Origin of the sequence: Parabacteroides gordonii MS-1 = DSM 23371, from assembly GCF_000969825.1 — a bacterium.
Taxonomy (GTDB): Bacteria; Bacteroidota; Bacteroidia; order Bacteroidales; family Tannerellaceae; genus Parabacteroides; species Parabacteroides gordonii.
The window spans coordinates 2,208,101-2,323,443 of record NZ_KQ033919.1 but is presented as its reverse complement, the minus strand read 5'-3'; the positions used below and the strand labels follow the sequence as shown (position 1 = coordinate 2,323,443).

Below are 115,343 nucleotides of genomic sequence, written 5' to 3'. Positions count from 1 at the left end.
TTCGAGTGGATCAGGTCTTGTGAATAAGTACCTTTTCCGTATTCGACTTCTAATACGTTATCTTTCAGTTCGACACGCTGGTCGTTGTCCCACAGATGATCGGGATAATAGCTGTGTGCCAGTAGCTGGCAGTTATATCCGAAGAATGTTTCGCATCCCTGGTTTTTAGGGTCACCGGAAGTACCGATATAGCCCAGTCCCCACTTACCGAAAGCCGAAGTCTTATATACGGCATCCTGCATGACGTGGAAAATGGTACGTGCCCCTTCGGGCAACGGGAATTGTCCTTCCGGGTCAAGTTCTTTGTTTCCGCGAATGGGAGTATGTCCACTATGTGTACCTGTCAGCAGGCAGGAGCGGGAAGGGGCACTGACGGTAGTACCTGAGTAGCATTGCGTAAAACGCATACCGTTTTGAGCCAGTTGGTCGATATTCGGTGTATTAAACTTCTCTTGTCCGTAGCAGCTTAAGTCGCCGTATCCAAGGTCGTCGGCCAGGATAAATACAACATTTGGTTTTTTGTCTTTGCTCTTTTGCGCCTGCACAAAAGGAACGGCCAGGATAAGGCCGGAAGCGAGTAAAATAGTTTTTTTCATGATTTTTTAGTTATTTCTTGTCAGATTGTCGACAAAGTTATATTATTTATCCGGAATAATAATTATTCATTTGGGTTCTTTGTTACAGATAGTTATTATATTTACTGTCGTTTTAATCTAATATTCTTTTGGCTATGACAAAGCATGTAAACAGTTACTTATTGTTCTTTTTCCTTGTTTTTCTTTGTGTCGGCTGTGCGCCGGATACCTCCTGCTACTATCTGGATGCTGTGAACGGAAATGATAATAATAACGGACATTCCGAACAGGCTGCCTGGAAGAGCCTCTCCAAACTTCAATCTCTCCAACTGAAACCGGGTGACCGTATCCTGTTGAAGAGGGGAGATACTTACTCCGGCGAACTGGAAATCTCAGGACAGGGAACTTCAGATAATAGGATATATGTAGAAGCTTATGGTGAAGGAAGTAAGCCATGTATTGTTGGAAACGACAGTTCCCTGTATGCCGTTCGTATCCACAACTCCGATTACGTCACATTCCGTGATATTGAAATAGTGAATACAGGCAAAGAACGTAAACCTTTCCGTACCGGCTTGAAGATAGAAGCTTCCGACTATGGCGTGTCACATAATATTATAGTAGATGGGATTGATATACGGGATGTCAACGGTTCGTTGGTGAAAGCGGAAGGCGGCGGCAGCGGTATCCTGATCGTCAACGGGGGAAAAGAGGTGATCTCCATGTTCGACAGCCTGACCATCCAGAACTGCTGCATACGCCGTTGTTCCCGTAATGCGATGATATGGTCGGCTTACAGCGACCGCCGCAACTGGCACCCGAGCAAACATACGGTTGTTCGTAATAACCTGATTGAAGAAGTACCCGGCGACGGTATCGTTCCGATCGGTTGCGACAGCACGCTGATTGAATATAATGTGATGCGTAATTGTCCGGCCATACTTCCTGATACGGAAGCCGCAGCCGGTATCTGGCCGTGGAGCTGTGACAATACGATCATTCGTTTCAACGAAGTTAGCGATCATAAGGCTCCCTGGGATGCCCAGGGATTCGATTCGGACTGGAACTGTACGAACACGGTGATCGAGTATAATTACAGTCACGATAACGAAGGCGGCATGGTCTTGATCTGCAATTCCGGTGAAGTTTCCGAGCCGTCCAATATCGGTAACCGGGGAACAATCGTCCGCTACAATATCAGTATCAATGACGGTATCCGTACGCGCCTTACCCGGGTAGGAACCTTCTCGCCTAATATTCATCTGGCAGGCCCTGTAAAGAACACGACCATCTGTAACAACATCCTCCATGTGAATAAAAAGCCGGAAGGAAAAGTAGACCGCAGCATGATGACATTCGACTCCTGGGGCGGTTTCTCCGACAGTACGCTGGTAAAAGATAATATTTTCTATACGGCTGAAAGCACAACGTTCAACTTCACAGAGTCGACAAATAATACGTTCGACGGTAATTATTATCTGGGTAAGTTCATGGTGAAGCCGGAAGATGCCAATGCCCGTTATTCATCAGAAGCTTATCAGAAGATAGTAGATAAAGCAAATGATGGCTTTGGCGGCTTGTCGCAATTAATGGATACGATTACCATTGCGGGCATAGAAGGTGTTTTCGTGAATGAACAGGCGATCCGTAACTTTTGGCAACAATAAGGTAAAGCGATATTCTCCTCCTTTATACTCTCGTAAAAAATTGTACCTTTGTACGGTTTAAATAAAATGATAAAAGATATATCCCGTGGCAAAGATCGTTGAAACCCCATTGATGAAGCAGTATTTCGATATTAAAGCGAAACACCCTGATGCTGTCCTTCTGTTCCGTGTAGGAGACTTTTACGAAATGTATGGTGAGGATGCCGTGATTGGTGCTGAAATTCTCGGGATCGTTCAGACGAAGAAAGCCAACGGGCCGGGACAGTTTATCGAAATGGCCGGTTTCCCGCATCATGCCCTCGATACGTATCTGCCTAAACTGGTGCGAGCCGGTAAACGTGTTGCCATCTGTGACCAGTTGGAAGATCCGAAGTTGACCAAGAAACTGGTGAAGCGTGGGGTGACGGAATTGGTTACGCCGGGTGTTTCCATCAACGATAATATTCTTAATCATAAAGAAAATAACTTCCTCGCAGCCGTTCATTTCGGAAAGGATGTTTGTGGTATCGCATTGCTGGATATTTCCACCGGTGAGTTCCTGACAGCTGAGGGAACGGTCGATTATATCGACAAACTACTGAATAACTTCTCCCCGAAAGAGGTGCTGATAGAGCGCAACAATAAGAAGCGTTTTGAAGAATCGTTCGGCCCCCGTTTTTTTACTTTTGAGATGGACGACTGGGTTTTCTCCGACGAAGCTGCTAACGACCGCCTGCTGAAGCATTTCGAAACGAAGAACCTGAAAGGTTTCGGCGTGCAGCATCTGAAATTGGGTATCGTCGCTTCGGGAGCTATCCTCTATTACCTGGATCAGACGGAACATAAACATATTTCGCATATCACCGGCCTGTCGCGTATTGAGGAAGACCGTTATGTACGTCTGGATAAGTTCACCGTGCGCAGCCTCGAGTTGGTCGGTACGATGAATGATGAAGGAACCAGTCTGCTCGATGTGATCGATAAGACAGTTTCGCCGATGGGTTCGCGTATGCTGAGACGTTGGGTTCTTTTCCCGTTGAAGGAAGTGAAACCGATACAGGAACGGCAGGATGTGGTGGATTATTTCTTCCGTCACCCGGAGGTAAAAGAGCTTCTGGACGAACATATCGATCAGATAGGCGACCTGGAGCGTATTATATCGAAGGTGGCCGTAGGACGTGTTTCGCCCCGTGAAGTGGTTCAGTTGAAAGTTGCTCTTCGCGCTATCGAGCCGATCAAAGAGGCCTGTATGAATAGCGACGAGCCCAGTCTCTGCCGTATCGGAGAACAGTTGAATGCCTGCCTGGAGATCCGTGAGCGGATAGAAAAGGAAGTAAACAACGATCCGCCCGCCTTGTTGAATAAGGGAGGCGTTATTGCCCAAGGAGTAAATGCCGAATTGGATGATCTGCGTGCGATTGCTTACTCCGGTAAAGATTATTTGTTGAAGGTGCAACAGCGCGAAAGTGAAAAGACCGGTATCCCCAGTCTGAAGATTGCTTTCAATAACGTATTCGGCTATTATATCGAAGTGCGTAATGCCCATAAAGATAAGGTTCCGGTAGAATGGATACGTAAGCAGACCCTTGTGAATGCCGAACGTTATATCACTGAGGAACTGAAAGAATACGAAGAAAAGATATTAGGTGCGGAGGAGAAGATCCTGGCATTGGAAGGACGTCTGTTTAATGACCTGGTACTTTGCCTGGCTGAGGTTATTCCTCCTATCCAGTTGGATGCGAACCTGATCGGACGGCTGGATTGCCTGTTGTCTTTTGCCAAGGTAGCCGAAAACAATCGTTATATCCGTCCGCTGGTGGATGATTCGGAGGTGATCGATATCAAGTCGGGTCGTCATCCGGTGATTGAAAAGCAATTGCCGCTGGGAGAACCTTATATCGCCAATGATGTGTATCTGGATAGCGAAAAGCAACAGATCATTATTATAACAGGGCCGAATATGGCGGGTAAGTCTGCCTTACTTCGTCAGACGGCATTGATCACGCTGATGGCACAGATCGGTTGCTTCGTGCCCGCTGAGTCTGCCCGCATCGGTATTGTTGATAAGATATTTACCCGTGTAGGTGCTTCCGATAATATTTCTGTCGGTGAGTCTACTTTTATGGTGGAGATGAACGAAGCTTCGAATATCCTGAATAATATGTCGTCGCGCAGCCTGGTGCTGTTCGATGAGTTGGGGCGTGGTACGAGTACTTACGACGGTATCTCGATTGCCTGGGCGATTGTCGAGTATATCCATGAGCATCCGAATGCCCGTGCCAAGACGCTTTTTGCCACGCACTATCATGAGTTGAATGAGATGGAGCGCTCGTTCAAACGTATCAAGAACTATAATGTATCGGTGAAAGAGGTCTCCAACAAGGTGATCTTCCTGCGTAAGCTGGTTCCCGGCGGTAGCGAACATAGCTTCGGTATCCATGTGGCCAAGATGGCAGGAATGCCGAAGAGCATCGTGAAACGTTCCGACGAGATCCTGAAGCAACTGGAAACGGATAACCGTCAGGAGGGGATCGACTGCAAAGACAAAGCGAAAGGAAAAGGCAAGGTGAAAGCAAAGCCTGTCAAAGAGATTGCATCCGCCGCCGAAGGCTATCAGCTTAGCTTCTTCCAGCTCGACGACCCCGTATTAAGCCAGGTACGCGACGAGATAAAGAACCTCGATGTAAACAACCTTACTCCAATCGAAGCACTGAACAAACTAAGCGAGATCCGTAAGATCATTTCAGGGAAGTAGTAACTGTTTCATTAGGAAGAAACATTAGTTTCATAGGCATGAAACAAAAGTTTCACCCTAGAGAAACAAAAGTTCCATAAGCATGAAACTTTTCTTCTTACCTATGAAACGTCGGATACTTGTTATGGAACCGGTATCCGATACCCAGCATCAGATAGTTAGGAGTATGGAAGTTCTGCAGGTTATATCCTATATGGATGAATGAGCTTCGGGTTACTTCAATCTTGAGTGCCAGTACCTGGTACAAACCTTTCAAATCACCTCCCCGGTGGATAACGTTTCCACCCAGACCGATGCCGACAGTGAAGTAAGGCATCACATACTCTGCCCGTGCGGAAAGTCCCAATGCCAGCTGATAACTGAGCGGCGGACGATAAAAAGGCTGTTCGGTTCCAACGATATAATCTTCAGTGTAGATATTGGCACTCTCATCGTAAACACCATCCAGCGATACTCCTGCCCGGAAATTGTATCCGAAGTTATACATCGGGTTGATGTTGAATCCTGCTACCGCAAAAGCTCCTGGTGCGGCAACTTGTCCTTCTCCGAAATACACCCCTTTCCGTCGCCAGGAACCGAACAAGACTACATCATAACTGATATGGCGGGGGAAATTCGGTACGGGTGACCGGAAGAAAGGTTTGGAGAAGCAATCGCCATTCCTGTTGAAGTTATATACCAGTCCCACTTTCAGTCCGATCGTATTCAGTCCCGCATTCGGAAACCGAGTATTTCCATTTGAGAAATGTGTTAAATCCACTCCGGCTGTGAGATCCAACTCTTTTGAAAGAATATAGTTCAGGTAGAAATTAGCATTGATATAAGCGTTGATTTTCGAACCGATCACTTTGTTGTACGGATTATCATATTCTTCATAAGGCTTCCAGCCGAAAGAGGCTCCGAAGTTCCATTCATAGTTGAACGACAGGCGGGGATTGAACTGGGCAATACGTGCACCCTGAAAGAGGTAAAGGGCAAAAGGGTTTCCTATTTCCTCTTTATTATCAAACGAATACATGGCCAGTCCGAGTCCCTGGTAAGAACCTCTGTAGATCCGGTCCGTGTAACTGTTCGGATAATATTGAAAGGAATATTTCAAATGGGCAGAGATCGATTTTCGGATCGGTTTCATATCCATATTGTCTCCCCGCAGAAAAGAGTTGGTAGGGAAAATATAAGCCGGCCGGCCGTCGATCCCCAACCGGTGAATCAATCGCCGTGAATAAGCGACGGAGTCTACCCCGCCACCCGGTAAAATATCTTTGTTTCTTTCTTCTGCAAGTGCTATATCAGACAAGAAAAGCATGGTAATCAAAACGACCATTACTTTCAACCTCTCTATTTCCATACGCCGCTCCACTCGTTTGTTATTTGATTCATGTAAAGGGATAGGTACCCTATATTTCGCAAATATAATATTTTGAAGCGGTTAGATAGCCTATTATGAGTTCTTTTTTTATTTATTCATCTCTTTGGTGATCTCCTGTATGTCCTGGAGGGTGAAGTTTCCTATCAGTTGGATAACGCTGAAACTTTTATCCGTATCGGCCAGCATGATCAGTTCGCTGATCAAGTCTCCTTTTTGTTTTACATAGAAAGTAGCACGGGTGTTGCCGTCTTTTACACGCATTAATTCCTCATGGTCTTTACTGATCAGCCCTTTAAAGTCTTTGCGCATGTTTTCTTTTTTGGTGTTATCTTCGGTCGAGAGCACTTGCAGGCCTTCTATCTTACCTTTCATGTTCATCAGGTTGAGCCCGTTGGTGTCGAAAGAGGGCATCATCTGGAACATTTTCTTTGAGATATAGACGGAAGTGACGTTATCCATTTCGGAGTATTTGTCGAAAAGTTTGTTCTGTGCAAAGCAGATGCTTGTGCAGCATAGAAAGAAAATAAGCAATATATTTTTAGTTTTCATCTTGTTTGTCTTTTAAATGTATATTCAGGATCTCGTTTACTTTATTCATTTCCTGTTGAGCTTCATTTACTTGTTCGATGCCCTTATTCAGGTTTACAGACAGGAAAGCGAGTGCTTCCTGGGCGGCAATGGCGGCTTCCTGCGGATTGGTATACGTGTCTGCCAACTGATGTTCCTTTTCGGGGGCAACAAACTGGAAGATACCTATACATAACAGTGCGACGGCAGCCGCTCCGCTGAGCCAGTAAAGGGAACGTTGGCGGAAAGATGAACGGATCGTCTCTTTCTTTTCGGCGGCAGCCCAGGCATCTATCTGCTGTTCCAACCGCTCGGAAAGTCCTTCCGGCAATGTCTGATCCTCCCGGAGAACCTTGTTGATTAATTCATCTATCTGTTTATCGTTCATATTCGTATAATTTTTCAAATTGTTCCCTGATTACTTTTCGTGCCCGGGAAAGCAGCACGCGTATGTTTACGGCACTCAGGCCGGTAATTCGTTCTATCTCATCCATCGAGCAATCTTCGATGCCTCTCAGTCTGATCACTTGCCGCTGGTTCTCGGGTAATCGGTTGATCAACTGCCGGATCTGTTGTTCCTTGTCTTTCGTTTCCAGTTCCTTTTCCGGTGAAGAACCGGTGTCCAGCGTAAATACGCTTTCTATATCTTCTTCCCGGCGATTGGCACGGGGCGACCGGAGGAAATCGAGACAGAGGTTTTTGACCAGTGTGACACAGAAGGCTTCCGGATTCTCTATGTCAGGCAGCTCATCCCGCTTATTCCATAGTTTATAGTAAGCATCCTGGAGGATATCTTCTGCATCCGATTTGTTATCGACAAGTGCATAGGCGATTCGAAAAAGCTTGGGGTGGAAAGAGAGGAACTTTCGTTTAAAGTTCTCACTATCCTTTTCCATGTTCTTTCATTACTTTATCTATATCGGACGGTTTGATTTTCCCTTTGATACGTACCAGAGCATTACTGCTGCCGGAGGTAAGGACTACCAGTTCGCGGATCATATCATTCTCAATGCGTATCAGAACCTTTGTGCGACGGCCTTTTTCGTTAGAGGTGACCATAGTCTCGAAGTTAGGGTCTTTCAGTTCTTTGATCGCTTGTTCGAAACGTTCTTTTATCTCTCTCTTGCAATCGCCGAATTCAAGAACTTCAATGCCGTTCACTCCCATTGTTTCAGTGAACATGCCGGCAAGTTTCATGGTGATATTACCTAGTTTAACATGGTTGATCTGTTCTATTTTGGAGAACTCGTTGAACAGTTGGCTCATTGTCTGGCTGTTTCCTGCCTGGCAGATCACTATCAGCGCCAGGATAACAAAGTATCGTTTCATCTTTCTATTGTATTAAATGATTACTAATTCTGTTTGTTCCGGCCTTTCCTCGTGCGCACTTCGGAGCGGCTTCATAAGGTAGACGGGAACAGAGAATAAGTTGTTACAAAGAAAGGGAAAAAAATAATGCGGCAATGTGTTAACAGCCCAATGTGCTGATTATTTTGAGGCGGTTGCTTTATCCTTACTTTCCGCTATTTCAACGAAGTAGACACTCGAACAGATCAGTGCGATGGCGATCATCTGATACCAGCTGAAACGATCCTGGCCGATGGAAAGGGAGACGATGGTAGCAACGATCAATATAATATAACCGTATAAAGCGACCAGCGTAGTACTTAGGTATTTGAGCCCTATCGGAATTAAAAGGTAACTGATCGTGGTAGGGAAGATCAGGACGAACATCAGGATCAGGAAAGGTTGCCATTCGAAATGACTGAACAAGTGGCCGTCGAAGCCGGTAAAGGCCATCACGATCAAAGAGGAAACGGCCGCCCCCAGAAAGCTATACCGCAACATATTGAGCGAACTGACCTTGCCCAGTACCACATTGCTCGCAATCAGGTAGGCCGCATAAGCGATCGAACTGAGCAGGCAGAGCATATTACCCGTGAAAGCATCCGAAGCCAGATCATCGCTTTTCTGTGTCATGATACAGAGCAATGCACCGCCCAACCCGATCACGATACCGATGACCTTCATCGCCGTGATCCGTTCCCTGAGGAAGATGACCGACAGGATAAATACCCAGATCGGTTGCAGGCTGCTGAACAGTGAACTGGATACCGGTGTCGTCTTGCTGACCCCGAGCAGATAGAAGAACATAAAGCCATATAAACCGATCGCCCCCAGCAGGAACAGGGTTATCTTCTCCCGCCGGGTCGTTTTATCCTGTTTCCAGAACAGGCTGATGATCCAGAACACGACAGCAGCGAATACGCAACGGAACATAACCCCTGTCAGCGGAGCGATCCATAAGGGTAGGAGATATTTGAGTGCATTCGCATTCAGACCGCTGAAAGTCTTCGATACGATCATACTAAGGTTGGCTTCTGTCTTTTTATTCTTCATACTGTTTGACGTTTTTAAGTAATTTACATACTATCATTGAACAGGAACGAGTCTTGTTTGATATAAGCCCATGCGGCAGCCACCAGGGCTATGATCAGGTTGAATATGAACGCGAACTGTTGTGTTTCTATATGTAATAAATCTTTGAATACATTTATAATGAACGGACAAAGCAGGATAGCCAGGTAATTCATCGCCATGACGAAAGCCAGTGCCAATGTCACCTTTTCCGGGATAGCCGTGCGGGTCGTTTTGTCGTAGGCGACAGGCTGAATAATGCCGTAACCTAATCCGGTAAAGATACAACCTAGCCCGATCAGCCACTCTGTCCGGGAGATAAGGATCAAACCCATGCCGAGGGCGATGGAAAGAAGGCTGTAGAACTTGGTTTTCTTCCCGCAATAATCGACGATCTGGTTCAGAACGAATCCCGGAGCCATGATAGCCAAAAAGAAGAGCGAGATCATAATGCCCGAGTTACCGCTGGTGAAATGATATTCCTTCATCAGGAAAGGCAGGTTGAAGCTGACGATGATCACCAGATAAGTGGCCAGCCCGTAGAACCCCATGATCTGCATCAAATGCCTGATCTGTATGCCCCGTTTCCCGAATGAAGGATCGGTCGGGGTCGTTTTGCTTTTCGAAGAAGTCGTTGCGTGGACGGGTAGGGGATCTATATTCTTTTTCAGATAGAACGACAGGACGATCGAAACAAGCGGGAACAGATAAACGAGGAACGGCAGATGCCAGTTGATCTCCGCCAGGTAACCGGTCAATATGGTTGCCAGCACCAGCGTCACATTGGTGATGGCCGAACTCAATCCGAATTGTTTTGTCCGGTAAGCTCCGATAAAGAACCTCGATATAAGCCCGGTCGACAGCGGAACGATCAGCCCCGAACCGATTCCCAGCAATGCACTGACGGCAATCAGTTGCCACATCTTCGTCGAAAGCAGATACAGGAGACCGCTGACGGCGAAAATCCCCAGACCGATCTGTAACAACCATATATTATTGATCTTCTCCGTCAGTTTGCCGGACAATATAATAAAAGGTATGATCAGTAAGGAAGGCAAGGAAGATAACATCTGTATATCCAGCTCCGTCGAATGCGGAAAGATGGCCGAAAGCTTCCCCAGGATAGGAGAGACTGCCAGCCCCGGCAATGCATTCAGCGCCGAGATCGACCATATGCCTATTAGTGTGATAAGGGGGATCGTCCCCTGTCCGGTTTTTATTCTCATATTAAATGGCTGTTTTATAAGACAGAAAACAATTATTAGGGCTGAATGTTCATTTTGCATATTCAGGCCAGCGAGTGCGGTCGCCACACCCTCCCGTGCGCACGCACCGCACTAACTAATGCGCATGCACCGCACCCTCTCGAGTGCGGTGAGCGCACTAACTTCTTTTATATAACATTGTGATAATAAACTCCAAATCTTACAGGATTAACTAAAATCGAAGAACAATTCTTTTTAGAGGCTGTTTTTGCACTACAAATCGACGCACGAATGTCGGTTGCGCCAATTCTTAATAATTTAAAAACAAAAAGACATGAAAGATTCAAGTTTTAGAGAAGGTGATGCCAAAACCGCAATTTTTGGCTCGAACGCGATGTTGCACCCGGCTCCAGTAGACGTGATCCCTGACGGACCAACTACTCCGGAGATCGCTTACCAGATGGTAAAAGATGAAACTTATGCACAGACTCAACCCCGTTTGAACCTGGCTACATTTGTTACCACCTGGATGGACGATTACGCAACCAAGTTGATGAACGAAGCAATCAACATCAACTATATCGACGAAACTGAGTACCCGCGTATCGCTGTGATGAATGCTAAATGTATCAACATCATGGCTAACCTGTGGAACAGCCCCGAACAGGCACAGTGGAAAGCCGGAGCTTTAGCTATCGGTTCTTCCGAAGCATGTATGTTGGGTGGTGTTGCAGCCTGGTTGCGCTGGCGTGAAAAAAGATTGGCTCAGGGCAAACCGGTCGACAAACCTAACTTTGTGATCTCTGCTGGATTCCAGGTTGTATGGGAAAAGTTTGCCCAGTTGTGGCAGATCGAAATGCGCCAGGTACCGTTGACACAGGAACATATCACACTCGACCCGCAGGATGCCCTGAATATGTGTGACGAAAATACTATCTGTATCGTTCCTATCCAGGGTGTTACATGGACAGGTCTGAACGACGATGTGGAAGCATTGGACGCTGCCCTCGACGCATATAATGCAAAGACAGGCTACGATATTCCTATCCACGTAGATGCCGCTTCCGGTGGTTTCATCCTGCCGTTCCTGAAACCGGAAGTAAAATGGGACTTCCGTCTGAAATGGGTACTTTCCATCAGTACTTCCGGCCACAAATACGGTCTGGTTTATCCGGGTCTGGGTTGGGTTGTCTGGAAAGATAAAAAATACCTGCCGGGCTCCATGTCTTTCAGTGTGAATTATTTAGGCGCAAACATCACTCAGGTTGGTTTGAACTTCTCTCGTCCTGCTGCTCAGATCCTGGGACAATACTATCAGTTTATCCGTCTTGGATTCCAGGGTTACAAGGAAGTACAGCAGAACAGTCTGGCTATTGCCGATTATCTGCATGCTGAAATCGCTAAGTTCGCTCCGTTCCAGAATTACAGTAAAGAAGTAGTGAATCCATTGTTCATCTGGTACCTGAAACCGGAATATGCCAAGACAGCCAAATGGACACTCTACGACCTGCAGGATAAACTGAAACAAAGCGGATGGATGGTTCCTGCTTATACATTGCCTGACAACCTCGAAAACTGGGTAGTTATGCGTATCGTTGTCCGTCAGGGCTTCAGCCGCGACATGGCTGACCAGTTACTGGGTGACATCAGCAATGCGATTGCCGACCTGGAAAAACTGGAATATCCTACTCCAACCCGTATCGCACAAGACAAACAACAACCCGTAAAAGGCTCTGTCTTCACTCATACCGGTTCTCCTAAATCAACTAAATAATTTGTTTAGTATGGATAAGAAGATTTCCGTTTCACAAATCAAGGAAGCAGCCCGGGAAGCTTACGAGATGTTCAAGACGAACACAGACGGTAAGAATGCCGATTACATCCCTTATCTGGCCAATATAGATAAGAACCTGTTCGGTATCAGTATCTGTCTGATGGACGGGACACTCATCCAGTTGGGCGATTCCGAATACCGCTTCGGTATAGAGTCTGTATCGAAAGTGCATACCGCCATACTGGCCTTGCGCCAATACGGTGCAGAGAAGTTACTGCAAATGATCGGTGCCGATGCTACCGGACTGCCTTTCAACTCAATCATGGCGATCCTGCTGGAAAAAGACCATCCGTCTACTCCATTGGTCAATGCCGGTGCGATTACCGCCGACAGTATGGTTCAACCGATAGGCGACTCCGCCAAGAAATGGGATGCCATTGTTGCGAATATCACCGACCTTTGCGGCAGTGCCCCCCAGCTGATCGACGAGTTATACAAATCGGAGTCTGCCACCAATTTCAACAACCGCTCCATTGCCTGGTTGCTGAAGAACTATAACCGTATCTACGACGATCCGGATATGTCGCTCGACCTCTATACCCGTCAGTGTTCGCTGGGAATTACAGCAACTCAATTATCTGTCTGCGGAGCTACTATTGCCAACGATGGTCTGAACCCGGTATCGAAAAAGCAGATATTCGACGGATCATTGTCGCCGAAGATCACTTCGCTGATCGCTACCGTAGGTTTCTATGAACATACCGGCGACTGGTTGTACACTTCCGGTATCCCTGCAAAAACAGGTGTAGGTGGTGGTGTGATGGGTGTGATGCCCGGTCTGTTCGGTATCTCAGCCTTTGCCCCTCCAATTGACAGTGCAGGTAATTCTGTAAAAGCTCAATTGGCTATCAAATATATAATGAATAAACTGGGTCTGTCCATTTTCAATGGCGACCGGGTAACAATTACTGAATAAACAGTTTGTTCTTTTAATTGGCAAGCCTCCTTATCCCTCGTTCAGAGGGTGGGAGGCTTGTTTGGTTATTGTTTGGGTTTAACAAATCCTACCGGATTGCGAGGCTTGTCGGATAGTCCCTTTTGTACCTGTAGCTCTGCCAATGTTTTATTGATCAGTTCCAGTTGTATACGGGTGTCTTCGTTGATGTCGTTGTAGTCGGTAAATACATCTTCTATATATTCCTTTAGTTCTTTCAATTCATGTTGAAGTTCCTGTACTTTGTTTGCAGGAGTATCAATTATTAAATGCCGGATAGCAACAAAAGCACGTGTTATCAGAATACTTGTTTGTACAGCTATATTACTGCGAAGTACACTTGACAGCATTACTACACCATGTTCGGTAAAAACAAGTGGAATAGCTGATTTGGGACGTTTGGTACGTGATGTCATCACAATTTGTGATGACATATTTTCCCATTCCTGGCTTGTCAATTGGAACATGAAATCTTCGGGAAACCGATCTATATTACGCTTTACTGCTTGATTTAACACGCGTGTTTCGACTTGGTATAATTCAGCTAGATCGCTATCGATCATAACCTTCCGGCCTCTTATTTCATAGATCTTGTTTTGAATTAATTGGATTTCATCTTTGTCTTTCATAATTAATATGTTTTGATTGTTAATATGAAGGCAAAGATATTATTTTCAATTGATATGCAAGACAAATTGTTTCACTTTTTCTCATTATCGGCATATTGCCACATTAATATATTATTTATGACAACAACAACCTTTTTCACCTACACCGACACGCTGGTGAAACGCAAACGCAAGGCGGGCAAACATGCTACCGCCGACCTTTACCGGGCTTCCTCCAACTGGTTCCTGCGGTTCTGCGGCAACGCCGAACTGTCTTTTGCCGACATCACCCCCGGTATGATCGATCGCTTCCTCTACTGGCTGCAAGCCGGTGGACATCTGAAAACCAACTCGATAAACAGCTACCTAAGCAATCTCCGCGCCATCTGCAACACAGCCGTGCGCGAAGGCGTTGCCCCGGTCGGCCGTCTGTCGCCTTTCGCCCACCTCATCCTCCGGGCGGAAGAGACCGCCAAACGTGCGCTGCGTATCGAAACGCTCGAAGAAATTGCCCGGCTCGACGTCTCCGGTGATCCCGGTCTGCAACAGGCGAAAGACTTCGGTCTTTTCTCCTTCCTGGCCTGCGGTATGCCGTTTGTCGACCTGGCACACCTCACCCGCGAGAATATTGTGGACGGTGAACTGGTGTACAACCGCTGCAAAACCGGTACCCTGATACACATCCATATCACCCCCGGTATGCAGCGACTGCTCGATAAATACGCTTCACCCGCCAGCCGTTACCTCTTTCCGGTATTGCCCGAAACCGGTGACAGCGAACAGCTTTACGAAGCCTATAAACGTGCCTTGCACCGGTATAACGGTTATCTGACGGAGATCGGCGAGCAGTTATCCATCCCGATCCACCTTACCTCGTATGTCTTCCGTCATACCTGGGCAACAGAAGCGCTGCGTAACGGTACACCGGTAGCCCTCATCGGTCAGATGCTCGGCCATACGTCGGAGCGCACGACACGGCACTATCTGGCAAAACTAGATCAGTCGATGCTCGATGCTGCCAATAAGATAATCACAAAAGGACTGGATGGCCTGGTAGGGATGAGGGCTTAAGGAACCTTATTTGTGAAATAAGGTATGTTGCCCCCTTTGAAGCCAATCTTGAAAATCACGGCTTGTACTAGTGTGGGAACGGGGCAAAGATATGTATTTTCTTTTAAACAAAACAAACTTGTCTGCTTATATTTAGGTGGGTGGGGGACGATTTCGCTAAAAAGACTGAATCCAGGCGGTTTTTCGTGGGGTATGGGCATAGTGGGGCGGAGGGTAACTTTTCCCCTCTGGAGAGGGGGCAGGGGGTGTGTTAAAGCTTCAAATAAAGACTATCCAGATAGAAAATCACAGATAAAATCCGCTCAATCTATATAGTTCGTGCTTTAGTTCGGCAAATTACACACCCCCTACCCCCTCTCCAGAGGGGAGTAAGTTACTATCTGTCAATATTAAACCCTAAGATAAACCGACCCTTATTTCACAAATAAGGTTTAAGTATCAAAGGTAACTCCCTGCCCAACCAGCGGGTATAATTCAAAGTATTATGGCTGAAAAAATCATTTTAACTGCCGATCTTTACGACAATGCCGTTACCGAGCGTAAAGGCGATTACACAGCGAAGCCCCGTATAACCGGAACAGTACGTAACAAGCAAATCGCCGAACGCATCCTGGCTCGTGGTTCCGAACTGCGACTGGATACGATCGAATACATCCTGGGGATGGGCGATCAGGAAAAGGTAACCGCTATTGCGGAAGGTAAAAGTGTCGTTGACGGTGTAGGCCAGTATATGGCAACCATCACAGGCCCTTTCGAAGGCGAAAAAGCCGCTTTCGATCCTGCTAAAAACAAACTCACAGCCAGCTATGTACCCGCTAAACTGCTGCGTGATACGTTGAAGAACGTAGAGATAGATACCCGTCCCGCCGTCACCGGCCCGGTCATCAACTCGATTATCGACTCTACGACCGGCGAGATGAACACACAACTCACTTCTGCTGCTCCTGTCGTTATTTCCGGATCGAACATCAAAGTAGCCGGCGACGATGCCGGTATAGGTGTTTTCTTCACCAAGGCGGGCGGCACGGCACAGAAAAGCCCGTTGCTAGTTCATAACAATCCTTCTGAACTGACTGTAATGTTGCCTGCTCTTGAAGACGGCGAATACACGCTAAGCATTGTTACCCAGTCTGCTGCCGGCAACAAGCTGGTAAAAGAACCACGTACCTATACGTTCCCGGTACTGCTTTATGTAGGCGAAAAACCGGGTGGCGGTGGTGAGGATGACCGTCCTGTTATTGAATAGTCTTCCTCAGTGCCGTTGGATAGACTGTCTAACCAACGGCACTTACACACACTCACTAAAGGCACTTAGCCTGCCTAACCTACGTTGGTTAGACGGTGCGCCTAAAGAATGTTAAAACAAGAAAGAGAATATATTTCATTTAATAATCAAGTAAATTTATCATGAAACATTATTACATCGCACTAGTAGCTATTGGATTAGCTTTTAATTCAACTGTAAATGCACAAGTCAGTAATCCTCTTGTAAAAAGTAATGCTACACAAAATGTCGATAGCATTATCCAACGCAATGCTGCGGAGAATGTATCCAAAACGGTTTATACGTATACTGACGATAAAAAGGTGTCGGAAGAATTGGTGTATACCTGGAATGCTTTGTCAAAGGATTGGACTAATTTTTCTAAAACATCTAATACCTATGATGCAGCTGGTAATAAAACAGCGGTCATTACTCAGAAATAGGATGGTAAAGTCTGGAATGATTCAATAAAGATAACTTCTACATATAATGATCAGGGGCATATTTTGAGTTATGATTTGAGAGATCTGTTGGTTAATCGTCATCGTGTGGAAGAGTATACATATAATGGATTGAATGGTGTTGAAATATATGTTGATACAACCCGGACAAGTGAAACAGCTTTTACTGTTATTCGGGGAAAAATAGAAACGGAATATATGGAAAACGGACAAATAAAGAGTTATATAAACTATAACAAAAATAGTAATGAAGCAGATAAAGACGAATGGGTGTTTAATAATAAGCTGACATATACTTATGATGATCAGGGACGGTTGTCTGAAACAAGCTTGGATAATGCCACATATCAATTAGGGAAATGGATATATAGTTATACGGATAACAGTGAATTAATGCAACTTTATCAACGATTTTCTGCAGACGCAGATTTGGCTCTTTTATCAGAGACATTGACTGAGACGGAAGGGGAAAATCCGGTAACTACTACTGTCAAAGTAAAAAACTATTGGGATAATGAAACTCCGGAATGGGTAGTTACAAGTCAGACTTATACCTATTACCCGGAAAACTCATCTACTCAGGTGGAAACTCCTGTATTGGAGAATGTACGTGTTTATAGTCAAGATGGTATTCTCTATGTAGAAACTCCGGAAAATATGTCAGTTCAAGTATATTCGATCCTTGGTGGATGTTATTATAATGCGTTCGTTAATGGATCAGCACAAATATCAAACCTGCAGTCAGGTATCTACCTGATCCGTATCAACCAAAAGATAGTTAAAGTAAGAATCTGATTATATAGTTTTTTGCAGCCTGTCTAACCAACATTGGTTAGACGGTGCACTTAGAATATGTTAACTACTAAAACAGACCACACTCAACAGTTGGCCTAACTCTATTTTATCAACAAATATATTAATGCGTATGAAAAAGATTTTAACGCTTGTTACCCTTGTATTGGGTATCTATTGTGCCCAGGCACAGACAAATGCAGGTGCATTTGCGTCAATGAAACTTGGTGAACCCGTCATGTTTGACAGCGCCATTCCACAAATCACAACCAAGGCAGATGCTTCCTCTTTCGCCGGAGGTTCCGGTACGGAAGCGGATCCCTATCTGATTGCTACCAAGGAACATTTAAGTAGTCTTGAGACATTGGCTAAGGATGCTTCCGGTAATTGGCCTAAAATATTGGAAGGGGTTTATTTTAAGCAAATTGCTGATATCGTTTATGAGGATGGAGAAGATATGCCTAGGATCGGTAATGGTGCATGGTTTGCAGGGACGTATGATGGCGACGGGTACGCCATAAAGAATTGTAATTTAAAATTTAGTAGGATTTATGAAGATGAGGCTAATCATAGTGTCTCTACAGCTTTATTCAATAACTCGAAAGGGGCTATCCTTAAAAACATCCGCATGGTTGATACAAAAATCGATATCGAAGGGAAAGCTGTCAGCATCAGTTGGTCGGTAGCAGGGTTAGCTGGTAATTTTTGGGATGGTCAAATAATCAATTGCACGACAGAAGGTACTTATTCCGTACGGATAACCGGTAAGAATGCTTGGTGTGATGTTGTTGGTTTGGTTGCTAAAGCATATAATAGTACGATTGACAATTGTCGTAGTTATGGCAGTTTTCGTAGTGAAGTTATTTCGACAGGCGGTTCCAGCACCGCAGAGGCTTCTGGTATTGTCGGAATTGTGGACAATGGTACGAAAGTTATTAATTGCATTAGCTATGGTAAGATAGAAAGTTATGGTTCCGGAGATGCCGACCAGTTAGTTGCTTATGCTGGCGGAATCGCATCTTATGCCAATAACAGTAGTAAAATCCTGAACTGTGGTAGTCGAGGTGAGTCGCTTAGCGCGAAAGTGGAAAACAAACAGGAGGGTGGTACATCTTATGCATATACAGCAGGGATAGTTCCTGGTTTACTTGCTAAGAGTATACTTTCAAATAGTTGGAGTGTTGTTCCAGCATTAAAGAGTCAAGCTATTACTGGATCTTACGTTGACCCTACTTGCTGTTTATCAACAGGAGAATCAACGATTAGCAATTGTTATTATTCTAAAGACGAAGCGAGCGAAGCATCGATGAAGAGCCAGGAGTTTGTTGGTGAACTCAATAAAAACCTGCCGGAAGGAGCTCTTACATGGCAATTGAGAAAAGATGATTACCCGGCTCTTCAAGCCTTGCGCAATGTAACGCTTCCTCTCCTGACAGGTGCAACAACCACGCCGAGTGAAGGTATATCTAAAATAGAAGATGGCGAACGTTTCCGCTTCTCATTGACATTGGATGAAGAATACAACGAGTCGAAACCGGTTGTTACCGTTGGTGACAAGACGCTGGAACCGGATGCCGATATGAATTACGTAACAGATAGGGTAACTGCGGATATGGTTATCAAAATCACTGGCATTGTTAAGAATACGGCAACTGCCAACGAAAAGATAATAACGGGCTCAAAGGTCTATGTGACAGGTGGAGTTTTGTATATCCAACCGGAAGCCCCTGTTAAGGTAAGTGTATTTAATATGCAAGGCCGGCTGATAAAATCAGCCATGATCTCCGGTGATACCCAAATGCAATTGCCGCAGGGCATTTACGTTGTCCGTTTGAATGACCAGAGCTATAAAGTTAGCATAAGCGAATAACTATCTGCTCTTACATAAATAAGGCTGTGCCATCCTTCCATACGGAATCAGGGCACAGCCTTTATTATTATAAATTGTTTTGACTTTTATCATCCATTTTGAGACTTTTGTTTTGTGTCTGTTTCCGGTGCATCCTCCCCGTTATATAACTCATTCTTTCTTTTATTCGCATTCTGTACGAGGCTGGTTACATAAACGGTGAAGATGGGGAACATCATCATTCCCAGGGCTGCCAGCAGGACAGACAGTATTCGGCCTGTGGGCGTAACGGCGTAAATATTCGAACCGACTGTCGTTACATCCATGAACGCCCACCAGAGGGCATCGTCATAGGCTACTACCTGTGGGTTTACTTTATGTTCGATCACGAAGAATATCAGGCTGGAGAAATAGACGGTAGCCAGCAACATGGTCAGGTAGGATACGAACAGCCCTGAAGCCTTATTGGAAGATAGCCATCCCACCACGATAGCCAGTGCGTAACCGCTACGTGCCAACGGAATAAAGCGAAGGAAATAAGTGATCTCCGGTGAGAATTCGATCCCGTAATAATTGATAATATTAAGATAAGGAATAGATACAATTAAGAAAATGAGGTGAGTCTGCAAGTAATATATTTTACGTTTTGATAAGAAAAACTCCAAAACGAAATCGGCGATAAAGAACATACAGATCCAGAACTGTATTTTCAGGTAAGACCCCTGTGTCAGGAAAGGGATATTGTTGAACGTATCGATTGAAATTGTTACAATAAGAAATAATGAAAGTAGCAATATGATAACATGCAGTATTCCATAGATCCCTTTCTTCTCATAAATAAAATCATTCAGTGCAGACTTCATTGCGTTTCATATTTAGGCGTTTAGACAGAAATATTTTAGGTTATCTAACAGCGAATCCCCTGATTTTGTTTTTAACACTATTCTGTTAATTAACCTAGTTTGACATCCTATTGACAAACTAACACAATACCGATTTGTTTTACTGTCATATTTAAAGCGAAACTAAACAATACAAAATTCACATTTAAACAGTAAATTCATGGCAAATGTAGGAAAAGCAGTAAAACTTGGAGTTTTTACTCTTGCGATTATGAATGTTACGGCGGTAGTGTCTCTCCGCGGACTACCAGCCGAGGCTGTATACGGATTGAGTTCAGCCTTTTATTATCTCTTTGCGGCAATTGTCTTTTTGATCCCGACGTCGTTGGTGGCAGCTGAGTTGGCGGCCATGTTCCAGGATAAACAAGGTGGGGTTTTCCGATGGGTCGGGGAGGCCTACGGTAAGAAATGGGGTTTCCTCGCTATTTGGGTGCAGTGGATTGAAAGTACGATCTGGTATCCGACTGTGTTGACCTTCGGTGCTGTATCCATCGCCTTTATCGGGATGAACGATGCACACGACATGACACTGGCTTCAAACAAAATGTACACATTAGCTGTGGTGTTGATCATCTACTGGCTGGCTACCTTTATTTCATTGAAAGGTTTGAGTTGGGTTGGTAAAGTGGCTAAAGTAGGTGGTATCGTCGGTACGATCCTTCCCGCTGCCTTGTTGATCATTCTCGGAATTGTTTACCTGTCTATGGGCGGTCATTCCAACATGGACTTCCACGGTAATTTCTTCCCCGATTTCTCTAAGTTCGATAATCTGGTGCTTGCTTCCAGTATCTTCCTGTTTTATGCAGGTATGGAGATGGGCGGTATCCACGTAAAGGATGTTGATAATCCTTCCAAGAACTATCCGAAAGCTGTATTTATCGGTGCGTTGATCACTGTTGTTATCTTTGTGCTGGGTACTTTTGCGCTGGGTGTTATTATCCCAGAAAAGGATATTAACCTGACACAGAGTTTGTTGGTCGGCTTCGACAATTACTTTAAATTTATCCATGCTTCCTGGTTGTCTCCGATCATTGCCGTTGCTTTGGCATTCGGTGTGTTGGCCGGTGTATTGACATGGGTTGCCGGTCCGTCAAAAGGTATCTTTACAGTGGGTAAGGCCGGTTATCTGCCTCCTTTCTTCCAGAAAACAAATAAGATCGGGGTACAGAAAAATATTTTGTTGGTACAGGGATGTGCCGTTACTCTGTTGAGCTTACTGTTCGTGGTAATGCCTTCCGTACAGAGTTTCTACCAGATCCTGTCACAGTTGACCGTGATCCTTTACCTGGTGATGTATCTGCTGATGTTCTCCGGCGCTATTGCTTTGCGTTACCGGATGAAAAAGGCTAACCGTCCGTTCCGTATCGGTAAAAGTGGTAACGGATTGATGTGGTTTATCGGTGGTCTTGGTTTCTGCGGATCTTTACTGGCGTTTATATTGAGCTTTATTCCACCGAGTCAGATCTCTGTCGGTAGTAATACTGTCTGGTTTGCCGTATTGATTATCGGTGCTATTGTTGTTGTGGCTGCTCCGTTCATTATCTTTGCTTCTAAGAAAGCATCGTGGGTCGATCCGAACGCACAGTTCGAACCGTTCCATTGGGAAGAAGCAAAAGTACAGGCTCCTGTTGCCGGTACAACTGCTGCTACTCCGACTGCCAACACAAATAGTACAAACGCAACAACAAATACGACTACGACGAATAATACACAAGCATAATAAATACTTATGTAATTTCTATTCTACCTATTAAAAAGAGGGGCGGAACCTGAACGGTTCTGTCCCTTATTTGTCTTTATTTACTGTCCGTGATTTCTACCGAGACGGTACCCAAAAGTCCGGCTGCCGTGTCTCCGCGGTATTGGGTCGGGACGGAGAGATAGTAGTTGGCTGCCGTGTTATGTACCAGCACTTCTATCTCATTGTCTCCGACTTTTACATGGTCTGTTATATCGAATTGCCAGGGGGCTATCAGCTTCAATCCGGCCTTTTTGCCGTTTACCCGAACTTCGGCTGTCGAAACGACTTTGCCGAGGTTTAAAAATGCCTTCTGGCCGTCTTTTAGTTCCGTCAGTCGGATACTCTTACGGTACCGGGCACCACCGGAATAGGTGGATATACCTTCTATCCGTGACCAGTCGCCTATGGAGATCAACCCCTCTCCGCATATTTGTTTGATCGGGCCGTCTATGGCGGCTCCTCCTGTGTTACCCCACTCTTCTTCTATGCGGATAGCTACTGTGGATATCCGTTTGTTGGGGGTCGCGATTGTCGCTTCGTACGTGATGCAACCATCGGGGCGTTTTCCTGTCGTGGTCAGCGGGCAGGCTTTTCCATCTACCCAGACTTCGGGCTTTCCAAAGGCGGAGAATACGAACTTTTCGAGTCCCGGAGCCGATGTGAAGCGGTATTGTCCGTAGGTCGTCCTTCTGGTTGCCCGGGTGTCGAACGGTAGTATCGACAAATCTCCTCTGAAGTTCGTTGCCAACGGTTTTTCGGTTGTTAGTTCTTTAATTACACGCGGGTTGTCGCCTTGTTTGCGTATGACACACCAGGTAATGCCGAACGTATCATAATGCAGTACGACTTCGTTCGGCCCTTCGTTCAGGGCGATGCCTGCCGACAGGTCTTTTATCCGTTTGCCGTTGATATAGACGGCAGCCGGCTTCAGTTCTCCGAGTGAGAGTTGGTACATCCCTGTTTCCGGAGCCAATACATTGGAATAGAGATAATAGTTTTTGTTGCCGCTCGGATCTTCTACCCGTTTGGTTTCCCTGAATTCCTGTTTGAGTTCTCCCAGGCGGATAAATTCATCATGTACGGTTGCTTTCAGACCGTGCCATCCCTGATGGCCGTAATCGTTCTCTACTCCCCAGCGCCAGGAGTATTCATAGGGTTTCCACCGGTATTCTTTGTTATCGGCAACGACACCGGTGGACGTTCCCGGCAGATTGCTGAAAATAAGTTCTTCCGACAGATCAGGAGTCGCTTCCAGCAACATGAAACGGGAGCCGAATGTAAAAGTTTGGGCAGTCCAGTCGCTGTCGTCGAAAGAGGGGGATTGCCAGCCATCTGTCGGTGTGAAACTCTGGTTGTAACGGGCTTTATAGATATAGGCACCCAGCATTTCCGGGGTGGCAGGCCAATGGAAATCACCGAATTCATTGTTCAGGCTGGGCTTGAGTTCGAATGACCATTCACCGTCGAGAACGACTGTTTCAACAACTTTGCGTTCTGCCGGTGTGGAGATCGTTGCTTTTTTTGTCGGGTCGAATACAAAAAGGTGCATATCCTGTTTGTTGAGCGGCATACGGATACAGGTACCTTCGCCGTTAACGGATGAGGCGGATATTTCATGGGAGGTTCCAGTCCACGGATCCCATAGTTCTATGCTACCTGTCGCACGGAAAAAGCATTCTGTATCTTTCGGTACGTTATAGACGGCGTAGAGGTCTTTGCCTGCTATTTTCCGGTGCATGATATAAGGTACTTCCTGGTTATCCTGTTGGGAAGTAATGCGGAAGTCGCGGGTGAGATGCGAGTCGAGCATATGAAGCACCTCCTGGTTATCGGCTGCGATAAAGGCATTGTTACCAGTTGTTTTGAATAGTTTGTCGAGTACTGTTTTTACGCGGGCGTCATTCAGCCCTTTCTTTTCCGTTGCTTCGGGCAGATCACCCAGATTGATGACGATACCTCCGTTTTGTTTGAACTTCAGCGCCTTTTCCAAGGAAGAATGGCGGATGGCTTTCATAGAGGGGATAATAAGGACTTTGAACTCTTCCCTGGAGATATGGAGTTTCCCGTTCTTGACAGTTGCCTTATCCAGCGATTGGTAATCCATAAAGTCGAAGTCGATACCTTTCTTATAGAGATAGTCGCCCAGGCTGAATGCCTTTTGCACGGACTCGTTACCGTATCCGGCCACTACCGGTTCTACCGGGTATAGGAGCGCAATATCAGCCCGGTGATGTCCCTGGGAAGCACATAACTCAGACGTTCGGAACATTCCAGTAACGGCCCCATTTGCTCCCAATAGGGCATGTGGGTGTGATTGCAGGGCGGAGCCCATTCCCACCAGCCACCTACCGTGCTGTAATAGAAACCATGCAGGCTGAGCAGGTTCTGTCCCATCGCGAAATTTGAAAAGATCGCGTCGATGACACTGGCCGTATTGCTATCCCATTTACTGCTGTGGAAACCTTCGAGCCATACCCTGGGACGCTCGTAAAGATGGGCGATGGAAGAGGCTACTTTATTCTTGATAATGTCTTTCGAGAAGTCGGGCTGGTCGCAACCCGGTGCCTGGTTCCATCGCTGGGTACGGAAGTAATCGCCAAACTCGCTCACATCCCTTCCGCGTCCGCCGTGGTCGCAACCGTAGATCAGGCCGCGGTCTTCGTGCCATTGGTATACGGGGATAAAAAAGTTTTCTTCGCTGAGGGAGACCATTACATCGTTATAATCCAACCGTATTTTCGGGGTGATCGAACCGATATCGGTAAAGAGGGCGGCGAGGTAGGGGACGACATCATATCCTTTCCGTTTCCGGAACTCGTCCCGGAAGACTGAATTCCATATACAGCCCTGCAGGTTGAAGTTCAGTTCGTCGGAGAAGAAGAAGTTCAGTCCGCCTTTGGATTGTTCGGGGAAACGGTCTTCAAACCGCTGGAAGAAATGTTTGACATAGCTTTTACCGGAGAGAGGATGCATCGGATCGAGCGAAGGTTTCTTCTCGGCACTGTACACCTGGGTTACGATCCATTTACCTTCCGGCGAATGCCATTGTATTCTGTTGTTTGTGAGTTCCTTGATCAGGTCGATACCGGAGTTTTCTATGATGTTACTGTCTGTTCCCAATCGATAGGCATATAGGGAAAGCAGGTTATTCCGGCATGTTTTATCGTAGTTTCCCTGAATGGTATCACTCTCGAATTTCAGTTCGGCTCCTCTCAGTTCCGGATTTTCGTTCAGTGCGTCATCCACATAAGAACCTTGTCCGACTCCCAGTGTGTAATCGCTGAGGCTGACGGTCATGCCCCGCTTTTTGGCTTCTCCCATAAACCAGCCGAACAGATCCCACCATTCTTCTGTAAAAAGAGCCGGACGGGACGGGAAAGTCAGGCCGTAACTGACTCCTCCTTTGTCTGAATGCGCATAATTAACTTGTAGGCTGGTTACCTTCTTGGCTGCCATTTGATCCAGGTGGTAGGTAAGATGCTCCCGGGTCAATGTATCTCCCATCCACCAGTAGAAGGGTACTTCACCGTATCCTTTAGGCGGCGTTGTAAAACCGCTTTTCAAATCTATTTTGGCAGAACGATCCGGATGTCCCGGAAGTAATTGTTTTACCTGGGCGGAAAGAAGTTGGGATAAAGCACATAAGGTTAAAATAAAGAGTTTTTTCATGGCTGATCAGTTTATAATCTGTAATGGAACAAAAGTACTTACTAATCAGGAGAGTAATGTTTCAATTCTGATATTATTGTTATGCATTTTGGCTTTATGCTGATCATAAAAGAAAAAGCCACCTTCTTTTATTTGAAGGTGGCTTAAAGTGTTGTTATCTTACCGGAAATTCGGTAATACGGAGCGTTGTACAACCGTAAGGTATCAGTTCGATCGTTTCTTCATCGCTGAAATCCAAACCTTGTTGTGTGAAATAGGCGATAGGCCCGGCAGATCCCCGTACCAGTGTCCAGCCGTTTAACCGTTTTGCCTTTGTTTTAATGCGGACAGGGGCATTTTCTACATTCCACGGATAGGCAGGAACGGTAGATGACTTTTCTACGCTGAAAGCGTCTTTAATCCGGTCTGCTGAAAGTGAACGGCCTGATAGTGCATAGTTCCAGGGAGTATCCGAAGTTACTTCGTAGTACCATTTGCCATATATACCGGCTGCTTTTTCTTCAAAAGATTTCTTTTCCCATTTCTCATTCATCTTTAGTGCATACAGCAGTGGGCCGCGTTCAACGACGGCACTGTTGTCATACCACCGGCTTACAGCTACTTCCATAGGAAGTTCCACACTTAAGACATCACCGTTTTTCCATTCCCTGTTCACTCTTGCAACAGCACCCGGATAGGTGTCGGCGGAAATGACTTCACCATTCAGCTTGATAACAGGTTCTTTACACCAGCCTGGTATGCGGATATGGAAAGGGAAGAAGGCTTGCTTTACCTTTTTGTCTGCAAAAGAGACATGGAAACGGATCGTTTCTTCAAAAGGATAAGCCGTTTCTTCCTTTATATTTACCTGGATGCCATTGGCTACTTTAGCGGATACCTGAGAGGGCGCATATACCAAGGCTGCAATTCCGTTGTCGGCTGTCGCATACCATAAGTTCTGGACAAACTTAGGCCAGCCCTGGTGAAGATTAGAGGTGCAGCAGGGGTAACCGGTTAGTTCACCGAACAATATATCGGTATCTTCGTGAGGGGTGGAAAATTCTCTCCAGTCGCGGGTTACAGCTACCTGGTTGGTTTGCTGATAATACTGGCGGGCGGAATAATCGTCGGTTACCTGTGTGGGTAATGCGTTATAAGTAACCCGTTCGAGATAATCGGCCCATTGTACATCACCTGTTATTTCCAGCATTTCTTCCAGCGAATACATCATCTCTACAGCTGTACATAGTTCGGAGCCGGCTGTCGGTTTTCCGAAGCGCAGTAACTCGTCACCTCCCCATAATCCTGTAGGTAGCCCGATCGTATTATGGATATCGTGTACCGCCTTTTTAGTGGCCTGTATCTGTTTCGGGTCTTTATTCTGCTGATAATAGACGATGGGTTCTTTGAAACCTTGTGCCAGGTTGACGCAATGCAGGCTGTGCTGGCGCGACAAGTGATCCTGGTTTAAGAAGATATCAGTCCAGTTAAACGTCTGCTTGTGGATGAGTTCGCCCAGATCGAGCAGGAATTTATCTCCGGTGATATTGTAGAGCCAGTAAACGATCATCAGGTTGTCTCCACCACGTTGTTCGCCCCAGAATGTCCATTTTCCCAGCGGGTTTACGGGCAATTCAGCTAACTGGTATTTGAAGTATTTTGTCATGAAGTCTATCACACGGGTATCATTTGTGGCTGTATAGTATTGTTGCATGACTTTCAACATAACCATCTTAGGCCACCAGTCGCGGGCATTATCACGCTGAAGTCCCGGTTCGTAGCTCCGGTCGGTATCCGGCCCGAAGTATCCGTCCGGTTTTTGTGAAGCCAGCGTCCATTCCACCCAGGGCTTTGTTTTTTCGATCAGAGCCTGATCGTTCAGTATATACGCCAGAGGCAGGAGCCCGTCGATCCAGTAAGGGCCACGTTCCCATACATCGCCATCGCCGCCAAGCCATCCGTTGCGGGAACCCATTACTTTCTCATAGACTTTGTCCAGATGGCCGGTCATCCCGTTTTTCATACGAACTAATTGTTCCTGCATCCAGCCTTCTGCTTTTATCGCTCCCAACGGTAACTCTATATAAGTTTTTTGCAACAAAGGCTGACGGTTGTTTTGATAATTCCCTGATACGGACACTTCTCCAACAGGGGCAGCCGAAGCGATCGCAATGGATGCGAAAGAGGCTATAAATGCTTTTGCTAGTATATTCATGATTATTTAGGTTAAGTAGTTACTCTTTATAGTCGATCCATACTTCCATCTTTCCGGCATCCCGGTTATCCCATGTGTAATAAGGAATTAAAGAGAGTTTCTGATCACCGGTGGTTGCTTCTACCGATTTAATCCCGCCCAACTTGCCGGGTTCATCTTTCACTTCGAAAGAGGTGGAGGCTGTCAGGTTGGAGTTGGCAAAGTTTTTAGGATTGTCGATTTCTTCCAGGCAATATACCAGCGGGCCACGTTGTATGGCTCGTTTACCGATATTCTGTTTTACACGCGGGTCGGCAGAAACGATCTCTACCGGCATTTCCATATTCAGGTCGATCCGGTCACCGGATTTCCAGTCTTTGATCACTGCATATCCCTTATCGGTCGATGCTTTTACCTGATTGCCGTTTACTGATAGTGTATAGTTTTTGCACCATCCTGGGATACGGATGCGGAGTTCTTTATTCAATGGCTGTGCAGATGTAACCGTTAGTTTAACCTGTCCGTCCCACGGGTAGTTAGTCTCCTGTTTTAAAGTGACCTCTTTATTATCGATCTGGATTTGTGTCGTATTTCCCATATAAAGATTTACCCACAATGCTTTGTCGGAAGTTCCGTAAATGTAATTGCCGATAGAAGGCAGGAAGCGGGAAATCTGGCTTGGACAGCAGGCGCAGCCGTACCAGGCTTGTCTGTGGTGGTCGCCTTTCGACTCCAGCGGGTTGACATAGAAGAAACGGTCTCCGGCCAGGGATACACCGGCTAATGCTCCGTTGTACATGGAACGTTCCAGCACATCTACGTATTTGGAATCGCCCGTGAACTGGTTCATTCGTTGGTTCCAGTAGACCATACCGACGGATGCGCAGGTTTCGCAATAGGCATCCAGGTTCGGCAGATCGTAATCTTCGGTGAATCCTTCGTTGTGTCTGGAAGAACCGATACCACCGGTCACATACATATTGCGCAGGACTACATCGTCCCATAAGCGATCTAGTGCAGCTACATAGCCGGTATCTTTCTTTAGTGCGGCAACGTCGGCCATTCCGCAATAAAGATACATGCAACGAACGGCATGGCCGGAGATATCTGTCAATTCCCGGACAGGAAGGACATCCTGATAATAAGCAGGATCCCATTTGCCTTCGTCGCCTTTGGTTCCATGCCCATGGCCTCTTTCTTCCAATAGCCAGTTCGCGAAATCGAGGTATTTTTGCTCTTGAGTGGTTTGATAAAGTTTTACGAGTGCCAGCTCTATTTCTTCATGCCCCGGAACCCAATGGCGTTTGCCCGGGCCAAATAAGCTCATCATATGGTCTGCCATCCGTGTACTTACATCCAGTAGTTTCCGTTTTCCGGTAGCCTGGTAATAAGCTACAGCAGCCTCCATCATGTGTCCGGCACAATACATCTCATGTTTATCCATATTTTTCCACCGTTTATCCAGTCCGGTCAGTGTATAATATGTATTGATATATCCATCGGGTTGTTGTGCCGCAGCGATCTTATCGATCCACTCGTCAGCCTTCTTCTCTAATTCCGGGTTCGGGTTATTGATCAGGCTGTAGGCTATTCCCTCGAGCGCTTTATAAACATCCGAGTCGTCAAAAAAGATTCCGGAATGTTCTCCTTCCCCTTTAGATGCATTGACGAAGTTCTGCATACGGCCTGTTTGATTTTCTATCTGATCGATGCAAACGGGCAGTGTAGCCGAGATATGCTTGCTTAAGCGCGGAGACCAGAAATTGTCTTGTATGTGGACATGGGAGAAGTCAATTTGGTCTATCATTTTCAAACGGGGCTGATCTGCTATTTGTTTTTGTTCGGCACATCCCCATAAAGCCAAACAAGCTAGAGACAATACGAGATACTGTTTCATGGTCTTAAATTTAATGTTATAATTCACAACTTAGTTTCTTCAATGAAGGAGAAGAAATTACCTTTTTGCCGTCAACGCTCTGTCTATATTGGCTTCGCGCATAAACAGAAAGTAAAGTTACATAATCGCGTGAACAAATAAAGGATTGCTCCTGATTATTTAATAAATTGGCCAAACCCGTTAATGTCATGGATGTGGCGTACGGCCAGAATGGGCCATTCCACTGACACTCATGACTGATCGTATCAGGAGGCCGTACCAGACTGCATAAGAGTAACGCAATGAATACAATATATTTATTCATGGAAGCAATAGAGTTTAGTGCTCCCCATCTTTTGTATGGACGGGGAGCCTGTATTAATGTTAGGTATTTATGGATTGTTTACTTGTAGCTGGGATTCTGTTCCAGGTTTGGATTAGAAGTCAACACCTTTTCCGGTATAGGAAATACAGTTCTATAATCCCCTTGAGGTTTGTGTGATAGCCAACTTTTCTTGGTAAATACACCAAAGCGGATGGCATCTCTTCTTCGATGCATTTCCCAGGCAAATTCCCAGCCTAACTCATCATACATTCTGCCAAACTCAACAGGATCGGTGTTACCCTTATCGACAATCTTGTAGTTTTGTACGGTTCCATACTGGTAAGAGGAGTTTTCTCTTAGTTGAGCATCTGTTACAGTCGCCAGTTCAGGATTGTTTTTAAAAGCCCGTTTACGAACTTCTGTTACCAGTGCACCTGCCCCCGATTTTCCCGAACGTAACAGGCATTCTGCCTTCATCATTAATATTTCAGCATAACGGAATATGGGGACATCTGTACCGGATGAACTTTGTGAGCCTTTGGCCACTTCGAATTTATTCATACGATATCCTTCCATTTCACTGGTGTAGTTACCATCCGGTAAGTCTTTGGTATAAATAAGAGGTTCTCCCATTTTGTCATAGGTACCGTATAAGATGGAACCGTCGGCTGCTAGTTGCTGTCCCATCAACCAGGAATCTGCCAAACGGGAATCTTCCACATTATAGGTATCGATAAACTGGCTGACTCCCATTGCAGAACCGCATCCCCACGGAGTTGCTTCCGTTTCATATTTTTTCTTTAGTTCGCCGTGCCAGGAGAACATAAAGATACTTTGTCCTCCTGCCAGGTTTTCATCAAAAGGTATTGTGAATATAACCTCTTTGGAGTTTTCTACACCTGTTGTACGGAAAGGATCTTTATAGTTTTCCGACAATGCGAACCGGTTGCTGTTGATGATGTCATCGCATTGTTGGATACACTCATCCCAATGGGTTTCATTTACATAAACATTCGCATTCAAATATACATTGGCGAGAAGAGCTTTGGCTGCCCATTTGGTCATTCGACCGTAATTATTGCCATTTTGTTCTTCACTCAATGAAGGAATAACTTCCTGCAGTTCTTTAACGACAAAGTCAAAAATTTCTTTGCGTGTGTTTTTAGCAGGCAGATCCATTGCGGTAGTGACTACTAACGGAGCATCACCGAAATTATCACATATTTGCCAATAGTAATAGGCTCGCATGGCTCGTAACTCGGCTAATCCTACTGTTTTTTCCGCATCAGAAGGAGCAGGAAGTACTCCTGTTTCAATCTGTTCGATTATTTTGTTGCAAAGTAAAGCGCCCTGATAGAACCAGGACCAAATGTTTTTAACATGATCCTGCTCAGAGTTCCATGTCTGATAATGCATACGCCGATAGACTCCACCGTCATCCCATCCGGATGCATTTGGCGGCATAACGATGGCATCGGCTGCTACTTCCTGAGCTGCAAAATATCCCCAATGATCGGTGGAGCTGCGTAAATAACTGTAAATGCTGGCCACAGAGGGGACAAAATCTTCAGTTGTATAATTGTATGTTTGTTCAGTGATCTTGGAATAAACCTTTTCATCTAAATCGTTACTGCAGGATAAAATGGAGCCTGAACAACATAGTGCTAAAAATAACTTTATATAGGTTTTCATATTTATTGCGCATTAAAATTTAACGGAAACTCCTAAAGTATAGGTTCGTGTAGACGGATAACGGTTTTTGTTATCCACACCAGGATTCAGTCCACTGATACTGACTTCCGGGTCGATACCGGAATAACCGGTGATAGTTGCCAGATTGGATATCGTTCCATAGAGTCTTAGATTCTTGATCCATGAATTAAACTTAAAAGTATATCCTAAGGTTACATTATCGATTTTCCAGTAATTTCCCTTTTCAATATAATAGCTGACATACTGTAATTCCTGATCGGCTGCCAAAGGTACTTTTCCGAATTTTTTATCGAAAGCGGCACTCAGGACATTTCCTCTGGCTAACATAACCGGAGCTTCATACTGCAAGCGTGGCATATTCAAAATATCAAAACCGAAAGCACCACGCATCGTTACATTGAAATCGAAGTTTCTCCATGATAACGAATTGTTCCAGTTCAGATAATGCTTGGGAAGGCCGTTACCGATGATTTGTTTATCTGTAGGCTGTTGTTCTGAGATTGACTTGGGGTTACCGTCCGCTCCTTCAATGATCCAATGGCCGTTTTCATCGATATCGATACTCTTATATCCCCAGAAGTTACCGATAGGCTGACCTTCCTGAATACGGTGGGTAGTTGTCTGCAAAGGTTCTCCTGTTGATCCCTGGTCAGAATAACCACTTGAAATAAACTGGTCGTTTGACAATGACAACAATTCATTTTTATTTGTAGAATAGTTCATGGATGTTGTCCATTGGAAATCTTTTGTCTGTACGGGAATCACTGTGACGCCAACTTCTATACCCTGGTTTCTCATTGAACCGGCATTCGCCACCATATTGGAGAATAAGTAAGGCGGGGAAGGAACGTCATAATCCCATAATAGATCTTCTGTCTTACGATTATAATAATCGATATTACCGGTGATCCGGTCATTCCAGAAGCCGAAGTCTAAACCGACATTGATCTCTTTCTTCTTTTCCCATCTCAGATCGGGGTTGGCATTTGAATCCGGTCGGATAGTCTTGATCCATTCATTGTTGTAGTAAACATATGTACCAAAGTTCAATGTGTTTAGTGACATGTAGGGATCAGTCGGCACTGTACCTGTTACTCCGTATCCGGCACGTAATTTCAAGATAGACAGCGCATCTATATCCATTAAGAAGTTTTCTCCTTTTATATTCCATGCTGCGGATACAGAGGGGAAATTACCCCATTTATGATCGGCTCCAAACTTGGTAGAACCTTCATGGCGAATACTTGCGGCAAACATATATTTACCTTTGTAGCTATAGTTCAAACGACCGAAATAACCGATCAGTTTACTTTCATTAGCCTCTGAGTACTCAGTTCCTCGTCCATCTTTTAAAGCCTGGCCTGTCCCCATATTGTTGTATGTATAATCGTCAGAAGGGAAGTTGAAGTTCTGCATATAGAAATTCTGATAATTTGTCTTCTGCCAACTATAGCCCGCTAGCAAGGTGAATGAATGATCTTCCCACAATGTTTTTCTCCATTGAGCGGTTAATTCCGACAAATCTTCCGTACTCCGTGTTGCACCACGTGAAGCATACCCGTTTTTACCATCCCGCCAGCTGGATTTATGTTTTTGAGTCTCATAATATCCTCTGGTTTGATTATAAGTGTTTGAAGAAAACAGATATTTGATATCTAATCCTTCGATCGGGGAATAAGTCACATTGGCAAACATTTTTAAGTTTGTGGCCTGGTTTTCACCTTCTACTTCATTTAATAGTGAAACAGGGTTGTAATATTCATTTTTAGAACTTTCGGAATAATTGCCTTCCTTATCATATACAGGTGTAGTAGGATTATATATCAACGCATTTCTATATACTTCACTGTTATAACTGCCACCATCTGAACCGGAAAAATAAGTCTGTTTATATCCACTTAAACTGGCATTCAGTTTTAGTTTGTTGTTAAACATCCGGTGTGTTACTTCAATACGCGGATAGAACATCTGGTTGTTTGTCCGCTTAATTAAACCGTTCAGCCCTCTGTATTCGAAACTGGCAACATAATTTGTCGTACGGCTGCCACCACGTAGATTGATATTATAAATCTGTGTAAGGGGAGTTCGGGTAATTTCATCCAACCAGTCGACAGAAGCACCGTCATCCTGACCGCCCGGCCATCCTTCCTTAACGCGCTGGCGATATTCTTCCGCGTTCATAAACGGAAGGGTCTTTGTTATCTGCTGAGTTGAAATGTACGCATTAACATCTACCTCTGTCGGCATTTCTCCATTTGCATTCTTGGTGGTGATCAAAATAACACCGTTTGTACCGCGTGTTCCGTAGATAGCTGCAGCCGATCCGTCTTTTAATACATCGATCTGTTCTATATCATCGGGAGATACCGAATTCAGATCCCCCGGGATACCATCGATCAATACTAGCGGGCTGGCACTGGCTTTTAAGGTCGTGATACCACGCAGTGAGATTTGTGAAGTCGATGTTGGGTTGGCATCCGGCATGATAATGCTTAAACCGGGAACCTGGCCTTTAATTAATTGGGCAGCATCTGTCGTTGGAGTTTTAACAAAGTTATCAGACTTGATTGTGGAAATAGAACTGGCAACTTCTCCTTTTTTCTGTGTACCGTAACCTACTACTACTACCTCATCAATGCTTTGCATATCTTCTATCAAACTAATGTCTGCCGATTTGTTATTATTGATAGCAAACTCTTTTGTCAAATAACCGATGTAGGAAATTTGTAAAACGGCACTTTGTGGTACTTCCAATGTGTATTTCCCGTTAAAATCGGTGACAGTACCTGTTGTGGTACCTTTTATAACGACATTAGCACCGATAATGGGTTCTCCATTGGAGTCAGTAACCGTACCCGTTATTTTTCGGGTTTGCTGATTGATGAGTTCCGATTTGTCTGTACTCTTGTTCTTTAATAATAAAATGTACTTATTATCGAGCTCGTAGGAGATGTCGGTTCCTTTAAAAGCTTCATCCAGATAAGAGATTATTTTACCGGACTTTTTGTGTACGGTAATTGCACGTTCAGTATCAACTTCCCGGTTCCTGAATACAACCAGATAATCTGTTTGCTTTTCTATTTGGCTGATAAGCTGACCGATGGAAAGTACGTCTGTTTCAAGTTTTATAATGGTATTTTGTGCCTCTGAATTGACAGCGACCATTTGAAACACACAGGCGAAAAGTATAAACAGTGATATTTTCATGATTCTGTAATATTCTTTAATGTGTTTATGATCTACAGTAAAGAGTGGTAACAAAGCTTTTCTTTTCATATCTTTGCTGAATATTAGGTGAATATTAAAATTAACTACTTGATGTTTACTTAGTTTATTAACGGCGGATGTTACAGCATCTGCCGTTATTTTCTTACATGGATTTTATCATAGGCATTACTATTTAGGGGTTATACATTTTATTTACTTAAAGTGATAATATTGTTTTTTTCGTTTTTCTCGATGTTAAATTTGTGTATCCTTTGGATCATACGGAGAATTTCATCGATTCCGTCACGTTGACGGAATTTTCCGGTGTATTCCCATTTGAATATGGAAGGATCTTTCACCTCTATTTTTACGTCGTAGTAGAGTTCCAACTTTTTAAGAATATCAAAAAGTAGCTCGTTCTCAAAGCTGTAGATGCCATCTCTCCATAAAAAGTGATCGTAATGTGGGATAGAACCGACTTTCATGGTTCCATTCTTTATTGTTACCTGTTCATTCGGTTTTAGAATAACACCCTTCTTATCCGGCCGTGAAAAATAGACATGTAAGGAACCTTCTATCAAACTCGTCTGAATATCTTTTTCTCCGGGATAGCTGTGTACATTGAATTTAGTACCTAATACTTTCATATCTATTCCTCGTGAAGAAACGATAAAAGGTTTGTCCGCATTTTTGGCAACATCGAAAAATGCCTCTCCTTCAACGGATACCCGTCTCTCTTTATCAGAGAAGACGGCCGGATAGACTAATGTGGTCTGTGCATTTAACCATACATCTGTCCCATCTTGCAATGTTAATTTGACCCGCTGACCGGCAGGTACATATAGTCTGTTGTCTGCAATAGCTGAAGACATGGTTGACTGATGATTGACGGTAACCCAATAGGTTGATACTATTAATAATATTGCGATAGCGGCACAACTTGCTGCTTTTAATAATAGTCGTCTAATTTTTCTCGTTTTGATTTTAGTATTGAAGCGAATATATCCGTCCTGATTTGCTTTTTTATCATTTACCTCGTTAGAGAGGGATAATAAAGCATACATATTTTTATACTCGATAAATTGTTCTTTCAATTTATCGTCGGATTCAACTTGTCTTAGCAATTTCAACCTTTCGGTTGCGTCAAGTTCTCCCTGGAAATATTTTCTTATTTGTTCGTCCATATGATCGGCTTGTTATAATGTAAACACCTATGCCGAAAAAATCCGCTAAAGGACGAACCCTGTTTTTCTGTATTTTTTAAAGATAGAAGAAAAATATGAATAAGAGAAGGTGCTCTTTTAGTTCTGTTCTTAATTTTTTATAGGCTATACCTATCTGAGTTTCAACGGTATTGATTGATATATTCAATTCCGCAGCTATTTGTTTCTGCTTTTTCCCTTCTATTTTGCTCATAACAAATATTTCTCTGCATTTGGGAGATAAGGTATCGAGCGCACGCGTTATTAGTTTCTCAATATCCTGATCAGAGAATAAATTTTGATCGAATGCCTCTAATGAGTTCAGGTTCATTCGTAGCGTGATAAGATATTCTTCTTGTATCAGAGTGGCTGTTTCCTGAACGATTGTTTTGTGGCGTAAGTGGTTTAAGCATCTATTCTTGACTGTAGTGAATAGATATGCAACCAGGTTTATGTGCATAGAGAGCATTTCCTTCTTTTCCCAAAGTTCGGTGAATACATCCTGAACGATATTTTCTGCATCTTCTTCTCGTATAACATACTCCAGGGCAAAGTACTTCATTTTGGAGAAGTAAGAAAGATAAATATCTTCAAATTTGATATTTTCTTTTTGATCAGTCAATGCTTCTGTTGCCATAAGTTAACTTTGTTCTAGAAGAACTCAATCTTAAGCGATACGGCATTATATTGATTGTCTGTTATATAGGTATTTTAGTAGAATTATTCTGCTATATATTCATTTTTTTCTATTCTCGGATTTAGTGCACAATATTAACCACTTATACTATAAATAGATTATATTTGCACTGAATAAAATACAATAGTTCTTCTAGAACTATGTCTATTTCTCATCTGATTATTTCAATTTACCGAAAAGACAATTTGATAGATAATTTGTTTTGTACCTGTCTATATGATATGTTAAAAAATATTAGTCGCAATACTAATTTCATTTACCCGCTATATTAATCCCAATTAGTCGCTATACTAATGTCAAAATGATAGTTGAAAATATCGGGTTCATACTTATTACAGATCAGTATGAACCCGATAAAGATTAATAATAATTTTTTATTTAGAAGGATAGTTCCACTATGCTATGAATGGCGACAGGCGGAACGGGAATAATGTATTTTCCCTTTTCTTTTTTTATGGATAGTCTTTTTCCTTCCGGCTGAAGGACTGCCTTTTTTATAATTCTGTTTGTATTCATTACTAACTCGACGGAGCCTGTTGGTAGAACCGTATCGTAGACCGAGACCTGGCTGTTGTTATGTTCTCCGTCGATATTAATGATGTTGACAATCCAGTTATCCTCTTTTTGAGCTAATACAAGGTGCATACGGCCATTGCCTTCTAGGGTTGCTAATGCTTCCGGATGTAAGGTTCTTACTAAAGAATTGAAGATCGCAGCGACATTCGAGGAACGATTTGAGCGATAAGGTTCAGCCAGATCACAGTATATTGCAGCTATTTTCCCTTTTCCATAAGGAGCTATGGTAGCTACCGGATAAGATTCATTACCATAGTTCGGATCATCACATGTTTTGATAACGCCGAAAGAAACGACCTCTTTTGAAGGAATAACTTTTTGCCACCGAGTATTCAATGCCGCTGATTCATTATCTGCAAATAGGAATACATTGCTGTTTTGCGGATACTCTGTCAATTCGACTTTTATTTCATTTGCGAAAGCCTGGCTTGCCTCAACCCCTGAAATAAGCAGGTTTCCTCCATTCTCAACATATTGAAGGACGATCTTTTTCATCTCCGTACCGATCTCTGCCCATTCTGGTAAAACAACTAACGGATATTCGTTTATATGCTCTTTCAGGTAATGATCCATTAGTACTTCGACAGTCTGTCGGCCATCCAGTAACATATTTAATGTTTCTGCCATCCGCCAACTCTGTTCGCTGGTATATAAGCTTGATTGAGCTTTTTTCCAAGCATGTGTGGAATACCATAAGGCTATTTGTGGTATAGGTTTGCTATGATGACAAAATGTTTGTCTGTCACGACACCAGGAGGCCAGTTCTGCCATTTGATCAAAATAGATTGTTTTTAATGAACCATCCCTGTTTTGTTGATAATAAGTTTGAAAACCTCCGCCCATGGCGATCACTTCTGCTGCTTCCTGCTGTAACATAACCAGTGATTTGGAAGAAGGCAACCCCTGATTGTAGTTAAATCCCCATGACATTAAATCCCAGGGCTTTCCTTGTAAAGCCAGACAACGGGCTTCCCAGGCTGCACTGTATACCCCATTCCTGCCAGCTACATCACCGGAGAGAAAATCTACGGGAGTATCAATCTTTTCGGGCATCATGGATGAGTATGACCAGTTACTTGTTATCTGAAATTCGGGGTAAGCCTGATGTATGGCATCGATATATTTTTTCATATATATGCGGAAGGCTTTCCGGTTTAGTTCCAGAAACTCCTCATACCCTTCTTCTCCCTTTTTAGGCATTGCTTTTTTGCCGGTTTCAGTGGTATAGAATTGTTGCATATACCGTGAGTAATCGGGTATGGCACTCCAGCAATCGCCGTCTATCCATGCTCCGTCAATATCTTTGGCCGCTATTTCTTTTAGTTGTGGGATCAGGAGCTTATCAGAATAGGGGCCGAAATAAGCTGCTTTGTCGCGGTCGTAAGAACCATCCTGATGAACAATGGCCCATTCGGGGTGTAATTGCATGGCACGGGTATCCCACACACCGGAATAATGCACATATAAGGCTACATGATGTTTTCGGGTTACTTTCCGGAATATATCCAGAATATCTTTTTCAAAACCGGGAGCCTGATTACCTATCTGGGTCGGGTAACTGGAATAACCGGCATGGCCTTTGCAATCAACCTGTATGTAATCAGGCTTAGTGAGGATAAGCAGGGAGTCGATCATTCCTTCTGTGAGCCTTTTACCAATTTCATGACAATCCATACCTGCATGAAAATCAAAATGAAATCCCAGGAAGCTTTCGCTCCTTCTTAATGTTTTCCCTGAATTTTCGGAAGGGCCGATCGTTGAGGGAGTTTGGGCAGAAAGATTTATTTCTGTCGAGGACAGGACGAAGATAGATAAGAAAAGAAATAATTTTGTCTTCATGATATTGAGTTTTAAGGTGTTGCCTTTGATTATGAGATTTAGTATTTTCATATAAAAAAATTACCTGTCTTAAAGTAAGGCAGGTAATTCTTGGTATTTCCTATTCTATTACGAATGTAAGGTATAATATGTCTTTATCTTTCAGCAGTTCGAAAGGAGACGAGTCCGTAAGCTTCAATGGCAATACATATTTCCCTTTACCTAAGACAGAAGCCTGTATAGGGATATTGAATATTCCTATTTGTTCTTTTTTAGGTATATCGACTGTCCACGAAGAGGCGGTATAGAAGCCTTCCGGAACTAATTGATATTCCGATTTCCCCGTAAAAGAGTCGTATAGAGATCTCTCTACTGCTGCAGATGCTGTTACCGATCCCCGATCCGGATTCCCGCTGCAATAAACGGATACCGGTATTTCACTGCCGGTGATCTTTGTTTCCAGAATGCCTGCTCTAGAGAAATATACGACCGGATCTTTATATCCGTAACCAGGCTCTTCATTGTCACAACCCGTTAATACAAACAGGCATACAAATATAGTATATATAAAATGTTTCATCGTCATTTAGTTTTATTATTCTGTCAAATCGATTACCAACCATTGTTTTGTTCCAGATTCGGATTTGTTTCCATATCGTTTCGTGGGATAGGCATAAAATACATTTTCTCATCAAAAACATAGGGCGCTTCGTCCACTGTATAACGTTCGTATGTCCAGCTTTTTCTTAGCATATCCAGTTGTTCGGTGAAAGATGCTTTTTTGTATTGTTCAGAAGATATGATATCTGAATTATTCAACAAGTTCAGATATATTTTCATGCCGGAGAATTTTTGTCCTCCGAGATGGTTTGTCGCTATTTTCCATCTCCGTAAATCCCAGTATCGCTTCTGCTCGAAGCATAACTCGATATAACGTTCGTTCTGGATGAATTTGCGAAGTGCTTCTTTACTGGCTTTGTTTTTTGCCGGTACTTCCGGATTCAATATGCCAGCTCTCTGACGGATTATTTTTAGTTGTTCACAAGCCCCGTTGATATTGCCTTGTTCATTTAAAGCTTCCGCATAATTAAGATAAACTTCGCCTAAACGGATTTCAATAAATGGAGTTTCGCTACCCCAACCATAAGAATAACCGTCCTTGGGTAGATCTTCTTTAATTACCTTACGGCAAAGATAAGAAGTAAGGGAATTGTGTGCGGAACCGGCAGCATCCTGGAATTCTCCTTTGGCTTCCCATGATTTGTATCTGTCTGCTTCCTCTTTGGGGAAAGAAGGATCGATCGTCCCCAGGTCGAAATAACTATATTGGGTACGGCCGCAATATTGTGTTTCATTGACAACCACAAAGGCATTGAGCCGGGGATCTCTGTTTGCGTATGGATTAGTAGGGTCATAGGTACTGTCATCTGCTATATCCAAGCCATTTATTGTTGGGAAAGCATCAACCAGTTCCTGTAGCGGCCCCCAATGAGCTGCATCCCCATTTGCGATACCAAGCGGTTTACACATGGCGTCTACTCCATTATATCGTTCAGGCATTTTGTAGTAGACTGCAAAGATATTTTCAGGTGACTGGTAATCCAGAAACAGATCACGGGCATTCTCTTTTAATTCGTATAGTCCGCTGTCTATTACTTCTTTGTTTAATTGGGATGCATTTTCCCAACGGGACATGTTTTGTGAAGTATTATACAATGGGCTGGCCCAGAATAAAAAAGCGCGCGCTTCCATCGCTTTACAGGCTCCCCAGGTTACACGTCCGAAGTTATTGCTATCCTGTGTTTTAAATTCACTAAGGAAGCCTGCTGCTTTTTCATATTCTTTTGTAACGAAATCGAATATTTCGTCGACACTGGCTCTTTTGGGATAGAGATCTTCCGAGTCAAAGGTCTGAGGTTCCAGGATTAGAGGTACGCCGCCATAGCGGATCACCATCTTGAAATAAGCGGTAGCCCTGAAAAAAAGCGTTTCACCTTTCATCCTGTCTTTCAGTTTTTCATCCATTGTTACATCATCGATGTTCTGCAGTATTTCATTACATTTGCGGATATAACTGTAAGCCCAGTATTCCATCGGATTACTTTCCAATCCCCATTCTCCTTTTACTACATTCCATGCCTTATGTGTACGGTATCCGTTTCTGGCTTCATCCGTGAAGTCATTTTCTTCACGGCTCCAGCTGGGATATTTTGCATATAGGTTGTTTACATAACTTTCAACCAGAAGAGGGTCTTTCCAGACAATATCAGAGCCCATAGACTCCAGGTTTGTTTTATCAAACAGGTCGTTGCATGAAAACATGCAAACTACGCTTAATAATAGAATATATTTTTTCATGATTCCTTCTTTATTTAGTATGTGAAATTAAGACCAAAGTTTACTGATTTCAGTTGCGGATAATATTGGGCGGAACCGCCAGTCATTTCCGGGTCCATGATATCCAACTTATCGAACGTTAATAAGTTCGTGCCGTTAATGTATAATCGTAATCCATTGATAACTTTCGTTTTCTCTAATATCGATTTCGGGAAAGTATATGATAATTCAATATTTTTCAGACGCAGGTAGTTACCATTCTTCATCCATATACTCGATGCACGGTTGTTATTGCTGTTTCCTCCTACATAGGCACGCGGATATTTGGCTCCTGTATTTTCGGGCGACCATGAGCCGTCTGACAAATAGCTGTAATAGTTACTTGAGCCGTCGAGGAACATGGTAGTTCCGTATCCTTCCAGCATGATGGATTTATGAGCTGCCCCCTGGAATAAAGCCGTCAATTCGAAACCTTTCCATCCGCATGCAAGATTGAATCCGTAAATAATTTCAGGAATTGAGCCGTAGCGGTCTACAACAATCAGGTCATTTTCATTGATCATTCCATCACCGTTTACATCTGCATATTTAACATCACCCGGCTTCTGGCCTCCATTGAACTGCTTCGGCCAGGCATCGATTTCATCCTGTGACTGGAAAATACCGATCGCTTTCATGCCGACAAGTCCGGCATAAGGACGGCCAATTTTCTCCGTTGTCTTATCCATTAATGATACTTTTCCACCGCTGGTACTTAGTGTATGGGTAAATGGCCTGCCAACGACTTTGTAATAATCCGGAGTACTTTCACTCTCATCAAACTTGATTACTTTATTGCGGACGAAACTGAAGTTTCCACCTACTTTATAAGTGAAGTCGCCAATCTTATGTGAGTGGCTGACCGCTATTTCTATCCCTTTATTATCCAGGATACCATAGTTAACATCAGGCAGTGTGGCTCCGAATGTTTCTGGAATCGTCCTGATCTGAGGAGCTAAGATGTCTTTGGTTCTTTTGGAGAAGAAGTCGAGTTCAAAGCTCAGTAAGCCTTGCCATAACATACCTTCGAGCCCGACATCGAAAGTGGATGATTTTTCCCAGGTGATATTAGGGTTAGGGAATAAATCTTTGTAAACGGCAATACTGTTGGTATTTTTCCCACCTATGGTTGCTACATCCGAATATACAAATTCAGACATGTATTGCCATAGTTTTACCTGGTCGTTACCTAATGTTCCGTATGAGGCTCTTAACTTAAGATTATCGATAAAGGAGAAGTTGTCTTTAATGAACGCTTCGTTAGATATTCTCCAAGCTCCGGAAACTGAAGGGAAGAATCCATATCTGTGTCCTTTGGGGAATGTAATGGATCCGTCGTAACGGAAAGAGGCTTCAAACATATATCTGGAGTCGAATGCGTAATTAATACGTCCGACCAGACCGTTGCGTGCCCACTCATTTGCTTTACCTGCGTTTGTTTTATCTGCATCGCCACCGGCAGAAAGCTGTGGTACCGAATTGGAAACAAAGTTGGTGCGGAAAGCTGAAAACTCATTGCCTTTGGAAGACTCTTGTTCATACAGGAACAGGAAGCCTACATCATGTTTACCGAATGTGCGGTTGTAGTTTAAGGAGACATTGTAAGTATAACCGTCACCCTGATCGAATTTTTCATCCAGCTTCGTTTTCTCTCCTACTACTTTTGTGTTCGTGATATCTCCGTTCTCGTTAACGTCATACATCGAGTATGGAATAAAGAACTTCTTATTATACATATAGTTTTTGCCATAGGAGAACATCCCTCTAGCCACCAATCCTTCAATTCCGGGGATTTTGTAGTCAGCTTTAAAGGTAACACGGAAATCATTGTAAGTTTCTTTATTATTACCCGAACTGTGAACCATTTCCGGTAAGTGTTCGCCATTTGTGTTGGCTGGTAAACCGTTCGGGTGATAAGCCGGAAGTGTCGGATTTTGACGAGCTACGTAATGAAACAGATCTTCTGCTTTCCATCCCGGACTATTGTAAGTTCTGGTACTGGCATCTACATCGGCCGAGATGGTGAACCGTTCGGTTACCTTCGCATCGATGTTGGAGCGGAAATTGTATTTCTTGTAGTTGAAATTGTCGATCAGGCCATCTTCCGAATGGTGTCCTAAAGAAACAAAATATTTTACTTTTTCCGATCCTCCCGATAAATTGAGGTTCGCATAATACTGAGGTGCTGTTTTATTGAATGTCTCTTTATACCAGTCTGTTCCCTGTCCACCTGTTCTGAAGTTCTCCAGTTGTTCCTGAGTAAAAATACGGTTATCGTTAGGGCTGACACCATCCATCAGGTATGCCTTGTTACGGGTAGAAGCCCATTCATAAGGGGTAGCCAGATCTGGGTAACGTGTTACGTTTTTCAGTCCGTAATAAGTATCCAGTTTTACGGAAGGTTTTCCGTCTTTTCCTCGCTTGGTTGTTACCAGGATAACTCCGTTAGCAGCGCGTGCACCATAGACGGCAGCTGCTGCTGCATCTTTCAGGACGGAGATCGTTTCAACCTCATTCGGGTCGAGATTGCTGAAGTCACGTTCTATACCGTCGACGATTACCAGCGGATCACTATTATTCCAGGTTCCTTGTCCACGGATCAGAAGTTTGGAACCGGAACCAGGTTTTCCGGATTCGTTTACAGCGATCAAGCCGGGCATCTGTCCAACCAAAGCATCACTTAAATTCGATGTTGCCGCTTTCTTAATATCGTTTTGTGCGATTGTAGCAATCGCTCCGGATACACTGCTCTTTTTCTGTACACCATATCCGACAACTACGATCTCATCCAGATTCTGTGTGTCTTCAAGGAGTTTTATATTAAGAGAGGTATTGTTTCCTACTGTGATATCCTGAGTCAGGTAGCCGATATAAGAAACCTGGAGCTTTGCTCCTTCCGGTATATCCAGGGTAAATTTCCCGTCTATATCCGTGATTGTGCCGATAGTTGTTCCTTTTACCGATACGTTGGCTCCGATAATCGTTTCACCTTTTTCGTCTGTAACTACTCCATTAATGGTACGTCCTTTTTGTTGGATAGAAGGAGAAGTTTCTTTCGACTCTTTTTTCATTAGCATGATATTTGAACCTTCCATAGCAAAAGCGATATCTGTCTGACTGAAAGCTTTATTCAGGACTTCAATAACTGTTTGGTTGGTTGCCTGAATAGTTACTTTACGATTTAGGTTCACTTCATTTTTGTTGTATACAAACAGGTAATCTGTCTGCTTTTCGATCTCCTGCATGAGCTCCTGCGTCGAAATATTCTTTGCGACAATAGACACTCTGGTTGTTTGTGAAGTCGCTTCCGTTGCAAATACCCCGGATACGAAAATAAAGAGGTACACGAAGACTAATTTCATAATACGGAATGTGTATTTAAAATGTGGTTTAAGTGGGATAAAAGAATCCCCGTACAAAATATTTTTCATACTTTTGTAAACTGTGTTAGTTAATACTTAGATATTTAAGGAATGAAGTCGGGTATTGACTTGCTCTAAACCGGGAAGTGTTCGAGCACTTTCCGGTTTTTTGTTTTGTTCATGTCTTTTACGTCATAGGCTAACTGTTTTTGTGATTAATTTATTTAATGGTGATCAGATTCAAGTCATTGTCTTTTATGTAGGTAAACTTGTTACTTAACTGAAGAACTCTCAATACATGTTCGACACCATCTTTTGTCCTGAATTTTCCGGAATAGCGGTTTTTGAGTAATTTTTCATTCTGTACATCGATCTTTACATCATAGTATAATTCGAGTTTGTCTATCATTTTGCCGACCGGTTCGTCATAGAAACAGATCAGACCTTCTTTCCATAAGAAGTAGGTTTGATGTTCAATCACTCCTTTCTTCAATATCCCGTTTTCAATATATGTGCGGGTATTGGGTTCCAGGTTGATCCTGGTATTTGTTGCAGGCGAAGAGACCTCGACAGCTCCCTTTAATAGGGAAGTTTCAAAGACAGGAGAAGTAGAGTAAGCTGTTACATTGAATTCCGTACCCAGTACCTTTATATTGTATTTATCGGTCTTAACGGTGAAAGGCTTTTCTATGTCTTTGGTCACTTCAAAGTAACCCTCTCCATCTAATGTAACATCACGACTGCAAGCTGTGAATTTATCGGGGAAGGTGAAAGTCGTTTTTGCATTTAACCATACTTTGGTACCATCGGTCAATGTCAGTTCGGCCCGTTGGCCAGGTGGAACGAAGATTGTTTGCATTTTTGCCGGGTCGATTGTACCTTTATTCATCATAAATGAATATAAGACGGTGAAAGTAATCAGGAAGATGGCTGCTATCTTGGAGAATTCGATGGAAGCAGATCGTAATGTCCATCGTTTATTACTCCCGGCAACAAAAACGGGCTCTTGCTCCTGCTGCCAGATAGATATATCATATAATTTGCGCTGGGCAAGAAATTCTTTCATGTTTTTCTTGTCAGCATCCAGCCAGCGGGCAACATCTTCCTTTTCTTCCGATGTTGCTTCACCTGCAATATATTTATGTAGTGTCTCCTGGTTCATTTACTTCTTTTTATTGGCATGTTTTATGCCCCGTTACTATTAAAACGATTCATAAAGTAATAACCCTAGTGTGTAAATGAAGATTTATTGGAAAAAGAAGAAGAAATAGAAAAGAGGAAGATAATCTTTCAGATTCTCCCGTAGTGGTTTTAAAGCTTTAGTGATATGATACTCAACACCTTTTACTGTTAATTGGAGCGCTTCGGCTATTTCTTTATTTGTTTTGTTTTCGAAGCGGCTCATTTCGAAAACACGCCGGGTTTGTTCCGGTAAACGGGCTAAAGTAGTTGTGATGATCTGTTGTACCTCGGTAGAGAATATGTCTTCGGGATTGCATGCTTCCAGGGTAGAGATGCGGATATCCAGTTCTCTTTGTTTCATGTCTGTCAGCGAGTGAAGGGCTTCGGTCTTGATCGCTTCGTGCTTCAGATGGTCGAGCGATTTGTTTTTTAGTGTGGTCAGTAGTAAAGCTTCAATGTGTTCGATCTCCTTTTCTTTCAATATTTCCCATAATTTGATCAGGACATCCGACACAATATCTTCGGCAATACATTCATCATGTACATAGGATTTGGTGAACAGAAAAGATTTTCTGTAGAATTTAGTGTATAAAGTATTGAAATTATGTATCTCAGTCCCGATCATCTTTTCTCAATAGTCGTTTGAGGGCAAATGTAGGGAAAATAAACAAAATTCAAATCTCTTTAATAGAATAATGATACTGATTGATAAAATACAGAGGAAAAAATAGTAGCATAATGAAACCGGCTCCGGTAAGGTTAGGGTCAAATAAAAGAGTGTTGTCGGCGATAAGTTGAGAGGGAATATGCGCCTTGTTGAGTGCAAGACGCGGTATTCGGAGCCGGCTTCATTACTACTATTTTAGTATTAATTAAATGTATACGTAACTCTCACGAGTTAGTTCGTTAATTCTTTTTCAAGGGATTGGCCGCTGCCGTATCCCGGATGGTCGATTCGGTGTAGTGGCCGGTGGCAAGATGCATGGAACAACTTGCCACGGCGTTTACACTTATAGAATCCTGTTTGAAGGATGTTTTTTAGGCCTCTTTACCGGATGTCGGGTAATTAATGAGGGAGACTTTCCTTCTTAACGATCACTGTATTTCTTCTTGCAATGCCGGGGGTATGCTCTATCAGACTTATCGTCCGTACATCCGGGCAGCCCTCATCGGTATCACAACAAAATGCAGTTATCCAGAGATTCTAACCATAACCAAAACATAAAATAAAACTTACATAATGCTGCCTGTAGCATCTTCACCGTTACCCTGTATCCAGTCGGTAACGGATACCTCTTTCAATGTAAGAGCCTCTCCGCTGAGAGTTAATTTGTAGAGGTATTTATGTCCTTTCTCCCAGACGGTTTGAGCCGGGATCTTGTACTTGTACGAATTTCCATTTATGGTGAACAGCGCTTCAATGTCTCCTTCAGCGATAGGGGCCGATGTTGGGATCACCATGATCTGTTGCGGATCGCAGAACTCTTTTGTCAATGTGACAGGTTCCGGAAGATGTAGCCGGGTCGAGGTCTTGCAGCCTGCCGTACCGGTTATTTCTCCGCTGCGTATATCCATCATACCTTTACATATCAGGGCACTTCCTCCGGCTTTATTGCCTACCTGGATAGCCGTCAGCTGATAATCTTCGTTGCCACTTCCTTGCAGGTTGACCTGGAAGGAGAGGAGAGATAAGGCATGATTCATATTCAGAAGAACCACGGGTGATATACTGTTCACTATCTTCTGACCAACAGCGTGTGTGCCATACATATAGTCGGGAGTCTGAGCAGCATCCGAGTAGAGCCTTACAGGAATACTGGCTACGCTCAGCCGCATCTGCGACTGATATGGATAATAGGCATACACGGTGGCCGGATCAAAGTTAAGTGTGACTTCCGGCGTTTGCCGCCAGGAGATTTTATTACTAATTAAATTTGCGTGCGCTTTTACGTTTACGTAATCACTATCCTCGTCATACAATCCGCCGTCCTCTTCGCGGGTGATCAGCAATCCGATTTCTGATCCGTCTTTAAATTCCTGGATAAAATTTGCAGACTTGGTAGTTAAAATACGTGTAATAATTTTTAATGGTTTCTCTTTTGCGCTAATACTCTCAATGGCTGCGATATTGCCCTCGTTGGAGCAACCTGCCAAACAGAAAATCAGTGTAATAAATAGTAATAAATTTCTCATACTTTTATGCTATTTTTGTATCAAATTTCATATTGCAAATATCCGGCGGTTTGAGCAAAATAAGAGATCATACGGTATAAAACCACGATGAAATCGTATAAAAACGCATGAAGCAAATAATCTAAATGCGTCAAATTGTCTAAATATGGTGCAAATCAACTATTTGAGAGAGCAATTTGTTTATAGATAAACGAGGGGAAGAAGTATGTTGGAAAAAATACAGTTTTTATTGAGTATGCAAATAATCGGCCTGTGCATTTTAGGCGGCATTATGATGCTATTGAGATCATTCGGCAACAGGGCACGACATATTCTGGGTTGGAGTATGATTATGTGGGCCGCTATGGCCGTAATCAGGAATATAGTTAATTTTTACCTGCACGATGCAAAAGAAGCGTTCCATCCGGATGTACTTATTGCCAGTTGTTTCGTAGTAGCTTGTCTGGCCGCTTATGTGATTGAAAAGCTACGCCCCGGATATCTTACTTTTAAGCGTTTTTCTATCTTTCTTTCTCCTGTTATTATAGGTGGTTTATCTTATCTGACTTACCGCTTGTGTGGCGGAGAAATCCATGTTTATTATTCCGTACGGGACGTTTTTAATGATTTGAATCTTGATGTATGTCTACGTTTGCTTGTCTTTGCATTGACTGTCGTTTATATGGCGTTGCCTATTTATCTGGTCATGAAATACGGGAAAGAGTATTCGGAATATCTTAGTGAAAATGTGTCTGACCCTGAAAATTAAGACCTGATCTGGCTGAAAAGAACTATGATCGTCTTGTTAATCCTCTATGTTCTTTACCTGATATTGCTGTTTACGGATATTCCGATTCTTTATGTTGTCGATAAGGCTGTGCTCCTTGTCGTTTGGTTTTATTTCTTTTATAATGCCCTGTTTCTTAAGAATATCCAATTAGATCGTACTTTCAGGAATGGGTGGAACTCGCCTGTGGATGAGAACGACGAAGAAAATGATGACGACGATGAACAGCAAAGCATGTTGTTTAAACGTTATGCAGAAGAAGTAAACACCTGGTTCGAGAAAGAGAAACCTTACCTGCGTGACGATTTGCGGTTGACTGACCTGCAACGGGTATTCCCGATCAGCCGTTCCTATCTTTCCCAGTTATTCAACAAAGAGCTGGGAATGTCCTTCTCCGATTATGTGAATCAGTTCCGGGTGGAAGAGAGCAAACGCCTGATGGATGCCGAACCGTTGGCCAGCATCCAGGATATTGCCGAACGCTCCGGTTTTCATTCCATCAGTACATTCCGCAGGGCATTTACGAAGCAAACCGGGATTGTACCTTCCGAATATAAGAGAGGATAACCCTCTGTCTTGTAGAATCTGATAAGATTACTTACTTTTACATCCTGAATAAAGAAAATAATCTTATCATGAATAACACTACTACCGCGCGTCCGCATATCGTATGGTTGGACGCACTTCGCTTCATTGCTATCCTGATGGTCATAGCCTGTCATTGTACAGACCCGTTTAATGCCTCTCCGGAGTCGCGTGCCAATCCGGAAATTAATTTCTGGGGATCGTTCTATGGCTCTATGTTGAGGGCTTGTGTCCCCCTGTTTGTGATGATGACAGGCTTTCTGTTGTTGCCGGTGAAGCAGGAGGCTTCCGTCTTTTATAAGAAACGCATTCCACGCGTATTCTTTCCTTTCCTGATCTGGTCGGTACTTTTTAATCTGGCTCCGTGGTTTATCCAATGGGTAGGAGGAAGTGCAGAACTGGTGACTGATTTCTTCCCCTGGGCACCCGATCCTTCGGCATCTCTGGCAGACGGATTGAAAGATATAGCCATGATCCCGATCAACTTTACGGTTTATGCTACGCCGATGTGGTATATCTATGCGCTGATCGGACTGTATTTGTATATGCCGGTATTTTCGGCCTGGGTGGAGAAAGCTTCCGATGAGGCTAAACGCTGGTTCCTGGCAGGTTGGGGTATTTCGCTGTTTATACCTTATCTGATGGAGTTTGTTTCGCATTATCTATTCGGAACCTGTTCATGGAATGCCTACGGGCTGTTCTATTATTTCGCCGGATTCAACGGGTACCTACTGCTGGGCCATTATCTGGGGAAAGGGAATAACTGGTCGGTTGCAAAGACGCTGGCAATCACTATTCCGCTGTTTGTGGTCGGTTTCCTGATCACTTTTAACGGTTTCCGCTATATGACTTCCGATCCGAATGTAAGCGAGGAGGGGATGGAGCTGTTTTTCACCTATTGTTCGCCGAATGCGATGCTGATGACGGCTGCTATCTTCCTGCTGGTACAGAAGGTACGTATTTCGTCTCCTTTGATCTGTCGCGCGTTGGCTAATCTGACAAAGTTGGGATTCGGAGTCTATTGCGTGCATTATTTCTTTGTAGGGCCTTCTTATCTGTTGACTCTTTGGCTGGGGATTCCAGTGTCGGCTATCGTGCCTGTTTCGGCTGTCTTTACACTGGCAGCTACCTGGGGATTTGTCTGGTTGCTGTCTAAGTTGCCTTATTCAAAATACATTATAGGATAAAGGCATTCGACAAATAGGGATCCGGTTTTGTGCAAATGATGTTAAAACCGGGTGATGCAGGTATAACGTATGCGTATTACTACTACTTTTGTGTTGTAAAACATATTTATGTGACATGTTTTACTAAGAGATCGTTTTAAATAAATAGAAATGCGCTATGAAAAAAGTAGTTAGTAAATGCGTCAAATACCTGGAGATACTGGGTGAATATGCGATGCAGAAGTATGGAATAAAATAAAAGAAATCTTTTCAGTGTTAGGGGGATGTCCGTGAGGGTATCCCTTTTTTATTTCCATTTTTCCGGGTTTACTTTATGGTTGGTAATAACCGTAAGGTATCAGCTCTTCTACTTGTTTGATCTCTTTAAGATAGCATTCGTTAAGCAAGGTCAGGCGGTTGGCTATTTTGTGTACTTCGCGGAAATTATGGTCTGTCAGGATAATTCCATGATTTTTGGCGCTTTCGGTCATAAGTATCCGGAGCTGTTCGGCTACGACAGGGGAGACGCCGCTGAAAGGTTCGTCGAGCAGGATATAAGGAGCCGGACTGAAAAGGGTCGTTTTGATTTCCAGGTAACGTTGCTCTCCGGTCGAGATTTCACAGATACGCGAGGTTCTGAGGCGGAGAAGCATTTTGTCGGCAAGAAAGCGTTTCCTGTCTTCCGGAGCGATACAAAGTTCTGCTATCTGTGATACTTTCAAGTGTGAAGGAAAGGATGGATGTTGTGGCAGGTAGGCGAGCAGTCCGGAGCGGAAGGCCGGCCCGTTTATGACCTTTCCGTCGATGCGGATAAATTTCCGGTCAGCTTTCAGTGTCCCGAAGATGATATTCAGCAGGGTTGATTTGCCTGTCCCGTTTCGTCCGAAAAGGGCAATGATGTCTCCCCGGCAGCATTTCAGGTAAACATCTGCCAGTATGGTTTGTTCTCCGAACGATTTAAGTATACTGTCTATTTCAAGGCCTGTATGCATAGCTCGATGATTTGATTCAGTAGATTACAGCAGATGAACATGACGATAAACGTAACGATCCAGAGTTGATACTTGCTGATTCCCTGATTATAATAGAAAAAGTATTCTTCTTTGTGTGTCAGTTCCTTGTAGATATAATCGAATCCTAGTCCGACCGTAGGGATGAGGCGAAACCAGAGTTTGACGGAATCCATCATACTTCCGTTATATAGAATAATGGAAGTAATGCTACCCATAGATGCAAAGAGAAAGCTGACCAGGACACTGAATTTTAATGTACTGAGTAAGAATGTCCGGTAAAACCGGTATTGCGTTTTCCATCTTTGCAGTTTATCCATAAACAGTCAGTCTATCGGGATAATTGATTTTCTGCTAAGGTATTCAAATCATTGGGAATGAGGGTAGGATTCTTTTTAATAAAGTATAAAAGGAAGGAAAAAGAAAGGAAAAAGAAAGGGTAGAATAGCATTAACTACTCTACCCTTTGCTTTGTATATATCATTAAGTTGTTACTTTACAACAAATGTATCTTTCAGTTTGATATCTGTAGAAGATGCGCCGATACGGACTTCAAATTCGCCTGGTTCGACCGTCCATTCCATATTTCTATCCAGAATTTCGAGATCTTCGGGAAGAAGCGTGAAAGAAACGGTGCGGGTTTCTCCCGGTTGCAGGGAGATACGTTCGAAGCCACGCAATACGGATTCGTAAGCGATCACGCTGCTTACCTTGTCGCGAACGTAGAGCTGTACTACTTCGTCGCCGGCACGTTTGCCTGTATTGGTTACGTCTACCGTTACATGCACGGGGCTTTGCGAATACGGCGTTTCCTGCTTGATAGCGAGGTTAGAGTAATTGAAGGTAGTGTAACTCAATCCGTGGCCAAATGGGTAAAGAGCGCCGTTTACACGGGTATTCCCGGAACCGTTAGGGCCGCTGAAGTATTGTCCGTCCTGCGAACCTGGCTTGAACGGGAAGTTAAACTCGATCTGTCCGATTGTTTTCGGGAAGGTAACAGACAAGCGTCCGCCCGGATTATAATCACCGAACAGGGTTTGTGCAATGGCTTCACCGCCCAGCTGACCGGGGAACCAGGCTTCGAGGATAGAAGGAATATTGCGGTCTGCCCAATTGATTGTGAGCGGTTGACCATTGATAAGAACAAGAACGACCGGTTTTCCGGTAGCATGCAGCGCTTCCAGCAGTTGTTGCTGACGGCCGGGAAGATCGAGGCCTGTGCGCGACTTACTTTCGCCTGTGCAGCTTTCATCTTCTCCCAGTACGGCGATAATCACGTCGCAATCGGCAGCAGCGGAAGTGGCTTCGGCGATAGTATTCTTTTCTTCGTCGGTCAATGGAGTCGGTACGATTTCGCTATCGGGCCAGTTGGCGTCTTTTATTTCGCAACCTTTGGCATAGGCTATTTCTACTTCATTGCCCAGATAGTTTTTCAATCCATCATACACTGTGATGTTATCGAGACCTTGTGGGCCGTAACGGCTTATCATGTAATTGGTCTCTTTAGCCAGCGGGCCGGCAATAAGTACCTTTTTGGTTTGCCGTTTATCTAATGGAAGCAGATTATTCTCATTCTTCAGAAGGACAAGCGACTGTTTTTGCATATCGAGCACGAAGTCGCGGTGTTTGTCGGCACCCACGATCTTATCCGCTGCCTTGGGATCTTTTACATAGGGTTCATCGAACAGTCCGAGTTCGAATTTGACGCGTAAAACATCGCCTACCATACGATCGACGGACTTCATAGACAGTTTGCCCTCTTTCACCAGCTTGCGTACCGGCAGGATATAGTCGGCCGGATGGGTAAAGTTGGTACGTACGTTCAATCCGGCTTCAACTACCTGGCGAACGGCTTCTTCGTACGAGTCGGCCACATGATGTTTGGTCTGTACGAACTCCACAGCTTCGCTATCGCTCACCACGTATCCACGGAAGCCATATTCCTGGCGTAGCAGCTGGGTGAGGAAGTAATGGCTGGCTGTTACCGGTATACCGTCCCAGTCGTTATAACTACTCATTACACCTTTGGGATGTGCTTTCTGTATAACTCTTTTAAAGGGATAAAGATGGATCTCATGTAGTTCGCGGGGAGCTACATGCGGGTCGGTGCGTACCGCTGCGTCGCGTCCGCCTTTCGGAATGCTGTATACAGCAAAATGTTTGAGGGTAGAAGCTACGCCGTTCTGCTGTATACCGGTTACCATCTGTATACCGAGCTCACCAACCAGGTAAGGATCTTCTCCGTAGGTCTCAAGTACACGTCCCCAGCGCGGATCACGGGCTACGTCGAGGATCGGGGCATATACGTTATTATATCCCAGGGCACGGGCTTCTTTACCGGCAATATCTCCGGCCTGATATACCAATGCACGGTTCCAGGTACTACCGATGCTGATAGGAGCGGGCAGGGGAGTAGCCTTGGTATGATTCAGTCCGTGGATACCTTCATTGGAGAAGTCGACGGGGATACCGAGACGTGTTTCTTCGATAAACCAGCGTTGAGTAGTATTGATCGCTTCGGCATGATTACTGAAAGGATAGATCAATTCGGGCGTACGGCGGCGAGCGCTTCCTACTCCATTCAACTGTTCGTCGATATTGGCGATACCATCTTTCCAGATCTCATTTTTCCAGCCTTCGGTAGGAAGCGAGTCTTTCAAGACACGGCTGAAGCCGTAAAGGGTAGCCATCTGACAGCTCTTCTCTTCGAGGGTCATCTGATTCAGCAAATCCTGTACACGGGCATCGATCGGGGCGGAAGGATCTTCGTACACGTCTTTTACGCCGTTTTTGTTGAGATCTATCCATCCTTTTTTGTAGATCGAGTCTTTGGCTTGCATGGTACCGGTACCAAGACAGATCGCAACTAGTAATGAATATTTGAAATTCATGTTTTTATAGATTTATGTAATTTGTAGTAATGTAAAAACCGTATGGTCGGTAATCATTAGCGCAAAGGTAACAATTATCGGCCATACGGTCAATGATTAGTAGCTATTCCGGGGCTTGTATTACTTTACATCCCACCACAGACGTGCGTCTATTTTGTTATATGCCGACTGTGCATTATAGTTTTCTGTATTCATGGAAGCTTCTTTCGATGGATAGAGGAAGCGTACCGGTGCATTTTCCTTATTCAGCAGTGCACCATTTTCACGGTCGTCATCGAATACAGGGAAATCTGTACGGCGATATTCAGCCCAGTTCTCATAGATCTGCAGGAAGCCGAGATGCAACCATTTCTGGGTAGCAATCTGTTCCAATGCTTTTGCCGGATTATATTTGAAGCTTGAAGCGGCCAACCAGCTGCCCAATGTGGCATCGGATACATCTCTGTTGGCAATATTCGCGTCTTTTCCTTTCGGAGCATCACTATTTTTGTAATATTCGTAATAGTTCTGAATAGAAAGGATCACCCCTTTATTATAATACTCTTCAGCATTACCACTTTTCAGGCCGCGCTGTGCTGCTTCTGCCAGACAGAAGTAAACTTCAGCTGCCGTCATACCGATTCCCACAGGAAGTTTAAAGTTTTTACGGAAAGTGACTGTGTTCAGACATCCGTAGATCTCAAACAGACGTGTACCGTCCGGGCCATTCACCAGCTTGATTGCTTCGTCGGCCGAAGAGGGATAACCGAGTATTTCCGTGCTGCCTTCGTAAACATCTCCTTCATCATCTGTTGCCGGCTGATAGAATACAACCAGACGAGGGTCGGTAGCTTCTTTCAACAGATTAACGGTGAATTCAGGGGGATACATATAATAACTTTGTGCCTTTGAATGACTTTCACGCATAGCACGCCAGATACCATCGGGAGCAGTGCTCTGATTATCCGTCTTAATATAGGTATTGTCGGCATTGGTGGTGATCAATTGGTCGAGCGACAGTTCGGCCAATACCTGTTTAGCCTTATCAGGATCTACATTCGAGATACGCATGGCATAGCGCAGACGCAGGGAGTTGGCAAATTTGTACCAACCGTTGCAGTTACCTTGATAAACGATATCCTGCTGATTGAAACCATCGTTCGACGTTGCTGTCTGGAAATAGGCGGCTGCCGACTTCAGGTCGTCGAGGATAGCGTAGTATATGTCTTTCTGCGTATCATATTTAGGACGGAAAATCACGCTTCCGCCGTACATCACGTTACGGGCGGTAAAAGCTTCCGAATAAGGCATATTTCCGAAGAAATCGGTAGCGATCGCTGTGTTATATGCTTTCAGGATCTTGCCTGCTTCTACATAGATCTTATATTTTGCCTGCTCTTCTGTCGAAAGGTTGGCATACATCTTATCTATTTCGGTCAGCGTACTCATACGTGTTACGTAATAGTTTTCCCAACGGGCCTTATCATCCTGAATATTCTGATAGAGGTTGACACGGTCTTTTCCAGCCTGGCGTGCAGTGGTCTGGATATAGTTTCCGATCAGTCGGAAGTTGTAATTCCAGGTATCGGCATAGTCTATTTCAATTGTTTTCTGGGCACCTTTGGTAAAAAGGTATCCAATCTCGGCCGATGTAAACCCATCGGGATTGTCGTGCTTCTCATCCAGTTTGCTTTCGCAGGAGGAGAATGTGATGGCAGTGCCTAAAAGCAGGCTATATAATATGTGTTTCATAAACGTTTTCTGTTTTTTATGATGAATGAGTTACTATGTTTAGAAGCTGGTATTGATAGCGAAACCAAAGCTTCTTGCTGACGGATAAGAGGTATATTCCACGTAGGGATTGGTACCGCCTGTACCCAGTGTTGCTTCCGGATTCACATTAGGAACATTCTTATAGATAAAGAACAGGTTGCTTCCTACCAACGAAACATTCAGGTTCTGCAAACCGATCTTTGAAACGATATTATTCGGAACACGGTAAGAAAGTTTCATCTCACGCAGTTTGATGTATGTATTATCATACAGGTTATCTTCCGATCCGGCCCGGTTGTAGCGGGAGTTGTAATAATCGGCTGCCGATACAATGATGTTATTCTTTTCACCTTTCTCGTTTACACCGTCTACGATGATACCATCGTGGCGAACACGTCCGTCGAGCGCATTGGCCGGAGCTGATGCCTGATGATTGTCTAAAGCGATCTTCTGGTTGGTGTTCTTGTCGATGTAATAAGGTTTGCCACCGTATTGTTCGTCGCGTCCCCAAAGAGATTCTTTACCTGCACCGGATGCTTTCAGATAATTGTTGGTAAATGAAAGCAACTTACCTCCGAACGATCCGTCGATATGTACGCTCAGAGAGAAGTCTCTGTAACGGAATGTATTGGTGAAACCGGCTGTGAATTTCGGAGCTGCACTACCTGCATACGTAAATTCCGATTCCTGTTGGTAGTTACCGTTCTTATCGACAACGATTCTTCCCTGATCGTCACGTACCCATTTACGGATAAATACGCTTGGAGTTGCATATCCTGGAACAGCTTTGAAGATAGCTGCGCTCCACGGGTTACTGATCTGACGGTCTTCCATTCCATCGATCAAAGAAAGCAGTTCATTGTGTGTATAGGCAAAGTTAAGCACGCCTTCCCAGCTGAAGTTCTTTGTTTCGACCGGAGTACCGCTCACCTGAAGTTCCACACCACGGTTACCGATTTCACCGGCATTCATTCTCATACCTGTGGCACCTGTTGAAGGAGCAACCGGAACGGTGATGATCTGGTTCTTTGTCTTATTGGTATAGAACGCAAAATCTAATCCCAAACGGCCATTAAGTATGCGGCTTTCCAAACCTACTTCCCATGAATACGTCTTTTCAGGAACGACATTGGTAGGAGGTACGTCGGCTTTGAATTCATTGGTGATAATCGAGCTGTTGTATGATCCGTACTGATATTCGGAGTTCGTAAAGTAGATAGACGGTGTCGTGTTACCCACGATAGCGTATGATCCTCTTACTTTACCATAGTTGTACCAATCCGGCAGATCCAACGCTTCCGTAAATACGAAGCTCAGACCGGCAGAAGGATAGAAGAAGCTACGGTTACCGGCAGTCAGACGGGAAGACCAGTCATTACGGGCTGTCAAATCCAGATACAGGAAGCGTTTGTAAGCTAACTGGGCAGAAGCGAATACAGCACCGAGGAATTCTCCCTGGTTAACCACTTTGTCTTTGCTGGCTTGTTTCGGATCCCGCTTATTGTTTTCTGATGAGAACATACCGTTATATTTCAATCCGTGAGATTCCCAGATAACTTTCGATTCTGTGATATCTTCACCGGAAACACCCAAGTTGGCGGACACATCGAAGTCTTCACCGAAAGCTTTATTGAACATCAACAGACCTTCTACATAATTCTTCTGATAATGGGCATCTTCCTTGCGGTAGCTACCTTCCAGCGTGTTCATATCCGAAGGATCTGCGTATTTAGTAAAGTATTCTTTGTTCTCTTTATCGTCGCGGTAACGATCCGTACCACCACGTAGGCGGAAGTTAAGGAAATCGAATATCTTAAGGTTTGCAGACAGAGAAGCGATCAAACGTTCACGGTTCTGTGTATATTCGTTCTCATTCTGCTGCCACATCAGGTATTTAATGATGTTATCGCGGTTTCCTGAGCTGATATTTGAGATAGCATCAGTCAAGAAGTAGCCATCTTCGTCCTTATAATTGTCTTTCCACAATTGTGTGATCTCGTTACGAGGCATCGGATAGTTCGATACACGGTCGATACGTGTAGGAGGGTTTTTTGTTTCCGAAATATTGAACGATACAGATGCATCGAAAGTCAGTCGTTCGTGTACCTTGAAATTACCCGAGAAGCTGAAGTTATGTTTATTCTGCTTGAAGTTTTCCAGGTAACCGCCGTAGTTCATGTTCGTATAGGCAAGGCGGATACTGTTTTTATCCGAGCCATTGGTAATAGCGATACTATTATTATTGGTGAAACCGTCTTTAAATACGTCGCGATAGTTGTTTGGCTGTGGAGAGTAGGGGCGTTTTACACCATCCCACCAAAGCACTTCCGTTCCGTCCATACGCGGGCCGAAGCTGCGGTAAGTATCCCCGTTATAGATGGGTTGTCCGTCTGCATTTGTCGTGAAGTAAGGGTTTGTTCCTCCTCCGAAGACGTTCTGAAGTTCCGGCATATAAGCACGCTGGTCGTACGTATAAGAAGTACCGACCTGGATACCTAAACCTTTCCCTGAGCCTCCGCGTTTAGTGGTGATTACGATCACACCATTAGTTGCACGAGAACCGTACAAGGCAGCTGCATTAGCACCTTTCAGGATAGACATCGATTCGATATCGTCCGGGTTGATGTCGTTAAGGGCGGAACCTTGCTGTGTTTCGCTACGTTCGCGACCTGCCCAGTTAGAATCAGTGTCGTTGATAGGTATACCATCCACAACGATCAGCGGACGTGTGTTACCTTCCACGGAGTTGATACCACGGATCTGGATCTTGGTACCTCCTGTTGGCCCCGCAGCCGTTTGCTGGATCTGTACACCGGCAGCCTTACCATATAATGAGTTGGCTACGTTCTGTACGGGGACTAACTGGATATCCTCCGATTTCAATTCACTCATAGCGTAACTCAGGGCACGTTTTTCTTTCTTAATACCCATAGCGGTTACTACTACTTCGTCAATCTTCTGGCTATCTTCCATCAATTTTACATCCAGAGTAGCTTGTCCGGTGTATTTGATATCTTGTGTTACATATCCGATGAAAGAAATAGATAGGGTACTTCCGGGAGCTACAGCGATGGAGAAGTTTCCATCCATGTCTGTAATAGTTCCTTCATTTGTTCCTTTTACGGAAACAGAAGCTCCGGCTACTGGGCCAAATGCATCAATAACTGTACCTGTTACTTGCTTTTTTTGTTGAGCGATGTTAGTTACAGCTTCCGACGTAGCTCCTGTTGCAAATACCTGACCGGTAGAACAGAGAGCGCCGGACAGTAAAATAAGTCCGATAGGTCTCAATACTTTTTTCATAAACAAATCTTTAATTAGATTCAAGAAAATTTAATTTCAATGCTGCAAATCTATTAAGGTGTTGTGTTAAAGCCGTATTAGAATCTGTTGATAGGATGGTAAATGCTGTTAGCGACGGATTTTACCATCTATTTGACGGATATTACCATCATGCCCGTGCAACGTTTCGTTATTTTTTGTGTTCATTTACGAAAACAAGTCTAATACCAGCGGTATTACCTGTTGGGGTTATCGCTTATTACCTTTTTTTATTGTTGCTTACTAGTTGGAAATAAGCTACATTTGTATGTAAATATAGTGTGTATGAGTTTTAAGAACCTTCATCAATTATTTTGTTGCCTCTTACTGGTATTTCCTTTATCGGCGAAGGAGCTTTACTTTCAACATATCGATTTGAATGATGGCATTACACAACCGTCGGCTATCTCCATCTATGAGGATGCGAAGGGCTATATCTGGTTTGGTAACGATAATTTCAATCTATACGATGGAAGAATTGTCCGTTCTTTTCGTCTCTCTACTTATATGGACGGTGTAGAGGATAATAATATCCATGCTATTTGTGGAGATAGCGAGTCGTTTATCTATATGTTGGCCAATAACCGGGTGGTTACTTACAATATACGTACGGAAGAGTTTAAACGTACGGATATTTCTGCGAGTACATTAACCTGGCAGGATGAGTATTTGTACTACTCATACAGAAATCAATTCTATCGTTACCGCCCCGACGGAAGTCCCGAAAAGGTCTGTGCTTTCCAAGACTCGACGAACACGATAAAGTCTGTGCTTTTATCTGATGACGGTTGGCTGCTGGGTACAACCAAAGGTCTGTATAAATACTCCGGCGGGACTTTCCATACTCTATTGGAGAATGAGTCTGTTTCTTCCTTATTTATGGATGTACAGAACCGGCTATGGGTAGGAACCGTCTCGAATGGAGCTAAGGTGTATAACGACGGAGTATGGATCTCTTTGCAGGAGAACAGCCCTCTCTGTCCGCTTATCAACGATCAGGTGCGTTGTATAAATCAGGATATTAATGGTAATGTATGGATCGGAACCTTTGGCGGGATAACGGTGGTGAGGCCTTCTTTGCAGGATTGTTACCACTTGTCCCATAAAGAGCAGGTGTCGTGGTCGTTGCAACATTCGTCCGTTTATGCCATCCACCGGGATAGTCAGGGGGGAATGTGGGTCGGTACTTATTACGGAGGACTCAGTTATTTTAATCCGGATACGGAGAATTATACTTTTTATGGCATCTCACTGAGCGATCCCAATAGCCTGAATGGTTTCCTGTTCGGTAAAATGGCGGAAGATACGAAAGGTAATTTGTATATCGCAACCGAACATGGCGGACTGAACAGCATGGATCTTAACACCCAAAAGATAAAGCGCTTTGATTCCGGCCCTTCGCGTATACCTTGCCGGACAACGAAATCGGTCTGGTATGATGATGAACACGACCGGTTATATGTCGGTACTTTCCAGTCCGGACTGCTTTGTTCCACCTCCTCCGGGCGTTTTGAACAAATAGGAGAAGATGTGTTGCTGGAAGACAACCAGCAGATAGTAACAGACCTTATTCCCTGGAAAGGTAACCTGATCGTCGTTTCGCAGGGTGGTTTGTTTTTGCTGGATCTGGAAACGCAGAAACTTTCGCAGTTGTTTACCGACCCCGGGTTGCTAAGCCAGACCGGTGTTATTATCCGGGCTGCTTATCTGGATGCGGAGGACCGGCTTTGGCTGGCTCCGGCTAACAGGGAGATTGTTTGTGTGAATATGGAAACCCGCCAGGCGGAAGAAATCCCTTCTGTAAAAGGAATGATAGGGAAAAAAGTAGTACAAAGCATTACCGGTGACGGCAAGGGAAACCTCTATTTTGTTGTAGTCGGTACAGGTGTATTGCAATATGAACCGGTAAATGATTTCTGGGCTTGCTATAACCAGGAGCAAGGGCAACTGCTCACGAATGAATCTTACAAAGTCTGTGTTACACCAATGGGACGATTGCTGATCACATCGATCCGTGGAATAACCCTGCTGGATATAAAGAAAGGGAAAAGCACGCATACCCTGCTGGGTATCTCTTCGCCGCTTCACCGGCTGAATTCAAACTGCGGTGTGTATATCTCCCCGAAAGACAGCACGATCTTTATCGGCGGTGTGGAAGGGCTGATATCGACAAAAGAGTCGAGTTTGTCCGCTGCTTCCGTTCCTTATACGATTTCATTCAATAGCCTGTTTATCGATAATACCCGTATCAAACCTTCTTCCGGTTCCAGTATATTGAAGGAAGGTATTGCCTATACCTCCGAACTAGTCTTACCTTACGACCGTAACAACCTTACGATCGGGTTTACATCCACCAATTACCGTTATGCCGATAAGAACCTGTTTGAGTATAAACTGGAAGGCCTCGACAAGCAATGGACCCGTACCCGGCTTCCACAGATAATCTATACCTCTCTGTCTCCCGGTAAATACCGCCTGGTTGTGCGTGAAGTAGGAGAGGGCAAACAGATTGCGATAGATATCCGGATACGTCCTCCTTTCTACGCTTCTGTTTATGCTTTCGGAATTTATGCTTTGCTGACCATCTTATTTCTGGTCTGGCTTATCCGCTTCAACCGGAGCCGTGCCGTATTGAAAGCTTCATTGGAAATGGAACACAGGGAGAAACTGCGTATCGAGAAACTGAACCAGATGAAGCTGAAGTTCTATATCAATATATCTCACGAACTGCGTACCCCGCTTACTTTGATGGTCAGCCAGATCGACCTGATCCTGCAAAACTACGATTTAGGGGGAACGTTCCGCAACAAGTTGCTAAAGGTTCGCCAGTATACCGGACAGATGCAGCAGCTGATTACGGAAGTGCTTGATTTCCGTCGTCTGGAACAAGGTAAAATGCCCTTCCATGCAAGTAAACAGAATCTGGTATCCTTCATACAGCAAATCTTCGACTCATTCCGCGATTACGCTTCGATGAACCAAATCCAGTATAAACTGGAAACGGCGGAGGAGAATATCCCTGTCTGGTTCGATGCGGCACAGATCCGGAAAGTATTCAATAATTTGCTGTCGAATGCCTTTAAGTTTACGCCGAAGGAGGGTAGTATCACCATTACTATTATACAGAAAAAGGATCTAGCGGAGATACGTATCTCCGACACTGGCTCTGGTATTCCCCAGAGCCAACAAGATCATATTTTCGATCGTTTTTACCAGGCAGACAATGCTTCCGGCGTCTCTCTTTCCGGCAGTGGTATCGGGCTGGCACTGACCCGCGAAATCATATTGCAACACAAAGGTACGATCGAAGTGCGTAGCGAATTGGGGAAGGGCACGACCTTTATCGTTACCCTTAAACTCGGCGAACAGCATCTGACGGAGGAACAAAAAACGAAGGAGACTGTCCCGGTCGATATCCTCCCCGTGCAACCACAATATACTGAGGAAGAAGTTATACTTTCCGAACCTGTTGAAGAAGCTTCGCCGGAAATGAAAGAGAATGCACTCTCTGTCCTGATCGTGGAAGATAATGAAGATCTGTTGCAGGTATTGGAAGAAGCCTTCTCCATCAAATATAAGGTATATAAGGCCGGAGATGGTGAAGAAGGTATCCGCGTTGCCGAAGAAATGCAGCCGGATTTGATTATCAGCGATGTGATGATGCCCGGTCTGTCGGGGATAGCCATGTGCCAGCGGTTGAAGAAGAAGTTCGAGACATCGCATATCCCGATCCTGCTGCTTACTGCCCGTACCGATCTGGAGAGTGCTTTGGAAGGGATGAAATGCGGTGCCAGCGATTACATAATGAAGCCGTTCAACCTGGAACTGCTCCTATTGAAATGTAATAACGTGATCAATACGTTGCGGCGTCAGCAGGCACGTTTCCGTACCGAAGCAGAGTCGGCTCCGACCGATCTGGCAACCAACCGTCTTGACCAGCAATTGCTGGAAGACTCTGTCCGGATCATTGAGGAGAATATGGAGAATAAAGACTTCAATATCGACATGTGGTGCCGCCAGATTGCCATCGGACGTACCCGTCTCGGGGGAAAGATCAAAGCGATAACAGGCTTGACCCTGAATGATTTCATCCTTCAGATAAAACTCCGTAAATGTGCTTCCCTGCTGGAGAACAGCAATCTGACTATCTCGGAAATAACCTGGAAAGCTGGCTTCTCAAGCCCCGGTTATATGGGGAAATGCTTTAAGGAATACTTCGGGGTGACTCCGATGCAATATCGTAATGCTAAAAATAAAGGCCGCTCCGGATAAAACGGAACGGCCTTCTGTTGTCCCGTACCTGATACGGGATTTTATACTTTTATTATACATTGAAACGGAAGTGCATGATATCGCCATCCTGTACAACATACTCTTTTCCTTCCACGCTCATCTTTCCGGCTTCCTTCACCGCTGCTTCAGAGCCGTAGCTGATAAAATCGTCGTATTTGATTACTTCGGCGCGGATGAAGCCTTTTTCAAAATCCGTATGGATCACGCCGGCACATTGCGGAGCTTTCCATCCTTTTTCGAATGTCCAGGCACGTACTTCCTGTACACCGGCAGTAAGGTAAGTTTGCAGGTTCAGTAAGCTGTAAGCCGATTTGATCAAACGCGCTACGCCTGATTCTTCCAACCCGATTTCCTGAAGGAACATCTGGCGTTCTTCATACGTCTCGAACTCGGCAATTTCACTTTCAATCTTGGCGGCTACCACCAGGATCTCTGCGTTTTCGTCTTTTACCGCTTCGCGTACGGCGTCTACATATTTGTTACCGTTTACGGCGCTGGCTTCGTCAACGTTGCATACATACATGACCGGTTTGCTGGTCAGCAGGAACAGTTCGTGGGCGATCTTTTGTTCGTCTTTAGTATCGAAAGTAACCGTACGGGCACTCTTTCCTTGTTCGAGGGCTTCTTTGAATTTTACCAGAACTTCGTAAGCTTGCTTGGCCTGTTTGTCGCCACCTGTCTGAGCCTGTTTCTGTACTTTGGCAATACGGCTGTCTATTGTTTCCAGGTCTTTGATCTGAAGTTCGGCATCGATGATTTCCTTATCGCGTACGGGATTGACATTGCCGTCCACGTGCACGATGTTTTCATCGTCGAAGCAACGCAATACGTGCAGGATCGCATCTGTTTCGCGGATGTTTGCAAGGAACTTGTTTCCTAATCCTTCTCCCTTGCTGGCACCTTTTACCAGACCGGCGATATCGACGATTTCTACCGTAGTGGGGACGATGCGCTGCGGGTTAATCAGTTCTGCCAGTTTGTTCAAACGTTCGTCGGGAACGGTGATCACACCCACATTCGGTTCAATCGTACAGAACGGGAAGTTTGCTGATTGTGCTTTTGCATTTGATAAGCAGTTGAAAAGAGTGGACTTCCCTACGTTAGGAAGACCTACGATGCCACATTGTAAAGCCATAAACTATTATGTTGTTTTTATTATTTTCAGTCGGCAAAGATAGCTATTCTTTCTCGTATATTCTTCATGAACAGGGAATATCGTGTGTTTTATCTGTATGAGGGATCGTTAACCAAATTGTTTTTGAAAACAACTGTCACACTATCACTAATATTAGTGTATGACTTGAAATATAAAGCATAAACGGAGTGATAGTAGGCAAATTCAACTATCACTCCAACTATCACACTATCACTGAAATTTCGTTGGATAAGGATGTATTTTGATAAGGTATATGACTTATTTTCAGCGGATAAGGCAGATATTTATATTGAGACCCGGGTGTTGGCAGTTGCTACACCCGGGTCTCGATACTCTTGAGATGGGGGTCTGAAAGGCGGTAAAAAGGGGGCGTCGGGAACCTTTTCTGCTTATTTACGTGAAAAAAGGTCGTGATGTAGCCCTTTTTAGGCAGGGAACTTCGTAAAGTTTCTGCTTAATGTGCTTCCAGCCAGTTCGCTCCCTCGCCACAATCGGCAATCAGTGGAACTTCCAGCTTGATGGCGCCTTCCATCTCCTCGAGGACGATCTGTTTTACTTTCTCCTGTTCTTCTTTCAGTACATTGAAGTTAAGTTCGTCATGTACCTGAAGGATCATTTTGCTTTTCAGGCCTTCCGCTTCAAAACGTTTGAAGATAGCTACCATAGCCACCTTAATAATATCGGCGGCACTTCCCTGGATAGGGGCGTTGATCGCATTTCGTTCGGCATATCCGCGGACTATCGCATTGTGTGACTTGATATCCGGTAGGAAACGTTTACGTTTATAGATCGTTTCTACATATCCTTTGTCACGGGCTACTTCGATGCTTTCATCCATGTAATCGCGTATGCCCGGATAGGATTTGAAATAACCGTCGATAAGCTCTTTTGACTCCGCCCGGGGGATATTGAGCCGTTCGGCCAGCCCGAACACCGAAATGCCGTAGATGATCCCGAAATTGGCCGTTTTAGCCTTGCGGCGCATATCGCTGGTCACTTCTTCGACCGGGATACCGTAAATCTTGGCAGCCGTTGCCGCGTGGATGTCGGCTCCGCTGCGGAAAGCTTCGATCATATGTTCATCTTTGCTCAGATGCGCCATGATGCGGAGTTCAATCTGCGAATAGTCGGCGGAGAAGAAGATGCAATCTTCATTGTCGGGGATGAATGCCTTGCGGATCTCACGTCCCAGGTCGTCACGGATCGGGATGTTTTGCAGGTTGGGGTTCGTAGAACTCAAACGGCCGGTCGAAGTTACTGTCTGGTTGAAGGAAGTGTGCACTTTGCCTGTTTCCGGCCTGATCAGTTCGGGCAGGGCATCGATGTATGTGCTCAACAACTTCTTCAGTCCGCGGTACTCCAGAAGTTTGCCGACGATAGGATGTTTGGAGCGCATTTTCTCCAGAATATCTTCGCTGGTGCTGTAACTGCCTGTTTTTGTCTTTTTGGCTTTCTCTTCGATCTTAAGCCGCTCGAACAGGATTTCACCGACTTGTTTCGTCGAGTTGATGTTGAATTTTACTCCTGCCAGTTCGTGGATCTCTTTTTCCAGCTTGTTCAGTTCGCCGGTCAATACATCCGACGATTGCTTCAAGGCAACCGTGTCGAGCTTGACACCTGTTTCCTCCATTTCTGCCAATACATATATTAAAGGCATTTCGATATCGAAGAAAAGCGATTCGAGTCCTTCCTTCTTTAACTCGGGGGCAAAGTAGTTTTTCAGCTTTAGGGTGACGTCTGCATCTTCGGCCGCGTATTCCGCGATCTGGGCGATGGGGACATCCCGCATGGATAACTGGTTCTTCCCTTTGGGGCCGATCAGCTTCTCGATAGGGATGGTTTTATATTTGAGATAAGTGTCCGCGAGGTAGTCCATCCCGTGACGAAGTTCCGGGTTCAGCAGGTAATGGGCGATCATCGTGTCGAACAGCGAGCCGGCTACCCGGACGCCATACTTGCGGAGAACGAGAATATCGAATTTTATGTTTTGTCCAATTTTTAACGATTGGGGATTTTGCAGGGCAGGGGAGAAGTGGGCGATCACTTTTGCCGCTTCTTCCGCATCGGCGGGAACAGGGACATACCAGGCCTCATTTTCCTTCACGGCGAACGACATCCCGACCAATCCGGCAGTAAGCGGATCGATGCCATCGGTTTCCGTGTCAAAAGCAAAAAATTCCTGACTCAATAAAAAACGGCCTAAATTCTCCCTTTTCTCTTCATTATCAACGAGATGGTAAGTGTGAGCAATCGATTTTAAGTCCGCGAGAGTCGAATATTTTGGAACGCTCGGCTCTTCGGGCGCAAATATATCAAACAGAGAGCCTTGAACAGGGCCTTTCGCAACCTTGGCCGGAGCGGGCTTTTTCTCCTCGGCTGTCAACTTGTTAATAAATGTTCTGAATTCTAATTCTGTGTAAATCTCAGTCAGCCGGGCTTCGTTCGGTTTTTCGCGGACGCATTTCACGGCGTCGAACTGGATGGGGACATCCGTCTTGATCGTTGCCAGGAATTTGGAGAAGCGGATTTGTTCCACATTCTCCGTTACTCTTTTTTGGAGTGCGCCTTTCAGCTTGTCGGTATTCTCTAACAGTTTTTCGATCGAGCCGTATTCTTCGAGTAATTTCTGTGCTGTCTTTTCTCCCACACCCGGACAACCCGGAATGTTGTCGGAGCTGTCGCCCATCAGACCAAGCAGGTCGATCACCTGGTCGACCGAAGTCAGCGAGTATTTGTTCAGCACTTCTTTTACTCCCATAATTTCGTAGTCGCCTCCGAACTTGGGGCGGTACATGAATATATGATCGGATACCAGCTGGCCGTAGTCTTTGTCGGGTGTCATCATAAAGACATCGAAACCCTCTTTCTCCGCCTGCTTGGAGATGGTGCCTATCACGTCGTCCGCCTCAAAACGGGGGACTTCCAGGATAGGGATATTGTATGCTTCTATAATATCCTTAATAATAGGTACGGATTGGCGGATCACTTCCGGTGTTTCTTCGCGCTGTGCCTTGTACAGTTCGTAGGCCTCATGACGGAAAGTCGGCCCTTTGGGGTCGAAAGCCACGGCAATGTGCGTCGGATTTTCACGTTTTAAAACGTCTTCCAGACTGTTTATGAACCCGAAAATGGCCGATGTATTCATGCCTTTTGAGTTGATACGCGGATTTTTAAGAAAAGCGTAGTACGACCGGTAGATCAGTGCATACGCATCTATGAGGAATAACTTCATCTCTTTTAACACGTTTTAGGGTGACAATAGACGGTAAATGTACGAAAAAACTCGCTTACTCAATACTTTTTGTTACTTTTGCGAATCTTTGGATAGATTATGAATGATAGAACGAAAATAGAACAACCGGTTGCTGAAGAGTTTAAACGCTTTAACGAGGAATTTGCGGATTCACTTCGTAGTGAGACGCATAGATTGCAATCGGCTATTGACCAGATACTGCATGCCAGCGGTAAACATGTACGGCCGTTGCTGGTGCTGCTTACCGCTAAAGCTTGTGGAAAAGTAACCGATCATACGATCAATTCGGCCGTTTTCCTGGAACTGCTGCATACGGCTACGCTGATACACGACGATGTGATCGACGAGACCAAACAGCGTCGTGGAGTACCTTCCCTGAATGCTATTTTTGATAACCGTATCTCTGTGCTGGTGGGCGATTATGTCCTTTCCACCGCATTGATCCGTTCTATCCAGACAGGCAGCCTGCAGATCATAAATATCGTATCCAACCTCGGTCGCGACCTGTCGGAAGGTGAGATCAAGCAACTGGAAACGGCTGAAGAAAGCATTCTGGATGAAGCTTGCTATATGCAGGTCATAAAGAAAAAGACGGCAACGCTGCTTTCTTCCTGTACCGAGATCGGTGCTATTTCGGCGGATGCTTCACAAGAACTGGTGTTGAAATGCCGTAAGTTCGGTGAATACCTGGGGTACTGCTTCCAGATCAAAGACGACATTTTCGATTACTACAAGGAAATGAATATCGGAAAACCTACCGGTAATGATATACGCGAAGGAAAGGTTACTTTACCTCTGTTGCATGCGCTTGAACAGGGCAGGAGAGAGGAAGTGGAGTCTCTGCTGAAAGTGATCCACGAGAAGGATTTTTCTGCTGAGAATATCGATGCCCTGATCGAATTTGCCAAAGCGAACGGCGGTATCGAATATGCGGAAATGCGTATGAAGGAGTATCACGCCAAGGCGGTGGAAGTCCTTATGGAGCTGCCGGAGTCGGATGCCCGCGAGGGGCTTTTGCTACTTGCCGACTATATAATGGAAAGACAGAAATAAGTAAATATTCCAATAAAAAAGGTTCAACCCATCGATGGATTGAACCTTTTTTTATTCTCAACTGGCAACTTTATTTCCCCAGTCTATGCTCGATATCTTCCACCAGGCTGCTGGCTCCGATACGGAATAGTTCGTTGTTCAGCCAGTCATTTCCCAGAACCTCTTTCACGATGGTATAGTACTTCACCGCATCTTCTGCTGTACGCACGCCACCTGAAATCTTGATGCCGGCCTTATTGCCTGTGATGGAATGGTACTTTTTGAGTACTTTACACATCGTATAAACAGCTTCCGGGGTGGCACCGGGATAACCCTTGCCCGTAGATGTTTTAATGAAATCTGCACCGGAATAGAGAGCCAGGATCGCGGCCTTACGGATATTCTCCGGAGTAACCAAAGCTCCGGTTTCCAGAATCACTTTCAGCTTGGCTTCGCGGCAGCTTTCTTTGATCTCCTGGATATCTTCGGTGAGCTCTTCGTAGTTCTCTTCCAGGAAATAGCCGAGGTTCATAACGACATCGATCTCATCTGCACCCGACATGACGGCCATCGCTGTTTCCGCTATCTTTATCTCCATGAAGGTTTGTGATGAAGGAAAACCTGCGGCCACTGAAGCGATCTTTACGTTCTGGGCTGTCAATGCCTGCTTCACTGTTTCAACAAAAATAGGGTAGGTGCAGATCGCCGCTACGTTGGGAACGTCGGGGCGCGTACCTTCGAAATCGTTCACTTTGTCCGCCAGTTTCCAGATGCTTTCTTTCGTATCGATACTGGTCAGCGATGTCAGGTCGATACAACCGTGTATCTGTTTCAAAACCTCGGGAGTGAAGTTCTCCTTTTCATGGTTTTCGAGGATCGAGTTGACGTGTTTGCCTACTATTTCCTCTGTCCCGGCGGGATCGAATTTGCTGAATGCTTCGTGATATTTATCCATCTGCCCGTCGTGTTCATGATCGTGATCATGGTCGTGTCCGCAGCTGCAATTGTGTTCGTGTGCCATAGGTTATAATTTTTTATTGTTTATATGTCGTTCTTTATCCCGGTCGGTTTTCTTCTGTAGATTCTTTTCGAATGCTGCTGTCAGGTCTACGCCGGTTTGGTTGGCAAGGCAAAGCAGTACCCATAGTACATCTGCCATTTCATCGCCTAAATCGCGGTGTTTGTCACTTTCTTTGAAAGACTGTTCGCCGTAAGTGCGGGCCATGATACGGGCCAATTCGCCTACTTCCTCGGTCAGGATCGTCATATTGGTAAGCTCGTTGAAGTAGCGCACACCGTATGTTTTGATCCAGTGGTCTACTTTCTCCTGGGCTTCCTGCAAGGTAATATCCGCCATCTTATTCTTTGTTTTGCGAGTCGATCAGGATAGTGACCGGCCCATCGTTTAATAACTCTATTTTCATATCGGCACCGAATGTCCCGGTGGCCACTTCCTTGCCCAGCTGAAGCCCCATCTCTTCACAAAAGGCTTCGTACATCGGGATGGCGATATCCGGTTTGGATGCATGGATGTAGGAAGGGCGGTTTCCCTTTTTTGTAGACGCATGGAGAGTGAACTGGCTAACCACCATTATCTCGCCCCCCGATTCGATCACAGAACGGTTCATAACCCCGTTTTCATCGTCGAAAATGCGCAGGTTGGTGATCTTCTTACATAGCCACTCGATATCTTCCTGCGTATCGCGGTCTTCGATACCTACCAGAACCAGCATCCCGTTTCCTATCTTGGATTTGACTTCTCCGTCGATCGTGACGGAGCAATGCTGTACACGCTGTATAACTGTCCTCATTTGTATGTTTACTTTAAACCATTTATTAATGTATTTGTTTTGGCTTCTCCGATTAATTCCTTCAATTCCTCGAAGCTGGCCTCGCGTATCCTTTTCACACTCTTATAGTGGCGCAGAAGCAATACTTTTGTCTTTTCTCCGATCCCTTTGATATTATCCAGTTCGGAACGTGTCTGGCTCTTGCTGCGCTTATCCTTATGGAAGGTGATGGCAAAGCGGTGTACCTCGTCCTGTATCTGTGTAAAGAAACGGAACATCTGGCTTTGTATCTGCATGCCGACCGTAATCGGGGGGAAGCCGAAAAGCAATTCGGATGTGCGGTGTTTCCCGTCCTTCGCCAACCCGGCTATAGGTATATCCAAATGGAGTTCGTCTTGTATGACTTCGCGTACTACTTCCATTTGTCCCTTTCCACCGTCGGTAAGGATCAGGTCGGGCAGGGGAGAACCTTCGTTGATGGCCCGCTGGTAACGGCGGCGTACCACTTCTTTCATCGATGCGTAATCATCGGGGCCGACCACTGTTTTTATGATGTATTTGCGGTAGTCCTTCTTCGATGGTTTCGCCATTTTGAACACAACGCAGGCAGCAACGGCATCGCTACCCTGTATGTTCGAGTTGTCGAAACATTCGATATGCATCGGCAATTTGGGAAGGTGCAAGGCGTCTTGTATTTCTTTTAATATACGTGTGCTGCGTTGTTCCGGATTTAATTTCTCTGCTTGTTTGAGACGGTCTACTTTGAATTGTTTTACATTCATTTCAGACAGCTCTAGCAGCTTCTTTTTGTCGCCGCGCTGGGGTACCGTGAAGCTGACGTTTGCCAGTTCCATATCCGGATCGAAAGGTACGATGATCTCCCGTGCCGTACTTTTAAAACGTTCGCGCATTTCTATAATGCCCAGGCTAAGCAGTTCCTCTTTTGTTTCGTCCAACCGTTTTTTATACTCGAACGTATAAGCTTGTACAATGGCCCCGTTACCGATATGCATGAAATTGATATAGGCGGAACGCTCGTTCTCGGCAATCGAAAAGACATCTATATTATGCAGCATGGGAGTAACGACCGTCGATTTCGAGCGGTAGTTCTCTATTACCTCATACTTCTCCTTTATTTTTTGTGCTTCTTCGAACTTCAATTCTCCTGCCAATACCTGCATCTCTTCATACAGATGTTTGCTGATCTGGGAAATATTTCCGCGTAGGATCTCTTTTATTTCGGAGATATTCTGTCGGTATTCATCCAGGGATTGCAATCCTACACAGGGGCCTTTGCAACGTTTTATGTGATACTCCAGGCAAACGCTGTATTTCCCTTCGGCAATCGATTCCGGTGTAAGCGGCAGTTTGCAGGTGCGCAACGGATAGAGCTCTTTCAGCATTTGCAGCATCACCTTGGCTGTGTACACGGAAGGGTAGGGCCCGTAGTACTGCGAACCGTCCCGCACGATATTCCGGGTCTGAAATATGCGTGGAAAGTATTCGTTCTTTACGACAATAGACGGGTACGTTTTGTCGTCTTTCAGCATCACGTTATATCGTGGGCGATACTGTTTGATCAAATTGTTCTCGAGCAATAACGCATCCTCTTCTGTGTCGACTACAATGTATTTGATGTCGCGTATTTGCTTCACCAATACACGCGTCTTGTTGCTGTCGTGCTCCTTGTTGAAATAGGAGGATACACGGCGCTTCAGGTTCTTAGCCTTGCCTACATAAATGATCGTACCCTTGTCATCGAAGTACTGGTAGCACCCAGGCTTGTCCGGCAGGATCGAAAGGATCATTTTTATATGTTTATCGGTTTCTGAACTCATCTTGTTTAATTGTTTCTGGCCTATTCCCAGTGTTTTACCTTCTTTTACCTAAAGTAAATGTTTCACGTGGAACAATTCGCGTTTTATCTTCCGAGCAGTACCAGCAGGATGTTGATATCGCTTGGGGAGATACCCGGGATACGGCTTGCCTGGGCAATCGTATCAGGGTCTATCTTCGTCAGCTTTTGACGTGCTTCCGTGGATAAGGACTGGATTGAATTGTAGTCGAATTTACCTTTGATATGGATATTCTCCAGGCGGTTTATCTTGTCTGCGATGATCTGTTCGCGCCGGATGTACCCGCTGTACTTGATCAGGATTTCTGCCGCTTCGATAATCTCTTCTTTGCGTGAAGCAGGAACCTTGTCCAGCTCTGCGCGGAGTGCTGGAACGAGGGTGGCAATACTTTCCATCGTGAGCTGCGGGCGAAGGATCAGGTCGATCAGTTTACAGCCGTGAGCGAGTGGGGTAGTACCCAGTGCTTCTAATCCGTCGTTGATGTATTGCGGCTTCACAGAGTAGTTTTCTGCAAAAGCAATAATGGCGTCTCTGTGCTCTTTTTTCTCTTTTAGCAGGTCGTAACGGTCTTGTTTTGCCAAACCTATTTTGTATGCCTTTTCTGTCAGACGCATATCTGCGTCGTCTTGGCGGAGCAGGATACGGTATTCTGCACGGGAGGTAAACATACGGTAGGGCTCGTCCACTCCTTTGGTTACGAGGTCGTCGATCAGTACACCGATATAGGCTTCGTCGCGGCCCAATACAAACGGTTCACCGCCGTGGCAATTGATATGTGCGTTGATACCTGCAATCAGTCCTTGTCCGCCTGCCTCTTCATAGCCGGTGGTACCATTGATCTGTCCTGCAAAGAACAGGTTCTTGATCTGTTTCGTTTCCAGGTTGTGATGTAGTTGGGTAGGGTCGAAGAAGTCGTATTCGATCGCATATCCCGGACGGTAGATCTGAATGTCCCTGAAGGCCGGGATGGCTTGCAGGGCACGCAACTGGATATCTAATGGGAGAGAGGAGGAGAAGCCGTTCAGGTAATATTCCTGTGTCGTTTCGCCTTCCGGCTCCAGAAACAGTTGGTGCTGCGTTTTATCTGCAAAGGTCACGATTTTTGTTTCGATACTCGGGCAATAGCGCGGGCCGATACTCTGGATTTGTCCGTTGTACAAGGGAGAGTCGGGGAGGCCTTCGCGCAGGATTTCATGACAAGCTTCATTGGTGAATGTAGTCCAGCAGCTAAGCTGTTTTAAAGGACGCGGCTGGAAATCGAGATAAGAGAATTTATGGAAGTCGTTCTCTCCCGGTTGTTCCCCCATTTCATCGAAATGGATGCTGCGGCCGTCGATACGGACAGGGGTTCCTGTCTTCATACGTTCGGATCTGATGCCTGCGGATATCAGCTGTTCGGTAAGTCCGGTTGCAGCGGGTTCGGAGATACGTCCGCCGCGTATTTGTGTGCGTCCGATATGCATTAATCCGTTCAGGAATGTCCCGTTGGTTAATACAACGCTTTTGGCTCGGAATTCCACGTTCATGCTGGTCTTTACACCGCAGACCGTGTTTCCGTCGAGTAATAATCCCTGAACGGTGTCTTGCCAGATATACAGGTTCGGAAGGTTTTCCACGATCCCCCGCCAGCAGTCGATGAAGCGGGCACGGTCGCTTTGTGCACGCGGGCTCCACATGGCTGGGCCTTTGCTCCGGTTCAGCATACGGAACTGGATGGCCGTGCGGTCTGTAACAATTCCCATATAACCTCCCAACGCATCGATCTCACGGACGATCTGTCCTTTAGCGATACCGCCAACGGCCGGATTGCAACTCATCTGTGCAATCTTGTTCATGTCCATAGTGATAAGAAGCGTTTTCGAACCCAGGTTGGCGGCAGCTGAAGCGGCTTCACAGCCCGCATGACCAGCACCTACCACGATCACATCGTAATTGAAAGTCATTGTCGTAATTATCTTTGTTTCTTTTGCAAAGATAGTCATACTCCGCCTTTTACTCACCATCCCGAAGGATATTTTGCTTATGCTTAGTTTCGTTATAGAATTATAATTCTTTTAGTACATCCATCACATAGTTCCGCCGTTGCCGTGAGATAGGGATAGACGAGCCGTCTTTCATACGGATATATCCCCCGTCGCTCTTGATGAAGCATTTGATTTCATCAAGGTTGATCAGGTGGGATTGGTGTACGCGCAGAAAGTTATGGGGCGTTAGCAGTTCGTCGAATTCTTTTAAGGTTTTGGAGACAACCAGTTTCTCCCCTGTTTTTAAATAGAAGGTGGTATAGTTGCTTTCCGATTCGCAGCGGATAATCGAACCGATCTCCACAAACTCTATTTTGTCGGCTACGGACAATGCTATTTTCTTTTGTTTATCCAATACCCGTGTGTTTTGCAGGAGGTTTTGCATCCGTTTGTTCTCCTGTTTTCGCAGGACGACTTGGACGGCTTTCTCTACGGCATGTGCCAGCTCTTCCGGGTCGATCGGCTTCAACAAATAATCGAGTGCGCTGAAGCGGATCGCCTGGATCGCATAGCTGTCGTAGGCGGTTACAAAGATCACCTCAAAAGGAATATCCGGAAGGCTTTCCAGCAGGGAAAAACCGGTATCGTCGCCCAGCCGGATATCCAGAAAAAGGATATCCGGTTTAACTTCGGGTAGCACGGTGCAGGCTTCCGTGACAGAGCTGCAAATGACCGATATTTTGATTTGCGGACAGTAGGTTCCGAGCATGCGGAGCAGGTTCTCCCGGTTTCCCTGCTCGTCATCTACAATCGCTGCGGTTATCTTTGTTTCCATATTTCGTTGTTATAAAGGGATGGATAACCGGACATGGCAACCGGAAACGGCTTCTTTCTCCTGCCTGTTTTCGATCGTGACGCCGATTTCCGTATTGTACAAAGTCTTTAATATCTCGAATTCGTTGGTGACGGCACGGATACCGAAACCACCGTTCGCCTCTGTCCTCAATCCCGGGCCATCATCCGTAATGTCGATTATCAACAACTGGTTTTGCAAAGATAATCGAATTGTGATTTCTCCCGTACCGCGCGGAGCGATTCCGTGCTTAACGGCGTTTTCAACGAAAGGTTGTATCAGCATTCCCGGAATCTCGATCGTATCCGGCTCGATGTTCTCGTCTACTGTCAGCGAGTAAGAGAAGGGGAAACGAAGTTGTTCGAGCTTTAAATAGAGCTGCAACTGTTCGATCTCATCCGAGAGAGGAACCAGTTTCTTTTCGGATGTTGCCAGTACTTTCCTGAGCAAACGTGAGAAATCGATCAGGTATTTGTTTGCTTCCTGGTTAGCCGATCGATTGATCAGGTTCTGTATCGAGCTTAATGCATTAAAGATGAAATGCGGGTTCATCTGGGAACGGATCGCACGGAGTTCGAGTTCGCGGATACGGCGGCGGTTACGTTCCTGTTTCTGTTTGTTTTTGTTCCGGAAATAGTATATGATACCAATGATTGCCGAGATCAAAAGCGCACCTAGAATACCTTCTTTGAATCCTTTTATGAAATCGTTGAAGGATTTATCCTCTCTGTTCAGGTCTTTTTTTACTAAATCGATGATTGTGTCTATGTCAAAATCCCAGAGTCTCCGGTAGAGAATAGTTCCGTCTTCACGCATCAGAATGGTGAGTGGGTAGATACCTTTAGACTTTAAATCTTGTACTTGCTGGTTGGGTATAGCTTTGTATGGCTTAACCTTCTTAGCATTATGAGAGGAAAACTTTGAGTATAGTTCAAGCTGTATGGTGGAAGTTAGTCCTTCCGCTTCAATACGCTGTTTCAAGTCGAATGCGTTTTGGAGATTATTGGCGGGAAGACCATCCCATGTCAATAGTTGTAACAGAATGTATTTCCGGTTGTTCCCTTTCGCTAGGTGCAGGCTGTCGGTTATAATCAAACCGGTTTCTTTAATATTCTTTCCAGCTTCAAAAGGTAACAGCTTGCTGTATGTGTTTTTTAGATCGTTTGTCAGGCTGGTATCCGGGCAGGAGCTGATAAAATCCTTATAATCCGCTTCTAATTCGGATAGCATTTTTTCACCCATTAAAGCCTTTAGATTAACTTTATTTACTTGATATTTTGGATAACCGGAAAGGATTTGTTTAGTTAATAGATAGTCTTCCTGTGGGGTTAATTCTTTCTGCTTGTTCAGACGTAGATTGTCCGACTTGAGTTCCTGTTTTTTATAGATAGCATAGACATACAGAAAATAATTATAATTTGCTGCATCCTGTTTTCTTAGGCTATATGCATAATCGATGAGTGGATTAACAGATGTAAAGTAGGGAGCCTGCCAGTCGGGTAAGCCGCTTTCGCGCCAAACTTCTTTGTTCTCGGTAAACAGGCAACGCCGTAGGATTTCACCACCTTTAAAATACTCTTCCGAGAGTTCAAATACTCTTCGCCAATAGGGGTCCATCTTCTTAAAATCTTTCTCAAAGGCTGTTTGAAAAAGAGAATCACGGGACTGAAATGCTTTTTTCTGATCAGCGGGAGAAGTACTGTAAAATTCAGAATTGTAGTAAGAGAAACGCATGAAGTTGTATTGAAGGTTATTTTGTTCATTCCCTCGTCCTTCGTAATGGAAGGTATGTGTATTGGCATAAACTTCTTTATCCTGGACAATGGAATCTCCCGGAGTGAGCAGTAAAGTCACTCGTTTTCCGACTTTGTATTCTGTCGGGTAAGGTATAAATATTTTTTTATGAATAGTTGAATCTCCGGATGTGTCGATATCGAAATCACAGCAGGTAAATTCCGTATTCGGAGGAAGAGCGAATGAGGCATCGATAACTCGTGTACCCGGTGTTGTTTGGATAATCCCGTCTTCTTTCCAGCCGATGAGGAAATCATTGGCTACCGGGGTGATTAGCTCCTCCAGGTTTAACGAATCCCGTACAGATGTTTCCGAATAAGCAGGTAATCCCTCTTGTCTTACTCCGAAAGGAACATATGTTTTCGAATAGGAATAGAATGAGTCCTTTTTATCGGATGCAAGTGGTTTCCGGCTTTTCCGGTCGTACGTAACGCGCATAATTTGTCTGTTTGACGTATTATTATCGAAAGCGAAATCCTGCTGATAACGGCTGTCGAAATAATAAAAGCCGGGCTTCTCTTTGTCATTACGGCAATCATACAAGTACCCTAGCGCATAGTCGATAGAAATGGATTTGTCCGTTCTGTCTGCCACTGTTGCCTGTATAGTGATCCGACGTATGTTTTCCGCCCTCCAGGGAATTTCTTCTTTAATCCCCGGGGCGACATAGGGATAATAATGGACAGCTTCGAGGGTTATCCAATCTCCTTTTTTCAGGGAGTCGGGATTGTAAGGGACGAATGTGTCCGCCCAGCCGTTCCATGTCAGGCATAGGAATAAAAATAAGAGTCTCACTTTCATAACTGTAAATTTAAATGAAAAATCCGATTACAGTTCAAAAGTATAGGCGAAAGACTTTCCCTCGATTGAAAAATGAGTGAATGGCGGGTTTGGGTGAGAATCTGTCCCCAAAGGATATTTTGCCCGAAGAATTTAAAAGTAGCTTGCCTACGATTGAGGAGATTGAAAGAAATATGAAAGATTAAAGAGAATGCCGGGGTTAACTCTCCCGGCATTCTTCCGGCAAAATAGCCAGTGCCTTGTTTTCATTTTCTTCCATGATCTCCCTCTCCCCCGGCCCTTTGTCGTTGATGCCGCAAAGATGGAGAATCCCGTGGATGATGGTGCGGTGTAATTCTTCGTTGTAGTCGGTTTTGAATGCTTCTGCATTCGTCTTTACCGTATCCAGGCTGATAAAGAGATCTCCCGATATTTTATTGCCGCTGGTATAATCGAAAGTGATGATGTCCGTGTAATAATCATGTTGCAGGTACTGGCGGTTTACTTCCAGTATCTTTTCATCGGAACAAAAGATATAGCTGATATCTCCTGTTTTTTTACCGTATGTTTCTGCAACGGCCTTTATCCAGTTGCCTACTGCTCTTTTCTTGATGGCAGGGAGTTCGATATCCTCTGCATAAAATGATATTGCCATATTGCTTTTGTTATTCTTATTTTCTGATCTAAATGATACGTTAAAAAATATTAGTCGCGGTACTAATTCTAATTAGTCGCTATATTAATCCCGATTACCCGCTATAGTAATGACATTTTGATAACCGGTAAATCCTATTGGGCAAAGAACAGATAAGTCAATGCAATAGCTGCAATAGCCCCTACCAGGTCTGCCAATAAAGAACATTGTATTGTATAACGGGTATTACGTATGCCGACACTTCCATAATACAGAGCCACGACATAAAAAGTCGTATCCGTCGAACCCTGTACGATCGAAGCCAGTCGTCCCACAAATGAGTCGGCACCATATGTATTCATCGCATCCAACATCATTCCGCGTGCTCCGCTACCGCTTAAAGGCTTCATCAGGATGGTTGGTAGTCCGCCTACGAAATCAGTATTGACACCCAGTGCGCCGATACCCACACGAATACCCTCGATGATAAAATCCATTGCACCTGAAGCGCGGAACACTCCTATCCCGACTAGTATGGCTACCAGATACGGAATGATCGTTATCGCTGTCTTAAATCCTTCTTTTGCCCCTTCAATGAACGTGTCATATACATTGATCTTTTTACGGATGCCGCTGACGATAAAACCGCAGATGATCGTAAACAGCAAAGTGTTTGCAAACAAAGTCGAGTAAAGCGACACCTGTTCCTGCTCCAACGAATTGAACAACCAGACCAACCCGCCTATAAAAGCAGCCAATCCACCGAAGAATAGAATAAGATTTTTCTGAAGAATATTGATCCGTTGCTTGATGCAGACAGCCAGTATGGCTACCAGTGTAGATGAAAACGTAGCCAGCATGATCGGCAGGAAAACGTCTGACGGATTAGCCGCCCCCATCTGTGCCCGGTACATCATAATGGTGATCGGGATCAATGTCAGTCCCGACGCATTGATACAAAGAAACATGATCATCGGGTTACTGGCCGAGTCCTTCTCGGTGTTCAGTTCCTGTAGCTGCTGCATGGCCTTCAGGCCCATCGGTGTAGCCGCATTATCAAGCCCCAGTAGATTGGCTGAGATGTTCATAAAGATCGAACCTGTTACCGGATGCTCTTTCGGTATGCCCGGAAACAACTTACTGAAAACCGGTGCTCCCAGGCGGGCGAACGACTGGATCACTCCCCCCTTTTCACCGATCTTCATGATACCCAGCCAGAGCGATAATATCCCGGTCAGTCCGAGGGATATCTCAAACCCTGTTTTGGCAGAGGCAAAAGATGAATTGATGATTTCGGTAAATACCGCCGTGTCTCCGGCAAAGATCAGTTTCCCCAGTGCGACAACGAACGCGATAAGAAAGAAGGCAATCCAGATATAGTTTAAAACCATAGATCAATAGTCGTTTATTTTACTAAATGTTTTGACAAAAGTAGCAATTCTTCTTTGTATTAAAGGGCTGTTTGTTTAAATTTGACGGCTGATAAAGAAAATAATATACACTGGAATATGAAGATATTAGTGACCTACGACATGTTTCGTGAAGGCTTCACCGAGCTGGAAAGCAAATATGATGTAACTTTTCCCGCAGGAAGAGATTTTACGTATGAAGAAGTGATGGAGATGATCCCGGAGTATGATGTGTTATGCTCCATGTTCGACTTCCCGGTAAACAAGGAACTGGTCGACCATGCCCCGAACCTGAAAATGGTAGCCAACTATGCGGTGGGATATAATAACATCGATGTGGCTTACTGCCTTGAAAAAGGTATCACTGTTGCCAATACGCCTGACCCCGTCACCGCCCCTACTGCCAACCTGGCTTTGGGACTGATGATCGATACCGCCCGCCGTATCACCGAATGCGACCGCAAACTGCGTACGCTCGGTAAAGAAATGAAGATCGGCGTTCTGGAAAACCTGGGCGTTAACATCACCGGACAGACACTCGGTATTATCGGTATGGGGCGTATCGGCAAAGCATTGGCCAAACGTGCAAATGCTTGTGGCATGGACGTGATCTATCATAACCGCCGTCCTCTTTATGTAGAGGAAGAAACAAAACTGAATGTAACGTATGTTTCGATGGAAGATCTGCTGGCAAAGTCAGATTTTGTTTCTCTGAATGCTCCTTATACTCCCGATACCTACCATATCATCGGTGAAGCGGAATTGAAACAGATGAAGCCATCGGCTATCCTGATCAATACGGCTCGCGGCCCGTTGGTGGATGAACATGCCTTGGTAAAAGCTTTACAGGACGGGACAATTCACGGTGCCGGTCTCGACGTATTCGAGTTCGGCGATTATCCCCTGCCAGAATTGCTGGAGATGGATAACGTAGTATTAACTCCCCACATCGGTACGCAGACGATGGATGTGCGTATCGTAATGGCCCGTACGGTTTGCAATAATGTGATCGGGTTCCTGGAAGGCGACCGCCCTGTGTCACGCGTCTTACGTCCATGACGGCGGCTTTTATACTGAGCGAGCTTCTCTCGATGGCTAATCCGGAGAAGGCCGCTTTCCTGCAGGGCTTCTTTAAGACCGGCCCCGGGCAGTATGCCGAAGGCGATGTCTTCCTCGGGCTGGTGGCTCCCCTGACCCGTAGTATCGCAAAGGCAAACAAGAAAACACCTCTGGACGAATTGCAGATACTGATCGAAAGCAAATACCACGAAGCACGTCTTTGTGCCCTGCTGATTGTTGTCGAACAGTTCAAAAAGGCAACCGAAGCCGAACGTAAGAAATTATATGACTTTTATCTCGATAATGCCGCCCGTATCAATAACTGGGATTTGGTAGATGTCACCTGTCCGTATGTGGTCGGGCTTTATTTGTTGGATAAAGACTGTTCGCGCTTGTATGAACTGGCGGAAAGCGAATGTCTGTGGGAACAACGGATCGCAATGGTCTCAACCGTTACTTTTATCCGTAACCGCGAATTCACCGACACATTGGCATTGGCCGAAAAGCTGATGACGCATAAACACGACCTGATGCATAAGGCGGTTGGCTGGATGCTCCGCGAAGTCGGCAAGAAAGACCGGGAAACATTAACGGAATTCCTCGAAGAATACGCGACACGTCTCCCCCGTACGGCTCTCCGTTACGCTATCGAACATTATCCGGAGGAACAACGGCAGTATTTCCTGAAGAAGAAATAATAATTGATATCATGGATAATAGTAACAATGAGGTATTAATATACCGGTCACAGGATGGGACGATCAAAGTAGATGTTCTGTTTGAAGGAGAAACTGTATGGTTGACACAGTCACAACTCGGTACTTTGTTCGGAAAGTCGAAATCAACAATCAGTGAGCATATTAAGAATATTTTTGAGGAAGGAGAACTAAACCCGTCGGCAGTTGTTCGGAATTTCCGAACAACTGCTAATGATGGGAAAGAGTACGAAACTAACTACTATAATCTGGACGTCATCATATCCGTCGGTTATCGGGTAAAATCACAGCAAGGCACCCAATTTCGTATATGGGCGACTCAAAGGCTTCGTGACTATATTATTAAAGGTTTTGCGTTGAATGACGAACGTTTCAAAACGGGCTCTTCCATGAATTATTTCAGGGAATTGCTGGAACGTATCAGGGAAATCCGGCTTTCTGAACGGGTATTTTACCAGCAAATCAAAGATATTTATGCCACAAGTATCGACTATGATCCGACTGATGAAATGACACTTTCTTTTTATAAAGAGGTTCAAAACAAGCTACTTTGGGCTGTTAGTGGTAAAACTGCAGCAGAGTTGATCTATTACAGGGCTAATGCTTCGTTACCTATGATGGGATTGACCTCTACAAGTCATCCCGATAAAGTTGTTAAAGCAGATATAACCGTTGGAAAAAACTATCTGAATGAAGAAGAAGTAAGTATGTTGAAACTGATAGTCGAACAGTTTCTAGCTTTTGCAGAGGCGCAGGCAATGGCTCATAAACCGCTGTATATGAGAGATTGGATAGAGAAATTGAAGTTGGTTTTGACAATGAACGAAAAAAGTATTCTGGAAGATGCGGGCCATATCTCTCATCAATTGGCTGTACAAAAAGCCGGACAGGAATATACTCAATATAAAGAAGTGCAGCGTGCGGTAGAACGACTGAATAGTATTAAAGAACTGGATGAGGATGTAAAACGACTGAAAGGGAAAAAGACAGATACGGGTAGAAAAAATGGATGAACAAATAAAAGAGAAGCTTCGCCGGTGGGCGAAAGAATATAATGTAAGTACATTTATCCCGGACGACCCTGTGCAGTTTCCGCATCGGTATACGGAGAAGAAGGATATTGAAATATCGGCCTTTCTTACTTCCTGGATCTCCTATGGACGCCGGGAATTGATCCTGCGGAAGGCTAACGAACTGCATGATGCCATGCTTCCCGGCCCTTATCAGTGGATTATGGACGAGGGATACAACGAGTGGCCTGTTAGTAAGCCGGAGCCAGGTAAGCGGGATACGTTTTATCGCTTCTATACCTATTCCGATCTGCGGCAGTTGTGTGCCCGTTTGAAAGCGGTCTACGAACAGTATGATTCATTGGAAGAGGCTTTGGCTGCCAGTCCCTACCCTAATCCGGTGACTAAAATACAGGATGTCTTTCGTGGCATTCAAGGTATTCCTGTGTTAACCGGCACTTCAGCCTGTAAGCGTCTGGCTATGTTTCTCCGCTGGATGGTTCGAAAAGACGGTATTGTGGACTTCGGTATTTGGGGTACTTCGATCCAGCCGCATGAATTGATCATTCCTTTAGATACCCATGTTCACCAGATATCCCTGGAATTAGGGTTGACCGAACAAAAGGTCGCCACCCTTAAGACGGCTGTCGAGATTACTGAAGCTTTGAAGAAAGTATTTCCCGATGATCCGTGCCTGGGGGATTTTGCGTTGTTTGGGTATGATATAAATCGGGAGAAATAGTTTTGACTTTATTCCTAGTCCGATTTTAGACTTATATGTGTAGGTGTAAGAATGGCAATACGTTTGAATGCCCTCATTTACTATAGGGATTTGGAAATAAGCAGTGGATTGTACATACAAAAATGAATAGATGTTCTCCGTGGAATATATCCTTATAAATAAATTGGATAATCAGTTATGAAGAAGTATTATATTCCTGAAGTTGCTAAAACTGCAAAAGCATTGTTTACTGCATGTAAACCATATCCCCACCAGAATCCATTGTAGATGCGTAGTCTTGTTATGCTGTATGATATAATGAAAAGGTATGAAAAATAGCATACAAAGTAAGATAGTTGTCCTAGTTCAAAAGAAGAAAAATTTGACATATGCATTAATGCGAATAGAACGATAAATAAATAAGTAATACCTTTGCCATACTTATTCCTTACTTTCGTAAATATCTCTTGTTTTGTTTTTTTGTATAGGTAAATAACTCCCAAAAGAACAACAAGAAGAACGGAAACTTTCCATAGGTTTAAACTATATAGCTTCCCTGTGATATTAATAAATACGACAACAAATAGTGTGTATCCTCCAATGAATATATCTCTTTTTTTAAAAGAAAGGCCTAGCCGGAAACAGGCCTCTTCAATTAATGGACCAATAAGTATGATGTAATAAGGAGTAAAAGCTCCTAATATGGATTGGATATGTCTTAGAAATTCTTCGAGTTCTATGCTGGGTGACTGAACATGATAATATGGTAATATATATGTCTCTGCTATTTTTACTGCAATCTTACAAATAAATGTCCCAACCCAATAAATGAAGATCGTTTTTATCAGTTCGTATGCCTGGATCTTTGATGATGGCTTGATTGAGTGTTCCATACTTGATTGAGGTAGCGTTAGATTGATACTTACAGAGGAATCCGAATTTTTGTTAATTTGGATTAGATTGTTTCTTGCAATATCTTTCAAAGGCTGCATATACTACAAAAGATGCGAAGCTAGCTATAAAAGGTAATATAAAAGAGATAAGTGTTTTCTCTCCGAAAAAACAAAATGATACAAGACTGATGAGTATGGCTTGATGTATCCTTTTGGAAAGATCGGGTATTGTATGCCAGGTTGTAATAACATATAGTGAAGGGAATACCAATAAACATACAGTATTATATGTATGAATATTGAATTCTCTTTGTAAAAGAATGGTTAATCCACAAAGCCCTAACCAATAAATACTATTGTTTTTATTTGTTTGTTTCATTATTGTGTATTATTTATGAAAGGGCAACAGTATATGCTGCCCTTTCGTTGCTTTGTTAATATTGTTCAAAGTGCATAAATGGCTGCGCAAAATAGAAACATTTTAATTGCTCTTCCTACTGCTTCTCCCATCATACTCCCCATATCTTCAGCCATCTGATTACCTCCTTCTACGGTTATCATTTCATATTGGCTTAATGGTGCTAATTTGATTTTATTCTCCATATCTTATTTTTTTATAGTTAAAACAATGAATTGTATAAACTAGACCAAAAACCTTTAGCAAAACTTCCATTTGCTTCAATGGAATCACTATCCATATACCAAGCCATAGGAACATGACCTCCATTACAATTCAATAAATCCTCTGTTGAGAGGCTCTGTAATACTAGTTCTTTCATTTTCTTAAATTTTAAAGTCTACTCTGTTAAAGCTTTTCGACACCCACTTTCCGATATTGTTTGATTATCGGATATCTGTAAATACGTTTATTACTTGCAAGCTTTTTTCATTTTTACATTAGCAAAGATATCTGGTTATAGTGCAATGAACTTGCACTTTCCCATTTATTTTCAACTTCTCCGCCAAATATATGGCTTTTTTCCTGATAATTTAGTGGAGAGGTTCTTATTGTTAATATAAATTTGATGTTATCGGAAGTCTCCTTATTTGCCCTAAGGTAACATGTCGGTCTTTTCCGCTGATCCGTATTCGGCTGGTTAGCTCTATTCGGATATGGGATAATATCCGTAAGAACTTAATTCAGACATGTTTTGGATTATTTTTAAATACCCTTGATCTAAAAGTAAGATTCGATTAGCTATTTTATGGACTTCCCTGAAATTGTGGTCTGTCATAATAATACCTTTTGATTGCGAGGCTTTTTGGATAAGTTCTCTTACTGATTCACAACAAACAGGAGAAATTCCGTTGAATGGCTCATCCAACAGAATGTATTTAGCGGAACAAAATAAAATGAGCTTGATTTCAAGATAGCGTAACTCACCTCCAGAGAGTTCTTCTGCCTTGGAGTAATTTATGTAAGCCAAATTTTTGTCATTGAGAAACTGTTCTCTTTCATTCTGATGAATATACAGGCTTATTGCTTCCCCGACTCGTATATTCGGGGGCAAAAAGTTATGTTGGGGCAAGTAAGCAATCTGTCCGGAACGGAAGGCTTGTTTCTTTTGTACTTTTCCGTCTATGCGGATAAAGCTTCTATCACTGTTCATTGTTCCGAAAATGATCTCAAATAAAGTAGACTTTCCCGAACCATTCCACCCGAAAATACCGATTCGGTCGCCCGGTTGGCAGTTGAGGTAAACGTCTGTTAGTATGTTTTTATCACCAAAAGATTTAATTACACTATCCACTTCCAGACATTCACACATAGTTTGATTGTTAAATTAATGATTATCAGTAATGTCAACCAGCTACAAATAGCTACTAGCCATAGTTCAACTTTACTAATTCCTTGGTTATAATAAAAATAATAGTTCTCTTTACGAGCGATCTCTTTATATATCAGATCGAGAAATAAACCGAAAGGAATGAAAAAGAGAACCGGACTTGTTGAGGTATTCGTCTTGTCAACTAACAGCGTAGAAAGATATAGGAATAAAGTTCCAGCCAATTGACATACTAAAGCGATCTCTAAAGTACTTTTAAAAAAGTAGAGATGCAGTTTTGCACGTGTAGAGTAGCTTTTTTTCATATAGTTGATTTACTATAGAAAAATCCTATTTTACAGGGATGATCTATCACCATACTGTCTTTGTTTAATTCTTTTAGCATCCATAAAGAAATGAAATCTCCAATACCTCCTATAATCATTAATGTACTTAATCCTACGGTATTTATTTCTTTAAAGATGAATCCAAAGATCAAGGGTATGAATCCTAAGAATATTGTAGGTGCAAGAATGGCAATACGATAATGTTGTGCTTTAATGCTTTCATTACAATGGCAATACGGAGTTAATACTTTCCATTTAATGCCAAAATGAATATTCTTAAATCCCTCTTTAGCGTATTTTGCAAAGAATAGGCCATGAATCAACTCGTGTATAATTATACAACCAAAGAATGAAATGAATACAACAAGTCCATTTAATTTACTCATCTCTTCTTTGATATTTCCAAAGAGTTGAAAGTAAAGAGAAAATATTAGTCCTATTGCCAATATAGTAAAAGGTATACTTAATAGGTTAATTTTTATCGTACTGAATGTTTTTTCGATCATAATTAAAGAATAATTAGAATGCCGATTTATCATTGGTCGGTATAAATCTGTATTAGATCCATGTTGTGAAACTGTTTGTAAGATTCTTGATAAGAGAAGTACCAATTTCAATATCGGTACTTCTCTTTATTGTCAACACTATCTGGCTGAGTGATCACCAAAATAGTAGCAAATAGCAGCAATACCTATACATCCGATAATAAGTCCTGCGATTCCACCATTTATTTCTTCTAATTGATAATCTTCCAGTTCGATAAGATTATTTTTTTCTAAATTAATATTCATGATCAGTTTAATTTATTATTATCTACTCTTTCAAAGTTTTTCGATATCCACTTCCCGATATTTACAGGTGATCGAGAACCTTGTAAACACTTCTGTAACTTGCAAGTCTCTTTGTTTTTACATTAGCAAAGATACACTAGTGTAGTGCAATGAATTTGCACTGTCCCATTTATTTTCAACTTCTCCACCAAATATATGTTTTTTTTCCTGATAATTTAGCGGAGATGTTCTTATTGTTAATATAAACTCGAAATTATTTGCGTAATAAAATGTATTTTTGATTCGGTTGTACATAATTTGTGCCCCGAATTCTTTGAATTCTTCCAAGCAATAGTAAAGTTGTCTGCGGCTAATACCCAGACGTCGGGCAAACTCGCAGGGAGTACCGGTTGATTCTGTGCGAATAAATTGATGTATTCGTTGTGCACGATCGATGGATTCAAATAATTGCATGATATATCGGATTAAGAGGTTATTAACGTATTGGTTCGCCTGCATAAAAAGCAAGCAGATATCTTTGTAACAGATATTCATATTTTGCCTGAGCCTGTTCAGATTGGCTGTTGGCCAACTTCATTCTGGCTTCATTATATTCATAAACAGTACTTTTACCATTTGCATATTTCTCTTTGGCATATCGTAAAGCTTCATTATTGGCGACGACGGCTTTTGCTGTAGAGTGATACTTTTCCTGCGCCGACAGAGCATCGTACCATACTTTCTGTATTTCTTTATATAGTGCCTTACTCGTATTTTCGGCGATCAGACGACTATCTTCTAACTCTTTTCTGGCTTTTCTGACGTTATTGCGTGTACTCAGACGATTGAACAGAGGGATACGTAGGGTAACGTAGATTGTTTTTTGCAGGTTATTTTTTAACTGGTCATTGAACGATAGATTTTGCGTATTACTGAAATGGTAGTAACCGCTGTTTAGTCCACCTAATAATGATAATGTGGGGTAATAGTCCGATTGAGCGATCTGGACTGATCTTTGCCGGCTTTTTATTGCCAAATGCACACTTTTTATCTGAGGCATGATTTGTTCCGAGATCAGATATATATCTTCAGGTTTTCTTAGTAAGGGAAGAATTTCTTCAGAATCTTCCTGCATGACATCGAATGTTTCAGGCTGATCTATTTCTAATAACTGGATCAGATCTACCATTGAAAGACGTAATGTATTTTTTGCTTTTATCGCAGATAATTCATCATTGGCTAGCTGTGCCTCTATATCCAATATTTGTGATTCAGCAACTTTGCCATGTGAAACGAGGATGCGGGTCACATCTTGTTGTTCACGGGTAAGCTCGATTTGCATTTGAGCGATGGCTGCTATTTCTTTATTCAAGAGGACTTGGTAATAAGCTGTCGCGACTTGTAGGCTGATGTCATTTTGTATTTTCTTCAGATCCTCCCCGGCTATCTTTAATTCCAGCTTATGTTGTGCTATCGTATTGGATATTTTAAATCCGGTGAAGATCGGTAATTCCATACTCAAAGAGAATGAGCTGCTTTGTGAATTGCTGTCGTCAAATGTGTTTTCCCGGTTTAATGAGCGTCCGAAATCGAACTTCTGTGTCGCATCGGCATTTAGATTCGGTAACCGGCTGAAACGTTGGGTTTCAGTCTCGATCGCTTGCTTATCTACCTGTACACGTTGCCGCTTTATGTCTGTATTAGATCGTAAAGCTTGTTCTATGCATTCCTGCAACGTATATTTCTTTTGTGCTTTGCAAGGCCATGAAACCAAGAGTCCTAAAGTGATATATACTAGTATGATACGCATTGTTTCTTCAATTATATCTGGTTAAATTGTTCATTCCATAATTTGCAGTAAATTCCCTCCGTGTGTATTAACTGATCGTGAGTCCCGCTTTCCATCATTTTGCCGTTTTCCAGAACGATGATAGTGTCTGCATGTTTTACCGTACTTAGCCGGTGGGCTATTATTATGATCGTTTTTCCTTCTTTTGCCAGTGCGGAAAGCGTTCGTTTTACATATTTCTCAGATATTGAATCCAGCGAAGATGTTGCTTCGTCGAATATCAGTATTTCCGGATTCTTGTATAAAGCACGTGCAATAGCGATCCGTTGCTTTTCTCCGCCGGACAGGGAAACTCCATGTTCCCCTATCTGTGTAAGATAAGCGTTGGGCAGTTTTTCAATGAAATCCTTAATACCTAGCTGATCACATAACTGCATGATTTTTTGCATGTCAGGCTCAAAGTCTCCTAACGCAATATTTTCAATGATCGATCCGGCGAATAGTTCGATTTGTTGTGGAACTGTTCCTACAATTTGTCGTAAACTTTCGTTATTTATTTGAGTGATGTTGTAATCTCCGATTCGGATACATCCTGTCTGAATAGGGTATAAATTCTGTATCAGGGAAATCAGTGTAGTTTTTCCCGAACCACTTTCCCCGATAATTGCGGTTGTTTCGCTTTTATGGATGGAGAGATTTAAAGATTCGAATACCTGCTTGCGGGAGCCATACCGGAAAGCTACGTTCTCAAATTGAATGTTCCCGACCATTTCCGGTTTTAAAATGATTTTATTGGTTTCATCTTGTTCCCTTTCCAAATCCATAATCTGAAAAAGGCGATCTGCCGCGATCATCGCATCTTGTATGGTCTGGTTTGAACTTATTAGTTTCCCTACAGGCGTGAGGATATAACCGACCAGGGAATAAAATACCATAAGGGTTCCGGGAGTGATCTCTTTATCAATTACGAAATTGCTTCCTGCCCATAACACAGCAATGGTTATACTGGTCGAGATAAATTCAATTCCTCCATTGGCAATGATTGCTCCGTAAGCACTGGTATATGTGTTTTTTAAAAGGTGTACAAACCTGATCTCTGTTTTCAGGTTGGCGAATGATTCAATACCGAAACGCTTAATCGTGGCAATGGAGTTTAAGGATTCTACCAGTTGTGATTCCAACTCGGCACTACTTTCCATGATGTTGCGCTGGTATTTTTTATTCAGCCTGTTAAAAAGTACATAGGTAAGGATAAATAGAGGGGCAGAAACCAGGGTAATAGCTGCTAACTTCCATGAATAAACGAACATGACGATGAGGGTAAAAATCATGATAAGTAAGTTCACTGCTAAATCCAATGAAACATTATTAATAAAGTTGCGTATTTTAACGGCATCATTGACCCTGGAAATGATTTCACCAACCCGCATCGTATCAAAAAACTGTTGCGGTAAGGTTAGTAAATGTTTATAATATCCCAGGATTAACGATGCATCGATACGTTGTCCTGTTTTTAATGCTAAAATGCTTTTCATTGAACCGACAAATGTCCGGAGTAATATGATAAGTATCATCAGAATTCCCATCAGGTTCAATAGGTTGATATTCCGGTCAACTAAAACGTAGTCCGTGATTTTTCCTGCATAGATGGCAGTGGATAGCCCCAGTATACTATAAACCAAAGCACCGAATAATGCCTGTCCCATTACGCTTTTATGGGGACGTAATAATTCAATGAAACTTTTCAGCGTACTTTTTCTGAGATTGCCTTTTTGAAATGTCTCAGCAGGGTGTAGCAGAACGAGAATACCTGTCCATTCTTTCTTAAATTCCTCATGCGATTTCTTATGAAGTTTTCCATCTCCCGGATCCATGATCAGAATATATTTGTCGGTTACCTTATAGATAACGACAAAATGTTGCAACACTTCTTTAACTACAACATGTGCTATAGCGGGTTTCGGTATCTCTGTCAGGCACTCGAAAGGGCCTTTGACTCCTTTCGCCTCCAACCCCAGTTTTTTAGCGGCTTCGATTATACCTAAGATATTAGTTCCCTTTTTATCCGTGAAAGCATATTGACGAATACGGGAAATAGGGAACTTTAAGCCGTAATGGGCTGCGATGGATGCCAGACAAGCAGCACCGCAATCTGTGATGTCGTGTTGTTTGATTTTTATTTTATGGTTCATAGAGCTTGTGTGATTGAGTTGCTGTTGTATTGTGTCGGGTTAGCCCAGTCGTCCATTTTCTGATATAACAGATCGAACAGGGAGCGCCGTGTGATTTTGAAATGGCTGATCACAGTCATTCCTTTTTTGAGTTTTCCCTGTACCCCGTTTTTACGTATCAGATGGTCTTTTTCCAATTTGCATTTTACCTGATAAAATGCGTTGTTATTATTATCTGTCAGGAAATCCGAAGATATTTCCGTTACCAATCCTTCTATGGTTCCCCATTCGTTATAATTGAACGACTCGACTTGTATACTTACCGGCATACCGATATGGATATATCCGATATTTCGGGGAGTAACATAGATTTCGCAACATAGAGTCGAGTCCGGACTGATAATAGCAACAGAGTTTCCTGTTTGTATATTACTTCCTTTATAGATTCCTCTGAAATAGTCGAGTGTTCCGCTTACCGGACTCGTGATAACGTAAAGCTCTTTGTCTTTAATTTCCTGATTTAAAGAAGAGAATATCTCATTATAAGAATTTGTATAACTATTCAGGTCGGTTTGCCATTTACTGATTTGATTATCTTTTAATGAAGCCAGTTCATTATTGATTTTGTTATATTCGTACTGGTACTTTTCATATTCCTCGGCTGCAATTACTTTCTTTTCATAAAGCGCCTTGTTACGTTGATAGTCTTTGATTGATTTTTGTAAAGTTGTTTTATATTCTTCCAGCTGTTTGATGAAGTAACTGTATTCTTTCCGGCGGGTATCAGAAGAAAATATATCCGGACGTTTGCCTTTGGCCAGTTCCTTCAGATCGTTTATATGTTCCTGTAAATCACGTAAACGTTCTTTATGATAATTGATTTTGTAATTTGCATTTGACGAGCGGAAGGTTAATATAGTATCGCCTTTGCTGATTTTCAATCCTTCTTTGGTGTATACAGAATCCACGAATTCTGTTATACTCGCTTTTATCTCAGTCTTTTCTACGGCAGGACGGATTATTCCTGCATCCTGTACCGATACATCTACATAAACTAACGGCAGCGAAATGATAGCTGCCGTTAGTGCAAAAAGTACTACCCAGTATATTTTCTGGGATTTAGTAGGATGCTTGTCTATATAGGCATCGATACTGTTGGTGATTAGGGGAGAGGGGAGTAGTTTCATCGTTTCAAATTTTAACCCATTCTAAGCAACGAGTACCGTTTTCCATATAATAAATTAACACCCATTGTCCTGCAAAAATGTCTGTCAACTCTTCTTCGCTTAATTCTGTCATTTTGTTATTTGTTCTCATGTTTACTAAGTGTTTGTGTTGATTAATTATTATTTTTACCACAAAAATAGATTTCATGGAGTTGATGTTATGTTATCTGTATGTTATGATTTATGTTATCTTTTTTATTAACATAGGAAGTTTTTAATTATTAATGTTTTACGTTTAAATGCTCACTAGTATGAGAATAAATTATATATGGACTACTTTTATTATTGCGGTCATAGTCTTATTGCTCTCTCAGTTTTTTTGGTTACATAATATGTATCATATTCAAAAAACGGATTTGGAGGAAAGACTTAATATAATATTGGTAGAGGCTGTACAAAAGGAATTAGACAAACGTTTTTTATATTCGGATCAACAGACTGAAAAGAGTCCGGAGAAAAAAGGAGATTCGTTTAAATTTTTTTTGGATAATGATAAAATACAGAGTGAGGGGTTGCTCGCCTTGCAAAATGAGGCTTCTCAACGCCTGATGGTTTTCGAAAATAATAATTTCGACTTGTCTGTATTAGATAGTATTTACAATGCTATGTTGGAACAACAGAATATAGAAATGGAATATTATTTATGTTATCAGGATTCGATGAAAGTCTTGGATTCGGTGGGGGATAGCTCTTTGCGGGGAATAAAAAGTAAAGAAGTTCCAATCGTAAATGATACAAAAGTTCAAGCGATATTCTCTATCACTATGCCGTTGGTTTTGAGTCAAATGTTTTGGATGCTTGTTGTTTCAGTTTTAATGTTTTTGTTGATTATCATTTGTTTTGTTTATGAATTGAGGGTCATTTTCACCCAGCGTCGCCTTACCCAACTACGTGATGACTTCTCTCATGCGTTGGTGCATGATATGAAAACTCCGTTAGGTACGATTTATATGGCTGTTGACCAATGGGGAAAAGGAGTTCTTGATAAAAATCCGGAACTGCGGTCTAAGTTTTCAGATACGGCAATGGCACAAGTATTGAATTTGCAGGCTTTAGTCGATAAGATATTGACTATAGCATATCTTGAACAAAAGAAATTGATATTGGATCCTAAAATTATGGATCTGTCAAACATGATTCAAGGGTTGGTCGATAAGTTTTCCATTCAAACTAAAAAGCCTGTCAGTTTTAAAATCGATATAGATTTAGAAAGTACTCATATTATTGCCGACCCTGTTTATTTAACGAATGCAGTCAGCAATTTGATTGATAATGCGATTAAATATTCCGGTGATTCTGTAGCAATTGATATTTGTTGCCATTCAAGCGATAATCAGTTATTTATAGAAGTTAGCGACAATGGCTTCGGTATTTCAGAAAGAGATAGAGAAAAGATATTTGAGAAATTTGAACGTGGAGCAGCCGTAGGTAGAAAAGGGGCAAAAGGGTTTGGATTGGGACTTAATTATGTGAAACGGGTGATGAATGCACACGGTGGAACGGTCTCTTTATCGAGCTTGAAAGGACAGGGTTCAAAATTTGTTTTATATATGCCCCTTAAAGTATCGTTTATTTGATTTCCTTTTCCTATATTTGAGCAAGCACAAAACTAATCATTATGAGCAAAATAAAATTACTTCTTGTGGAAGACGATGAGTCTTTGTCCTTTATAGTGAAAGGAAGTCTGGAATTGACCGGAAGTTATGAGGTTTTTGTTGCATCAAATGGAAAGGAAGGCCTGGAGGCATATGTCTCATTTAAACCGGATGTGATTGTTTCTGATATTGAAATGCCGGAAATGTCAGGGGAGGACTTTGTTGCACAGATCCGCCAGGGAGATAGAAAGACGCCCATCTTATTTGCTACGGCTAAAACTTCCCCTCAGGATTTGATACGGGGATATCAGTTCGGGATTGATAATTACATACGAAAACCTTATTTGTGTGAAGAATTGGATGCTCATATTCGCGGAATATTAAAACGGGTAGGGGAGAATGATCCGGTTAATGAAGTGATATCAGTTAATCAGGATACGTATCCTCTGGGACTTTATATATTCCATGTCAAACATCAGTATTTGCAATTGGGGGATAAACATATAAAGTTGTCTGTCCGTGAGACGAATATCTTATGGATGCTATATGAGGAAAAAGGAAAACTTGTCAGACGAACCGATATACTCGATAAGCTTTGGGGAAAGGTTGACTTTTATAGTTCGCGTAGCTTAGATGTCTTTGTCAGGAATATTCGCTTATATTTAAAAGAGGATCCTTCTGTAGAGATAATAACGGAAAGAGGAGAGGGACTTATCCTGAGGTTTTTACCAACTAACGCGGACTTCGGTATCTTTTAGTATTAACTAAGGGAGAAACTAATTCAAAACTACCGACTAAGTCTTTTTAGGGTGTACACCCTGGCTGATTATACTGTACACCTTAACTTTCCAGCCTGTACAGCCTGGTGGATTATCCTGTACAGGGTAGTTTTAGTAGGTAAGGACTTTTGTGCTAGTAGGTCGGCACTTAACAATTAGTAGTATACTATATTCCGGTTAGTTGTTGCTGTAGATGTTTGCTGTGTGACAGGTGGCAGATGCGGTTGCAGATGTTTTATTTTATCTGCAACCCTTTATGTCTTAATCTATAGTCTTTTATCTGTTTGTGTGACAGATGACAGATGTTTTCTGAAAACTTTGTGTATAAACTATTTGATCTGTGCATAATTCACCTGCGGGGTACGGATACCCGGCTTCAGTTCGCCGTTGACGATGATCAGGCTGTCGCCTGTCAGTACGGCACCGGCTCCGGCACGGGCTAATTGTTCGTAGTTACCCAGCTCTTTCCATTCTTTGGTAAAGGTATTGTATTGCAACAAGGCAGTGTTGAATTTGTACCATTCCACCGGATGATGCATGTATTCTTTCGCTTCTCTTTCCAGGCAATCGATACCGGTCGTGTCAAATTGTTCTACCGCCTTGGCCATCCGTTTCGGACGGTTGATGGCGTTAAAGAAACAGTCGTAATTGACGCCACTCATCAGCAGGATCGAACTGTCACCGTATGAAACGGCACAACCTCCGGTAAAGGTACGGGGATCTCCGTTGGCAAATACAGGCAATTTCGTTTCCGTTCTCCACGTTTTTGATGCCGGATGGTACGAGAGCATATCTGTCGGTACGATCGCGTCCATATCGTTTTGTATCGGCTGGAAACCGCCGGCCAGATAGATGCGTGTACCGTCTTCTGCCTTTTGGGCGGCTAAAACGGGTTGGACGCGGGCTGCTCCCGGGAAGCCGGGCAGACTGTTCCAGTTGCTTTCCGTGGCCGGTTCCATTGACAGGAAGGTGTTGCAGGGATGCGTGTCTTCGTTTCCTCCGGCTACGTAAACCGTGTTGTCGATGTATGTGGCGGAAAGATTGTCCATAGGAGCCGGAAGTGAGGGCAGTTTGCGGATATCCGCCTTTTCATCGGTCTTATTCCATGACAAGAGGTAGACATCCGGAAAGAATGAATCGCTATTGTTGCCTCCGATGCAGACGATGCCTTCGGGGGTAGTGACTGCTGCGCCATAGGCTACCGGGTGAGGCAGGTTGCCTGCTTTCTTCCATCCGGCAGCCGGAGCAGAAAGGTTGAGGGCGAATATATCGCTGTAATATTTCTTGGCTCCTCCTTCCGTAACGGGTTTGTCGGGGAAGTTACAACCGCCGGCTACCAATAGTTTTCCGTTACTGATGCCGACAAACGGAGCCGATACTCCCAGGGATGCCGTATCTGCCATTCCGGGCAGGTCGGGTAATTTACTCCAGTTAATCATGATCTCTTTCGGTTTTATTTCAGTTCTAAATGTTGATGCAGGAAGTTCTTCCCCATTGACCAGGTTGGCGCGGGTAAAAGGCTGCCAGCCGTAACGTACCAGTTTCGGATTAGTAATCTTCTCGTTCCATACCTTGACTTTGCCACCGATAATCTCCGCTTGGGCAGGGACGAACAGGCCGTCGTGTTCGCCTATCTCAAATGTGCGTACAGGTTGTCCGTCGGAGGTGTGCAGGCCTTCCGCATAATCGAAGGAGATATAAGCGGCTGCGTCTTTGAATTCGATAGAACGGAACAAAGGCCCTGAAGGAATTACCGGTTGTCCGTATGTTTTGTTCAATGCCCAACGAGCCAGGCGCTCCCCTATTTCGCGTTTGTATCTTGGATGTACATTCAAGGAATCTCCCCGGTCGCTGCTGACAGCCATGCCGCAATTCGGTATTGTTTCCATCATTTTGCGTTGGCTGTTGCGGAACCATGTCCAACTGGGGCGGTCGATACTGGATAACTGGACGTAATAGAACGGAAGCTCTTCCTGCCAGTTTTCGCGCCAGCTGTTCACCAGTAACGGGAACAGGCGTTCGTGTGTTTCGATATTCTGTGCGTTCGATTCGCCCTGGTACCAGATTACGCCTTTTATCGGGTATTGTTGCAATGGTTCGATGCCTGTCTCATAAAGGTAGCAGGGTTCGTACGGGTGACGCTGCAATTTATTGGTCGACTTTTTGGTGTTGAGCATGGCACGGCCGCGTACCCAATCCTGGATAAAGTCGTTTTGTGTCCAGTCGTACAATATATCGGTGAAATCGAACTCCAGTGTTTTCCTGTCTATCCAGGCTTCGGTTCCCGAGCCGCCTATGGCATTCAGGATAAGTCCGACCGGAACCTGCAGGCTGTCCGACAACATTCGTCCGAAAGCGAAAGCTATGGCTGAAAATTGATCGGCTGTCTGTTCGTTACATGTCGTCCATTGCGTGTCGTGGTAATATTGCAGGCGGTTGAGGGAGTCCATTGCCGAAACATCCCATTCCACCGCATTTGTATACCAGTGGGGCTGCATGTTGAAAAGGCGTATCTGCGGTTGCTTGCCGGCATATTCGAGTAATTCCTTATGTTGGCTGTCTATCAGCTCGTCTACCCGGAATGCCATGTTGGATTGTCCGGAACAAAGCCATACTTCGCCGACCAGTACATCCTTATAAACCAGCTTCCGGGAAGCCGGAGTTTTCTTTCTGTTCTTTTTATCTGTCGGTGAAAAGGCTTCGATAGCCAGTTCATAAGGCCCTCCTGCCTGTAACGGATCGAGTGTGACAGACCATTTGCCGTTGGTGGCTGTTGTTGCCTCTCGCTTTTGTCCGGCGATCTGAACGGTTACTTTTTCGCCGGCATTGGCCGTGCCGTTGATTTGTAGTGGTTTTTCCCGCTGCAGAACCATATTATCCGAGTAAGTGACAGGCATTTGTAGACCTCCGTAGTTGCCGGTCAGCTCCTGATAAATCGTCTTAGCCAGGATCCCGGCACCTTCGGCAGTCGGATGAAGAGCGTCGGGTAACAGATCCGGACGGTTGTAGAGGCAGGCCTGCAGGTCGATCAGTCCGGTATTGGCCAGACGGGCTATTTCTTCAATCGTTTCCTGCTCCATCCGGTACCAGTCGCGTGTTCCTGATTTGAAGCGTGGATGGCGGTGCGAGATCGGTGTCATCCGGCAGATCCATATCCGGCAGTTGGGATTCGTTTTACGGAAGGAATCGATCAGGGAGAGATAATCGCTTACGAAATCATCCCTGTAGTTGGGCCAGTTGCGCGGATCGGTATCGTTCAGTCCTAAATGGATAACGACCCGGTCGGCGGCAAAGCCGAGTGCTGCTTTGTACTCGGCCTGTTCGCGGTAAGGACGGTGTCCTTTGTTGAGGAGCGTCGCACCGCTTTTGCCGAAGTTCATTACTTCGTAACCATCTCCCAGCATACGCTGAAGCTGAGCCGGGTAAGCGTTTATTTCCCGGTTTTCTATGCCTGCGCCGTATGTTACACTGTTACCTACACAGGCAACCTTTACCTTGTTCTGGGCATAGGTCACTGTGCAAAGCAACAGGCATAAGAATAAAAGAGTCCTTTTCATCGTATAATGATCTGTTTATTTCTTTTTATCGGGCGAATAGATCAGTCCGTCTACCGCCTTTTCACCGTCAGGTGTAACGAATACGAAGGTGAACATCCATTTGTTCAGTCTGACTTCCGGCAGCGTGAATTTGCCTACGGGAAGTTTCAGAAATACTTTATTCCAGCCTTTCTGAAGATGTACCCGGATAGGATCTCTGGCTACGCAGTTCTCGTTGCCCAAGGCTATTTCATTCGATTTCTCTTTGTGGGTAGCTGTCCAGACGGGTGGCAGTATCTCCCGGTCGTTCAGCCATACGCGGCTTCCTTTGTAGTCCCATTGTCCCTGTGGCGGTGCCAGATCCATTTCCGAACGGCCGTAGTTCTGGAATTCGATCCAGGCACCTGCTTCCTGTTCTTTCGGGGAATAGACCCATGTCCAGGCGTAGGCCGTATGGTTTTCTTCGGGATCTTTATAGAAGCAGGGAATGAGGTTGCCCCATACATGGCGCAGGTAGACTCCGGCTCCGATGGTTTCGCCTGTTCCGTATGTTTTTCCGTCGTAGACATAGCTCTCCTTCAGTTCTGCTTCGGGTGGGAATGTGCTGTTCAGGTCACCGTTGTTGGGGAATGCATCGGTGATACGCCATTTTACGTTCGTCTGTTTTACGTAAGCGAACGGGTATCCTTTGAAATTGTGTTCTTTATGCCAGAGCATACGTTTCTCGAATCCGGCAAAGGAGATATATGCCCGACTATCCTCGGAAGGCAGGTTCGTACCCTCTTTGTCGAAGTATTCATAGCCCCCTCCCCGCCAGGAACGGTCGGCTATGGCCAGCATGTTCGGGTAAAGGCCGTTTTCCCGGATTATGTTTTCTTCCGGTTCCACCAGGCGGTCGTTCCAGATGGCCAGGATGACACCGGCCATATCGTGGTTGCCTTCGGTATGGTTGTAAACCGTGCTGTTATATAAAGCACGGATGTCGGCAAAGGTATCGAAATGGTTCAGGTAATGGAAACGGGAGTCGATGGCAGGTATCCCCGGCTGGGCTTTGCCGCGGTAACTCCACAGGTGTGTCATATCGATCTCTCCCGGTTGATAATGCCATCCCGGGTTCCAGGAGATCACTTTTTTGCCTTTTGATCGTACGAATGCAACCATTTCAAGCACAAATTGCGGATTGGTAAACTTTACTTCGTCCGTTCCGATATGCAGGTACGGAACATCGAATGTTTCGCATACCTCTTCGATCAATAGCTTCAATATCTTCATCCCTTCCGGGCTTTGCATGTCGTGGCGGAAAGTACGGATGAAAGCGGCGCTGTGTCCCGGCATGTCCAGCTCGGGGATAAGTAATACCTGATGTTGTTTGCAGAATTCAACCAGTTCCCTGGCTTCTTCCAGTGTGTAATACTTGCCCGGCATACGGGTGGTATTGATACTGTCGTTGATCATCGGGAAGATCTTGCTTTCCAGTCGCCATGACTGGTTTTCGGTGAGGTGCCAGTGGAATACGTTGATCTTATAACGTGCCAGCATGGCTATTTCGCGTTTCAGCTCTTCCATCGAGATGTAAGAGCGCCCTACGTCCTGCATCAGACCGCGGATACGGAAAGCAGGCCAGTCGGTAATTCGGCATCCGGTGATGTATGATCTGTCGCCTTTCTTCTCCGTCAACTGCCGAAGGGTTTGGATGGCCCAGTAAACACCCTGTTCCGTTGTTGCTTCAATAGAGATACCCTGCGATGAAACCTGTAGTTTGTAGGCTTCGTTCTGGTTGATGGCTGCTTCCGGCAGATTTTCCACCAATGTTACCCGGAAAGTCCTTTTGCTGGCGGGATTTACTTTGATATTGCTTTCCTGCAACCAGTCGGTAACCATTTGTCGGGTTTCGCCAGCCAGTGATACCGAAATATCTTTTCCGGAGAATGTTTGCTTTGTCCAGTCCACCTGCTGCGGCCAGGGGAGTAAGTTCAGACTACCGGCAGCATAGACCGCCGGTAGCCATAAACAGAGTATAAGTGTTATGAACAGTTTGTGTTTCATCCTTATTCTTTAATAAGGTCGGAGATCTTGATCGCCTGGAAAGTCATGTGTGCCACACTCGATTCATAGAAGATACCGACAGTTTCCTTATCAATCATAGACAAACAAGTGTAACCCCATCCTTCGGCTTCGTCGAGTAATACCTGATGTTCTGCCGGCCAGGTCAGACCTCCGTCGAGACTGGCTTTGATCGTGATATGGTTACGTCCTTTCGTTGTGTTTGGGTTGGAGAATAATAATAGTTTCTTTCCGGTGATGTTGTCATCGGCATCTACCTTGATGAGACTGGCCATACATACCGGTTCGGGAAGCGCGCTACGGCTGGAAGGGTGCTCCGTCCATGTTTTGCCCAGGTCTTTGGTCGTTGCCACGGCACGGCTGCCGCCACGGTTATCACGCATGTTGAGCATTAACACTCCCGGTTCTACCTCTGCCACTTGCGCTTCGGTCGTGTTGGTGCGGGCCAGGTTATGGATATGCCATGTTTTGCCGCGGTCTTTGCTGTACATTACCCCTGCGTTGGGAATGCGTGTCGCATCAATGAATTGAATCGGAAATACCAGTGTACCGTCCTGCATAGTGATACCGCGTCCCGGCCCTTGCAGCAGGAAGTACCACGAAGGGTCTTTTACCTGTGAAGTGATGTTGATCGGTTCGCTCCATGTCTTACCGTCGTCTTCACTCTTTACCAGCACTAATTGGGCCGTTTCATCGGGAGTCATACCCGGCATCGAGTTCCACCAGGCACGTCCGTTACCCATTCCGTGTGTCCAGGCGGCAACGATCCAGATCGTGTTTGTCTTTTCATCCACAAGGATGGACGGGTCGCCTACGCCGTTCTGGGCATGGGGTAAACCGCCGGTTTCACCGAATGTCATGGCTACCTGCATCGGTTCCCAGGTTTGTCCTTTGTCGGTGCTGCGGCTTACGCCTATATCGACCATTTCCTGAAGGTCGACGCTGCTGTTGTAGCGGATGTCGTATACCCCCAGAAGAGTTCCGTTATTGGTAGTAACCATTCCCGGGATGCGGAAAGCGGCAGAACCGTCGTCACCTGCCTGGCGTACTCCTACACCGACGCGACGGGGAGCCTCTGCTTTCCCTTTCCAGGCTATTGCAGCCGGTTTATTGTTGATGACTGCTTCGGGCATTGTGAAGGACACTCTCGATAGTAAAGACGTTTCAGGTTTCATTTCGATACTTACCCAAAAGTAATTCGGCCCTTTTACCATTGGCTGTTTGGAAGTCAGTGTGATGGTGTTTGCCGGTGCGGTCACTTCATCCTGTTTTACGGAATAAGAAGGATTGGCTACGCGTGTCTTTCCCGGTGTGAAACTTGTCACATAAGTAACCGGGTTGAAATGCGTGCCTTCTCTTGCCGGCGCTTCCGTTCCGCTATAAAATAACCGGATCGCTTTGATGTCCGACAGGTTTGTCTCGTTACCGAACTGTAGGGTGAACTTATTTAATACATCCCCCTTCTGTGCGGGAATACGCATTTCCAACAGCACATTGTCTGTACGGTCGATCAGAATAGGAATCTGCTGTTCCCTTACGTACAAGCTGTCTGCTGCAAAGGCGGTTTGTGCGATGAATAGAAGACAGAGATAAAAGATGCTTTTCTTCATGATAATTGTTCTATTGTGTTGTTTGTTAAAATTAATCCGTCATATTAGCCACTTTGGGACGAAGGAAACAGATCTGAATGATCAGGGCGATCGCCACGAGTCCTGCCAGCATCGCAAAGTCGTGTCCGAGATTACCGGCATCTGTCGATCTGCCTAAGAGATCTGTGATGGCTGCCCCGGCAAATACTCCGGTCATATTCATGATACCGTAAGCTGTAGCACGGTAACGTGGTGAAATGAACTGGCATAGGATCGGCATATTGTTGGCATCGAAGATACCGAAACCGATACCGAAGCAAAGACCACCGCCGACAATCATCAGGAAGTTATGCCCGAAACCGAGCAATAATAACGATGGAATGGTCAACGCCAGTCCGATGGCTCCCGTGTAAACGCGTCCCCGGACGTTTGTCTGTATCCATTTGTCTGATAAGATACCGCCCACAATAACCCCGATGAATGAAGACAAGGCGATCGTAATTGTCGATAGCGGGCCGGCTTCAGACATATCGATCGACAGGTTTTCCGAGAACAATGTAGGTAGCCAGTTCTTGGTAGCCCAACCCGGTAAACTCGGTGTTGCGAAGTAGAGCAGGATGATCCAGAAGGAAATGTTCGTAAACAACATTCCCATTCCTTTGAGAGCACCTTTGACCGGGTTCTCTACGGCAGCTCCTACTTCTTTTATCTTATGGACGATATGATCTTTCTTATCTTTCAGGAACAGGATCAGGATCACGCTGTATGCTATTCCGACAATCCCAAACCAATGGAAGGTCGTTTCCCAGGTGAAAGCGCTTGCTACTGTCGCACCGAAACCGCCCAGAGCCTGCCCGGTGTAAAGTCCGGTCATGTGGATACCTACGGCCAGCGAACGGGTCTTTCCCTGGTGATAATCGGTGATCAATGATAATCCGGCAGGGATATATAAAGCTTCGCTTACCCCCATCAGGGCACGGAGGAAATAGATCTGGTTGAAGGTAGTGCAATAACCCATCATCAGCGTAACGAACGACCAGACGAACAGGCTTCCTACGATCAGCCACTTGCGGTTTACCCTGTCGGCAATCATTCCTGCTACAGGACTCATGAATCCGTAAATCCAGAGGAATACGGCCATCAGGCGGCCGAAATTTGCCGCCGATTCCAGTTCGGTGATGTCGATCATCATCGCATCTTTCATGGTAGAGAGCATTTGGCGATCCATATAGTTCAGTAAGGCTACGCCCCATAACAGACCGACAACTACCCAGGGATAGATTTTTTTATTATTCATATCGTTTATTGTTGGATAGGGAAAAACAAAGTTTGGTGTAGGTTTTTATTTTGAAAGAATTTCTTTACAAAGCAAATTACATTTGAGAAGCATCCGGGGGATGTGGAACGGGCCTTTATACATATTACCTTTGGCCGGCTGCGACAGTGTTCCGTCGTAATGGAAATAGCCGTACCATTCGCCATATTCTCTGTCCGGGAAACGGGCGTAGGTATATTCGTTGATCATTTGGTGCATTTCAAGATACTTGCTGTCGCCGGTAGCTTCATAAGCATATAATGTGGCGATAATGGCTTCGCACTGGGGCCACCAGAATTTCATATCATGCCAGTATTCCTGCTGAGGAAGGTTCTTGCAGTCTCTGAAATAAGTGATTCCACCGTAGGTCTTGTCCCAACCCCATTCCCAGGCCCAGTCGAGGATGGTTAACCCCATCTGCTTCAGCTCCGGATCCCAGTTCCTGTATTTGGCTTCTTCCAGAATGAACCAGGCTGTTTCGATGGAATGGCCCGGATTGATGGTACGTCCCGGAATCGAGTCGATGAATTCGCCATTCGGGCCTACCGTCTCGAGGATTGTCTTAAACTCCGGCTTCATGAAGTCTCGTCGAAGTTCGCTGATCGATTCGTCTATCTGTCGGTTCAGGACTTCGTCGTCGATCGCTTCCCGGATACGTGCGGCCGTATCGATCAGGATCATACAAAGGGAATGTCCTTTGGCTATGAAACCTTCCCTGAATTTAGGTTCCAGCAGTCCCGGTGTATTTTTATAATGAAGAACCTGCTTGAACAGTTTAACCGCTTTTTCTGCATAACTCTTATCACTCGAAGCGATCGAGTATTGAGCCATGGCAATGGCAGCAAATGTTTCAGAGAATACATATCTTCTTTTGCGTACCGGAACACCGGTTGCCGTTACTTCGTAGAACATGCGTCCGTCGGTGTCGAAACAGTATTTCTCGATGAAATCGATCCCGTTTTTACATGCCTGCAACCATTCTTCGCGTTTCTCTATATTATTGTAGGCATATGCCAGTATAAAAGCGAACCGTCCCTGAAACCAGACAGACTTGTTTGAATCCATCAGTGAGCCATCCCTGTTCAGGCAGGTAAAATATCCTCCGTTCTCCTTATCGATACCGTATTTCAGCCAGAAAGGCATGATATCGTTCAAGAAGTCGTTTTTATAGACGTCTCCCCAGTAACCCAGGTAATCAGCCGGTTGGTTTATATTTGTCTTTGCATCCATAAGGCCTTAGAATTTGTTACATCTTTCAAAGAAATTGATGGCTTCCAATTCTGCTTTCATGGCTACCTCTTCGGCATCTGTCATGTTCTGGAACGGAGTACGGTTTTTACCGAGGTCGAGACCGATCAGTTTCATGATGCGCTTTCCCCCTACGATATTTCCGCGGTAATGGCAAATAACGTTGATTACCTCTTGTGAGAAGTTCTGTTTTTCGCGGGCTGTTTCCAGGTCGCCGGCTTCCCATGCTTCGATAATTCCTACCAGTTCTTTTCCGTTATAGTTGGTGGTTCCGCCGATACCGCCTTGTGCTCCGCCCATAGCCAGGCATGGTAGAATTGTTTCGTCCTGTCCGTGAAGCATATCGAATTTACCTTCTTTATACAATCTGCACTGATTGTATTCATACAGGCTTTCGTACGTATATTTAATGCCGGCAAAGTTTGGAATGCGTCCGTCCACCGCTTTCAGAAAATCAACCATAGAAAGGAATGCCCCGTTGAATGCCGGGATATGATAATAATAGAAAGGTAGTTCCGGTGCACCGCAGGCAATTTCTTCGCAATATTTTACCAGCTCTTCCACACGGTTCACCTTAGGAAAAGGAGAAGCCATCGCACCGATACCCCACGCACCGATCTTTTGAGCATGAGCAGCCAGATTGCGGCTTGTCTTCACGCAGGTACTTCCGACATGCACGATAACTTTGAATCCTTTAGGTGCAACTTCCACCCATCTTTCAGCCAGTTTCATGCGTTCTTCTTCATTCAGCATATATCCTTCGCCGGATGATCCGTTAATGAAAACGCCTTTCAATCCGTTCTTAACAAGTAGCTTGGCATAAGCTTCAATGGGTTCGTAATTCACTTCTCCATTTTCATAAAACGGAGTAAAAGGAGCATCGATAAGACCTTTAATTCTTTCCATGGTACGTAGTATTTTAGTAGTTATTATATACTGTATTTTAAATACATGGCAAATATAAATAAAATATTTTAATAAATGGATAGTGATTTGAGAAATATTTTCCTAATAAGTGGAATTTGTTTTCAACTATGTTAGATGTGTGGAAATTTGTGGAAACAGTCTTGGTTGGAGGAAAATAAAATTCCAAAGAAGGAAAGTTGCTTTATATACAACAATCCTTCTTTGGAACTCAAGATTATTTCTAAATTTATTTTGCTCCTGCAACTTTATAACCTGGAGTTTGGTTCAAGGCAGGGTTGTTGGTCAGCGTCGTTTTATCGATCGGCCATAATAACTTGTCAGTATTTCCATTTTCTGCCAATGTATGTTCGAATACATATTCATTACCAAAACGGCGCAAATCATACCAGCGTTTGCCTTCCATGATAAATTCTTTAAAACGCTCTTCTAAAATAGTTTCGTTGATATCTTTATCATTCGGTTGATTGGGGAAACCGATTGTTTCACTATCGTAGTTTTCCCCATAAGCCCGTTGACGTATCGCATTTATTTCTTCTGCCGGACTTTCTCCCAACATTGCTTTTGCCTCTGCCAGCATAAGCAAAAGGTCTGCATAGCGGTATATAGGATAATCATCACATAAAGAGCGGCTGTCACCAGCATCCTGTACTCCCTGGTATTTATAATTAAATACGCCTATAAGATCCAGTGTTCCATCTTCCAGTTTATTGTAAGCACCTTTCAATGTTGCTAGTTTGCGGCTGTCTTTATCGTCATATCTATCCATATTGTCTTTTTTAATACCCAGACGGATCAGGCCTAATCTGTTTTCTTTTGTCAGGTCGAATTTTTCTCCGGTTGCAGCATCGTAATAGGTGGATAAGTAGTTTCTTTGGGGGAGAAAACTACCGCCAAAAGAACCATTCCACAAATCATATTCTTTGAGTTGATTCCGGAAAGCAAAAATGATTTCTTTATTTCCTTTCTCTGTATAGGCAAAAATGTCACTGAATTTTTCCATCAAACCAAGTGAAGAAACATTGTTCTGTATATCTGTCAAGGCACTTTTGGCAACGGTTGCATCTCCATTACCTCCTCCCATTTGTTTTCCAGACCAAAGATATACTTCGCCTTTTAACATTAATGTCGCCGCTTTTGACCACATGCTTTTTTGTCCTTTGATGGTATAATCCGAACCAAATGCATTTATAGAAGCTTCAATATCTGCTTTTATTTGTGTCATTACATCGGCTGCCGGAGATGCTTCTTTTGCCATATTGGAAACATCTACTGTAAATGTTGGTTCAGTTGTAATGACTGCGTCTCCCCATGACCGTAAAATATGGAAATAATAGAATGCCCGTATACCATAAGCTTGCCCAAGGTAATAGTTTTTCTGTTCTTCGGTCAATATTTCAGTTTCACTGGAACGAAGTATCATTAGATTTAACTGATTGATATTCTCATAGAATTTACCGTAATTAGAAATACCCGGGTTTTCTTCGTTTAAAGTATTATACGGAAAGCGCTCCATGCCCTGTGAAGCTTCACCTCCGAATGGTAAATCACCAAAAACGTCGCTTCGTGCTTCCCCTAAAAGGAAGAAATTATAGGCATGTTCTCTGAAGCGAGTGTGCAATCCGGTCATGAAAGCATCGAACTGGTCAGCCGATTTCCAGTAATTCGCATCTGATATGGAACTGATTGGCTTCATATCCAAAGATGTACATCCTCCTATGAAGAGCGATGATATTATGGCTATTGATAAAAATATTTTTTTCATATTGCTTTTAATTTAAAGTGGTTGTCAGAATGAAACAGAAACACCTAATAATACAGTTCGTGGCATAGGATATCTACCTTCGTCTACTCCGGCATTATCTTTCTTGACTGCCGGTTCGGGTGACATTCCCGTATAACCGGTAATATAGAATAAGTTTTGCCCTGTTATGTAAATAGAGGCATCACTCAGTGTCGCTTTTTCAATAATTTTTTTAGGTAAACGATAACTTAATGTGATCTCTCTCAATGCCAGGTAGTCTCCTTTTTCATAGAAACGGGAACTGTTATTATTGATATTGGGATTCGCATTGTTTGAACGTGTTATGTTCTTCTTTCCTAACTGGTCTGCATAATAGAATTTAGGCAGATCAGCATTGACATTCTCGGGAGACCAAGTGTTATAAACGTCTTTTATTATGTTGAAAGAACCTTGATATTGTCCCAGTGAACGTGCAGCAAGGTCATTGTAAATAATATGCCCTAATGCATAGTCGAAGCGAGCAAACAAAGAGATGTCTTTATAAGAAAGATTTGTAGAAAATCCTCCTGTCCATTTAGGTAAAACATTTCCGACTTTTACACGGTCATATTCGTTGATCACACCGTTATTATCGAGGTCTGCCCACATAACATCTCCCGGTTCAATCGGTTTTTTACCAATCTTTTCCTTATCGCTCATCTGCGCCCATTTGTTTGGCCCATATAGTTCAGCGACTGCGTCATATCTGTCACCGGCATTAGCTTTTACGTCATCCCAGTCTTTGAAAATACGTTCTTGTTTATAAGCATATACTTCGCCGAGAGGTTGTCCTTCCTGGTATCCGCCTACCCAGGTCACTTTTCCGGATTTAGGATCATATACTTCCATACCTCCCTGACGGTTATTTTCGTTACCATTGTAAGGCAATTTAATGATTTTGTTATGTACCAACGATGTGTTGAATGAGAAATCCCAACTGAATGCTTTGGGGTTCGAAAGGATATTAAGTTTTACTTCTGCTTCGAAACCGGTATTACGCAAGCTACCCAAGTTTGTTCTGATATTGCTGAAACCCGTATATCCGGGCAATTCCAGGCTGGTCAGCAAGTCGCTGGTGGTACGGTTATAATAATCTAGGATCAGGTTGAAGCGATTGTTTATGAAGCCCAGGTCGAGACCTACTTCAAAAGAATTACTTTTTTCCCAGCGAAGGTCGCTGTTGATCAGTCCGGTATTCAGGAAACCAACGTTGCCATTATAAGGAATAGGAATACTGGAACTGTTGTTGATCGTGTTGTATTCTCCATATACTTCATAATTGCCTAGTCCGGCGACATTACCATTTACACCGTAGCTGACACGTGGTTTAACAGTAGATACATATTTGGCCACTTCTGTATCTTTAAAGAATGATTCTTCGTGCAGGTTCCAACCAGCGGAAACTCCCGGGAAGAATCCCCAGCGATTATCACTTAGTTTGGATATGCCATCATAGCGGGCAACAACAGAGAACAGATATTTGTATTCATAGTTGTAATTGACACGGGCGAAGCCTGATAGCATGCGATAACCATCTTTATAAGAATAGACTTCCGTTTTGTCACTTGATCCGTTCAGTGTAGGAATATCGTCACTGGGGGCTTTATTTCCTTTCGCCTGTAGCTTGAAGCGGTTGTAGTCGAAATACTCGCCACCGATCATTGCATCCAGATTATGTTTCTCTATAAATGATTTATTGTAAGTCAATGTGGCACTATGTTGCTGTTGGAACTGACGTTCATACATACCACGGGCGTTGCGTGTATTGTTGGGAGTTGAGCTGTTCTGTGTCTGATATTGTTTATCGAAATCTTCTTGCTCGTTATCAATATAGTAAATTGAACTATTTTCATTCAATGCCAGTCCGGGAATAATTTCCCAGCTTCCTCCAATATTGAAGGTTGTCCGGCGTACATTATTGATACGTTGTAGTTTGTCTTTCCAATAAAGAGGATTCCCGTCAGCAGATCCGACACCGGCAGCAGGGTTCCCATCTTCATCATAAGGATTTAGGGTCGGCCATAAACTCATGGAGCGATAGAACAGCTGTGCTTCGCTGATCCATAACCCTGGTTTTTTTGAAAATGAATAAGTTGCTCCTGCATTGATTTTAATGTTGTCGCGAACCTTATAAGAACCATTGATATTTCCTGTGAAACGTTCATAAGAAGTTCCGACAACCTGTCCTTGTTCATTATAATATCCGAAAGATGTCAGGAAAGTTGCTTTGTCATTTCCTCCGGTTACACTGAAATAATGATCCTGTGTAAATGAAGGATCATTGAATGCTGCATCCATCATTTGACCACCGTAGTCTTTAAAGATCAGCTGTCCTTCGCCATCGTACGGGTCTGTCATTTGCTCCCATCCTTCATTTAGAAGATGTTTGTTTTCATCTGTCAGATAATGAACAGAGAAATGATTTCCGGCATTGGTTCCATAACCGGTTGTGTTATTTACCTGTTGCAATGTTCTCGTATAGCCGGCATCATTGATGTATTTATTGCCTAGTCGATTATAATACAGGAAGTCTCTGGCTCCAAGGAACTCATAGCCTTTGCGGGCAAAGTTCATACCGCCTTTAAACTTGTAAGAAACAGTCGCTTTCCCTTCTTTGGCTCTTTTAGTCGTTACAAGGATAACACCGCTGTTGGCACGAGCTCCATAAATCGCAGTGGAAGCCGCATCTTTTAGAACCTGGATAGATTCTATGTCGGCGGGGTTTACGTCATTCATGGAACGTACGATACCATCAACTACAACTAGTGCCTGATTGTTTGCAGGGTCACCCGTAATAGTAGCTCCCCCACGCAAAACGATGTTAGGTGCCTCTCCTGGCTTACCGGATGTATTTACAACACGTAAACCACTCACTGTACCTTGCAGTGACTGTCCGGCATTTGAGATTGCTACATTTTCAAGCGCTCTGTTGTCCAACTTGGAAATAGCTGTGGTTAGGGTTGCCCTCTTTTGTTGTCCACCGTAACCGGTAACAACAACTTCATCCAGTTGCTCTGCATCTTCGCGTAAGATAACATTTACTTTTGTTTTTCCGGCTAATGGAACTTCCTGCGTTTTGTAGCCGATAAATGAAAATTGCAAGATTGCATTTTTGTTAGATACAATAATGGAGAAATTACCATCAAGGTCAGTCACTGTACCATTTGTGGTTCCTTTTTCCACAATAGAGGCGCCCGGCACGGAGAAATTAGACTCATCCATAACTGTTCCTGTGATAGTTATCTGCTCTTGTCCCCATGCAAAAGCAGGAAGCAGCATAACAAGCACTAAAATCAGGAAATTTTTCTTCATAATAAATTACTTTTATTTGTTAATAACCAAGGTTGAAACTTGCGGATAAATATGAGTTTATCTCGTATATTGACAGAGTTCGTGACAGACTCTGGTATATTAAGATGCAAGAGAGGATTGTTTTTATGTTTTTTGTTCTTTTCATTATTGCAGACAGAAAAATATCTATTATTTAAATACTGCGCAAATATAAATAAATTATTTTAATAATAAACAAATAGTAAAAAATATATTTTCGATACAGACCAGCCTGAACTAAAAACATTCTTAATTCAAGCTGTAGATATAAATATTCACAAGTAGTAGTAAGGGGAAGAATTAAAGTTTTGGTAAATCTGTATAAAAAGAGAGATTAATATCGTATCATTCCTAAAATTTTACTTCGTGATAACAAGCAAGCTCCCAACACTCCAGCTCGTTCGCCTAGTTTAGACAATCTTATTTCAGTATCCTGACTCACTAAATTAAGGGAGTATTTCCGTATAGCACTCTTTATCGGGAGGCTGATGTATTCTCCAGTCAGAGATAATGCACCACCTAAAACGACCAGTTCCGGATTGAATATATTCATTAAACCAGCAATCCCTCTGCCTAAATTCAATCCCATTTCTTCCAATATTTCAATACAAAGCACATCTTCTTTTTGTATGGCTTCAATCATATCCGCCAAAGTTATTTTTTCATTTTTATCTATTTTAGCCGCAAGGATCGTGCTACTGCCCTCTTTATATCTTTCTAATAATTTACGATGCAAAGCTGATCCTGAGGCTTCTGTTTCAATGCATCCCTTCTTTCCGCAGTGACAGAGAATCTCGTTATCAAAGAAACAAAAATGACCGAACTCTCCGGAAAAACCGGATTTGCCATAATACAATTCTCCATTAATAAAGATAGAAAGCCCTAGCCCCCAGTTCAGATTAATAAATAAAATATTCTTTTCACCTTTAACAACTCCCTGCATATACTCTCCATACAACATGGCACGAGTGTCATTCTCAATATATATCTTGATTTTTATGCGTTCTTCCAATATTTGAGATAAAGGCTTTTCTTCAAAGTAAAAAATACTGTAGCTGTAACCTGACTCTGGTCTAACACGACCGGAAATATTGACTCCGACTGCTAACACTTTTTCACGTGATACAGGTAAAGAGTCTATAAAAGTATTTATCAAAATACATAATGACTCAAGAGCTGCCGGAGTATTTTCTAAAACAAATGGAATGTTTTCTTCTATCCTCAATTTTTCTCCTTTAAAATCAACAGCCGCAATATTGATCTTATCCCGAAAGATATCCACTCCCACAAAATAGCCTGAAGTTGGGTTCAGTCCGTAAATATTAGGTTTACGTCCACCACTGGTTTCTTGCTTCCCAAAATCTAGTATATAACCGTCTTCTTGTAACTCGCCAATCAGCTTAGTTACGGTTGGAATGCTTAAGTCCATTTCCTTACAGAGTTCTGCTATCGTAGCATCACCATTAGCAATATAATAATGTATGATTTTCTTTTTAAGAGACTCATTACGGTTATTGTCGGTAGTGATAAGAAATTTTGTATTCATGGCCTTATTTTTTGCTATTTATTGTATGATTGAACAAATGTAAATAAATATATTTCAAATATAAGCTTGTTAAAATAAAAAAAGCACAATATTTCAACTCTTCACTTGACTTTCCACATAAGCTAATACTTATAAGATATTTTTTACACTCTTTTTAAATCTATTTAAGCCATTATTTACCAGAGTCTGTCACGAACTCTGTCAATTTAATATACCGGCAGTTTTATTTGCTTAAAAATAATTTAGTGATATGCCTGTAATGTTGATTCCAAAGTAACAATACAGGAAAATCAATTTTGGCAAAAACAAATTGCCAATCTTCGCTCTGATTTAAACATTAGGTTTGTATATTTGCCTCCATGCTAACAAAATCTATCGACGAGGAACTATTAGTGAAGGAACTGACCTTGGGAAGCCAGAAAGCTTTTCAGGTACTATTCATGCGCTATTATCCTAAGATCCGTGGTTTTGTATACGGTTTAGTTAAATCGGAGCAGGATGCAGAGGATATTTCCCAGGAAGTTTTCTCTAAAGTATGGGGGAACCGGGATAAGTTTGCCGATGTAAAGAACTTTGGCGCTTATCTATTCATCTTATCTAAAAATACCACTTTCAATTTTTTGGAAGCTCAACAAATACGTATCGAAAGATTAAAAGAAAAACCATTTGAAGAAGAGACCAATGACTCTCCGGATGAAGATTTAATAGCCAAGGATCTGCAGCTTTTGATCGATATGGTAGTAGAAAGCATGCCTCCACAGCGTAAATTGATCTATCAGTTGAGCCGTGAGATTGGATTGTCCAACCAGGAGATTGCCGAGAAATTACAATTAAGTAAGAAAACAGTTGAAAATCACCTGAATTTGGCGTTAAAAGAATTGAGAAAAGTTTTATTATATCTATTGATACTTTATTTGTGTTAAAATATTGGGGGCGAAATGCCCAAAAGGAGTCTTTATAATATAATGTTAAGGACAGAATGAGTTATATAAAAAAAATAGTTGATTATTTCTTTCATCATGACTTCTCGGAAGAGACGATAAGGAAAGTGCATCAACGATTGACAAAGGAAGATGATAGGCCGGAGGTAGACGATGCGCTGCTGTCGGTCTGGGATACTATGGGGTTCCCGGAGATGAACGAAAATCATTCAGAACAGGCTTTTTCTCAATTAAGCAGACAGTTAGGTTTCTCAGAACAAAAAGAACCCGTGCGGAAATCTTTACGGCCGATGTCATTTGTTATGAAACTGGCGGCTATATGGCTCTTACCGCTGATCATGCTTTCTTCTTCCGTTTATTTTTATTGGCAGGCAAATATAGCTAAAGATGCGGTAGCGGATGTTTTGCTGATCGAGCATTTTGTTCCGGCAGGCAAACGTGAACAGATCATTCTTCCGGACAGTAGTCGGGTTTGGTTGAACTCCGGTAGCGTATTGATTTATCCTTCTACTTTTATAGGACAGACACGTGATGTTTATCTGTCTGGTGAAGGTTATTTCGAGGTTGAAAAAAATACAGAACAACCTTTTATCGTGAAAGCCCGTACATTGAATGTAGAAGTATTGGGTACGCGCTTTAATATTCTCGCCTATCCGGAGGTAAAACAGATTGCAACCACACTTGAAGAAGGCTCCGTAAGGGTATGCCTGCAGGATAACGATAAGAAAGTATATCATCTGGTGCCCGATGAACAGTTGGTATATAATATAGACTCCGGAATAGCGGATATAAAACAGGTAGTCTCTGCTGATTATTCCGACTGGCGCGAAGGAGGTTTATTATTTGACAACTACTCTTTTTCGGATATCATCCGTATTTTGCAACGTACATACGGAGTAAATGTACATTTGCAGACATCTGTTTATAATAATAACAAAATAACGGTACATTTTAATAAGAATGAATCGTTGGAAAATATATTCATGCTTTTGAAGGAGTTAATTCCCGGACTTGAATATCGGATTGAAAATAAAGATATCTTTTTGAAATAGGCAAAAAGTATTTTTTTGCGATGTAATTAAAAAAAGTTTTAGTTTCGATTGGGTGCAACGTTTTTTCCATCTGTCATTATAGATGAGTACGCACTTAAAATCGTGTTATTGTTTAACTTTTTTAATTACATATGAAGAATAAACACAAATCCAGACGAATTGGAACCTATTGTCTGTGTTTTCTGATCGCAGGTTGTCTGCAGATCAATGCACAAAAGGTCTCCTTTAATGAAGGAACAGTTTCGCTAAAGGAAGCGTTCCAGAAGATCGAAGCTTCATCCAAGTACAAAATTGCTTATAATGGTACGCAGTTGGATGTCAGCAAAAGGGTACAACTGAATCAAAAGAACGTAGAAGTATTGGATGTATTAAAGCAGATCTTGGCTGATACAGGGTATACTTATTCGATTAAAGGAGATTATGTTGTCATTTCCGCACCTGTTAAAAATGCAGTCAATCAGAAAGAAAAAACCGTAAAAGGAGTTATTGTCGATGAAACGGGCTTGCC

86 protein-coding genes (2 of these 86 running past the window's edge) are annotated in these 115,343 nt (G+C 43.7%); 24 read left to right on the top strand and 62 right to left on the bottom strand.

Annotation, left to right across the window (positions count from 1 at the left end; translation table 11 throughout):
• Positions 1 to 596, bottom strand: partial view of an arylsulfatase gene (locus tag HMPREF1536_RS09085; RefSeq protein WP_028730020.1) — the 5' end (the start) only. 844 nt of this gene lie to the left of the window's left edge; only the first 596 of its 1,440 coding nucleotides appear in the window; the start codon lies at positions 594 to 596; the stop codon falls past the left edge of the window.
• Between the two features lie 134 nt (positions 597 to 730).
• Between HMPREF1536_RS09085 and HMPREF1536_RS09080 the strand changes: the two genes are divergently transcribed.
• Positions 731 to 2,242 carry a right-handed parallel beta-helix repeat-containing protein gene (locus tag HMPREF1536_RS09080; protein ID WP_052349930.1) on the top strand — a complete coding sequence of 504 codons (1,512 nt, stop codon included), beginning with the start codon at positions 731 to 733 and terminating at the stop codon, positions 2,240 to 2,242.
• A 112-nt stretch (positions 2,243 to 2,354) separates the two neighbouring features.
• Positions 2,355 to 4,976, top strand: coding sequence for a DNA mismatch repair protein MutS (mutS, locus tag HMPREF1536_RS09075; RefSeq protein ID WP_374938054.1), 2,622 nt, complete (start codon positions 2,355 to 2,357; stop codon positions 4,974 to 4,976).
• A 97-nt stretch (positions 4,977 to 5,073) separates the two neighbouring features.
• Here mutS and HMPREF1536_RS09070 read toward each other — a convergent pair whose 3' ends face one another.
• The 7 genes from HMPREF1536_RS09070 to HMPREF1536_RS09040 form a co-directional block, all read right to left on the bottom strand.
• The gene (locus HMPREF1536_RS09070) at positions 5,074 to 6,324 is read right to left on the bottom strand and encodes an acyloxyacyl hydrolase (RefSeq protein WP_028730023.1); all 1,251 of its coding nucleotides are present in this window, start codon (positions 6,322 to 6,324) and stop codon (positions 5,074 to 5,076) included.
• Positions 6,325 to 6,432: 108 nt separating this feature from the next.
• Positions 6,433 to 6,894, bottom strand: a complete 462-nt coding sequence (locus HMPREF1536_RS09065) for a DUF4252 domain-containing protein (RefSeq protein WP_028730024.1) — start codon at positions 6,892 to 6,894, stop codon at positions 6,433 to 6,435.
• Entirely contained in the window at positions 6,884 to 7,300 is a 417-nt protein-coding gene (locus HMPREF1536_RS09060) for a hypothetical protein (protein ID WP_028730025.1), read from the bottom strand. The genes HMPREF1536_RS09065 and HMPREF1536_RS09060 overlap by 11 nt, the downstream gene beginning before the upstream one ends.
• A complete protein-coding gene (locus HMPREF1536_RS09055) occupies positions 7,290 to 7,808 on the bottom strand; it encodes an RNA polymerase sigma factor (protein ID WP_028730026.1) in 519 nt (172 codons plus the stop codon). Before HMPREF1536_RS09055 ends, HMPREF1536_RS09060 begins: the two co-directional genes overlap by 11 nt.
• Positions 7,795 to 8,241 carry a DUF4252 domain-containing protein gene (locus HMPREF1536_RS09050; RefSeq protein WP_028730027.1) on the bottom strand — a complete coding sequence of 149 codons (447 nt, stop codon included), beginning with the start codon at positions 8,239 to 8,241 and terminating at the stop codon, positions 7,795 to 7,797. Before HMPREF1536_RS09050 ends, HMPREF1536_RS09055 begins: the two co-directional genes overlap by 14 nt.
• 159 nt (positions 8,242 to 8,400) lie before the next feature.
• Entirely contained in the window at positions 8,401 to 9,312 is a 912-nt protein-coding gene (locus HMPREF1536_RS09045) for a DMT family transporter (RefSeq protein ID WP_028730028.1), read from the bottom strand.
• Between the two features lie 23 nt (positions 9,313 to 9,335).
• The gene (locus HMPREF1536_RS09040; RefSeq protein ID WP_028730029.1) at positions 9,336 to 10,556 is read right to left on the bottom strand and encodes an MFS transporter; all 1,221 of its coding nucleotides are present in this window, start codon (positions 10,554 to 10,556) and stop codon (positions 9,336 to 9,338) included.
• Positions 10,557 to 10,869: 313 nt separating this feature from the next.
• On the opposite strand from HMPREF1536_RS09040, the gene HMPREF1536_RS09035 reads away from it, so the two are divergent.
• Positions 10,870 to 12,309, top strand: a complete 1,440-nt coding sequence (locus HMPREF1536_RS09035; RefSeq protein WP_028730030.1) for a glutamate decarboxylase — start codon at positions 10,870 to 10,872, stop codon at positions 12,307 to 12,309.
• A 10-nt stretch (positions 12,310 to 12,319) separates the two neighbouring features.
• Complete coding sequence (glsA, locus tag HMPREF1536_RS09030; RefSeq protein ID WP_028730031.1) at positions 12,320 to 13,285, top strand: glutaminase A; 966 nt, start codon at positions 12,320 to 12,322, stop codon at positions 13,283 to 13,285.
• 65 nt (positions 13,286 to 13,350) lie between these two features.
• Here the strand turns inward: glsA and HMPREF1536_RS09025 are convergent, their stop codons facing one another.
• Positions 13,351 to 13,932, bottom strand: coding sequence for an ORF6N domain-containing protein (locus tag HMPREF1536_RS09025; protein ID WP_028730032.1), 582 nt, complete (start codon positions 13,930 to 13,932; stop codon positions 13,351 to 13,353).
• 117 nt (positions 13,933 to 14,049) lie between these two features.
• Between HMPREF1536_RS09025 and HMPREF1536_RS09020 the strand changes: the two genes are divergently transcribed.
• The 5 genes from HMPREF1536_RS09020 (at position 14,050) to HMPREF1536_RS08995 (ending at position 19,369) form a co-directional block, all read left to right on the top strand.
• Positions 14,050 to 14,982, top strand: a complete 933-nt coding sequence (locus HMPREF1536_RS09020; protein WP_028730033.1) for a tyrosine-type recombinase/integrase — start codon at positions 14,050 to 14,052, stop codon at positions 14,980 to 14,982.
• A gap of 484 nt (positions 14,983 to 15,466) precedes the next feature.
• Entirely contained in the window at positions 15,467 to 16,228 is a 762-nt protein-coding gene (locus HMPREF1536_RS09010; RefSeq protein ID WP_028730035.1) for a DUF4469 domain-containing protein, read from the top strand.
• 161 nt (positions 16,229 to 16,389) lie between these two features.
• On the top strand, positions 16,390 to 16,689 hold the full coding sequence (locus tag HMPREF1536_RS09005) for a hypothetical protein (RefSeq protein WP_028730036.1): 300 nt from the start codon (positions 16,390 to 16,392) through the stop codon (positions 16,687 to 16,689).
• Positions 16,690 to 16,794: 105 nt separating this feature from the next.
• Entirely contained in the window at positions 16,795 to 17,502 is a 708-nt protein-coding gene (locus HMPREF1536_RS09000; protein ID WP_150115611.1) for a T9SS type A sorting domain-containing protein, read from the top strand.
• 163 nt (positions 17,503 to 17,665) lie between these two features.
• On the top strand, positions 17,666 to 19,369 hold the full coding sequence (locus HMPREF1536_RS08995) for a T9SS type A sorting domain-containing protein (protein WP_157395739.1): 1,704 nt from the start codon (positions 17,666 to 17,668) through the stop codon (positions 19,367 to 19,369).
• Between the two features lie 89 nt (positions 19,370 to 19,458).
• Here HMPREF1536_RS08995 and HMPREF1536_RS08990 read toward each other — a convergent pair whose 3' ends face one another.
• The gene (locus tag HMPREF1536_RS08990; RefSeq protein WP_028730039.1) at positions 19,459 to 20,211 is read right to left on the bottom strand and encodes a potassium channel family protein; all 753 of its coding nucleotides are present in this window, start codon (positions 20,209 to 20,211) and stop codon (positions 19,459 to 19,461) included.
• A 199-nt stretch (positions 20,212 to 20,410) separates the two neighbouring features.
• Here HMPREF1536_RS08990 and gadC point away from each other — a divergent pair, with 199 nt between their 5' ends.
• Positions 20,411 to 21,970 (top strand): glutamine/gamma-aminobutyrate antiporter GadC, encoded by a 1,560-nt coding sequence (gene gadC / locus HMPREF1536_RS08985; RefSeq protein ID WP_028730040.1) that lies wholly within the window; start codon positions 20,411 to 20,413, stop codon positions 21,968 to 21,970.
• 76 nt (positions 21,971 to 22,046) lie between these two features.
• Here gadC and HMPREF1536_RS28135 read toward each other — a convergent pair whose 3' ends face one another.
• The 16 genes from HMPREF1536_RS28135 to HMPREF1536_RS08915 all read right to left on the bottom strand — a co-directional run bounded on the left by HMPREF1536_RS28135 (position 22,047) and on the right by HMPREF1536_RS08915 (position 48,360).
• Positions 22,047 to 24,260 carry a glycosylhydrolase-like jelly roll fold domain-containing protein gene (locus tag HMPREF1536_RS28135; protein ID WP_225607969.1) on the bottom strand — a complete coding sequence of 738 codons (2,214 nt, stop codon included), beginning with the start codon at positions 24,258 to 24,260 and terminating at the stop codon, positions 22,047 to 22,049.
• Positions 24,188 to 25,660 carry a glycosyl hydrolase gene (locus tag HMPREF1536_RS28130; protein ID WP_225607970.1) on the bottom strand — a complete coding sequence of 491 codons (1,473 nt, stop codon included), beginning with the start codon at positions 25,658 to 25,660 and terminating at the stop codon, positions 24,188 to 24,190. The genes HMPREF1536_RS28135 and HMPREF1536_RS28130 overlap by 73 nt, the downstream gene beginning before the upstream one ends.
• 154 nt (positions 25,661 to 25,814) lie before the next feature.
• Positions 25,815 to 27,854, bottom strand: a complete 2,040-nt coding sequence (locus tag HMPREF1536_RS08975; RefSeq protein ID WP_028730041.1) for a beta-L-arabinofuranosidase domain-containing protein — start codon at positions 27,852 to 27,854, stop codon at positions 25,815 to 25,817.
• A gap of 19 nt (positions 27,855 to 27,873) precedes the next feature.
• Entirely contained in the window at positions 27,874 to 29,730 is a 1,857-nt protein-coding gene (locus tag HMPREF1536_RS08970) for a glycoside hydrolase family 127 protein (RefSeq protein ID WP_028730042.1), read from the bottom strand.
• Between the two features lie 16 nt (positions 29,731 to 29,746).
• On the bottom strand, positions 29,747 to 30,034 hold the full coding sequence (locus tag HMPREF1536_RS28420; RefSeq protein WP_081693427.1) for an MGH1-like glycoside hydrolase domain-containing protein: 288 nt from the start codon (positions 30,032 to 30,034) through the stop codon (positions 29,747 to 29,749).
• Between the two features lie 78 nt (positions 30,035 to 30,112).
• Entirely contained in the window at positions 30,113 to 31,726 is a 1,614-nt protein-coding gene (locus tag HMPREF1536_RS08965; RefSeq protein WP_028730043.1) for a RagB/SusD family nutrient uptake outer membrane protein, read from the bottom strand.
• 12 nt (positions 31,727 to 31,738) lie between these two features.
• Complete coding sequence (locus HMPREF1536_RS08960; protein WP_044193542.1) at positions 31,739 to 34,954, bottom strand: SusC/RagA family TonB-linked outer membrane protein; 3,216 nt, start codon at positions 34,952 to 34,954, stop codon at positions 31,739 to 31,741.
• Between the two features lie 209 nt (positions 34,955 to 35,163).
• Positions 35,164 to 36,138, bottom strand: coding sequence for a FecR family protein (locus HMPREF1536_RS08955; protein WP_028730045.1), 975 nt, complete (start codon positions 36,136 to 36,138; stop codon positions 35,164 to 35,166).
• 76 nt (positions 36,139 to 36,214) lie between these two features.
• Positions 36,215 to 36,793 carry an RNA polymerase sigma-70 factor gene (locus HMPREF1536_RS08950; protein WP_044193544.1) on the bottom strand — a complete coding sequence of 193 codons (579 nt, stop codon included), beginning with the start codon at positions 36,791 to 36,793 and terminating at the stop codon, positions 36,215 to 36,217.
• A 438-nt stretch (positions 36,794 to 37,231) separates the two neighbouring features.
• Positions 37,232 to 39,268 (bottom strand): beta-galactosidase, encoded by a 2,037-nt coding sequence (locus tag HMPREF1536_RS08945; protein ID WP_028730047.1) that lies wholly within the window; start codon positions 39,266 to 39,268, stop codon positions 37,232 to 37,234.
• Positions 39,269 to 39,368: 100 nt separating this feature from the next.
• Entirely contained in the window at positions 39,369 to 39,827 is a 459-nt protein-coding gene (locus HMPREF1536_RS08940; protein WP_157395740.1) for a DUF1735 domain-containing protein, read from the bottom strand.
• A gap of 32 nt (positions 39,828 to 39,859) precedes the next feature.
• Entirely contained in the window at positions 39,860 to 41,605 is a 1,746-nt protein-coding gene (locus tag HMPREF1536_RS08935) for a RagB/SusD family nutrient uptake outer membrane protein (protein ID WP_081693428.1), read from the bottom strand.
• Between the two features lie 14 nt (positions 41,606 to 41,619).
• Positions 41,620 to 44,985, bottom strand: a complete 3,366-nt coding sequence (locus HMPREF1536_RS08930; protein ID WP_028730050.1) for a TonB-dependent receptor — start codon at positions 44,983 to 44,985, stop codon at positions 41,620 to 41,622.
• A gap of 220 nt (positions 44,986 to 45,205) precedes the next feature.
• Positions 45,206 to 46,147 (bottom strand): FecR family protein, encoded by a 942-nt coding sequence (locus HMPREF1536_RS08925; RefSeq protein ID WP_028730051.1) that lies wholly within the window; start codon positions 46,145 to 46,147, stop codon positions 45,206 to 45,208.
• Between the two features lie 84 nt (positions 46,148 to 46,231).
• Positions 46,232 to 46,792, bottom strand: coding sequence for an RNA polymerase sigma-70 factor (locus HMPREF1536_RS08920; protein WP_028730052.1), 561 nt, complete (start codon positions 46,790 to 46,792; stop codon positions 46,232 to 46,234).
• Between the two features lie 608 nt (positions 46,793 to 47,400).
• A complete protein-coding gene (locus HMPREF1536_RS08915; protein WP_028730053.1) occupies positions 47,401 to 48,360 on the bottom strand; it encodes a fimbrillin family protein in 960 nt (319 codons plus the stop codon).
• A gap of 205 nt (positions 48,361 to 48,565) precedes the next feature.
• Here HMPREF1536_RS08915 and HMPREF1536_RS28125 point away from each other — a divergent pair, with 205 nt between their 5' ends.
• The 3 genes from HMPREF1536_RS28125 (at position 48,566) to HMPREF1536_RS08905 (ending at position 50,898) form a co-directional block, all read left to right on the top strand.
• A complete protein-coding gene (locus HMPREF1536_RS28125) occupies positions 48,566 to 49,108 on the top strand; it encodes a hypothetical protein (RefSeq protein WP_225607971.1) in 543 nt (180 codons plus the stop codon).
• A 24-nt stretch (positions 49,109 to 49,132) separates the two neighbouring features.
• Positions 49,133 to 49,693 (top strand): AraC family transcriptional regulator, encoded by a 561-nt coding sequence (locus HMPREF1536_RS28120; protein WP_225607972.1) that lies wholly within the window; start codon positions 49,133 to 49,135, stop codon positions 49,691 to 49,693.
• A 68-nt stretch (positions 49,694 to 49,761) separates the two neighbouring features.
• Positions 49,762 to 50,898, top strand: a complete 1,137-nt coding sequence (locus HMPREF1536_RS08905) for an acyltransferase (RefSeq protein ID WP_028730054.1) — start codon at positions 49,762 to 49,764, stop codon at positions 50,896 to 50,898.
• A 311-nt stretch (positions 50,899 to 51,209) separates the two neighbouring features.
• Here HMPREF1536_RS08905 and HMPREF1536_RS08900 read toward each other — a convergent pair whose 3' ends face one another.
• The 5 genes from HMPREF1536_RS08900 to HMPREF1536_RS08880 all read right to left on the bottom strand — a co-directional run bounded on the left by HMPREF1536_RS08900 (position 51,210) and on the right by HMPREF1536_RS08880 (position 59,833).
• Positions 51,210 to 51,869, bottom strand: a complete 660-nt coding sequence (locus tag HMPREF1536_RS08900; RefSeq protein WP_028730055.1) for an ATP-binding cassette domain-containing protein — start codon at positions 51,867 to 51,869, stop codon at positions 51,210 to 51,212.
• Positions 51,848 to 52,207, bottom strand: a complete 360-nt coding sequence (locus HMPREF1536_RS08895; protein WP_028730056.1) for a hypothetical protein — start codon at positions 52,205 to 52,207, stop codon at positions 51,848 to 51,850. Before HMPREF1536_RS08895 ends, HMPREF1536_RS08900 begins: the two co-directional genes overlap by 22 nt.
• 171 nt (positions 52,208 to 52,378) lie before the next feature.
• A complete protein-coding gene (locus HMPREF1536_RS08890) occupies positions 52,379 to 54,778 on the bottom strand; it encodes a glycoside hydrolase family 3 N-terminal domain-containing protein (protein ID WP_028730057.1) in 2,400 nt (799 codons plus the stop codon).
• 120 nt (positions 54,779 to 54,898) lie between these two features.
• Entirely contained in the window at positions 54,899 to 56,509 is a 1,611-nt protein-coding gene (locus tag HMPREF1536_RS08885) for a SusD/RagB family nutrient-binding outer membrane lipoprotein (RefSeq protein WP_028730058.1), read from the bottom strand.
• Positions 56,510 to 56,548: 39 nt separating this feature from the next.
• Complete coding sequence (locus tag HMPREF1536_RS08880) at positions 56,549 to 59,833, bottom strand: SusC/RagA family TonB-linked outer membrane protein (RefSeq protein WP_028730059.1); 3,285 nt, start codon at positions 59,831 to 59,833, stop codon at positions 56,549 to 56,551.
• 303 nt (positions 59,834 to 60,136) lie between these two features.
• Here HMPREF1536_RS08880 and HMPREF1536_RS08875 point away from each other — a divergent pair, with 303 nt between their 5' ends.
• Positions 60,137 to 64,123, top strand: coding sequence for a hybrid sensor histidine kinase/response regulator transcription factor (locus HMPREF1536_RS08875; RefSeq protein ID WP_028730060.1), 3,987 nt, complete (start codon positions 60,137 to 60,139; stop codon positions 64,121 to 64,123).
• 52 nt (positions 64,124 to 64,175) lie between these two features.
• On the opposite strand, the gene ychF is transcribed toward HMPREF1536_RS08875, so the two are convergent.
• Both ychF and polA read right to left on the bottom strand, forming a co-directional pair.
• Positions 64,176 to 65,279: a redox-regulated ATPase YchF gene (ychF, locus tag HMPREF1536_RS08870; RefSeq protein WP_028730061.1), complete on the bottom strand. Its 1,104-nt coding sequence runs from the start codon at positions 65,277 to 65,279 to the stop codon at positions 64,176 to 64,178.
• Positions 65,280 to 65,754: 475 nt separating this feature from the next.
• Positions 65,755 to 68,532 carry a DNA polymerase I gene (polA, locus tag HMPREF1536_RS08865; RefSeq protein ID WP_028730062.1) on the bottom strand — a complete coding sequence of 926 codons (2,778 nt, stop codon included), beginning with the start codon at positions 68,530 to 68,532 and terminating at the stop codon, positions 65,755 to 65,757.
• Between the two features lie 99 nt (positions 68,533 to 68,631).
• On the opposite strand from polA, the gene HMPREF1536_RS08860 reads away from it, so the two are divergent.
• The gene (locus HMPREF1536_RS08860) at positions 68,632 to 69,606 is read left to right on the top strand and encodes a polyprenyl synthetase family protein (protein ID WP_028730063.1); all 975 of its coding nucleotides are present in this window, start codon (positions 68,632 to 68,634) and stop codon (positions 69,604 to 69,606) included.
• Between the two features lie 70 nt (positions 69,607 to 69,676).
• On the opposite strand, the gene deoC is transcribed toward HMPREF1536_RS08860, so the two are convergent.
• The 9 genes from deoC to HMPREF1536_RS08815 form a co-directional block, all read right to left on the bottom strand.
• The gene (gene deoC / locus HMPREF1536_RS08855) at positions 69,677 to 70,606 is read right to left on the bottom strand and encodes a deoxyribose-phosphate aldolase (RefSeq protein WP_028730064.1); all 930 of its coding nucleotides are present in this window, start codon (positions 70,604 to 70,606) and stop codon (positions 69,677 to 69,679) included.
• A 3-nt stretch (positions 70,607 to 70,609) separates the two neighbouring features.
• Positions 70,610 to 70,942, bottom strand: a complete 333-nt coding sequence (locus tag HMPREF1536_RS08850; protein WP_028730065.1) for a nucleotide pyrophosphohydrolase — start codon at positions 70,940 to 70,942, stop codon at positions 70,610 to 70,612.
• 1 nt (position 70,943) lies between these two features.
• Entirely contained in the window at positions 70,944 to 71,396 is a 453-nt protein-coding gene (dtd, locus tag HMPREF1536_RS08845; RefSeq protein ID WP_028730066.1) for a D-aminoacyl-tRNA deacylase, read from the bottom strand.
• 8 nt (positions 71,397 to 71,404) lie between these two features.
• Positions 71,405 to 73,213, bottom strand: coding sequence for an excinuclease ABC subunit UvrC (gene uvrC / locus HMPREF1536_RS08840; RefSeq protein WP_028730067.1), 1,809 nt, complete (start codon positions 73,211 to 73,213; stop codon positions 71,405 to 71,407).
• An 83-nt stretch (positions 73,214 to 73,296) separates the two neighbouring features.
• Positions 73,297 to 75,174 (bottom strand): tRNA uridine-5-carboxymethylaminomethyl(34) synthesis enzyme MnmG, encoded by a 1,878-nt coding sequence (gene mnmG, locus HMPREF1536_RS08835; protein ID WP_028730068.1) that lies wholly within the window; start codon positions 75,172 to 75,174, stop codon positions 73,297 to 73,299.
• 100 nt (positions 75,175 to 75,274) lie between these two features.
• A complete protein-coding gene (locus HMPREF1536_RS08830) occupies positions 75,275 to 76,030 on the bottom strand; it encodes a LytR/AlgR family response regulator transcription factor (RefSeq protein ID WP_028730069.1) in 756 nt (251 codons plus the stop codon).
• Positions 76,031 to 76,039: 9 nt separating this feature from the next.
• Positions 76,040 to 78,643 carry a sensor histidine kinase gene (locus HMPREF1536_RS08825; RefSeq protein WP_028730070.1) on the bottom strand — a complete coding sequence of 868 codons (2,604 nt, stop codon included), beginning with the start codon at positions 78,641 to 78,643 and terminating at the stop codon, positions 76,040 to 76,042.
• Between the two features lie 199 nt (positions 78,644 to 78,842).
• Positions 78,843 to 79,277, bottom strand: coding sequence for an rRNA maturation RNase YbeY (ybeY, locus tag HMPREF1536_RS08820; protein ID WP_028730071.1), 435 nt, complete (start codon positions 79,275 to 79,277; stop codon positions 78,843 to 78,845).
• A 134-nt stretch (positions 79,278 to 79,411) separates the two neighbouring features.
• Positions 79,412 to 80,647, bottom strand: coding sequence for a nucleoside recognition domain-containing protein (locus tag HMPREF1536_RS08815; protein WP_028730072.1), 1,236 nt, complete (start codon positions 80,645 to 80,647; stop codon positions 79,412 to 79,414).
• A gap of 117 nt (positions 80,648 to 80,764) precedes the next feature.
• On the opposite strand from HMPREF1536_RS08815, the gene HMPREF1536_RS08810 reads away from it, so the two are divergent.
• Genes HMPREF1536_RS08810 through HMPREF1536_RS08795 form a run of 4 tightly spaced genes read left to right on the top strand, consistent with a single transcriptional unit; the run spans position 80,765 to position 84,192 of the window.
• Positions 80,765 to 81,724 carry a 2-hydroxyacid dehydrogenase family protein gene (locus HMPREF1536_RS08810; protein WP_028730073.1) on the top strand — a complete coding sequence of 320 codons (960 nt, stop codon included), beginning with the start codon at positions 80,765 to 80,767 and terminating at the stop codon, positions 81,722 to 81,724.
• The gene (locus HMPREF1536_RS08805) at positions 81,721 to 82,422 is read left to right on the top strand and encodes a DNA alkylation repair protein (protein ID WP_028730074.1); all 702 of its coding nucleotides are present in this window, start codon (positions 81,721 to 81,723) and stop codon (positions 82,420 to 82,422) included. Before HMPREF1536_RS08810 ends, HMPREF1536_RS08805 begins: the two co-directional genes overlap by 4 nt.
• A gap of 11 nt (positions 82,423 to 82,433) precedes the next feature.
• Positions 82,434 to 83,453: a virulence RhuM family protein gene (locus HMPREF1536_RS08800; protein ID WP_028730075.1), complete on the top strand. Its 1,020-nt coding sequence runs from the start codon at positions 82,434 to 82,436 to the stop codon at positions 83,451 to 83,453.
• On the top strand, positions 83,446 to 84,192 hold the full coding sequence (locus tag HMPREF1536_RS08795) for a TIGR02757 family protein (RefSeq protein ID WP_028730076.1): 747 nt from the start codon (positions 83,446 to 83,448) through the stop codon (positions 84,190 to 84,192). The genes HMPREF1536_RS08800 and HMPREF1536_RS08795 overlap by 8 nt, the downstream gene beginning before the upstream one ends.
• Before the next feature lie 188 nt (positions 84,193 to 84,380).
• Here the strand turns inward: HMPREF1536_RS08795 and HMPREF1536_RS08790 are convergent, their stop codons facing one another.
• The 11 genes from HMPREF1536_RS08790 to HMPREF1536_RS08750 all read right to left on the bottom strand — a co-directional run bounded on the left by HMPREF1536_RS08790 (position 84,381) and on the right by HMPREF1536_RS08750 (position 93,281).
• Complete coding sequence (locus HMPREF1536_RS08790) at positions 84,381 to 85,064, bottom strand: CPBP family intramembrane metalloprotease (RefSeq protein ID WP_028730077.1); 684 nt, start codon at positions 85,062 to 85,064, stop codon at positions 84,381 to 84,383.
• A gap of 444 nt (positions 85,065 to 85,508) precedes the next feature.
• The gene (locus tag HMPREF1536_RS27860) at positions 85,509 to 85,667 is read right to left on the bottom strand and encodes a hypothetical protein (protein WP_157395741.1); all 159 of its coding nucleotides are present in this window, start codon (positions 85,665 to 85,667) and stop codon (positions 85,509 to 85,511) included.
• A 17-nt stretch (positions 85,668 to 85,684) separates the two neighbouring features.
• Positions 85,685 to 85,843 (bottom strand): hypothetical protein, encoded by a 159-nt coding sequence (locus tag HMPREF1536_RS27855; RefSeq protein ID WP_157395742.1) that lies wholly within the window; start codon positions 85,841 to 85,843, stop codon positions 85,685 to 85,687.
• Between the two features lie 324 nt (positions 85,844 to 86,167).
• Positions 86,168 to 86,833, bottom strand: coding sequence for an ATP-binding cassette domain-containing protein (locus tag HMPREF1536_RS08785; RefSeq protein WP_028730078.1), 666 nt, complete (start codon positions 86,831 to 86,833; stop codon positions 86,168 to 86,170).
• A 319-nt stretch (positions 86,834 to 87,152) separates the two neighbouring features.
• A complete protein-coding gene (locus HMPREF1536_RS08775) occupies positions 87,153 to 87,683 on the bottom strand; it encodes a DUF3267 domain-containing protein (RefSeq protein ID WP_052349934.1) in 531 nt (176 codons plus the stop codon).
• A 138-nt stretch (positions 87,684 to 87,821) separates the two neighbouring features.
• On the bottom strand, positions 87,822 to 87,968 hold the full coding sequence (locus HMPREF1536_RS27055) for a class IIb bacteriocin, lactobin A/cerein 7B family (protein WP_081693431.1): 147 nt from the start codon (positions 87,966 to 87,968) through the stop codon (positions 87,822 to 87,824).
• Positions 87,969 to 88,085: 117 nt separating this feature from the next.
• A complete protein-coding gene (locus tag HMPREF1536_RS26590) occupies positions 88,086 to 88,421 on the bottom strand; it encodes a helix-turn-helix domain-containing protein (RefSeq protein WP_147337520.1) in 336 nt (111 codons plus the stop codon).
• 22 nt (positions 88,422 to 88,443) lie between these two features.
• Positions 88,444 to 89,757, bottom strand: a complete 1,314-nt coding sequence (locus HMPREF1536_RS08765; RefSeq protein WP_028730079.1) for a TolC family protein — start codon at positions 89,755 to 89,757, stop codon at positions 88,444 to 88,446.
• 11 nt (positions 89,758 to 89,768) lie between these two features.
• Positions 89,769 to 91,928 carry a peptidase domain-containing ABC transporter gene (locus tag HMPREF1536_RS08760; RefSeq protein ID WP_028730080.1) on the bottom strand — a complete coding sequence of 720 codons (2,160 nt, stop codon included), beginning with the start codon at positions 91,926 to 91,928 and terminating at the stop codon, positions 89,769 to 89,771.
• Positions 91,925 to 93,094 (bottom strand): HlyD family secretion protein, encoded by a 1,170-nt coding sequence (locus HMPREF1536_RS08755; RefSeq protein WP_028730081.1) that lies wholly within the window; start codon positions 93,092 to 93,094, stop codon positions 91,925 to 91,927. Before HMPREF1536_RS08755 ends, HMPREF1536_RS08760 begins: the two co-directional genes overlap by 4 nt.
• Positions 93,095 to 93,098: 4 nt before the next feature.
• A complete protein-coding gene (locus tag HMPREF1536_RS08750) occupies positions 93,099 to 93,281 on the bottom strand; it encodes a hypothetical protein (RefSeq protein ID WP_028730082.1) in 183 nt (60 codons plus the stop codon).
• A gap of 103 nt (positions 93,282 to 93,384) precedes the next feature.
• On the opposite strand from HMPREF1536_RS08750, the gene HMPREF1536_RS08745 reads away from it, so the two are divergent.
• Positions 93,385 to 94,710 carry a sensor histidine kinase gene (locus tag HMPREF1536_RS08745; RefSeq protein ID WP_157395743.1) on the top strand — a complete coding sequence of 442 codons (1,326 nt, stop codon included), beginning with the start codon at positions 93,385 to 93,387 and terminating at the stop codon, positions 94,708 to 94,710.
• Positions 94,711 to 94,751: 41 nt separating this feature from the next.
• Positions 94,752 to 95,486 (top strand): response regulator transcription factor, encoded by a 735-nt coding sequence (locus HMPREF1536_RS08740; RefSeq protein ID WP_044193551.1) that lies wholly within the window; start codon positions 94,752 to 94,754, stop codon positions 95,484 to 95,486.
• A gap of 350 nt (positions 95,487 to 95,836) precedes the next feature.
• Here HMPREF1536_RS08740 and HMPREF1536_RS08735 read toward each other — a convergent pair whose 3' ends face one another.
• The 9 genes from HMPREF1536_RS08735 to HMPREF1536_RS08695 all read right to left on the bottom strand — a co-directional run bounded on the left by HMPREF1536_RS08735 (position 95,837) and on the right by HMPREF1536_RS08695 (position 112,842).
• Positions 95,837 to 99,064 (bottom strand): cyclically-permuted mutarotase family protein, encoded by a 3,228-nt coding sequence (locus HMPREF1536_RS08735; protein ID WP_081693432.1) that lies wholly within the window; start codon positions 99,062 to 99,064, stop codon positions 95,837 to 95,839.
• Between the two features lie 15 nt (positions 99,065 to 99,079).
• Entirely contained in the window at positions 99,080 to 101,089 is a 2,010-nt protein-coding gene (locus tag HMPREF1536_RS08730; RefSeq protein ID WP_028730083.1) for a family 20 glycosylhydrolase, read from the bottom strand.
• A 2-nt stretch (positions 101,090 to 101,091) separates the two neighbouring features.
• Positions 101,092 to 102,717, bottom strand: coding sequence for a sialidase family protein (locus HMPREF1536_RS08725; protein ID WP_028730084.1), 1,626 nt, complete (start codon positions 102,715 to 102,717; stop codon positions 101,092 to 101,094).
• A 31-nt stretch (positions 102,718 to 102,748) separates the two neighbouring features.
• Positions 102,749 to 103,993, bottom strand: a complete 1,245-nt coding sequence (locus tag HMPREF1536_RS08720) for an MFS transporter (protein ID WP_028730085.1) — start codon at positions 103,991 to 103,993, stop codon at positions 102,749 to 102,751.
• A gap of 45 nt (positions 103,994 to 104,038) precedes the next feature.
• Complete coding sequence (locus HMPREF1536_RS08715; RefSeq protein WP_028730086.1) at positions 104,039 to 105,241, bottom strand: AGE family epimerase/isomerase; 1,203 nt, start codon at positions 105,239 to 105,241, stop codon at positions 104,039 to 104,041.
• Between the two features lie 6 nt (positions 105,242 to 105,247).
• Positions 105,248 to 106,165 (bottom strand): dihydrodipicolinate synthase family protein, encoded by a 918-nt coding sequence (locus HMPREF1536_RS08710; protein WP_028730087.1) that lies wholly within the window; start codon positions 106,163 to 106,165, stop codon positions 105,248 to 105,250.
• 247 nt (positions 106,166 to 106,412) lie between these two features.
• Positions 106,413 to 107,948, bottom strand: coding sequence for a SusD family outer membrane lipoprotein NanU (gene nanU, locus HMPREF1536_RS08705; protein ID WP_028730088.1), 1,536 nt, complete (start codon positions 107,946 to 107,948; stop codon positions 106,413 to 106,415).
• Between the two features lie 24 nt (positions 107,949 to 107,972).
• A complete protein-coding gene (locus tag HMPREF1536_RS08700; protein WP_028730089.1) occupies positions 107,973 to 111,278 on the bottom strand; it encodes a SusC/RagA family TonB-linked outer membrane protein in 3,306 nt (1,101 codons plus the stop codon).
• Positions 111,279 to 111,630: 352 nt separating this feature from the next.
• Complete coding sequence (locus HMPREF1536_RS08695; RefSeq protein ID WP_028730090.1) at positions 111,631 to 112,842, bottom strand: ROK family transcriptional regulator; 1,212 nt, start codon at positions 112,840 to 112,842, stop codon at positions 111,631 to 111,633.
• Between the two features lie 359 nt (positions 112,843 to 113,201).
• On the opposite strand from HMPREF1536_RS08695, the gene HMPREF1536_RS08690 reads away from it, so the two are divergent.
• From HMPREF1536_RS08690 to HMPREF1536_RS08680, 3 genes are all read left to right on the top strand, one after another.
• Positions 113,202 to 113,765 carry an RNA polymerase sigma-70 factor gene (locus HMPREF1536_RS08690; protein ID WP_028730091.1) on the top strand — a complete coding sequence of 188 codons (564 nt, stop codon included), beginning with the start codon at positions 113,202 to 113,204 and terminating at the stop codon, positions 113,763 to 113,765.
• A gap of 56 nt (positions 113,766 to 113,821) precedes the next feature.
• On the top strand, positions 113,822 to 114,835 hold the full coding sequence (locus HMPREF1536_RS08685) for a FecR family protein (RefSeq protein ID WP_028730092.1): 1,014 nt from the start codon (positions 113,822 to 113,824) through the stop codon (positions 114,833 to 114,835).
• A gap of 131 nt (positions 114,836 to 114,966) precedes the next feature.
• Positions 114,967 to 115,343 carry the beginning of a TonB-dependent receptor gene (locus HMPREF1536_RS08680; protein ID WP_028730093.1) on the top strand. It continues 2,971 nt past the right edge of the window, so only the first 377 of its 3,348 coding nucleotides appear in the window; its start codon is at positions 114,967 to 114,969; the stop codon falls past the right edge of the window.

Excerpts from the sequence above, each read along its gene's own strand:
- HMPREF1536_RS09080 (WP_052349930.1), top strand. The coding sequence starts at position 731 with ATGACAAAGCATGTAAACAGTTACTTATTGTTCTTTTTCCTTGTTTTT.
- HMPREF1536_RS08885 (WP_028730058.1), bottom strand. The coding sequence starts at position 56,509 with ATGAAACACATATTATATAGCCTGCTTTTAGGCACTGCCATCACATTC.
- HMPREF1536_RS28125 (WP_225607971.1), top strand. The coding sequence starts at position 48,566 with ATGTTGGAAAAAATACAGTTTTTATTGAGTATGCAAATAATCGGCCTG.
- HMPREF1536_RS08965 (WP_028730043.1), bottom strand. The coding sequence starts at position 31,726 with ATGAAAACCTATATAAAGTTATTTTTAGCACTATGTTGTTCAGGCTCC.
- HMPREF1536_RS08685 (WP_028730092.1), top strand. The coding sequence starts at position 113,822 with ATGAGTTATATAAAAAAAATAGTTGATTATTTCTTTCATCATGACTTC.
- HMPREF1536_RS08745 (WP_157395743.1), top strand. The coding sequence starts at position 93,385 with ATGAGAATAAATTATATATGGACTACTTTTATTATTGCGGTCATAGTC.
- HMPREF1536_RS08715 (WP_028730086.1), bottom strand. The coding sequence starts at position 105,241 with ATGGATGCAAAGACAAATATAAACCAACCGGCTGATTACCTGGGTTAC.
- dtd (WP_028730066.1), bottom strand. The coding sequence starts at position 71,396 with ATGAGGACAGTTATACAGCGTGTACAGCATTGCTCCGTCACGATCGAC.
- glsA (WP_028730031.1), top strand. The coding sequence starts at position 12,320 with ATGGATAAGAAGATTTCCGTTTCACAAATCAAGGAAGCAGCCCGGGAA.
- HMPREF1536_RS08960 (WP_044193542.1), bottom strand. The coding sequence starts at position 34,954 with ATGAAAATATCACTGTTTATACTTTTCGCCTGTGTGTTTCAAATGGTC.
- HMPREF1536_RS08730 (WP_028730083.1), bottom strand. The coding sequence starts at position 101,089 with ATGAAACACAAACTGTTCATAACACTTATACTCTGTTTATGGCTACCG.
- HMPREF1536_RS09050 (WP_028730027.1), bottom strand. The coding sequence starts at position 8,241 with ATGAAACGATACTTTGTTATCCTGGCGCTGATAGTGATCTGCCAGGCA.
- nanU (WP_028730088.1), bottom strand. The coding sequence starts at position 107,948 with ATGAAAAAAATATTTTTATCAATAGCCATAATATCATCGCTCTTCATA.
- HMPREF1536_RS08940 (WP_157395740.1), bottom strand. The coding sequence starts at position 39,827 with ATGAAACATTTTATATATACTATATTTGTATGCCTGTTTGTATTAACG.
- HMPREF1536_RS09055 (WP_028730026.1), bottom strand. The coding sequence starts at position 7,808 with ATGGAAAAGGATAGTGAGAACTTTAAACGAAAGTTCCTCTCTTTCCAC.
- HMPREF1536_RS28135 (WP_225607969.1), bottom strand. The coding sequence starts at position 24,260 with ATGTTCCGAACGTCTGAGTTATGTGCTTCCCAGGGACATCACCGGGCT.
- HMPREF1536_RS08750 (WP_028730082.1), bottom strand. The coding sequence starts at position 93,281 with ATGAAATCTATTTTTGTGGTAAAAATAATAATTAATCAACACAAACAC.
- HMPREF1536_RS08830 (WP_028730069.1), bottom strand. The coding sequence starts at position 76,030 with ATGGAAACAAAGATAACCGCAGCGATTGTAGATGACGAGCAGGGAAAC.
- HMPREF1536_RS08880 (WP_028730059.1), bottom strand. The coding sequence starts at position 59,833 with ATGAAAAAAGTATTGAGACCTATCGGACTTATTTTACTGTCCGGCGCT.
- HMPREF1536_RS08690 (WP_028730091.1), top strand. The coding sequence starts at position 113,202 with ATGCTAACAAAATCTATCGACGAGGAACTATTAGTGAAGGAACTGACC.
- HMPREF1536_RS08790 (WP_028730077.1), bottom strand. The coding sequence starts at position 85,064 with ATGGAACACTCAATCAAGCCATCATCAAAGATCCAGGCATACGAACTG.
- HMPREF1536_RS08720 (WP_028730085.1), bottom strand. The coding sequence starts at position 103,993 with ATGAATAATAAAAAAATCTATCCCTGGGTAGTTGTCGGTCTGTTATGG.
- HMPREF1536_RS09010 (WP_028730035.1), top strand. The coding sequence starts at position 15,467 with ATGGCTGAAAAAATCATTTTAACTGCCGATCTTTACGACAATGCCGTT.
- HMPREF1536_RS09065 (WP_028730024.1), bottom strand. The coding sequence starts at position 6,894 with ATGAAAACTAAAAATATATTGCTTATTTTCTTTCTATGCTGCACAAGC.
- HMPREF1536_RS08755 (WP_028730081.1), bottom strand. The coding sequence starts at position 93,094 with ATGAAACTACTCCCCTCTCCCCTAATCACCAACAGTATCGATGCCTAT.
- HMPREF1536_RS08945 (WP_028730047.1), bottom strand. The coding sequence starts at position 39,268 with ATGAAGACAAAATTATTTCTTTTCTTATCTATCTTCGTCCTGTCCTCG.
- ychF (WP_028730061.1), bottom strand. The coding sequence starts at position 65,279 with ATGGCTTTACAATGTGGCATCGTAGGTCTTCCTAACGTAGGGAAGTCC.
- HMPREF1536_RS08775 (WP_052349934.1), bottom strand. The coding sequence starts at position 87,683 with ATGATCGAAAAAACATTCAGTACGATAAAAATTAACCTATTAAGTATA.
- HMPREF1536_RS28420 (WP_081693427.1), bottom strand. The coding sequence starts at position 30,034 with ATGAATAAATATATTGTATTCATTGCGTTACTCTTATGCAGTCTGGTA.
- HMPREF1536_RS08975 (WP_028730041.1), bottom strand. The coding sequence starts at position 27,854 with ATGAATATACTAGCAAAAGCATTTATAGCCTCTTTCGCATCCATTGCG.
- HMPREF1536_RS28130 (WP_225607970.1), bottom strand. The coding sequence starts at position 25,660 with ATGAAAAAACTCTTTATTTTAACCTTATGTGCTTTATCCCAACTTCTT.
- HMPREF1536_RS27860 (WP_157395741.1), bottom strand. The coding sequence starts at position 85,667 with ATGGAGAATAAAATCAAATTAGCACCATTAAGCCAATATGAAATGATA.
- HMPREF1536_RS09060 (WP_028730025.1), bottom strand. The coding sequence starts at position 7,300 with ATGAACGATAAACAGATAGATGAATTAATCAACAAGGTTCTCCGGGAG.
- HMPREF1536_RS28120 (WP_225607972.1), top strand. The coding sequence starts at position 49,133 with ATGATCGTCTTGTTAATCCTCTATGTTCTTTACCTGATATTGCTGTTT.
- HMPREF1536_RS08825 (WP_028730070.1), bottom strand. The coding sequence starts at position 78,643 with ATGAAAGTGAGACTCTTATTTTTATTCCTATGCCTGACATGGAACGGC.
- HMPREF1536_RS08970 (WP_028730042.1), bottom strand. The coding sequence starts at position 29,730 with ATGAAACAGTATCTCGTATTGTCTCTAGCTTGTTTGGCTTTATGGGGA.
- HMPREF1536_RS08990 (WP_028730039.1), bottom strand. The coding sequence starts at position 20,211 with ATGAAGTCTGCACTGAATGATTTTATTTATGAGAAGAAAGGGATCTAT.
- HMPREF1536_RS08785 (WP_028730078.1), bottom strand. The coding sequence starts at position 86,833 with ATGTGTGAATGTCTGGAAGTGGATAGTGTAATTAAATCTTTTGGTGAT.
- HMPREF1536_RS08890 (WP_028730057.1), bottom strand. The coding sequence starts at position 54,778 with ATGAATTTCAAATATTCATTACTAGTTGCGATCTGTCTTGGTACCGGT.
- mutS (WP_374938054.1), top strand. The coding sequence starts at position 2,355 with ATGAAGCAGTATTTCGATATTAAAGCGAAACACCCTGATGCTGTCCTT.
- HMPREF1536_RS08725 (WP_028730084.1), bottom strand. The coding sequence starts at position 102,717 with ATGAAGAAAAGCATCTTTTATCTCTGTCTTCTATTCATCGCACAAACC.
- HMPREF1536_RS08810 (WP_028730073.1), top strand. The coding sequence starts at position 80,765 with ATGAAGATATTAGTGACCTACGACATGTTTCGTGAAGGCTTCACCGAG.
- HMPREF1536_RS08710 (WP_028730087.1), bottom strand. The coding sequence starts at position 106,165 with ATGGAAAGAATTAAAGGTCTTATCGATGCTCCTTTTACTCCGTTTTAT.
- HMPREF1536_RS27855 (WP_157395742.1), bottom strand. The coding sequence starts at position 85,843 with ATGAAAGAACTAGTATTACAGAGCCTCTCAACAGAGGATTTATTGAAT.
- uvrC (WP_028730067.1), bottom strand. The coding sequence starts at position 73,213 with ATGAGTTCAGAAACCGATAAACATATAAAAATGATCCTTTCGATCCTG.
- HMPREF1536_RS08895 (WP_028730056.1), bottom strand. The coding sequence starts at position 52,207 with ATGGATAAACTGCAAAGATGGAAAACGCAATACCGGTTTTACCGGACA.
- HMPREF1536_RS08920 (WP_028730052.1), bottom strand. The coding sequence starts at position 46,792 with ATGATCGGGACTGAGATACATAATTTCAATACTTTATACACTAAATTC.
- HMPREF1536_RS08925 (WP_028730051.1), bottom strand. The coding sequence starts at position 46,147 with ATGAACCAGGAGACACTACATAAATATATTGCAGGTGAAGCAACATCG.
- HMPREF1536_RS08900 (WP_028730055.1), bottom strand. The coding sequence starts at position 51,869 with ATGCATACAGGCCTTGAAATAGACAGTATACTTAAATCGTTCGGAGAA.
- HMPREF1536_RS08760 (WP_028730080.1), bottom strand. The coding sequence starts at position 91,928 with ATGAACCATAAAATAAAAATCAAACAACACGACATCACAGATTGCGGT.
- HMPREF1536_RS09070 (WP_028730023.1), bottom strand. The coding sequence starts at position 6,324 with ATGGAAATAGAGAGGTTGAAAGTAATGGTCGTTTTGATTACCATGCTT.
- HMPREF1536_RS08795 (WP_028730076.1), top strand. The coding sequence starts at position 83,446 with ATGGATGAACAAATAAAAGAGAAGCTTCGCCGGTGGGCGAAAGAATAT.
- HMPREF1536_RS08860 (WP_028730063.1), top strand. The coding sequence starts at position 68,632 with ATGAATGATAGAACGAAAATAGAACAACCGGTTGCTGAAGAGTTTAAA.
- HMPREF1536_RS09005 (WP_028730036.1), top strand. The coding sequence starts at position 16,390 with ATGAAACATTATTACATCGCACTAGTAGCTATTGGATTAGCTTTTAAT.
- HMPREF1536_RS08850 (WP_028730065.1), bottom strand. The coding sequence starts at position 70,942 with ATGGCGGATATTACCTTGCAGGAAGCCCAGGAGAAAGTAGACCACTGG.
- HMPREF1536_RS08875 (WP_028730060.1), top strand. The coding sequence starts at position 60,137 with ATGAGTTTTAAGAACCTTCATCAATTATTTTGTTGCCTCTTACTGGTA.
- HMPREF1536_RS09045 (WP_028730028.1), bottom strand. The coding sequence starts at position 9,312 with ATGAAGAATAAAAAGACAGAAGCCAACCTTAGTATGATCGTATCGAAG.
- HMPREF1536_RS27055 (WP_081693431.1), bottom strand. The coding sequence starts at position 87,968 with ATGAATATTAATTTAGAAAAAAATAATCTTATCGAACTGGAAGATTAT.
- HMPREF1536_RS08695 (WP_028730090.1), bottom strand. The coding sequence starts at position 112,842 with ATGAATACAAAATTTCTTATCACTACCGACAATAACCGTAATGAGTCT.
- mnmG (WP_028730068.1), bottom strand. The coding sequence starts at position 75,174 with ATGACTTTCAATTACGATGTGATCGTGGTAGGTGCTGGTCATGCGGGC.
- HMPREF1536_RS09035 (WP_028730030.1), top strand. The coding sequence starts at position 10,870 with ATGAAAGATTCAAGTTTTAGAGAAGGTGATGCCAAAACCGCAATTTTT.
- HMPREF1536_RS08950 (WP_044193544.1), bottom strand. The coding sequence starts at position 36,793 with ATGGCAACAGAAGCATTGACTGATCAAAAAGAAAATATCAAATTTGAA.
- HMPREF1536_RS08905 (WP_028730054.1), top strand. The coding sequence starts at position 49,762 with ATGAATAACACTACTACCGCGCGTCCGCATATCGTATGGTTGGACGCA.
- HMPREF1536_RS26590 (WP_147337520.1), bottom strand. The coding sequence starts at position 88,421 with ATGCAATTATTTGAATCCATCGATCGTGCACAACGAATACATCAATTT.
- HMPREF1536_RS08740 (WP_044193551.1), top strand. The coding sequence starts at position 94,752 with ATGAGCAAAATAAAATTACTTCTTGTGGAAGACGATGAGTCTTTGTCC.
- HMPREF1536_RS08735 (WP_081693432.1), bottom strand. The coding sequence starts at position 99,064 with ATGAAAAGGACTCTTTTATTCTTATGCCTGTTGCTTTGCACAGTGACC.
- HMPREF1536_RS09025 (WP_028730032.1), bottom strand. The coding sequence starts at position 13,932 with ATGAAAGACAAAGATGAAATCCAATTAATTCAAAACAAGATCTATGAA.
- HMPREF1536_RS09020 (WP_028730033.1), top strand. The coding sequence starts at position 14,050 with ATGACAACAACAACCTTTTTCACCTACACCGACACGCTGGTGAAACGC.
- HMPREF1536_RS08805 (WP_028730074.1), top strand. The coding sequence starts at position 81,721 with ATGACGGCGGCTTTTATACTGAGCGAGCTTCTCTCGATGGCTAATCCG.
- HMPREF1536_RS09040 (WP_028730029.1), bottom strand. The coding sequence starts at position 10,556 with ATGAGAATAAAAACCGGACAGGGGACGATCCCCCTTATCACACTAATA.
- HMPREF1536_RS08915 (WP_028730053.1), bottom strand. The coding sequence starts at position 48,360 with ATGAGAAATTTATTACTATTTATTACACTGATTTTCTGTTTGGCAGGT.
- HMPREF1536_RS08800 (WP_028730075.1), top strand. The coding sequence starts at position 82,434 with ATGGATAATAGTAACAATGAGGTATTAATATACCGGTCACAGGATGGG.
- gadC (WP_028730040.1), top strand. The coding sequence starts at position 20,411 with ATGGCAAATGTAGGAAAAGCAGTAAAACTTGGAGTTTTTACTCTTGCG.
- ybeY (WP_028730071.1), bottom strand. The coding sequence starts at position 79,277 with ATGGCAATATCATTTTATGCAGAGGATATCGAACTCCCTGCCATCAAG.
- HMPREF1536_RS08815 (WP_028730072.1), bottom strand. The coding sequence starts at position 80,647 with ATGGTTTTAAACTATATCTGGATTGCCTTCTTTCTTATCGCGTTCGTT.
- HMPREF1536_RS08700 (WP_028730089.1), bottom strand. The coding sequence starts at position 111,278 with ATGAAGAAAAATTTCCTGATTTTAGTGCTTGTTATGCTGCTTCCTGCT.
- deoC (WP_028730064.1), bottom strand. The coding sequence starts at position 70,606 with ATGGCACACGAACACAATTGCAGCTGCGGACACGACCATGATCACGAT.
- HMPREF1536_RS08935 (WP_081693428.1), bottom strand. The coding sequence starts at position 41,605 with ATGAAAAAATATATTCTATTATTAAGCGTAGTTTGCATGTTTTCATGC.
- HMPREF1536_RS08765 (WP_028730079.1), bottom strand. The coding sequence starts at position 89,757 with ATGCGTATCATACTAGTATATATCACTTTAGGACTCTTGGTTTCATGG.
- polA (WP_028730062.1), bottom strand. The coding sequence starts at position 68,532 with ATGAAGTTATTCCTCATAGATGCGTATGCACTGATCTACCGGTCGTAC.
- HMPREF1536_RS08930 (WP_028730050.1), bottom strand. The coding sequence starts at position 44,985 with ATGAAATTAGTCTTCGTGTACCTCTTTATTTTCGTATCCGGGGTATTT.
- HMPREF1536_RS08955 (WP_028730045.1), bottom strand. The coding sequence starts at position 36,138 with ATGGACGAACAAATAAGAAAATATTTCCAGGGAGAACTTGACGCAACC.